This window comes from Brucella sp. MAB-22 (assembly GCF_025908475.1).
Taxonomy (GTDB): domain Bacteria; phylum Pseudomonadota; class Alphaproteobacteria; order Rhizobiales; family Rhizobiaceae; genus Brucella; species Brucella anthropi.
Genome location: NZ_CP109782.1, coordinates 1,884,310 through 1,999,652, shown reverse-complemented (window position 1 = coordinate 1,999,652; position 115,343 = coordinate 1,884,310). Strand labels below are relative to the sequence as shown.

Genomic DNA, 115,343 nt, shown 5'->3' with positions numbered 1-115,343 from the left:
ACAAAAAGCCGGTCTGCGCTCTATGCAGGTTTTTTACCCGGAATGATTTTCAGAGACCGCATCATGTGCAAAATATTCCTCACTGTTCTTACCTGCCTGCTTGGCACATCAGCATCCTGTGCTGCGCCTGCAGCAACGACTGAAACGATCATCCTCATCCGGCATGGAGAAAAGCCCAAAGGCGGCATGGGACAGCTCAGCTGTCGTGGGCTCAATCGTTCCTTGAAACTGCCTGCCGTCATTGCAAAAGATTTCGGCAAGCCCGATGCCATTTTTGCGCCCGATCCTGCCAAGGAAAAGAAGGATAGCGGCATTTCCTATGCCTATAACCGACCGCTGGCGACGGTGGAGCCGACCGCCATCCGATTTCAGATGCCGGTCGATACGCGCTTCGGTTATGACGAGATCGGCAAATTGCAGGCGGTACTTGGGCAGCCGCAATACAACAATGCGACGATACTGGTTGGCTGGGAACACAAGCAGCTCTACAAGCTGGCCAGAAATCTGCTCAAGGACAATGGGGGAGATAAAGCTGCGGTGCCGAAATGGCGCGGCAATGATTTCGACAGCATCTATGTGCTGCATATCCAGCGCGGCGACGGGCACACGACTGCCCGTTTCGAGCGCCTCAATGAAGGGCTGGACGGGCAGCCTGAAAGCTGCCCGAGCTAGAGCATGTCCCCAAAAGTGGGAACCGGTTTTGGGATTAGGACATGCGTGAGAATAGGTAGTATCAGGCTTCCTTGATAAGCAATGCGATTGCTGCACGCAGCTCGTCGAGGCCTTCGCCCTTTTCCGACGATGTTGCGATGATGCCCGGAAAGCAGGCGGCACGCTTGTAGGTAAGCTTGTGCGTTTCTTCCAGAAGGCGCGGTACGCCCGCGGGCTTGATCTTGTCGATCTTGGTGAGCACGATCTGGTAGGAGACGGCCGCCTTATCAAGAAGATCGAGCACTTCCGCGTCGTTCTTCTTGATGCCATGGCGGGCATCGATCAGCACATAGACACGTTTCAGTGTGGTGCGTCCGCGCAGATAATCGAACACAAGGCGCGTCCAGGCATCGACCTGTGCTTTCGGTGCTTCGGCGAAACCGTAGCCCGGCATGTCGACCAGTGCGAGCGGTGGCAGATCGCCGTTTTCGCCGGAATAGCCGTCCGGCACGAAATAGTTCAGTTCCTGCGTGCGGCCCGGCGTATTGGATGTACGTGCAAGGCCCTTCTTGTTGACGAGCGCGTTGATCAGTGACGACTTGCCGACATTGGAGCGGCCTGCGAAAGCGATTTCGACCGGACCTTCCGGCGGCAAGAATTTCATCGATGGCACGCCACGGATGAAGATCCACGATTTCTTGAAAAGCAGGCGTCCTTCCTCGACGAGTGCCGCCTGGACTTCCCGGACCGCATCCGCCGCTGCCTGAGCGGCCCTGATCGCCGCTTGCTTCTTATCCTGCTGGTTCAATGGTTCTGTCCCGGTCGGTATGTTCTCTTGTGTACACGCATCAATGTTATGAGCCGTATTGTCAACATGAAGGCACAAAAAACCCCGCCGAAGCGGGGTTCTTTCAAGTCTATTTCTTCGCCTCTTTCGGCTTTCGCTTGAAGAGACCCTTGAGATTGTCGAAGAGCTCGATCTTCACGCCCTGGCGCTTCATGATGATGCCCTGCTGCGTAATGGAGAGCAGGTTGTTCCATGCCCAGTAGATCACGAGACCAGCCGGGAAAGAAGCCAGCATGAAGGTGAAGATCACTGGCATCCAGGTGAAGATGGCAGCCTGCGTCGGGTCTGGAGGCGTCGGGTTCATGCGCATCTGCAGGAACATGGTGATGCCCATCAGGAGCGGCCAGACGCCGATCATCAGGAAGTGCGGCACGCCGAAAGGCAAGAGGCCGAACAGGTTGAAGAGCGAGGTCGGATCGGGCGCTGCAAGATCCTGAATCCAGCCGAAGAACGGCGCATGGCGCATTTCGATGGTGACATAGAGCACCTTGTAGAGTGCGAAGAACACCGGAATCTGCACCAGCACCGGCCAGCAACCGGCGAGAGGATTGATCTTCTCTTCCTTGTAGAGCCGCATCATTTCCTGCTGCTGCTTCATCTTGTCATCCGCATATTTCTCGCGGATTTCAGTCAGCTTCGGCTGCACCAGCTTCATGCGTGCCATCGACTTGTACGACTTGTTGGCAAGCGGGAAGAACAGGCCCTTAAGGAGAACAGTGACGACCAGAATGGCGACGCCGAAATTGCCCGAGAACTTGTAGATCCAGTCGATGAGGTAGAACATCGGCTTGGTGATGAAGTAGAACCAGCCCCAGTCGATCAGCAGTTCGAACTGCTTGATACCGAGCTTTTCTTCATAGGCCTTGATGTTGGAAACGACTTTAGCACCGGCGAAGACGTGGTTCTTCAGCGTCTGTGCCTGGCCGGGTGCAATGGTCATCGGCGCGCCGAGGAAGTCGGTCTGGTAGCGCGGGCGATCATTGGTGAAATGCGAGAAGCGACCGGTGAACTTTTCGTCCTGCGGCGGAACGAGCGTTGCCGCCCAGTACTTGTCGGTGATGCCGAGCCAGCCACCGCTCACGTCCTTGAACGAGATGTCCTTGTCGTCTTCGACCTTGGAATACTTGATTTCCTGCAGGCCGTCCTGACCCATGACGCCGATCAGGCCTTCATGAAGCACATAGGTGGCGCTGGCATGTTCCGGCTGGTTGAAGCGGGTCACGCGGCCATAGGAGGCCAGCGAGATCGGCGCGCCGGTATTGTTGGTGATCGTGTCTTCAACGGCGAACATATAGGCGTCGTCGACCGAAATGACGCGCTTGAAGGTGATGTTCTTCTCGTTGGTATAGGTCAGCGTGACCGGCGTGGATGGCGTCAGCTTGTTGTTGCCTTCCACGGTCCAGACCGTGTTCGGACCCGGAACCGGGCCGGTCGTGTCGTTGCCGGTGAAGCCGAGTTCGACGAAATAGCCCTGCTTCAGCGCCGAGGGCGCAAGCAGTTCGATCTGAGGCGAATTATCATCGACGGTCTCGTGATATCTCTTCAGGAAGAGATCATCGAGGCGCGCGCCGGTCAGGTTGATCGAACCGCGCAGCGAAGGCGTATCGATTTCGACGCGCTGCGTCTGGGCAACGGCTGCCTCGCGGGTCAGCGTGCCGCCAGCGGCTGCAACATCGCTATGGCCGGGAATATTTCCGGACGTGGCGGGCATCTGCGGCGTGTCGCCACTTTGCGCCTGTTGTTGCGTCGCCTGTTGTTTCTGCTGCTGCTGCTGCTGCTCCTCAATGCGTGCCTGCTCCCGCTGGGCTTCCGTTTTCGGACCCAGATAAAACACTTGCCACAGCGTTAGCACGAGGATGGACAGGGCAATGGTGATGAAGAAATTACGATTATTTTCCATTGACGGGTCCTGATTCCGGTCTTTCCGTTCGGCGTTTCCCATCGCCCCGCCGTTCACCCTTCGCCTTGATGCGGCGGGAGAGTTCTTCGGTCAGTCGCGAAAAGGGCGCAGTGAGGGCTTGCTCGCGCGCTACGATCACATAGTCGGTCGAAGGCGCCATGTCACGCCCTGCGTGACAACGAACCGCTTCTCTCAGCCTGCGGCGGATGCGGTTTCGTATCACGGCGTTGCCGTTTTTCTTCGTTACGGTGAAACCTGCACGGGGTTTTTCGCCGATTTTGGCGGTTTGCGATTCTTCTTCGGTCCGCTCGCGGACTTCGAGAAGAAACAGTGGACCACGTCGCTTTTCACCATTCCTCAAAGCCAAAAACTCCGCTCTCTTGCGAAGGCGGAGTATTTGTTTCGGCTTGTTCATTTCTTTATTCACCGCGCTGCAGCGCGGGAAAAGATTAAGCGGAAAGCCGCTTACGGCCGCGCGAACGGCGAGCGGTGAGAACCTTGCGGCCGCCGATGGTTGCCATGCGTGCACGGAAACCGTGACGACGCTTGCGGACGATCTTGGATGGCTGGTAAGTGCGCTTCATTTATTTAATACCGCGGTGTGCGGCCCTTCTTGATTCTGTTTTTCCGTTGAACACGATCTTGTCCGAAAACTGTTTTCCACTTTTCGGGATCACGCTCTATTGAACAGGAGCTGGTTCTTGTCCCTTGCGACGGACAGCACAAAACCATCCGTAAAACCGCGCGGGCGAACGTGACGCGGCTTATAGGGGGAGGGGAGCAAAGAGTCAATGGTGACGGGCGCTAAAGCTTGTCTCCCAAAAGTGGGAGCCGCCTTCGCGGGGAAATCAGTCCACTGGACTGATTTCTGATCCCGCTACGATGGGAAAAAGACATGCTTGATATGATCACAGCTGTGCTTCAATCGCTGCCTTATCGATGACTGACCAGACTTTCCTTATGAGCGTATTCTCGAATTCATAGAAGACATTCTCTGCGAACCGAACCCGTTTACCGTTGACCGGGAGACCGAACAGTAGCCCCTTCGGCGTGCAGTCGAACTGAAGCCGGCTGGCAATATAGGGCGGCTCGCTGACAAGCAATTCTATGTTGAAGCGCAGGTCGGGAATCGCCTCGAAATCCTGTTCCAGCATCGTGCGATAGCCGCCAAGTCCCAAAGGTCTGCCATTATGAATGGCCTCCTCGTGCACATAAAGTCCGAGGTCGTCCCAGTCCTGCCGGTTCAGGCATGCAATATAGTCGCGATAAATCTCGGCGAGTGGTTCCGACATGGCTGTCCTCCTCTTCGGAGCGGTTCCAGTTGGAGCGGTGTCGCTGGAACTGCTCCAAGTATTTGTTTCGTCGCATTATCCTCACGCAAAACCGCTTCGCACTTTTGCTGGAAATGTTCTTTTTACTGAAATTGCATCATTCGGACCGGCATTGGCATTGCCAAAGCAGACTAGGGCTTTAATAAGGATGCGCAACATTTTCACATGCGGGACTGGTCCCGCAGAAGAGCATTATTGAGAGGAGTTCACCATGAGCATCCGTCGCATTGGAGTCGGCCCGCGCATGAGCCAGGCCGTAATTCACGGCAACACTGTTTATCTCGCCGGTCAGGTGGGAAATCCGGGTGCCAGCGTTACCGAACAGACCAAGGCCGTTCTGGCCGAGGTGGACCGCCTTCTCAAGGAAGTGGGCTCCGACAAGACCAAGATCCTTCAGGCCATCATCTGGCTCGCCGACATGAAGGATTTTGGCGAAATGAACGCTGTCTGGGATGCATGGGTCGATCCGGCTCACACGCCTGCCCGCGCCACCGGCGAAGCAGCGCTGGCAACGCCAGACTACAAGGTTGAAGTCATCATCACCGCTGCGGTGTAATTTCTTCAAATCGATGCGAACCCCGTCGAAGCTTCGGTTTCGGCGGGTCTTTTTATTCGCGGATACGTTGCGAAAAGCCGTCGCGTCCGCCCGCGAGCGCTCTTGCGTCGATTGACGCGCGTTTGCGCGCTTCCTCCAGTGTGCCGCCATTCTCGATCCAGCCGTGATCGTACAGATAACCGGGCAGGTAGCCTGACAGGAGGATGCGGTAGTCGAACGGGAAGGTCGGATCCAGCACCCGCGCCATGTGGAAGATGATCGTGGTGCAGTTCGCGGTCAGCGTATTATAGAATTTCGGCTGCTCTGCCAGCTCATTGCCAAGCTCGACATAGGACAGGAAAAGTTCGCGCGCGCCCACCGGCGGCAGCTTCACGCGGTAGCGATAGACGTTTTCCTTGCGGACATTGGTGCGCAGATAAATGATGTCCTGCTCTTCGGCGGCAATCATCGCCAGCTCGTATTTGCGGAAGAAGCCCGCGATGGGCGAATAGACTTCATGGTGTTCGCGGCGGATTTCGCCGGAAAAGACCACATGACGGCCATCCTCGAAGCCGAATGACAGAAGCGTATGGGCGATTGCCGGGCCCGACCAATAGGACAGATAAACGTCCACCGTCGCAATTTTGCTGAGGTCGTAGGTTTCCTCTTTCCAGTTGGGCGTAAAATCTTCTGTCGTTCGCCAGGTGAAATCGCGGACATTGGAAAGGGTGACGATGTCGCCATTGATCTTTCCCGTCACCGTGCGGGCGACGTCGGGCGCCCAGATGCGGTTGAGGGAGGGGCGGACTGTAGACCATGCCCCCAGCATCACCAGCGCCAGAAGGCAGAAGACCAGTCGCCTGCGCCAGCAGCTGTAATGTCTTTCGCCTGCAATCACGCCCAGAGCGATCAGAAGCCAGACGGCGATGATCGATCCGCGCATGGCATCGCCGAAGGGCAACTGGAACCACATGGCAAAGCTGGCCCATATCGCAAAGATAAGGACGAATAAAATGAAGACGAACTTGCCTGCGATGCGGACGGGAGCCGATTTCAGGAGAGATGACATATGCATTCCGTATTCGTCGGTTGCCGCTGCCAGGAATTATTCTGTGTGCGGAAATCGGCGGGATACTGACATGATTTGCATCCCTATGTCATGGGGTAACGGTTAGAATAGTAAATTTAAGTTTCTACATTAGAAACCGTAGAAAGTTATTGGTGTGTCAGGGCTTATTTCTTTACTGCCATTGCTTCGCCGCGCGGGCGGGAAACAGGCTTGCGGTTGCGGGCGTGCGGACGCACCAGACGCCATAGAAGCAGTGCGCTGACGATCCCGGCATAGATGACCGGTTCGGCGGGCCAGCTTTTCACCGACATGATGAAATGGATCGCGCCGCCAGCGATTGCGACATAGACCAGCTTGTGCAGGCTGTTCCAACGACGGCCGAGCTTGCGGATCGACCAGTTGTTGGAGGTAAGCGCCAGCGGCACCAGCAGGACCAGGCTGATCATGCCGATGGTGATGAAAGGCCGTCGCACGATATCGGTGACGATGGCGGAAATGTTCAGGCCCTGATCCAGCACCATATAGGTGGCGAAGTGCATCAGCGCATAATAGAAGGCGAGCAGGCCGAGCGCCCGACGGTAGCGCAGAAAAGCCATGCCTGTCAGGTCGCGGATCGGCGTTACCATGAGGGTCAGAATGAGAAAGCGCAGAGCCCACAGGCCAAGCGTGTGTTCGAAAGTCTTGACCGGATCGGCACCAAGGTTGCCGCTTGCGCCCAGATAGAACGTCCAGACTGCCGGAACGAAACCGACCGCATAAAGCAGCCAGATCTTCCATTCACCGGGACGAACTGTCTTCTTTTTGCCTGTCTGGGCCGCTGCTGCCATGTCAGTAATTCACCTTCAGGTCCATGCCCGCATAAAGTGAGGCGACTTCCTCGCCATAACCGTTGAACGGCAAGGTGGGGCGGCGGCCCGAACCCAAAAAGCCGCCTTCGCCGATACGCCGTTCGGTCGCCTGGCTCCAGCGCGGATGATCGACCTCCGGATTCACATTGGCATAGAAGCCATATTCGTTAGCGGCCTGCTGCTGCCATGAGGTTGGCGGCTGCTTTTCGACAAAGCTGATCTTCGTGATCGCCTTGATCCCCTTGAAACCGTATTTCCAGGGCACCACGAGCCGGATCGGCGCGCCGTTCGCATTGGGCAATGTCTCGCCGTAAAGGCCGGCCGAAAGGATCGTCAGCGGATGATTGGCTTCATCGAGACGCAGGCCTTCGATATAGGGCCAGTCGAGAACCTGAAAGAGGCCGGTCTGGCCCGGCATTTCTTCCGGTCGCACGATGCCGGTAAGGGCGATGTATTTGGCGGAGCCAAGCGGCTCCACCTGCGACAGAAGGCTTGCGAGCGGAAATCCGATCCACGGAATGACCATCGACCATGCCTCGACGCAGCGCATCCGATAGATGCGTTCTTCAAGCGGCATCCTGGCAATCAGTTCCTGAATGTCGAATTCCTTCGGCTGTTTCACGAGGCCATCGACGGTGAGCTTCCAGGGCAGCGGCTTGTAGCTGCCGGAATTGGCGGAAGGGTCGCTCTTGTCGGTGCCGAATTCATAGAAATTATTGTAGGTCGTGACAGCATCCTGCGGTGTCAGCTTTTCATCGACCTTATAGGCGGAAGCCTTCGCCTTGAGCGGTTCGGCAAAGGCGGTTGGTGCAACACCAGCCGCGGCCAGCGCACCCGCGCCAACCATGAAGTTGCGACGGTTCAGATAGAGGCTCTTGGGCGTCACCGCGTCATAAGTGAGACGGGCGGATGAAAAACGCCCGGGTTTGAAGCTGCTCATGGTCTCTCCCACTTCCAAAACGATTAGCCTGCTGTTGCAGATACGATCCCACGTAAAGGCGTCAAAAGCATGGATAATTTGCGAACACGATGTTGTTCACGCATTGTTGAGATCGCGTGAAGGCGTAACAGAATTGTAACACAATGTAACTTTTCGTGCATTCTGCCATATTCTCGCTAAAACTCTGCTGTTAACGGCATTACATTAGCGCATCCCGAAAGCACTTCCCGCAAAAGCATGGGCGATTTCGGAGAGATGTGTCGGGTCATGTGATTATCGCCGGCAGGGGTGGGGACGCACCCGGGAAGAGCTGCCTTCAAACCTTCGTTAACGTCTCATTGGCTATATTGAGATCATGGTAAAGAAGATGTTTATTGCCGCTTTGGCGGCAGCTGCATTCACGGTGGCGGCCGGCTCGGCTCTGGCCGAAGGACAGCCCGTTTCGACGAACGGTCAGGGCAAGGTTCTGAGCGCTATTGCTGCATCGATGAAAGAAGAGCAGGGCGCTCCCAAGCTGGGTGAAGGCGTGACAATGCGCGAGAAGAAAATGGATACGGAAACGACCCCGGAACAGAATTTTTCGCGCAGCAAGCAGTTCATTCATCGCTTCTACAAGCCGGAAAATGCTTCGAACGAACTGGTGATCCTGCTGCACGGTTCGGGTGGCAATGAAACCAGCCTTGTGCCGCTGGCTTCCAAGATCTGGCCGCGCGCCACACTGCTCGGCATTCGCGGTCGCGTGATGCAAGATGGCGGTACACGCTGGTACAAGCGCATCTCGCCGGTCAAGTTCGACCAGAAGGACGTGAAGCTCGAAGCCAATGCATTCGTGACCTTTTTGACGCGTCTGGCCGATGACAAGGATCTCGACCTCACCCACGCAACCTTCGTGGGCTATTCGAACGGCGCCAATCTTCTGGCTGCAACCATGATGCTGCACCCCGATCTGGTGAAGCGCGCCATTCTGATGCGCTCGATGCCGGTTCTGGATAACGCCCCTGTCGCCAATCTGAGCAAGGCGCGCGTTCTGACCATCACAGGCGAAGAGGACAAGCTCTATTCACCGTTTGCGCCAGCGCTTTCCGCACTTCTGCGCTCCGGTGGCGCCCGCGTCGATGCCCGCACCATCGATGCGGATCATATGCTGGGTGAAAAGGATATCGCCGCCATCACTCAATGGGTGGCATCGCTCGGACCAGATGGCGCGCCTGCGGTTGCAAGACGCGGACAATAATATCGACTTGATTGAAGCCCGGTCAGTCTCCTTGATCGGGCTTTGCTTCATGCATTTGGGCGATAGCGAAAGTGGCCGGTAATGGGGAACTCAAACAGCCGGTCTTCAATCCGGGTTCCCGCACCAATATTGTGAACAACCAAAGGACGTGTGCCCTCGGCGTTATAGCGCTGTGTAACGATGGCTATATGCGGCAGGCTTCCCGGAAGCATCTGCGCGACGAGATCGCCGGGACGATAATCCTCAGCAACTTTTGTAACCGGTAAGGCCGCTTTGCTCCTGTTGAAAAAAACGGCAAGGTTCGGCACGCGACGGTGGTCGATATTCGGGTCGGGGCGCTTCAGGCCCCAGTTTCTCGGATATTGCGTGAAAGCTTTCCGCATATCGTTGTGAACCAAGGCCTGCAGGTCCGCATTCAACCCCTGCCGATAGGCGCGGATGATGACATCGGTGCAGACGCCTCGATCGAGAGGAACGTCCCCGCCGGGATATTCCAGCTGCGTATAGGCGGGGTCATAGTGAACCGTCGTTCCCACCTGGCTTTCCGCTGCCGCAATCAGCTTTTGTGCCCACGGTTCGACCTCAGCCGCAGGGGCGGTTGCGAAAGTCTTTTCGACGAGCAGGGACGTCGAAAAGACTGCCGATACTCCGCCGAGGACAATAGAACGACGTGAAAGCATACTGAAATTCTCCTCCTCCTGTATGAACAGGATAAAACCGCTGAAGATGGATTACGATTGTTGGTCCGGTGTTGGTATGGTCTATTAGCAACTCTAGATTTAAATAAGGAAATCGTATGATTCTAAGAAGTGCTAAAGGTTCTTCTGTCCTGATGGCCGTAATTGGTGCAGCTCTTGTGGCAGGCGGATTTTATTACCAAGCCAGTGGTTCGTCTGTTTCCAGCGCGGATCAACAGCGCTGCGAACAAATCATCCAGAATATTTATGGTGATAATGCCGATGCCAAATCGTCGTTGCTGCCGAAATGCAACGAGCCCGGCATGGTCGCGATGATGGATGCCAGGGCTGGCGGCTCTGGCGCGTCGGAAGCTGCCGCAGCCATTGCCTCTGCCAATCAGACCGACATAACGTCGAATGCATTGGGTTATGGGGTGATGGGCGTCGGTGTTGCGCTGGTGATTTCGGGTCTTTTCGGTGTGGCTCGCGCCAAACGAAACGGTCAGGTCTGAGGATCTGCAAGCAGTCTGCTTGTGTAGATGAAACGGGGAATCAGTCCATTGGACTGTTTCCTCCGCGACCTGCGGCTTCTGTTCAGGGTTTAGAGCGCCGATCTGATTGAATCAGATCGGCGCTCTAATCATTTGTTTTTACGCGCATCTTTTCCGAAAACCGTTTCACACTTTTCGGGATGCGCTCTAATCCGCTATCGAAACCACACCGCAATCCCCGGCCTCGGAGCCGAAGACGAGGCGTTGGCCCTGTTCATCCCAGCCCATGCTGGTGATTGCGCCCTTGCCGGGGCGGCGCAGCAGAACTTCCTTGCTGTCGGCGAAACGAGCAACCAGGATCATGCCGTCATTATAGCCGATGGCTGCAATGTCCTCGACCGGATGGCAGGCAACGGATGTCACCATGCTATCGCCACGAAGACCGAGTTCCAGAGGAGCCTTGCCCATCGGGCCGTCCTTGCCCGCAAAAGGCCAGACGATTGCTGCCGGGGCGCCGGAGGTGGCCAGCCACTTGGCCTTGGCGCTCCACGACCAGTCTTTCACCTTGGCCGGATAGCCGGTCATGCGCATGTGCTTCGTATCTTCGAGACGCCAGCCATGCAGGGCATTTTCCTGCATCGAGGTGATGAGGAAGCGACCATCGGGTGAAAAGATTGCGCCGATATGTGCGCCTTTCCATTCCAGTTCGACAGGCTTCGCCGCCGTTCCGGTCCAGATCAGGGTTGCACCATTATAGCGGGCAATCGCCAGCCGCTGGCCCTTTGGCGCAAAGGCAATGCCTTCGACGCTGCGTTCCTGCGCAAATTCCTGCACCTTGCCGTCAGACGTGCGCACCCAGGCGGTGCGACCCGACGCAAAACCGACAGTTCCGCCAGGGCCTGCTGCCACGGCGGTCATCCATTTGCGCGGGATCTTCGCAAGTTCAGTTACCGTCCCATCGGCGTCGGTACGGCACACGCGACCGTCTTCGCCGCCAGTGATGAGCGACTTTCCGTCAACGGAAACGGTTGCGCTCAACAGTCCGTCATGGGCTGCCGATGTCTTGCTGCCGTTGTTGAGCTGATGGATCGAGCCATCGGCCATTGCGAAGAAGGGAATGCCGCCGACAAAGCGCGCATAAAGACAATGACCTTCAAGGTCGAGCGGAGCTACTGTAGGCATCGGCTTCCGGTATTGTTTATTGATGAGAGCATTTCCAGCAGAAGCGGTTTTGCCGGAAATGCATAGAAATAGGCGGTTAAGCGGTTTCCCGGTTCGAACATAACCGGAAGCGCTTTATCGGGCCTGACTGTTTTCGAAGCCGGCCTTCAGGGCGGCGGGGTCGAGTTCACGTCCGATGAAGACGAGGCGGCTTTCACGCTTTTCGTCTTCCTTCCAGGCACGCTGGTGGTCACCTTCGATGATCATGTGCACGCCCTGCACCACATAGCGGTCCGGATCGTCCTTGAAAGCGATGATGCCCTTGAGGCGCAGAATGTTCGGTCCTTGCGTCTGGGTGATGTTCTGAATCCACGGGAAGAATTTCGCCGGGTCGATTTCACCAGCCCTGAGCGACACCGACTTCACCGTCACATCATGGATCGGTGAGGCGTGATCGTGGTGATGGTCATGATCGCAGTCGGGACCGCACACATGGTCATGGTCGTGATGGTGGTCATGATGATCGTGATCATGCGCATGATGATGATGTCCATGGTCGTGACCATGATGGTCATGATCATGGTCGCAATCCGGTCCGCATACGTGATCGGGATGATCATGGTCGAGAAAGTGCGGATCGTTGTCCAGAACGCGCTTCAGGTCGAAGGCGCCGCGATCCAGCACGCGGTCGAGCGGAATGGAGGCGCGCTCGGTGCGGTGGATGATGGCATGCGGGTTGATGGCGCGAACGGTCGCCTCGATGGCCGCCAGCTCCTGCGGCGTCACGAGATCGGTCTTGTTGATGAGCACGACATCGGCAAAGGCGATCTGGTCTTCCGCCTCGCGGCTGTCCTTCAGGCGCAGCGGCAGGTGCTTGGCATCGACAAGGGCGACAACGGCGTCGAGACCGGTCTTGGCGCGCACGTCATCATCCATGAAGAAGGTCTGCGCAACCGGAACCGGATCGGCAAGGCCGGTCGTTTCCACAACGATGGCGTCGAAACGACCCGGACGGCGCATCAGGCCTTCCACCACGCGGATCAGGTCGCCACGCACGGTGCAGCAGATGCAGCCATTGTTCATTTCGTAGATTTCTTCGTCCGACTCGACGATCAGGTCGTTGTCGATGCCGATCTCGCCGAATTCATTGACGATCACGGCGTAACGCTTGCCGTGATTTTCGGTCAGGATACGGTTGAGAAGAGTGGTCTTTCCCGAACCCAGATAACCGGTCAGAACGGTCACGGGAATGCGGCCAGCTTCAGTGGTCGTCTTGGTTTCAGACGGAGCTTCGGTTTGGGCTTCAGCCTGGCTCATGGTTATGCCTCTTGAAGTTGTGGCCTTTTGAAATCGTGGTCCGGGATGGCCAGTGCGCGACCAGCGCGAGCGGCACAGCACCGAAACCTCGGATAGGACAATTCATATAAGGGAAGGGCAGCGTGAATGCCATATGCAATGCTATAATATTACATTCGCCTAATCACATTCACGCCAGTTGGAACACGGGCCTTGCAGTGTCTAACCTGCCTGATTGGCGAGACGTTGCAATTCGAACCGGGCGAGATCGAACCTGTCGACATCGCGCAGCAGTTCGATAAAGCCCGTCACCGCGTTGGTGATCAGCCTTTCCCCGGCTTCTGCCGTTGCGGCAGCAGCGTTGCCAGCAACCCCTTCCGGGTTGAGATCGTGCATCTTCCAGCCGAAGGCATGAGGGCCATAGGCGCGCAGGAACTTGAATTCCTCGGCGTAACGTGACTGGGCGTTGGAGAAATTGCGTGCCTTCGACATGTCCACCAGATCGGGGCGCAGCGCCAGCATCACCGATGTCTCGATGAAACCGCCATGAATATCGAGCGCTTTTTCCTCCGGCGTAATCAGGCCCTCCGGCAGGCCGAAGCGGGTCCAGCTTGTGGCGACAGTCAGCATGTCGAGCCGTGTGCGCAGTTCCGTTGCAACAATTGTCATCAATGGCGAATTTCCGCCATGCGCGTTCAGCATGACCAGTTTGCGAATGCCGCCAGCGTGAAGGTTTTCACCAATGCCGATCCACTGGTTCACGGCCTCGGCGAAGGCGAGGCTCTGGGTCCCTTCCGTATCCATGTGTTCGATGGAATAGCCGACCGGCTGTGCAGGCAGGAAATTGACGTTCAGTTCGGCAGGCAGCGCATCGCTGACACGCGCGACAATGCCTTCGGCGATGATCGTATCCGTTTCAAACGGCAGGTGAGGCCCATGCTGTTCGTGAGCGCCAAGGGGCAGAACGACAATCATGTCGCTGTTTTGATCGCGCAGGTCGGTCATGTTTTCCTCGCTTTATTTGTTTTATTGGGTCCTGACCCTAACGTCCGTTAGCCATGACAGCAACCGGGCCTTGTTGTTTCATAAGTCGGACAATATTTTACGATATATGGATGGATGGGACTATCGATCAGGCGACAGTAACTGGTTTATTTTGAACAGCGTATCTTGTCCGAAAACCGTTGGATGCTTTTCGGGATGCGCATCAAAGTGCCAACAAGGGCGAGGTGGCGATGAGCAAGGACAATAAGGCGGTTGTACTTTACCGGCTGCAATCCGTGGCAAGACTGTCGCGGACGGTGCTGGCCACGCGGCTTCTGGAACAGGGGCTTTATGCGGGGCAGGATGCAGTCATGTTGCAACTGGCTGCGGAAGACGGGCTGACACCCGGCGTTCTTGCACAGCGGCTGGGTGTGCGTCCGCCGACCATCACCAAAACCATTGCGCGTCTGCAGGGGCAGGGGTTCGTGGCGAAGCGCGCCTCGGAAACCGATCAGCGCCAGTCGCATGTCTATCTGACGCAGACCGGTCTCGAGACCATCAAGGCGATCGAGAAATCCATTCGCAAGACTGAAAAGGATATGCTGAAGGGGCTCGACAAGAAAGATCGCAAGACCTTCCTCAAGATGCTGAGCCGGATGGAGAGCAATCTTGCGCTTCGCGGTGTCACGCGCATTCCCGATGAGCCTGAAACGGAAGCGCTTGAAGAGGACGACGTGGAATAGGCCTGTCGCTTATCAAGCTCTAACTATTTGTTTTGACGCGCATCTTGGCGGGAAACCGTGAAACACTTTTCAAGATGCGTGCTATCGAAAATGCTTCCAATTCAAGGTTTGCAATGGCATAACCGTTCGCAAGACGAACGGTCGCGTCTCACCTTGTCAGGTTGCGGCCGCGTCTCCGACTGCGGCACGGACCATTTTGGGGAGGCGACTTGGCCCAGAAAATAAAGCTATCGACCATCGCTGATGCGCTTGGTGTTTCGACAGCCACAGTTTCGCTCGCTTTGCGCGACAGTCCCCTCGTTGCCGACCAGACTCGCGAGAAGATCAAGGAACATGCCCGCGCCATCGGTTATATCTATAACCGTCGCGCTGCGAGCCTGCGCACCTCACGCTCCGGCATTGTCGGCGTCGTGGTGCATGACATCATGAATCCGTTCTTCGCGGAAATTCTCAAATCCATCGAAACGGAACTGGACCGGTCGCGGCAGACCTTCATCCTGTCCAACCATTATGATCAGCTGGAAAAGCAGCGCACCTTCATGGATACACTTTTGCAGCTCGGCGCGGATGGGGTCATTATGTCGCCCGCTATCGGCACGCCGCCGGAAGACATCCAGCTTGCGGAAGATAACGGCCTGCCGGTCGTGCTGATCGCGCGTAGCGTCGAGGGTGTTCATGCGCCGGTTTTTCGGGGTGACGACGCCTATGGTATCGGTCTCGCCACCAATCACCTGATTTCACTCGGTCATACGCGTATCGCGATGATCGGCGGTACGGATCAGACCTCGACGGGTCGTGACCGTTATCGCGGCTATGTGCAGGCCATGGAAAAGGCCGGGCTCGAGGTTCGCCCCGACTGGCGCATTGCCGGGCCGCGCACGAAACAGGGCGGCTTTGAAGTCGCGCCGCAATTTCTGGCGCTGAAAGACAAGCCGACGGCTGCGGTCTGCTGGAACGATCTGACCGCCATCGGCCTGATGAACGGCATTGCCCGCGCCGGGCTGGTGCCGGGCGAGGACATATCCGTGACCGGCTATGACGATCTCGAGGAAGCGGCCATTGCAACACCAGCGCTGACGACCGTCTGGAACGGACAGCGTGAAGTGGGACGCCGTGCTGCTCGCGCACTGCTTGACCAGCTCAACGGCGTCGAAGTTTCTTCGATGCAGGAACTCATCAAGCCGGAACTGCATATCCGGCAATCGACATCCAAGCCGAAACACGGCTGATTTCCCCCGCTCCGGCTCCGGTTGCAGCCTTTGGGTTAACCGGTCGCCGGTCCCTCACGAACTGCGACATGCTGTCCAGAGGAATCCAGAGGAATATTGTCATGACCAAGCGCGACGCAACCGTTCTGGTGCTCGGAAACTTCAATGATTATGCCGTCGAGCGTCTGTCCGGTGAGTTTTCGGTGCGCCGCATACCACGCGGTGACGCGGCGCTGGTCGATGCCGACTGGGCAGGCGACATATATGGTATTGCCAGCATGTCCACCGTCGATGCGGCGCTGATCGATGCATTGCCCAATCTGAAAATAATCGGCAATTTTGGCGTCGGTTACGATGCGGTCGATGCAAAACATGCCGGTACGAAAAATGTCATGGTCACCAATACGCCTGACGTCCTGACCGATGAAGTAGCCGATACGGCGCTTGGCCTTCTGATTGATACGGTGCGGGAATTGTCGAAGTCGCAGGAATTCCTGCGTGCAGGCAATTGGGTGAAGGAAGGCCGCTATCCGCTGTCGAAGCTATCCTTGCGTGGGCGCAAGGTCGGCATTTTCGGCCTTGGCCGCATCGGCAAGGCGGTCGCCCATCGTGTCGAAGCTTTCGGACTGCCGGTTTCCTATCACAATCGTCGCAAGGCTGAAGGCGTCGCCTACGATTATTATCCGACCCTGCTCGAGCTGGCCAAGGCGGTGGACACACTTATTCTGGTCGCACCGGGCGGCGCGGAAACCGCAAAGGCAGTCAATGCCGAAGTGCTGAAGGCGCTCGGTCCGGACGGTGTGCTGATCAATGTCGGGCGCGGTTCGCTGGTTGATGAAGATGCGCTGGCCGCAGCGCTGAACGATGGCACCATCGCTGCTGCAGGTCTGGATGTTTTCGCGAACGAACCGTCAGTGCCACAAGGCCTGCTTGATGCGCCCAACACGGTTTTGCTGCCGCATATCGCATCCGCATCGCAAAAGACCCGTCAGGCCATGGCGGATCTGGTGATCGACAATCTCATTGCATGGTTCGACACCGGCAAGGCGATCACGCCGGTGCCGGAAACGGTGCATGTGCAAGGCTAAAGCAGTCTGTCAGGCGAGTAGGGGAATATGTTTTGATTGCGGATGACCGCAACGAACTTTTACCCCTACTGTCCTACTGCCTGATGTTGACGCACAGCCTCTCCGAACGCCTCGAATATCTTGCGCGACGGAGCATCGGAATGCGCCCAATATTCCGGGTGCCACTGCACGCCGACGACAAATCCCTTCGCATTCTTCACGGAGACGGCTTCAACCGTACCGTCTTCGGCCACAGCCTCGACTTCAAGCTGCGGTGCAAGCTTGTCGATGGCCTGACGGTGAACGGAGTTCACGCGCACGCTTTCTTCTTTGAGGATTTCCGCAAGGCATGAGTTCGGGTTGAGCTTGATCGGGTGCTGGATGGCGAAGCGCTCGGCCTGGCTTTCGGATTCCGGGGCGCGGTGGTCCATCCGGCCTTCCATTTCCTGAATTTCGGTGGCGAGCGTGCCGCCCAGTGCGACGTTCAGCTCCTGTATGCCGCGGCAGATGGCCAGCACCGGAACACCTTTTTCGATGGCTGCGCGGATGAGTGGCAGCGATGTCGCATCGCGGGCATTGTCATAGGGCTCGAACGCGGCGCTCGGTTCGACGCCATAAAGCGCCGGATTGACGTTGGATTTGGAACCTGTGACGAGAACGCCGTCCACCGCATCCAGAATGGCATCGAGGTCTATTCTGTCGCCAAAACTTGGAACCAGAAGCGGCGTTACACCTGCGACGTCGATGGCGGCTGCCAGATATTGCTGGGGTGCTGCGTGCCAGGTGTAGTTTTCAAATGGCTTTACATCGGTCGGTACGGCAACGAGAGGGCGAGAAGTCTTGGGCATAATGTTCGTATCCACCAGTCGGATTATGCTCTTATCTGCTCTGTTCCTTACTTCTCCGCAATGGGTCGCGCAATCACGAACAGGTGTCGTCTTTCGGCTGCGCCATAGGTCTTTCGTCGTGCCTTCTGTGTATTGTGTTGATTTGAACCGATTTTTACGGTCGAAGATGGTTCAAATGCCGATCTCTATATTCTAGGAAGGTATAAAGAGGGATTGGCAGTTGAGGGGATGAATGACTGACGATCAGCTTTTCTCCGTCAGGGGCAAGGTTATTGCCGTGACGGGAGGGTCTTCGGGGTTGGGCCTGCGCATGGTTCATGTGCTGGCGGGGCACGGTGCGCGCGTGATTTCGATCTCGCGCACCCATGCAGGCGAAAGCATTTGCCCATCGGGCGGCGAAGTGCTCGAAATCATGGCGGATGTAACCCATCCGGATGAAATCGTGCGTGCTTTTGATGAAGCGGAAGAACGCTTCGGACCGATAACGACGCTCTTCAACAATGCCGGTGTCGCGCATATGGCACGCGCGCTCGACACGACGCGCGATATGCTGGAGCATATATTCGAGGTCAATGTCGCCGGTGCGTTTTTTGTGGCGCAGGAAGCAGCGCGCCGCATGATCGAGCGCGGCGAGGGCGGCTCCATCGTCAATACGACCAGCATTCTGGGCGAGCGTCCGCAGAAGGGTGCCGCCGCCTATTCCATGTCCAAGGCCTGCGTGACGCAGATGACGCGGGCACTGGCGCTGGAATGGGCCGCGCACGATATTCGCGTCAACGCGATTTCCCCTGGATGGTTTCCAACGCGAATCAATGAAGATCAGCTGCAAGGCCCTGCCGGGGGCTACTTCAAAGGGCGGAACCCGATGCGGCGCCTCGGCGAGCCTGAGGATCTGGACGGGGTTGTGCTGATGCTGGCTTCCGATGCCAGCCGCTATATGACGGGTTCCGTCATTACCGTGGATGGCGGTCATCAGCTCTGACAAGGTTGGAAGTTTCTTTAGCGGTTATTTCCCGCGTCGTGACTTGTATGGCAGGTTTTTTCTCTAACGGACGGGGGTCTGGCGGTAGAATATCCACATCGACTAATCTGGATTAATTCTCGGGAATGCGGAAACTAACCTGTCCCTGTTCTCCCATTTTAGCCATTTCAGTAATATTAGGACGACTAAAACATGTATGCCGATGGTTGTGATTGCCCGTTGAGGGTTGTGCGTCTGTGGTTTTCCTTAAAAAATATCTGAATACATCTTATGGTGGTTGTCGTGACAGCTTGTGGTTTAATATCCCGAAAGATATTTTTAAGTCATTAGTGCGATATTGCCTCCCCGTATAAGGGATAAATGCATCGATATGTGGCAAAGCCGTAAACCTGAGATACCTGCAGATGTGCGGCTATCTTTTCTCAGAGCGCTGTATGGTAATCGTACCACGCTCTGGTTTGGCTTGCTCGCGCACGTTGTAGCCTGTGTCGTCATCTATGTGAAAACCGATGACTGGCGCTATCTGGTTTTTGGCGGTGTGTTCGCCATCATTGCCGTTGGTCGCATCTTCGACATGCACAAGTTCGACCAGGCAAAACAGCAGTCGCTGTCCCATGCCGATCTCGACCGCTGGGAAACACGCTATCTGATCGGTGCGTCCGCCGTCTGCCTGACGCTCGGCATGTTGTGTTTCTTCTCAAGCTATGTGCTCAGGGATTCCTTTGCCGAACTTGCCAGCCTGACCGTGCTGCTTGCTTCGGTCGTTTCCATTGTGGGCCGCAATTATGCATCGGCGAAAGCCGTTGTTCTGATGTCGGCCTGCACGCTGATTCCGGTTCTGGCCGGGCTTATTCTGGCGGGAACGCCGTTTCACGTCATCATTGGCCTGCTGCTGATCCCGTACTTCCTGTCCAACATCCAGATGGCAAACGGCCTGCGCGAGTTTCTCTTCGCTGCAGTCATGGGCAAGCGACGCCTGTCCATTGTGGCCGGGCGTTTCGATGCGGCGCTCAACAACATGCCGCAGGGCTTGCTGATGTTCGACAGCCAGCAGCGCATTGCGGTCATCAACAATAAGGCCAAGGCGATGTTGCAGATCGCCGAACACACCAAGCTGCATGGCCGCAAGCTCGATGTCCTGCTGCGCTATTGCGCGAAGAAGGGACTGTTTCCGCAAAACGACCTGAAAAGCGTGCATGTGCGCATGCAGGATCTTCTGCTGGGCAAGCGCACGCGCGATATTTTCCAGCTTTCGAACCAGCGTTATATCGAATGTATCGGCAATCAGACCCTCAATGAGGGGGCCGTCCTGATGTTCGAGGATGTGACGCAGCGCGTGGAAGCGGAAGCGCGCATTCAGCATATGGCGCGTTATGACGGCCTGACAGGCCTGCCGAACCGCAATTATTTTGAAACCCTGGTGCGATCCATGCGTTCCCACCAGCAAGCGGGCACGCAGGCTGCGCTTATCGTCATCGACATCAATCATTTCAAGCATGTCAACGATACGTTGGGGCATCATACCGGTGACGTATTGCTGCGCCTGTTTGCAGAGCGGCTGAACTCGCTCGATCCGCAGCGTTTCGTCGCGTCACGCTTCGGCGGCGACGAATTCGTGGTGTTCGTCTTCAATCTGCGCAGCGAGGCCGACGTTGCAGGCGTGATGGATCATATCATGACCGTCGTGACCGGCGTCTACGATCTCGACGGCGATCAGGTGCATATCGATATCAGCGCGGGCATCGCGATCGAGGATATCGGAAGATTCGATGTCGGCAGCATGCATATCAGCGCCGATCTGGCGCTCTACGAAGCCAAAAGCATGGAAGACAAGCCCTGGTCGATTTTCATCGATGCGATGGACACCAAATATCGCGGGCGCCAGAAACTCAAAGCCGATTTGCGGCTTGCCATCGAGCATGGCGAGATCAAGGTCGTCTATCAGCCCATCGTCAGCGCGCAGTCCCTGCGCGTTGTTGCGTGTGAAGCGCTGGCGCGCTGGGAGCATCCGCAGCTTGGCTTTGTGCCGCCTGCGGAATTCATTCCGCTTGCGGAAGAAATGGGCATCATCACCGACATTACCCGCTTCATGCTGGCGCAGGCCTGTGCCGACTGTCTGTCATGGGGCGACCGCATCGGTGTTTCGGTCAATCTTTCGGCCATCGATCTGAAAAGCAATGACATCGCCCGCGACATCGCCAATGCCTTGCAGAAATCGGGCCTTCCGGCTCACCGCCTTGAGGTGGAAGTGACGGAAAGCGCCATCATCTCGGACCGCAACAAAACTTCGATGGTGTTGCAGCGGCTCAAGAACGCCGGGATCAATATCGCACTGGATGATTTCGGCACCGGCTATTCCAGTCTCAGCTATCTCAATACCTTGCCATTGACCAAGGTGAAGGTCGACCGTTCCTTCGTGCGCGACATTACCACCGACCGGCGCTCGCTCATGCTGCTTCGCGGCGTTACACAGCTTTCGCACGAGCTTGGGCTGGGCGTGACAGTCGAAGGTGTCGAAACAGAGGAACAGCTTGCGCTGATCCGTGTGGCGGCGGGTGCCGATCTCGTACAGGGCTATCTTCTCGGTATGCCTGTGCCTGTGGAAGCGATCAGCGCTATGACCACGAAAGCCGCAGCGCGCCGCGACGGCGGGCGAACCGTCGCCTGATTATTTCAGATTTAACTGTTTGTATTGGACGAGCTTCTCGCGGTTTTTCAAAGTACTGCGAAGTGTTCGGCATGTCTCATCTACGACGCTCAATGTCGTTGCCACTTCTCGTGTAAATCACAGGAATTTGAATATAAATATAATAATTGGGATTTTTTGAGATGCACGTATCATGCTCTTAATGTCTTAGGAGGATGTATATAAGTATTTCGTTATTTGCTTATAAAATGTCTATAAAATTCAATTTGAATATTTAAAGGGGAGGCGATGAAACGATTTTTTCGCTATGCTTTATATGGGCTGATCGGGCTTGTTGTTCTTGCCGGTGTTGGTACTGCGGTCTTCTGGAAGAAAATCCACGAAAGCTGGGCGGTCTATCAATATGCCCAGATGTTCAAGGGGCCGGAAATTTTTGAAAACTTCCGCAACGTTTACAGGCGCTATCCATCGGTGCGCATCCCGCATGAGGGTGAAGTCAGCCAGCTGGTGAAAGAAGAGCGGCCCTTGCCGGAGACTTTTGTCTACAAGGGTGAGACCCGCAAGATTTCCGACTGGCTGAAGCGCGGCGGCACGACCGGTTTCATTGTTCTGAAAGACGGCGTGATCGTCCACGAGGAATATGATCACGGCAATACCGAGGCCACCCAGAGCATCGCATTTTCCATGTCGAAATCTGTCGTTTCCTTCCTTGTCGGCAATGCCGTTCGGGACGGTCTGATCGATATCAACCAGCCAGTCGACCGCTATGCGCCGGTGCTGGCCGAGGGCGGATACAAGGGCGTGACGGTCAAGAACGTGCTGCAGATGGCGTCTGGCATCGGATTTAACGAGAACTATGGTGATCTCAATTCCGATATCGTTCGGTATGCTGTCGAGCTTCTGACTGGCTCGATCACAAATTTCACCGCACATCTGAAAAATGAACGCCCGCAGGGAACGCTCAGCCACTATGTGTCGGCGGATACGCAAGTGCTCGGGCTGGTTTTGGAAGGCGCGACTGGTGTTCGTTTTCAGGATTATTTGAAGGACAAACTCTGGTCAAAGCTTGGAGCGGAAGCCGATGTCTATTGGGCGGTGGATCCCACGGGTGAAGCTGCTGCCGGGGCCGGCATGAATGCCGTGCTTCGCGATTATGCACGTTTCGGCCTGCTCTATCTCAATGAGGGTCGCAACTTCAAGGGTGAGCAGCTTGTGCCGGCGCAATGGGTGCACGATTCGGTAACGCCGGATGCGCCTTATCTGATGCCCGGTCGCAAGGATGCACTCGGCAAAATCCCGTTCGGCTATGGCTATCAGTGGTGGACGCCGGTTGACTGGCAAGGCGACTATAGTGCCGTTGGCATCTATGGGCAGTTCATCTATGTCAATCCTGCCAAAGGTGTCGTCATTGCCAAGACCTCGGCATATTCCAATTACAATGTCGACGGGCAGGATATGAAGGACGAAACGATGTATGCGTTTCAGGCTATCGCCAACGCGCTTTGAAGGCTCGTTTTCAAATCAAGGCAAATTCGTGAAATGGCCCCAGATGGGCCATTTTGCATTTTTATCTCGTTTGGCGCGCGCAAAAGCACAATCCAATTATGGCGAAGGAGTGTTTTTTGTGGGGCAATAAAAAGGCAGTGCAAAAAGTTATATCTTTACACGCTGATAAAGGCGCATATTCTGCGCACTGATTTGTGGGGTGCGGAAAATCGATTGCATGACGAATACAGCTGTTACAGGCGATAAACCGCCATTGTCCAATTTCGCGCGACAGCTGTTGCAGTTTCTCGACCGGGTGGAATATCGCCGCATTGTCCATGCGGAGGACCTCGAGGAAATCGGTCGTCTGCGTTACCGTTCCTACCGAACCCGCAATGTCATGCATGAGGCGGAAGTGCCGTCTATCGTTGATGATATCGACCGCGACAGCCATGCCTTCGTCTATGGTGTGTATGTGGACGGGCAATTGGTCAGCACGCTGCGCATCCATCATATTACGCCCGATCATCGTCGCGGCACGAGCTATGCACTGTTCCCGGATATTCTTGATCCGCTGCTCAATAGCGGTATGCATTTTGTTGATCCGACCCGTTTTGCCGCCGATCCCGAGCTATTGAGCGAATACCCGGCCATTCCCTACATCACGCTGCGCATCGCGGCGATGGCATCCGAATTTTTCGCGGCAGATCAATGTCTTGCCTCGGTGAAACCGGAACATATGGCGTTCTACAAACGCATATTCGGCACCTCTGTCATGGCCGATGCGCGCGAACATGAAGGCTATGGAATCAGGGTCGGGCTTGGTTCCGCACCTATCCGCAATATTCGCGATGCGGTGGCGGTGCGCTTTCCGTTTTTCAAGTCGCAGCCGCATGAACGCCATGCGATGTTTGGTGACATGCGCAGCAGTTCCGTGCCGCTGACGATTTTGCCGACGGCGAAATATACTGGCCTCGGCGTATAAGAATCTAAAAACATCGCCGGATATTAAACAATTAAATGTAGCCAGAGGGGTGGTTTCGCTTTACGAAGATTGCGGAACCGCTTCTGCGGAGAGAGGGTAGTGCGACGAAAAGCCTTGCTGTCAAAGCATCGGTTTGTTCGGTCGCACATTGAAGATTGCAGTTATTTTCGCTTAACATGACGGTGTACGGGCGGAAATTCTGAATGGGTGGAACTAAAATGGCAGAACATCATACGACGGCTCCGGCTGAACTTGGCGCACCGATGGATTATTCCGAGCATGAGAAAACTTATGCCGGTTTCACGGGCCTGGTTAAATGGGGCACGGTGGCGCTCGTCGCCCTTATGATTGCCATGGCGTTCGGCTTTTTTGCTGGTGGTTTCTTCTCCGCGACCGTTCTTTTCATTCTAGTTTGTGTCGCTGCCTGGTTCATCCTCTAGCGCATCCTTTCGCCGCCGGATGGAGACCAACCGGTGGCGCACGATGCAGCTTTGGTGCTGAACCGGGATTAACCCGCACGATTTGATCGAATGCCTTGGCATGGGGTACCGTGCCGAGGGTTTATGCATGTCTGTAGTTCATTTTTAGAGCGCATCCCGAAAAGTGTGAAACGGTTTTCGGACCAGATGCGCGTTACAAAACAATAGTTAGAGCGCGTTTCGATCTGATTCAATCAGTTCGAAACGCGCTCTAAAAGGGCTTCTTCCCGGAAGCCCGTAATGCCGCCTGACCGGGGGAACCCCGGAAGAACGCCACGAAAGGGAAACCAGCTTGGCCCAGACGTTATTTATCCCGAAAGAGAGTGACCCCAGCGAGACCCGCGTTGCTGCGTCGGCGGAGACGGTGAAGAAGTTCATCGCGCTCGGTTTCGACGTTGTGGTGGAAAAAGGCGCTGGCGAGAAATCGCGCATTCCCGATGCCGAGTTTACGGCAGCCGGTGCCCGCATCGGCACAGTGGCGGATGCCAAAACGGCGGATGTGGTACTCAAGGTGCGGCGTCCGACGGATGCGGAACTCAAAGGGTATAAATCGGGCGCAGCGCTCTTCGCCATGCTTGATCCCTACGGCCATGAAGACGCTGTAGCGGCCCTCGCTAAGGCTGGCATTTCCGCTTTCACGATGGAGTTCATGCCGCGCATCACCCGTGCGCAAGTGATGGACGTCTTGTCGAGCCAAGCAAACCTCGCCGGTTATCAGGCGGTGATCGATGCGGCGGAAGTCTATGACCGCGCCATGCCGATGATGATGACGGCAGCCGGTACGGTTCCCGCCGCCAAGGTGTTTGTCATGGGGGCAGGCGTTGCCGGTCTTCAGGCCATTGCAACTGCGCGCCGTCTCGGTGCGGTCGTGACGGCAACCGACGTTCGCCCCGCCGCCAAGGAGCAGGTTGCTTCGCTCGGCGCGAAGTTCATCGCCGTTGAGGACGAAGAGTTCAAGGCTGCGGAAACTTCCGGCGGCTACGCCAAGGAAATGTCGAAGGAATATCAGGCGAAGCAGGCCGCACTTGTTGCCGACCATATCGCCAAGCAGGATATCGTCATCACAACGGCGCTCATTCCGGGGCGTCCGGCGCCGCGTCTGGTTTCCAGGGAAATGGTTGCTTCCATGCGTCCGGGTTCCGTGCTGGTCGATCTCGCGGTCGAGCGCGGCGGCAATGTCGAAGGCGCAGTTGCGGGTCAGATCGCTGACGTGAACGGTGTCAGGATCGTCGGTCACCTCAATGTGTCGGGCCGCATCGCCGCGAGCGCATCGCAGCTTTATGCACGCAACCTGATCGCCTTCGTCGAAACGCTGGTCGACAAGGAAGCCAAGGTTCTGAAAATCGACCCGGAAGAAGAGCTGGTCAAGGCTACGCTTCTGACCCATCAGAGCAAGATCTTGCATCCGGCGTTCGCCAAGGCTGAGACAGCACCGGCTCAGGCTGTCGCTGAAAAGGCTGCCAAGCCAAAAGCCGCGCCGAAACCGAAAGCGGAAAAACCGGCAGCAAAGGCAGCGGCGCCGAAGGCGGCTGCCAAGCCTGCGAAAAACGCACCTGCAAAGGCGCCGAAGACAACGTCTTCCCCCAAGTCTCCAGTTGATGGAGGAGAGGCATAATGGCCGATACAAATCTCGACAAAGCCCTTGAGGGCCTTAATCAGGCTGTGGACGCCGTGCGTCAGGCCGCGGAAAACGCCGGTGGTCTGGGTGATGCAGCAGCGGCTGCCGCGCATGCCGCATCGGGCGGCGCAATCGATCCGTTCGTGTTCCGCTTTGCGATTTTCATTCTGGCGATTTTCGTCGGCTATTACGTTGTGTGGTCGGTTACGCCTGCGCTGCACACCCCGTTGATGGCCGTTACCAACGCCATTTCATCGGTGATCGTGGTGGGTGCGCTTCTGGCTGTCGGCCTTTCGCTTTCGGGCTGGGCAACCGGCTTCGGTTTCATTGCGCTCATTCTGGCGAGCGTCAACATTTTTGGCGGCTTCCTGGTCACCCAGCGCATGCTCGCCATGTACAAGAAAAAAGAAAAGTGAGGCTGAACCATTATGAGCGTTAATCTCGCAGCCTTCCTTTATCTCGTTTCCGGCGTGTTGTTCATTCTGGCACTGCGCGGCCTGTCGCACCCGACGACCAGCCGTCAGGGCAACATGTACGGCATGATCGGTATGGCGATCTCCATCGTCACCACGCTTCTGCTGGCGCGTCCAAGCTTCGGCGGTTTGGTCCTGATCGTCATCGGTATTGCCATCGGTGGCGGTATCGGTGCCGTTATTGCCCGCCGCATCGCCATGACGGCCATGCCGCAGCTTGTTGCCGCGTTCCACTCGTTGATCGGCCTTGCCGCCGTTCTGGTGGCCGCTGCTGCAATTTACTCGCCGCATTCCTTCGGTATCGGCGAAGTGGGCCAGATCCACGGTCAGGCGCTGATCGAAATGTCGCTGGGCGTCGCCATCGGCGCGATCACGTTCACCGGCTCGATCATCGCCTTCCTCAAGCTTGATGGTCGCATGTCGGGCAAGCCGATCATGCTGCCGGGACGTCATGTCATCAATGCCGCGCTGGCCGCAGCCATCGTGCTGCTGGTCGTCGTGCTGGTGAATACCGAAAGCCATTTCGTGTTCTGGCTGATCGTGCTTCTGTCGCTGGTATTCGGTGTGCTGATCATCGTGCCAATCGGCGGCGCAGACATGCCGGTCGTCGTCTCCATGCTCAATTCCTATTCGGGCTGGGCAGCGGCAGGTATCGGCTTCACGCTTGGCAATCTGGCGCTGATCATCACCGGCGCGCTGGTCGGCTCGTCGGGCGCGATCCTGTCCTACATCATGTGTAAGGGCATGAACCGCTCGTTCATCTCGGTCATTCTCGGCGGCTTTGGCGGCGATACGTCTGGCGGTCCTGCCGGCGAGGTTGAACAGCGTCCGGTCAAGCAGGGTTCTGCCGACGATGCGGCCTTCATCATGAAGAACGCTTCCAAGGTCATCATCGTGCCGGGCTACGGCATGGCGGTGGCACAGGCGCAGCACGCGCTGCGTGAAATGGCTGACAAGCTGAAGGCCGAAGGCGTGGAAGTCAAATACGCCATCCATCCGGTGGCCGGTCGTATGCCGGGCCATATGAACGTGCTGCTGGCTGAGGCCAACGTGCCTTACGATGAAGTGTTCGAGCTGGAAGACATCAATTCGGAATTCGCGCAGGCCGATGTGGCTTTCGTGATCGGCGCGAACGACGTCACCAATCCGGCGGCGAAGACCGATCCGAAGTCACCGATCTTCGGCATGCCGATCCTTGATGTCGACAAGGCTGGCACGGTTCTGTTCATCAAGCGCGGCATGGGCTCCGGCTATGCGGGCGTGGAAAACGAACTGTTCTTCCGCGACAACACCATGATGCTCTTCGCCGATGCGAAGAAGATGGTGGAGAGTATTGTGAAAGCCCTCGATCACTAGGTCTTCGATATTCGGGTTCTGGCGGCCTGCAAATGGCGCGGTTCTGCGCTTCCGGTGCTCATGTACGTTAAGTACACTCCGCTCCGGTTCTCGAACCTCACCATTTTCGGCAGGCCATTTCCCCGAATCTCATAAGGCCGGGGTGCCCGGTTGGAAAACAAAAAGGCGGCTTCGAGCCGCCTTTTTGTTTGAGTTTTCGATCGGGCTTCAGCCGTAGATCATCTTGTCCTGCAACGCGCGCAGTTCGGCGATCTTGGAGCCCGGCTGCGGTGCCGCATTGGCATAGGTGATGAGTTCGCCCTTCCTGATCGGCGCGATGACCGTGCCGTTCTGGAGCAGGCCGCAGGGGATGGCCTTGGCCGCACGCGCTTCAGGCGTCGTCATGATCCACGAGCGGTAGCAATATTGCCCGATGGCATCCAGATGATCGCCGGGCTGCAAGTCCTTCTTGGCGACGGCGCAGACTTCCGCCACAGGCTTTGGCAGCGGCACCATGTCGGTCTTGCCGTGCAGCACGACACGAGCGACGGTGAGCGGCACTTCCAGCGAGGTGAGGTGGAAAGGCCGATGGAAGGTGAAGTAGGGGCCTTTGCCCATCTTCAGGTCTTCCAGACGTTCGACAAGGCGCGGATGTTCCATCTTGGCGATGACGAAGACACCGGGCGACACGCCGCGCCCGATGGAATAATCGACCACGCCGGTCTTGTTCAGAACACCGCCGTCTTCCTTCGGAATCAAAGTGCGGTTCAGCTCGTCAATGGCTGCCTTGGGGCCATGCATGCCCGCAATATCCGGCACAAGGCCGGTTGCATTGGCGATGGCCGCCATTTCAACCATCGTTTTGGAACCATCGACGAACTCCACCAGCAGGCGGACATTCATATTCCGGCGGTCGGCTTCTTCCTGATAATCGTCTGGGATCGCGTCGAAATTGAGCGGATTGTTCTTGCCTTTGCCAGCGGCCACGACCTTGTGCCCCATGGCGGAAACGAACTCGATCAGTTCCATGCAGGATGACGGCTCGTCGCCCGCGCCAAGGGAATAGATCACGCCGTGCTTGTCGGCCTCGGCCTTGAGGTAGGGCCCGATGGTGACATCCGCCTCGACATTCATCATGACGAGGTGCTTGCCGTTACGGATGGCCTTGATGCCGGTCTGAGCCCCCACTTCCGGAATACCAGTCGCATCGATGATGACATCGAGCAGCGGATTGGAAAGGATCAGGTCATTGTCATCGGTGACGGCGATCTTGCCGTTTTCGATGGCGCTGGTCATTGCGGATTCTGTGCGGGCTTCTTGCGCGTTTTCCTCGTCGCCATAGGCGGTGCGGACAGCTTTGAAAGTGTTGGGCAGTCTGCGGGCAGAAAGAGCGCCGACTTCGATGCCCTGCATCCGCGCCACCTGCGTGACGATGTCGGTGCCCATTTCGCCAGCGCCAATCAGACCGATGCGGATCGGCTTGCCGGTTTCCGCTCGCGCTGCGAGATCGCGCGCCAGTCCTACCAGTGCCACATTTGTCGTCATGAAACTCTCCGCAAAACTTCAAGGCCGCTTCGTCGCGGTAATTTTGTCACGCTTATGTTGTTATAGATGCGTATTGGATGAACAGTCTCTATATCAACACTGACAGACGCGCATCCCCAAACTGCGCGACAAAATATGCATCCCTTTAGTGGGCCACTGGAGCCAAAATGAGCAGCGTATCCCCTTTCGATCTCGTGATCTTCGACTGTGACGGCGTTCTTGTCGATAGCGAGCCGCTTTCCTGTCTGGCTTTCGAGCAGGTCTATGCCAATCACGGCATGAAGCTGCCGGAAGGAACGGTCGCCAAGGGCATCGGCATGAAGCAGGCCGATATCATGAAGATGATTGAGGACATGACCGGGCACCGTCTGCCGGAGGAGGCCACCAGCCAGTTCTGGCCCGAGACGAAAATCCTGTTCGCGGAGGCTCTGCAGCCAACCATCGGCATTGCCAATTTCCTGCGCGATCTGCCGCAAAAGCGTTGCGTTGCATCGTCGTCGCAGCCGGAGCGTATCGCGTTCAGCCTGGAAAAGACCGGCATCAGCCATTATTTCGGCGATGCCGTTTACTCGTCCAGCATGGTCAAGCGCGGCAAGCCGGCGCCAGACCTGTTCCTGTTTGCAGCCGACAAGATGGGCATCGATCCGGCGCGTTGCGTGGTGATCGAGGATTCTCCCTTCGGTGTCGAAGGCGCTATCGCGGCAGGCATGACGGCATTCGGCTATACGGGCGGCGGACATACTTATACCGGGCACGCCGAAAAATTGACGGGCAGGGGTGCGCATAGGGTTTTCTCGCACTGGGATGATATAGCACGGGAAATTCTGGTTGCCGCCTGAGTGTCTGATCCAAAAGTCGCCATGCCGGACTGCAAATGGCAATTTCTGCGCTTCCGGTGCTCATGTACATTTAAGTACATTGCGCTCCGGTTCTCGAAATCACCATTTTCGCCATGGCCTGCCACTTTTTGATTCAGACACCAGGCTTTATTGGTTAAACACAAGGCAAATCACATCAGCAGGAATAGCCAGCGAATGAAAGACGCAATCACGCTCGACCAGTTGCGCGAGGCAATCGGCACGGAAGTCGGATGTTCCGAGTGGCGCGAAGTCACGCAGGAAATGATCAACCAGTTCGCAGATGCGACCGACGATCATCAGTTCATCCATGTCGACCCGGAACGCGCCGCCAAGGAAACGCCGTTTGGTGGCACCATCGCGCATGGCTTCCTGACGCTGTCGCTACTCTCTACGCTGGCTTACGAAGCGCTTCCGATGCTGGAAGGTGCTACGATGGGCATCAATTACGGCTTCGACAAGCTGCGCTTCATGTCGCCAGTCAAGACCGGCGCCCGCGTGCGCGCCCGCTTCAAGCTGGCGGATGCGGATATCCGCCCGTCAGGTCGCGTGGTCAATCATTATGATGTGACGCTGGAAATCGAAAACTCGCTGAAGCCTGCGCTGACGGCCACCTGGCTGACGATTGCCGTCGTGGAGCCGTCGGAGGCTTAAGCAGTTCAAGCCGCTTCGCTATGTCGAACTGGAAGCCGTCCTTCTTCATCGAGAGGGGCGGCTTTTCCTTTGTGTTCGGTCATCAGCTCGCGGAAGAAGAACGGGCCGTGCAGGAACATGCCAAAATCGTAGAAATTCTTCTTCTCCGCCCCGCGCATGTAAAGCAGATGCATAAGGAAGAAATTGCCCTTCGACCGCTTGTAGCGGTTTTCGCTGTGCACGTTCTTGAAGCGGATGCGGTTGATAAGCGGCGGGTTGGTGGTCTCTAGCTTCAGAACCTTGGCCGGGTTCGAGCCGTAGAAGTGGATAATGTCGGTCAGCACCTGGAATTCCGACCACAGGATCGGGCTTTCCTCGATCACCACGCGCACGTCCTCGCGCAATGATTTCGCCTTGGGATGGAGAGCGATCATCATCAGGCATGAGCCGATGGCGAGCAGCGACACGGGCTGTTTTGCCAGAAGATCGGGACGCACACGCTGCAGGTCGGCAAGCGCCTCCACTGCCGGAACCGTGCCAAGACTATGCGCAACGATGAGAACCTCATCGGCATTGCTGGCTTCGATCTTCTGCTTCAGGGCTTCCGCAAAAGCCTTGCGCCGCTGGTTGAGCTTCTCGTTGCGCCCGTGGATACGATCATAGGCCGCAGACCAGTCGTCGAGCAGATAGGACATGAAAAATCGGTCGCCGGGTTTGCGCACGAGCAGGGTTGCGACGACGGCGGCAAGTGGAGCCGACCACAGAAGATGCAGCGCGGAAAGGCCTGCTGCCATCGGTGCGAAAGCGAGCAGGGCAGCGATAGCCAGGATCGCCAGCGACAGCAGAAACGGCCACAGGAAAAACAGGATAAATCGCCAGCTCGTCGTCAGATAGCGCCACAGCGTTCCGGTGAAGAGGATGTTCAGGAATGCGTGAAAGCCGGTCAGCATTCGCTTCGGTGTGGAGCGCGCGGCGTAATCGTCAAAAATATCCGCAGTGCCGAACTGGCAGAATTCGGTTTCCGTCTGCCAACCATTGCCTGTGGTGATGGCGGTGGTCGTGCCGCAATCATCAGGCTCGTCGGTCATGGGCGGAAGCTTGGTCTTTGCCTTCCACAGGCGGTCGAAATCCTTCAGGGCTTGCGCGTGGCGCACGCGGACGGCTTTCGGGTGCAGACCTTCATAGCCTGTGAACTGGATAACGAGTCGTTTGCGGAGGGACATCAGGAGAATCGGATAAATTGAGAGGAGGCATTATCGGTTTGCTGGCAAAATGCTATGCATAGCTATTGAGGCCGAATTATGCGGGAAACGCGTGCCGCTTAGCCTATTCGCGCGGTTGCGGCCATAGTAATTCGTGTGCAAGCCGGTATTTCACGCAAGCCGGTGGGCAAAGTTGCATCTTGAGGTGGACAGGCTAGGCTCTTTCTGGTATTAGCCACGACCAATTTGCAGCGTATCCGTTGCGAAGCTTGGGAGCCTTTGGGCGTTGCTCGGCCGGTCAGACCGGCTGAAATCGTTAAAAGACCCCCTAACGGCCTCAGGCTTAACCGAAATTCTAACTGATACGGGAATACACGTGCAGGTACTCGTCCGCGATAATAATGTTGATCAGGCTCTCCGCGCTCTCAAGAAAAAGATGCAGCGCGAAGGTATCTTCCGCGAAATGAAGATGCGCGGCCACTATGAAAAGCCGTCCGAAAAGCGCGCTCGCGAAAAGGCAGAAGCCGTTCGTCGTGCACGCAAGCTGGCCCGTAAGCGCGCTCAGCGTGAAGGCCTCATCGGCGGCCGTCCGGGCGCTCGCTGATCGACCTTGAAAACAGGCGCTGCTGGACAGCGCCTTTTTTGCTTTCCGGTGCTGGCTTCAGCTTGCGCCGGATTTTGCACGTTTTGACTTCAGATATTTGAGATTGTTTCCCGCGCAGTGTGAAGCAATTTTATGTCGGCTAGTGGATTGAATTTGACGTTTGATACCCGTCCGATATTAATCCCGTTTCAAACGTCAAATTCGAAAAATCCACTAGATACATAAAGTTACTAGTGGTCTTTTTGATTCCGACATTTGCTCAGCGCTTATATCCGAGGGATGCAAATGTCGGAATCAGACCACTAGATGTATTTTCATAACTTCGAGCCTCTATTTTTAATGCAGCGTTACGAAAAGTTTCTGGACTTCTTGCACGCCATTATGTGTAAAAACAAATAATTAGGATATTCAACTGTCAGGCGGGTTAACCGTAGGCAAACCAAGCTTAAGAACATGCCGCCTTTTTGCTGTTTTTATCTGCTGGTTGAGACCAGTATAGTACCGTAACAGACAGAATAGCCCGGCATGAGTTAGCTCCGGAAACCGGGCTGGCACGGGATGGAAAAGAGGCAGAAGGGCCTTGCGCCCCTATGCGAGCTGAAAGGAATGCAGTCGTTGCCCACGCGCTTGAAGATGATGCAATCGTCTGGAACAGGTCGAAACGGCCTTCTCATTGCCACCGCACTTCTGGTTTTGACCGTTGCTGGCTGCCAAAGCTCCACAACCACCGCACTCAGCACTGTCGATAAAGCGCAGGGGTCGAGCGAGAACATCAGTTCGCTGACAAGCGTGATCCAGAGCAATCCGCGCGATCCGGAAGGCTACAATGTGCGTGGTTCCGCCTATGGCAAGTCCGGCCGCTACAAGGAAGCACTGCGCGATTTTGATCAGGCAATAGCGCTCAATCCGAATTTCTATCAGGCCTATGCCAACCGCGCGCTGGTCTATCGCTATATGGGCGATAGCACCAAGGCCGTGCAGGATTACAGCAAGGCCATCCAGCTTAATTCGCAATATGACGCTGCCTATATCGGGCGCGGCAATGTCTACCGTCAGGCGGGCCGTCTCGATCAGGCGCTCAGCGACTTCAATCAGGCTATTGCCCTGCAGACCACCGACGGTCGCGCTTACCATAATCGCGGCCTGATTTATCAGGCCAAGGGCCAGCACAAGCAGGCCATCGAGGATTTCTCCAAGGCAATTTCGCTCAATTCCACGGCGCCGGAACCTTATAACGGTCGCGGCATTTCCTATGTGGCGCTCGGCGACTACGACAATGCCTTCGACGATTTCAACACAGCCATTACGCTTGACCAGAATATTGCGGAAAGCTGGGCCAATCAGGCGCTTGTCTACGAGCACAATGGCGACAAGGCCAAGGCTGCAAATTCCTATTCGCGCGCGGTACAGCTTGATCCGAAATACCAGCCTGCAAAAGACGGTCTGGCACGGACACGCGGATAACCTTTTAGAGCCTGTTCCAAAAGTCGCCCTGTGTGGCTGCAAATGGCAATTTGTCTGCGTTCCGGTGCTCATGTACCCAAAAGTACACTGCGCTCCGGTACTCGAAAATCACCATTTTCGCACACACATACCGCCTTTTTGATTCACGCTCTCATATTGCCAAGAATTGAAGAGTGATAGCGGCGTTTTCCAAAATCGAAAGCGCCGCTTTTCTTTATAGTTGGCCGCGATATATTGAATCTTATGTCGCTCTTCGATCACATCGGATTCAAAGCCCGTAACGTCAATCGCAGCCTTTCCTTTTACGAAAGCTGCATGCCCGAACTTGGCCTGGAGGTCATTGCCCGATCAGGCAGCGGTTTCTTCGTCAGTGGGGGAGAGCGGGCGCCGGTTCCGTTTCTGTGGATCCATGGCAGCCACGATGGTGCAGGCGCTGGCGAGGACAAGCCCGGCGACCGCCTGCACCTGATGTTTACAGCCGGAAGCCGCGAGGCGGTGGAGGCGTTTCATGAGGCCGCACTGAAGGCAGGCGGCAGGGATAGCGGCGGCCCCGGCTATCAGGGACCGGAAGAGATGGGCTATTACGCGGCACTGGTCTTCGATCCCGACGGAAACACGCTGGAAGCGGGTTTCCGCGAGAGGAAAAGATAAGCGGACCAGTAAAGGGTCAGGCGCGCAGGTTGCGCTTGTCCAGACGGCTCACCAGCCGGTCGCCGATCCACTGGATGCCGCAAACCATGATGATGAGGATGATCACGACTGCGATCATGATCTGCGTCTCGAAGCGCTGATAGCCATAGCGAATGGCAAGATCGCCGAGACCGCCAGCACCGATGGCGCCCGCCATTGCCGATGCGCCGACCAGAGTGATTATCGTGACCGTGAAGCCTGCGATGATGCCCGGCAAGGCTTCCGGAACCAGCACTTCGCGCACGATGGTCCAGCGGTTTGCACCCATGGAGCGCGCGGCTTCGATGAGGCCGTGGTCCACTTCACGCAACGACACTTCCGCAATACGCGCATAATAGGGAATAGCGGCAATGGAAAGCGGCACGATGGAGGCCCATGTGCCGATGGACGTGCCGACGATGAAGCGCGTGACGGGAATGAGCGCCACCAGCAGAATGATGAACGGAACCGAGCGGAAGCCATTGATGATGGCGCCGAGGATCGTGTTCAGCGTCAGGTTCTGTGCGAGGCCACCCCGTTCAGTCAGGATCATGATGAGTGCGAGCGGCAGACCGACGACAAGCGAGATCAGGCTCGAAAAGCCGGTCATGATGATGGTCTCCCAGAAGGAGCGCCAGAGAAGATCAAGCATCGCCTGAGACATAGCCGAGTACCTCCGTGGCGTCTGCATGGGTGTTGAGATAGGTGATTGCGGCGTCGAACTTCGCTTTGTCCTCAGCGGGCAGGCTGATGAAGAGCGTGCCGACTGGCTCTCCCTGGATCGTGTCCATGCCGCCATGGATCAGTTGCGGCACAAGGCCGGTGGTCACTGTCACATCGTTGAAGAAGGCGCCTTTTGCGGCTGCGCCCGACAGCTTTACCTTCAGCACGGCGAGGGCGCCGGATTTTTCCAGCTGGTCGCGCCAGACGGCAGGCAGTTCCGGCGTCAGCACCTGCAACATGCTTTGCGTGACGGGCGATAGCGGATTGGCGAAGACTTTCCAGACCGGACCTTCCTCGGCGATAGCGCCGTGGTCGAGCACGATGACGCGGTCGGCAATGCGGCGGATGACTTCCATCTCATGCGTGATGAGCAGGATGGTGAGGCCGAGCTTGGTATTGATGTCTTTCAGCAGCGCCAGAATGGACTGCGTGGTTTCCGGGTCGAGCGCGGATGTCGCTTCGTCCGAAAGCAGCACAGCCGGTTCGGCAGCAAGGGCGCGGGCAATGCCGACGCGCTGTTTCTGACCACCGGAAAGCTGGGCTGGGTAATGCTTTGCCTTGTCGGAAAGGCCAACCAGTTCCAGAAGTTCCGCAACACGCCTGGCGCGTTCGGCCTTCGGCTTGCCCGCGATCTTCAGCGGCAAAGCGATGTTTTCCGCAACCGTCTTGGCCGAAAGCAGATTGAAATGCTGGAACACCATGCCGATGCGGCGGCGCAAGGGGCGCAGTGCGTCTTCGCCAAGACCAGTGATTTCGCGACCTTCGATCAGGATCGAACCGGCGTCCGGCTTTTCAAGGCCGTTGACGCAACGGATCAGCGTGGACTTGCCCGCGCCGCTGCGACCGATGATGCCGAGAATTTCGCCGCGCGCGACGGAAAGCGAAACGCCGTTGATAGCTGCCGTATCGCCGAACATTCGGCGCACGTCTTTCATCTCGACGATGGGCGCTGATGTGGCGGGTGGCTTTTCAATGGTCACGGTCGTTTCTTCTATAGTTTGATGCGCCGCTGCGAACAGCGGCTTGATTTATTCGATAAGGCTTCAAGGAAGGATGATGCCTGGCTCAAGCCATCAGCTTTTGCTGTGGCGATGCTTTAGGGCAATTTTTGTCGGTACGTCAATAAAAGCCGCGCCGGAAACGGTTCCGGCGCGGTCTTTCAAGCTTCAAAAGCGATTATTTCCAGGCCGGGATGCCGGTGCCCTTGTAGGCACGGTCGATTTCGGCCTTCACGGCGTCGTTCTGGAACGAAGCCACGAGGTTTTTCACCCATTCGGCGTTTTCATCTTCGGTGCGGACCGCGATGAAGTTGTTGTACGGGTTGTTTTCCTTCGATTCCCAGCCGATTGCCTCTTCCTTCTTGAGGCCTGCCTTTGCTGCCCAATCGTTGTTCACGATGGCTGCATCGAGGTCATCGATGGAACGGCCGACAACACCGGCGTCGAGTTCCTTGATCTCAAGCTTCTTCGGGTTTTCGACGATGTCGATCGGGGTGGCCAGAATGCCTGCATCCGGCTTCAGCTTGATGAGGCCCTTTTCTTCCAGGACGCGAAGCGCGCGGCCTTCGTTCGACGGATCGTTCGGCACGCCGACGACAGCGCCTTCCTTCAGCTCGTCAAGGCTCTTGTGCTTGCGCGAATAGATGCCGATCGGCCAGACAGCGGTGTAGCCGGCGACGCTGATCTTGTAGCCGTGCTGCTTGACCTGCTCATCGAGATAAGGCTTGTGCTGGAAGGCGTTGGCGTCGATTTCCTTGCGTTCCAGAGCTTCATTCGGCTGGTTGTAATCGTTGAAGGTCACGCGCTCGATGTTGAGGCCGTGCTTCTTGCCTTCTTCGGCAACGACTTTCCAGACGTCTTCGTCTTCACCGCCCATGATGCCGACCTTGATGGTCTTGTCTTCTGCGTGGCTCGGTGCCGACGCGAAGCCGACAGTCAGTGCGGCTGCGGTGAAGAGAAGGGCTTTCAGACCGGCGCGACGGGTCAGCGTGTAGCGGGAAAGGACTGACGACATTTTGTTTTCCTTGTTTAAAAACTTTGGAGAGCCGGTCCCGGAAAGCGATCTTTTGAGATGATCTTTCTCCCCCTGCCCACCTTGTTGCCGATAATTCCCTTTTGTCAGGCAATAAACAAGGAAAATTATTTCAGAATTTGCCGAAGCCATGATGCCGAAATTGCGTTCACGAGACGGTGAGCGGATTGCCATTTCCGCTGACCGGGCACTCGGAAATCTGGTTCTAGCGGTTATCGGCGATAATCATCTGTGCGGCCTTCTCGGCGATCATGAGAGTCGGCGAGTTGGTGTTGCCGGAAGTGATGGTCGGCATGACCGAGGCGTCGGCAACGCGCAGGCCCGCAATGCCATTGAAGCGCAGGCGCGGATCGACGATTGCTTCCGCATCCTGCCCCATGCGGCAGGTGCCGACCGGATGGAAAATCGTGGTGCCGATATCGCCCGCCGCCTTTTCCAGCTGCTCCTGCGTTTCGTAAGCAGGGCCGGGCTTGAATTCCTCGGGGCGGAACTTCTGCAATGGAGCCTGTGCCACGATATGGCGCGTGATGCGGATTGCGTCGGCGGCAACGCGGCGGTCGCTTTCGGTGGTGAGATAATTCGGCCTGATTGCCGGTTGTGAACGATGATCCGGTGACTTGATGTGGATCGAGCCGCGACTGTCGGGGCGCAGATTGCACACGCTTGCCGTGAAGGCAGGGAAGGGGTGCACAGCCTCGCCGAATTTTTCCAGACTGAGCGGCTGCACGTGATATTGCAGATTGGCGGTCTCGTAGGACGGGTCGGAGCGGGTGAAGACGCCGAGCTGGCTTGGCGCCATGGACATAGGCCCCGAACGGCGCAGCAGATATTCCAGCCCGATCATTGCCTTGCCGACAAGCTTGCTTGCCTTTTCGTTAAGCGTCGGAATCCCGGTAACCTTGTATGCGCAGCGCAATTGCAGGTGATCCTGCAGGTTTTCGCCGAGTTGCTTGCGCTCCAGCTTGATCGGGATACCCGCTTGCTGCAGCACGTCGCCGCGCCCGATGCCCGACAATTCGAGAATTTGCGGCGAGCCGACCGCACCGGCAGCAAGAATGACCTCACGCTTTGCCTTCACCGTGCGGGTGGTGCCGTTCTGGTCGAAGGTGACGCCGGTGGCGCGCAACTCCTCGATCTCGATGCGGCGCACATGCGCGCCGGTTTCGACGGTGAGGTTCTTGCGATCCAATGCCGGGCGCAGAAAGGCCTTGGCCGTGTTCCAGCGAATGCCGCGCTTCTGGTTGACCTTGAAATAGGACACGCCTTCATTGTCGCCGCGATTGAAATCGTCGGTGGCGGGGATGCCCGCCGAGACGGCTGCATCGCGGAAGGCATCCAGAATATCCCAGTGCAGGCGAGCGCTCTCGACGCGCCATTCGCCGCCCGAACCATGCAGATCGCTGGCGCCTGCAAAATAATCTTCTGATTTCTTGAAGAGTGGCAGGATATCGTCCCAGCCCCAGCCTTCGCATCCGGCCTGACGCCACAGATCGTAGTCGCGGGCCTGACCGCGCATATAGATCATGCCGTTGATGGAGGAGCAGCCGCCCAACACCTTGCCGCGCGGATAGCCGAGCGAACGACCGTTCAGCCCCGGTTCGGCCTCCGTGGTAAAGCACCAGTCGGTGCGTGGATTGCCGATGCAATAGAGATAGCCGACCGGGATGTGGATCCAGGCGTAATTGTCCTTTCCGCCTGCCTCCAGCAGCAGCACGGAGCGGTTCTGGTCTGCGGAAAGCCGGTTCGCGAGGGCGCAACCTGCCGTGCCCGCGCCAACCACGATGTAATCGTAGGTGTCGGTCATGATCTCATATCCAGTAAAAGGCGGAGCCGCTATCGAACGAGCGTGCGGCTCCCGAAATGTTGGTTAGCCGAAGAGTTTCTTTCCAATTCGCGATGCATAGAACTCGCCTACGATTCCCTTACGGAAGAGGAGGACGCATGCCATGAAGATGACGCCCGTCACGATCGTTACCGGGAAGTCGGATGTTGCGAGATAGTTCTGCAGCGCGACGACGAAGGCAGCGCCGACGATGGGGCCTATGAGTGTTCCGATACCGCCCAGAAGCGTCATGAGGATCACTTCGCCCGACATCTGCCAGCCGACATCGGTCAGCGTTGCAAACTGGAAGACAAGCGCCTTCAGGCCGCCTGCAAGACCCGCGAGTGCTGCCGACATGACGAAGGCTGCAAGCTTGTAGCGGTTGACGGAATAGCCGAGCGAAACCGCGCGGTTCTCGTTTTCGCGTACCGACTTCAGGATCATGCCGAAGGGCGAATTGATGATGCGCCAGATAACGAAGACACCAAGGACGAACACGGCCAGCACGAAATAATACATGTTCATCGGCTGGTTGAGGTCGATGATGCCGAAGAGATATCCACGCGGCACGCCCTGCAATCCGTCTTCGCCATGGGTGAAGGTGGCTTGCAGGCAGAAGAAGAAGAACATCTGCGCCAATGCCAGCGTAATCATCGTCGAATAGATGCCCTGACGGCGAATGGCGAGATAACCGATGACGAGGCCAAGGGCGGCTGCGGCGAGAACGCCGAGTACGAGACCGAGTTCCGGCGTGACGCCCCAGACTTTCACCGTATGGGCTGTGATATAGGCAGCGCCGCCGAAGAAGGCCGCATGGCCGAAGGACAGAATGCCGGTATAGCCCAACAGAAGGTTGAAGGCAGAGGCGAACAGCGCAAAGCACAGCATCTTCATCAGGAAGATGGGATAGACCATGAAGGGTGCTGCTAGCAGCCCGACGAGGGCAATGCCGAGCACGATGATCGAGAGGCTGTTGACGGCAGGCGCTTTGCTGTCGCGCGGGGTCGCAGTTGCCTTGAGAGCGGTATCAGCCATATCAGGCCTCCTTCCCGAACAGTCCGGCGGGTCGAACCAGAAGGACGATAGCCATGATGACGAAGATGACGATGCTGGAAGCCTCGGGGTAGAAGACCTTGGTGAGGCCTTCCGCCAGTCCCAGCACATAGCCGGTGATGATGGCGCCAAGGATCGAGCCCATGCCGCCGACGACCACCACGGCAAAGACCACGATGATGATGTTGGACCCCATCAGAGGGCTGACCTGATAGATCGGCGCGGCCATGATGCCTGCAACACCGGCAAGCGTCGCACCCAACGCATAGGTGAAGGTGAGGAGCAGTGGCACATTGATGCCGAAGGCTTTGACCAGTGTCGGGTTTTCGGTGGCGGCGCGCAGATAGGCGCCGAGCTTGGTCTTTTCGATCAGGAGCCAGGTGCCGAGGCAGACGAAAAGCGAGGCGACGACCACCCAGGCGCGATAGTTCGGCAGGAACATGAAGCCGAGATTGTGCCCGCCCGCAAGCGAAGGCGGCACGGCATAGGGCTGACCGGCAGCGCCATAATAATAGCGGAACGTGCCTTCGATCACGAGGGCAAGGCCGAAGGTGAAGAGCAGGCCATAGAGCGGATCGAGATTGTAGAGCCGCGACAGGGCCACGCGCTCGATGATCGCGCCACCAAGGCCGACGATAAGCGGAGCGAGGATCAGCGCTGGCCAGTAGCCGATGCCGAGCCAGCTCAACAGCAGATAGCCGACAAAGGCACCCAGCATATATTGCGCGCCATGAGCGAAATTGATGATGCGCAGAAGCCCGAAGATGATGGCAAGGCCGAGACTCAGCATGGCATAGAAGGAGCCGTTGATGAGGCCGACCAGCAACTGCCCGAGAAGTGCCTGCAAAGGTATTCCAAAAATCATTGTCATCGTGTCATACCCCCAGCGCTTCGTTGAGCGCCGCCATGCGGGCGGGCAGTTCGGCGGTGGGGAAGTTTTCCGTCACCACGCCATGATCCATGAGATAAAAGCGGTCAGCGACCTTGGCGGCGAAGCGGAAATTCTGCTCAACCAGCAACACCGTCATGCCACGTTTTTTCAACTCCACCAGCACATCACCGATGCGCTGCACGATAACGGGCGCAAGACCTTCGGTCGGCTCGTCGAGCAGCAGCACCTTGACCCCGGTGCGCAGGATGCGCGCAATGGCCAGCATCTGCTGTTCGCCGCCTGAAAGCTTGGTGCCGGGGCTGTTGCGGCGCTCATGCAGATTGGGAAAGAGTTCGTAGATTTCGTCAAGCGACATCGTGCCTTGACTGCCTTTGGCGACGACAGGCGGCAAAAGCAGGTTTTCATGCACGCTCAAGGTGGCAAAGATGCCGCGCTCTTCGGGCACAAAACCGAGACCGGCATGGGCGATGCGATGCAGCGGCACGCGCATGATGTCCTTGCCGTCGAGCGTGATGGTGCCGGTGCGCTTGCGGATGATGCCCATGATGGCACGCAGCGTCGTCGTCTTGCCGACGCCGTTGCGGCCAAGAAGCGTGATGGTTTCGCCGGGCCAGATATCGAGGTCGACGCCGTGCAGGGCATGGCTTTCGCCATACCAGGCATTGAGCCCGCGCACGGATAATAGCGGTTGGCCTCTATTCATGTTCGGTTCCCATATAGGCGGTGCGCACGCGCTCGTCCTTGGAGACGGTGGCATAATCGCCGGAGGCGAGAATTTCGCCGCGCTGCAGCACCGTGACGTGGTGGGCAATGTCGGCCACCACCTTGAGATTGTGTTCGACCATCAAGACCGCGCGATCCTTCGCCACATCGGCAATGAGGGCGGCAATGGTATGGACATCTTCATGGCCCATGCCCGCCATCGGCTCATCGAGCAGCAGAACCTTCGGATCGAGCGCCAGCGTGGTGGCGATTTCGAGCGCGCGCTTGCGGCCATAGGACAGATCGGCGGCCAGCGCATGACGGGCATCGGCAAGGCCGACCCGCTCCAGAAGCTCGATGGCCTGTGCGTCGAGCCGGTCGAGTGCTGACAGCGAGCGCCAGAACTGTGTGGCAAGCCCATTGGGACGCTGCAATGCGACCTTTACATTTTCCAGCACGGTCAGGTGCGGAAAGGTGGCCGAAATCTGGAACGAGCGCACCAAACCCATGCGGGCCACCTTGGCCGGATCGGTCTTGGTAATGGTTTCGCCCAGAAGTGTGATCTCGCCACTCGATGGCTGCAAGAACTTGGTCAGGAGGTTGAAAACAGTGGTCTTGCCTGCGCCGTTGGGGCCGATCAACGCGTGAACACGAGCATGTTCCACATCGAGGTCGACATTCTTGACTGCATGAAAGCCGCCAAAAGACTTGCCCAGTCCGCGTGCCGACAGAACGGTCTTGCCGGATGAGCCGCCATCGTTCGGCCCTGCTTCATGCAGGGCCGTCATATTGCCAGTTGCTGCGTTCATTCAACCAGCCTCTTTTTACTGCGTTACCAGCGGGCAGCCGCTTTCTTCCGGCTTCATGTAGGCCTGATCGCCGGGAATGGTTGCAAGAACCTTATAGTAATCCCAAGGCGCCTTGCTTTCATCAGGCTTCTTCACTTCCATCAGATACATGTCGTAGATCATGCGTCCGTTGGCGCCGACCTTGCCGTGACGGGCAAAGACGTCTTCGACCGGCATTTCATGAAGCTTCTTGGCAACGGCCTCGGTTTCGTCGGTTCCGGCTTCCTTGATCGCCTTCAGATATTGAGTGACAGCGGAATAGGTGCCTGCCTGAACCATGTTCGGCATACGGCCCGTGCGCTCGAAGAATCGCTTGCCGAATTCGCGCGATTCATCGTCGCGATCCCAGTAGAAACCTTCGGTCAGCGTCAGGCCTTGAGCGGCTTCGAGGCCGAGACCGTGCACTTCCGACAGGGTAAAGAGCAGGGCCGCGAGGCGCTGGCCACCGGCAACGATGCCGAATTCAGCCGCCTGCTTGATGGCGTTGGACGTGTCGAGACCTGCATTGGCAAGGCCGACCACCTTGGCGCCGGAGGCCTGTGCCTGCAGCAGGAAGGAGGAATAATCAGTGGTTGCCAGCGGGTGGCGCACGGAACCCAGAACCTTGCCGCCCTTGGATTCGACGAATTTGCTTGTCTGCTCTTCGAGCGAATAGCCGAAAGCATAGTCGGCAGTGAGGAAGTACCAGGTATCGCCGCCCTGCTGCACAAGCGAGCCGCCGGTGCCGACTGCAAGCGCATGGGTGTCATAGGCCCAATGGAAGCCATAAGGCGTGCACTGCTTGCCGGTCAGTTCCGATGTGGCCGCACCTGTGTTGATGGTGATCTTCTTCTTGTCCTTGGACAGGGCCTGTACGGCGAGGCCGACCGACGAGGTTGTCAGTTCCATGATGGAATCGACCTGCTCGGTGTCGTACCACTGGCGCGCGATGTTCGAGGCGACGTCCGGCTTGTTCTGGTGGTCCGCCGTGATGATCTCAATCGGCGCATCGAGCACTTTGCCGCCGAAATCTTCAGCCGCCATCTTGGCAGCCTCGAACGACCATTTGCCGCCGAAATCGGCATAAACGCCGGATTGATCGTTCAGAATGCCGATCTTGACCTTGCCGTCGGAAATTTCCGCTGCCGACGAGATAGCCGTGGCGGCGAAAAGCGCTGCCGTTGCAAGTGCGAGACATTTCATGAAGTGCTCCTCCCAATAACACCAAAACCGCCACGGAAAACCCGCACGGCATTCTTCAGAGCGCCATGCATCCTTACGGACGTACAAACGACGCTCTAAACTATTGAATCTACGCATTGTGCTTTCTGAAAATCGATTCCGATTTTCCGGCTAATGCTGTAGTGAAGCAGTCTTTCGAGATTAGGAAACGGCTTTTCCTCTGTGCCGTTCGCCCTCTGCTTCCGCCCGATTTGTTCCTCCGCCCCGGGCGTTTCTTTCTTTATTGCAGCTCCTGACGCAAACCTGTCTGGCATTTTCGACGGAGCTACTTTTTGAAACGGTAGCATTGACAAATGCGTACACGAACAACAATTTTTGAACACCGTCTGTTCGAAAACGTACAGATAGAGAGGCGGGGGCCACTGCAACTGTTTGGGAGGGGTGCATGCGGCAGTTCACATGGGACGATCTGCAATATTTTCTGGCGGTTGCGCGCACCGGCCAGCTCTCCACGGCGGCGCGGCAATTGCGCACCAGCCATGTCACTGTTCTGCGCCGGATCGACCGGCTGGAACAGGCCCTTGCGACCAAGCTTTTCGAGCGCAATCCGCGCGGTTATCTACTGACGCCCATCGGCGAACGGCTGGTGAACTCTGCCGAGGTCATGGAGCGCGAGGCGATGAAGTTCCAGACCGAGGCTACCGGCAATCTGGCGGCGCTGTCAGGTGTCGTGCGTCTCTCGACGCTGGAAGGTTTCGGCAATTTCTTTCTTGCCGACCGTCTGCCTGTGCTGGCGCAATCCTATCCGAGCCTGTTCGTGGAAGTGGTGACGATCCAGCAGATCATGTCGCTGTCGCGCCGCGAGGCGGAATTGTCGATCACGCTGCATATGCCGCGCACCGGTCCCTATCACAGCGAGAAGCTGACGCCCTATCGGCTCTTCATCTATGGTCATCGCGATTATCTGGAGCGGCATCCGCCGATCAGGACACGCGAGGACATGGCCCGGCATCCGTTCATTGGTTACATCGACGACATGGTTTTCACGCCGGGCCTTGATTACATGCGCGAAATCCTGCCAGGGCAGCGCTGCACCTATCAAAGTTCCAGTATTCATGCGCAACTGATCGCCACGCAGATTGGCTATGGCTTGTGCGTGCTGCCTTACTTCATCGCCAGCCGACATCCGGAATTGGTTCCGGTTCTGCCGCGCGAGATGCATCTGGTGCGTGAATATTGGATGAGCTGTCACATAGATGTGGTGGCTGCACCGCGAATCCGGGTGCTGAGCGATTTCATGATCCGCGCTGTGCGCGAATCTTCAGCAATCTTCCTCGGGGAACCCCTGCTGAGGGCATGATATTGTCGTTCGTTACTGATCAGATAGTGCCGCCGCCGATGGCGAAAATGCAAGTAATGACGAGTGCGGTAAAGCCGAACCCGATAATGAATAGATTAAGCGTCTTCATGTCCCCTCCTTTTCAACCCGGAGGCGTTATGTTCGACTTATGGTAGAATGTCTACCTTAAATTGTAATAGTCCAAACTAAAGTTGTATAACTGAATTTTAGACGGTTTCGCGCTCGATATCCCGGCGAAGCACGATTGCGGTAGTGAGATCCTCTACAGTTTCATGGGTGGCGATGAGATCACGCAGGCTGTTGAGGCGGTCTATGGTGGGGACTTCAACCTCGACGATCAAATCGAGCTGGCCACTCACCGACGATACCCGGCGCACCTCGGCATGGCGCGCCAGCTCATCGAGAAGGCCAAGCGCCGGTGTACGCTTGAGGCTGACCAGAATCATGGCGCGGATGACGTTCCTGTCGATCTGGCCGATGTCTGCCCTGTAACCGCGAATGACGCCATTTTTCTCAAGATTGGCGACACGCTCTCCGGTTGCACTGCGCGAAAGACCGATGCGTCCCGCCAGGGTTTTCAGCGGAATGCGCGCTTCCTTGGAGAGAATGGCCAGTATCTCGCGATCCTTCGCATCCAGTTCCCGCATGGTCGGTTCTTTCGTATTATCGTAAATGTGCCGGTCCATTCCGGCAAAGTGCCGGTCTGACCGACGCCTTGTCTGATGCCTGAAAATCGCGGACATGCCAAGCTCATCCTGTTACTTCCCATTCATATTCAACCCGTGAAGCGCCTCCCATGACCGATATTTCGCATCCCGCCCCCGATTTTTCTCCGCAAGAGGCTGAAGTGCTGGCCCAGCTTCATTTCGGCGTGACGGCGAGTGCCTCGCCGCTCGACAGCGAGCGTGATCGCAATTTCCGGCTGAAGACGGGCAATGGATCGGGGGACTGGATTCTGAAGGTCGTGAATGCCAGCGAACCGCGTGTTGAAAGCGAATTCCAGACAGCGCTCCTGCAGCATCTGGCCAAGGCTGATCCGGCGCTTGCCGTACCGCGCCTGAAGGCGAGCCTGTCGGGTGAGGTGCTGGCCTCTATCGAAAAGGAAAAGGGCAAGCCCCATGCGCTGCGGGTGGCAAGCTGGCTGCCGGGCACGCCGCTGGCCGAGGTCAGGCGCACTAAGGCGCTGATGCACAATCTGGGCGGTGCGCTGGGGCAGCTGGACCGCGCCTTGCAGGGCTTCATCCATCCGGGTGCCTTGCGCGATTTCGACTGGGATGTGCGCCACGCCGGACGGGCGCGTGACCGTCTGCATTTCATCGACAAGCCGGAAGACCGCGCCGTCGTCGAGCGCTTCCTAGTCCGTTTCGAGCGCGATATCGCGCCGAAGCTGCCGCTCCAGCGTGCGCAGGTAATCCACAGCGATGCCAATGACTGGAATGTGCTGGTTGATCCGCAGGATAATGAACGTATTGCCGGGCTGATCGATTTTGGCGATGCGGTTCACACCGTTCTGGTTGCCGAAGTGGCGATTGCCGCTGCCTATTCCATTCTGGATATGGACGACCCGATTGGTGCAGCCGCAGCCCTCGCTGCCGGGTTCCATGCGAAATATCCGCTTTTGCCGCAGGAAATCGATCTCATATTCGATCTGATTGCGATGCGCCTCGTCACCAGCGTCACGCTGTCGGCTTCGCGCCGCGAGAAGACCGGCGATAATCCTTATCTTGCGATCAGCGAAGCGCCTGCATGGCGGCTTCTGCACAAGCTTGATGCCATGAACCCGCGCTTCGCCACCGCCATCCTGCGCAAGGCATGCGGTTTCGATGCTGTAGACGGTGCTGGTGCAGTGCGTGACTGGATCAGTGCCAACCGAAAGAACCTCGCCCCCATCGTTCGCCCGCATCCGGCGACCATGACCAAGGCGCTGGTGCCCTATGGCGACCCGGCCCATGTGATGACGGTCGATTCTGCCGGGCAGCGCCCAAAGGAAGCCACCGCCTGGTGGGATGATTTCTGCGCCCGCAACCATGTGCAGCTCGGCATCGGTCCATGGGGCGAAAAGCGTACTGTCTATACCGATGAGGCGTTTCGTTCACGCTTTGTCGAAGGCGAGCGGCGTGTCCACCATCTGGGCCTTGACCTGTTCATGCCTGCAGGCACGCCCGTCTACACGCCGCTTGCAGCTACTGTGAAAAGCGTCGAGATCGAGACCGCGCCACTTGGCTACGGCGGCCTGATTGCGCTGGAACATCAGTCGGAAGGCTGCCCGCCTTTCATCACGCTCTGGGGCCATATGGCGCATGAGGCTGTGTCCCGCCTGAAGCCGGGGCAGAAACTGGCCGCCGGTGATCTCGTCGGCCAGATGGGCGACATGCACGAGAATGGAGGTTGGACACCGCATCTCCATTTCCAGATTTCGACGGATACCGGCCTCACGGCAGCGGAAATTCTGGGCGTCGGCGAACATGCCTATCTTGATGTTTGGGCCGATATCTTCCCGGATGCCGCAGCTCTTGCCGATATTCCGGCGGAAGCCTTTCGCCAGACCGGTCGCACGCGCGCCGAGATCGTCAGCGCCCGCAAGGATATTCTGCTGCCGAACCTCTCCATCTCCTACTCCGAGCCGATCAAGTTCGTGCGTGGTGAAGGCGCATGGCTGATCGACAATCGGGGCCGCGCCTATCTCGATTGCTTCAACAATGTCTGCCATCTCGGCCACGCTCATCCGCAGGTGGTGGAGGCGATTGCCAGACAGGCCGCAATCCTCAACACCAATACGCGCTATCTGCACGACAACATCGTTTCCTATGCGGAGCGCCTGACGGCGACTTTGCCCGAAGGTTTGACGGTGGCCTCGTTTGCCTGCTCAGGCAGTGAGGCGAACAGTCTGGCGCTGCGTATGGCACGCGCGCATTCGGGCCAGCGCGATGCGCTGGTGCTCGACTGGGCCTATCACGGCACGACCCAGGAGCTGATCGATCTCAGCCCTTACAAGTACAAGCGCAAGGGCGGCAAAGGACGTCCGGATCACGTGTTTGAGGCCGTCATCCCTGACAGCTACCGCGCGCCGGAAAACTGGCCGCTGGCAGAACATGGCAAGCGCTTTGCTGAAAGTATTGCCGAGCAGATTGAGGCCATCAAAAGCCTTGGACGCGGCCCGGCTTATTTCATTGCCGAGTCGATCCCGAGCGTCGCCGGTCAGGTTTTCCTGCCGGAAGGCTATCTGCAGGAAGTCTACGCGATGGTGCGGGCGGCTGGTGGTGTCTGCATCGCGGATGAGGTGCAGGTTGGCTTCGGCCGTGTCGGCAGCCACTGGTGGGCGTTTGAAATGCAGGATGTGGTGCCGGATATCGTCACCATGGGCAAGCCTATCGGCAACGGCCATCCGATGTCGGCAGTGGTAACGACCCGTGAAATAGCCAGCAGTTTCAACAATGGCATGGAATATTTCAACACGTTTGGCGGCAATCCGGTTTCCTGCGCGGCAGGTCTGGCAGTGCTGGATGTCATTGAGCGCAACGATCTGCGCCGCAACGCGTTTGATATCGGCAACTATCTCATCGACGGGTTCCGCTCGATGCAGAAGCGCTTCGATATCATCGGTGATGTGCGCGGGCAGGGGCTGTTCCTCGGTATCGAACTGGTCACGGATCGCAAGACCAAGGAACCGGCAACGGCTCTGGCCAAGAAGATCAATGATGGCGCGCGCGAACGCGGCATTCTGATGGGGACTGAAGGTCCGTTCGACAATGTTCTGAAAATGCGCCCGCCGATGATCTTCACGCGTGCCAATGCCGATCATCTGCTGAGCGTTCTGGAGGACAGCTTCGCGGCTGCACTGAAGTAGTTCGTAGTCGGATAACTGAACAAACAACAAGCCCGGTGGCGTGCTGCCGGGCAATGGATCGGCTTTTTCGAAATTCTGGGCCGAAATTCTGGGCCGAAACTCTGGCCTGAAACTCTGGCCTGAAACTCTGGCATGAAACTCTGGGAGGAGGAACAATGAAAAAAATAGTTTTGGGTTCGTTATTGGCGGCGGGCTTTGCCATGTCCGCTCAAAGTGGGGCGCAGGCGGATACGCTTTCGACCGTGAAGGAGCGCGGCAAGATCAATTGCGGCGTCAGTCAGGGCGTTGCAGGCTTTTCGTCGCCAGACGATCAGGGCAAATGGACCGGCTTCGATATTGATTTCTGTCGTGCGGTATCGGCGGCAGTCTTTGGCGATCCTGACAAGGTGAGCTTCATTCCGCTTTCGACCAAGGAACGCTTCACGGCGTTGCAATCCGGCACGGTCGACCTGCTTTCGCGCCAGACCACCTGGACGCTTTCGCGTGATGCGGGCATGGGCATCCATTTCGTCGGCACCGCCTATTATGACGGTCAAGGTTTCATGATCCGTAAGGATCTGGGTATCGATAGCGCCTTGAAGCTCGACGGCGCTTCGGTCTGCACCGAGCAGGGCACGACCACCGAACAGAACGCCGCTGATTTTTTCAGCGCCAACAGTATCAAGTATGAACCGGTGGTGATTGATTCTGCCGATGGCATCCTGAAGGCATTTGAAACGGGTCGCTGTGATGTTTACACGACCGACGCGTCCGCACTTTATGCGCAACGTCTGAAGCTTGCCGAACCTGATGCTTTCACCGTTCTGCCGGAAGTGATTTCCAAGGAGCCGCTTGGACCTGCCGTCCGCCAGGGCGACGATAAATGGTTCAACATCGTTCGCTGGACGCTGTTTGCAATGCTTGAGGCAGAGGAACTGGGCATTACGCAAGCCTCCGCTGATGCAGATCTGAACTCCAAGAAGCCGGACGTGCGCCGTTTCCTCGGATCGGAAGGCGATAGCGGCCAACAGCTCGGCCTTGAGCCGAAATGGGCCTATAATGTCGTCTCCAAGATCGGCAATTATGGCGAAATGTTTGAACGCACCATCGGCAAGGGCAGCCTGCTCAAGATCGACCGCGGCATCAATGCGCTGTGGAACAAGGGCGGGCTCATGTATGCGCCGCCTGTAAAATAACCGGTTTACAGCTCTTCGAGCAGGTCGCCGGAGGCTTCGATATCACGCAGGCGCTTTCGTCCGGAAGCGCCTGCTTTTTCAATGGCCCGCGTGGTCAATAAATGGCAGAGCGCCATGACCGCAACGTGATTGAACAACGGGCCGGGCGCCAGTGTCTGGCAATGAAAATGCCATTGCGCGGAAGCCCGGAACGGCGCGCCTTCATCGGTGATGTAGAGAAGTTTCGCACCACGCTTTTCGATGGCGGCAAGGATGTCGTCCATTTTTGCAATACGGCGGCGAAGCGCGAAGACGATGACCATATCGTCGGGGCTGATGCTGGCAATATATTCGCCAAGTGTCTGGCCTGGTCCGGGAACCGCAACGATATTGTCCACCACCTGTATCATCTGCCATTGCAGATAGGCCGCAAAAGGCTGGCTGCTGCGAAAGCCGAATACCCATGTCTTGCGTGCGCCGAGCATTGCTTCCACAACGGCATCGATCTGTGTTTCGCGTATGGAAAGAAAGGTCTTTTCCAGATTGGCGATGCCCTGACCGACATGCGACGACAGGGACTGGCCGCTCTCCGCATCGGTGGCACTCGACAGAAACAGACGCGATCCCGTCTGTTTTTCCTCACGGGCATGGCGTCGGGATTCTTCATAGGTGTCATAACCGAGGCGCTGTACGAAACGCGTCACGGTCGCGTTGGAAACATGGGCGAGAGCTGCCAGTTCCGACGCCGAATAGCTCGCCAGTTCCCCTGGAAAATCACATACGAATTCACCCAGCCTTTTTTCGGCTGGCGGCAGTTCGTCCATAACGTCTCTTACGCGGGTCAGAAAGGACTTTTCGGTGGGTTTCATGTGCCGCCTGATGAAATCATATTTTCAGATTGCCTAACTATTAGCAGCTTTTGACTATTTTTGCATCTTTTTCGCCTAAGCTTTGAGCAGATTATCTATCTGAAAATAAACGATAAAAAATTGCTTGTAAAAATTGATTTTCTGATGTTTGATTATGAAAAAATAATTTCATACGGCTAATATCATGGGAGTTGGACCGTTATGGCAGGGGAACAAATGATACAATCCGGTGCGACGTCACCGGCCATCAAGCAGATGGAAAATGCATTGGGAAATATCGGCGTGACAACTGCGCACAAGCAGATTCTCGCGCTGATCCTGATCGGCTGTCTCTTTGACAGTTTCGAGCAGAACACGATTGGCCTCGTCGGGCCGATCCTTCGCGAACAATGGGGTCTGTCGGGCGCCGATATCGGCTTCCTCAATACCATCACTTTCGCAAGCGCGGCCATTGGCCGTCTCTTGTCCGGCATTCTTGGCGACCGGTACGGCCGCCGTGTCATGCTGACGATCAATCTTCTTCTCTTCACCGTCGGTTCCGCACTTTGTGCGCTCGCACCGAGCTTCGGCTGGCTCTGTCTCGCACGCGCCATCGTCGGCTTTGGTGTCGGCGGCGAAATTTCGACTGCCGTTACGATGCTTGCCGAATTCTGTTCGCCGAAGTTCCGTGGAACTGCAGCCGGTCTCGTCAATGTCGGCGCAGGCGGTTTCGGCAACTTCCTCGCCCCGGCTTTCGGCCTGCTGGTTTTCACGCTCTTTCCGGGCGACGACAACTGGCGCTGGCTCTTCGCCGTTCTGGCGATCCCCGCTTTCCTCGTTGTTTTCTTTCGCCGTTACGTGCCGGAAACACCGCGTTTTCTGGCCTCGCAAGGCAAGATCGACGAAGCAAACAAGGTACTTTCCATTCTGGCGTCCGGATCACTCCGACCCAAGAACCTGAAAGTCACTGAATATCTGTCGAAGTCGGAAGACAGTGACACCAAGCCTGTCAAGGGCAATTGGAGGGAACTGTTCCAGGCGCCTTATCTTGGCCGCACCGTCCCTGTGGCGATCGCGATCCTGATGAGCTACGGCGCACAGCTTTCCGTCCTGACGCTGATGCCAATGATTTTCGTTTCGATGGGCTACACGCTTTCGGGCAGCCTTCTTTACAGCATGATCATCCAGAGCGGCAGCGTGCTCGGTGCCATTGCAGCATCGGCATTCGGCTATTACTTTCCGCGCAAGAAAGTTCTCAGCCTGGGTGCAGTCTGTGCCTGTGCCGCAGCGCTTTCGATCATCTATCTGGGCACGAACATCTATCTGGTGCTGTTCTTCGGAGCGCTGTTCCAGTTCTTTGTCCTGTTGCTCAACACGTCGATCTGGATTTACGCGCCGGAACTCTATCCGACCCGTATCCGCGGCTTCGGTGTGGCACTCATCCTCGCGAGCGGTTCGGCTGCCGGATCCTTCGTGCCGACGATTGCGGGTGCCTTGTTCGACACATACGGAATGCTTGGTGTCTTCGGCCTTGCCGCATCGATGTATGCCATCTTCGCATTCTGCATCCAGCTTGGGCCGGAAACCTATGGTCGGTCCATGGAAGACTTGACGCAGCCGGCGGAAGCCGACGAGCCGACGGTCGATTTTACAAAAACTGCTAAAGAACAGGCCTGAACATGACTGCATCATCCCCCTATGTCCTGCTGATCAATCCAAACAGCTCAGAGGCAACGAGCGGGATGATGCTCGATATTGCCAGGCGGAAGGCGAACGGGCGGCTTCGGATCGAAGCCGCCACTGCGACACGCAGCCCTTCGATGATCGTCAATGACGAGCAGCTGATGGCTTCAGCGGCGCAGGTCATAGAAATCGGCAGGGGGCAGAATTCAAACTGCATCGGGGTCATTGTCAGCGCTTATGGCGATCCCGGTGTCGTGCATCTGCAGGAGAGCCTGGCCGTGCCGGTTCTCGGCATTTGCGAGGCCTCGATGGTCGAGGCAACACGGAATGGACGACGGTTCGGCATTGCGACGGTAACGCCGGATCTTGCCGATGCGATAGCGGCGCGGGCGGAAAGCCTAGGCCTGTCGCATCTTTATACGGGTATTCGCTGCACGCCCGGAGACCCTGAGAAGCTGGCGCGCGATGGCGCGCGTCTGCGTACAGAACTGGAAGCGGCGGTGCGGCTTTGCATCATGGATGGAGCCGAAGCGGTCATCATCGGCGGTGGGCCGCTCGGGGAAGCTGCGGAACAACTGCGTGGCGGCTTCGATATTCCGATTGTCGCGCCGATCTCGTCAGCGGTGGAGCTGATGATCGAAGCGCTCGACAAACAGCAGGTCTGTGGAGAAGCGCAGGCCTGATTGTGGGATTGCCGGGACACTCGTTCCAGCGACCGAAAGGCATTTTATCGGTGCGGTACACCCCCTTGCACCGGATCACAGATACGCCGGGGGCGTTGTGATTGAAAATGTCTTTTTGCACGCTTCCTTCTTGGCCGAGAAGAAAGCGTGCTTTTTTATTTGGCGTCCGTCTATCGCTGCTTGGCCAGACCCTGCTCGCGCATCTGACTGAGGCTCATCTTCGGTGAAAGCGCTTCCGGATCGATGCGGATTTCGATGAGGCCCGGCTTGCCGGACTTTTCGCAAGCCTCGAAGGCCGGTGCAAAATCAGCCGTCTTTTCCACCACTTCGCCATGCAGGCCATAGGCGCGGGCAAGCGCTGCGAAGTCAGGATTGGCGAGGCCGGTGCCTGAAACGCGGCCCGGATAGGTGCGCTCCTGATGCATACGGATGGTGCCATACATGCCGTTATTCACGACGATGAAGATGGCATTGGCTCCATACTGCGCTGCTGTTGCCAGTTCCTGTCCGTTCATGAGGAAACAGCCGTCACCTGCAAAGGCAACGACCGTGCGTTCCGGCGCGGTGAGCTTGGCCGCGACCGCAGCCGGTACGCCATAGCCCATCGAGCCGTTGGTGGGAGCCAGCTGGCTGCGATAGGTACGGTACTGGTAGAAGCGATGCGGCCAGGCGGAATAGTTGCCTGCGCCATTGGTGATGATGGCGTCGGCTGGCAGATGCGCGCGCAACCACTCCATCACTTCGCCCATCTGCACATCACCGGGGATGACCGGCGATTTGATGTTGTCGCGGTAATCGGCATTGGCGCTGTCGGTCCATGATTTCCAGCGCGGATCAGCAACCGGCGCAAGCTTTGCTGCTGCCGCACAGAAGGCAGGCATGGAAGCATTGACCGGAACGTCTGCATGATAGACGCGGCCCAGTTCCTCCGCGCCCGGATGGATATGGACGAGCTTTTGCTGCGGCACCGGAATGGAGACGAGTTCGTAGCCCTGTGTCGTCATTTCGCCGAGGCGGGCACCGATTACGATCAGCAGATCGGCGTCGCGCACACGCTGCGCCAGCTTGGGGCTGATCGAGGTTCCCATTTCGCCTGCATAGAGCGGGTGAGTGTTGTCGAACATGTCCTGGCAGCGGAAGGATGCCGCGACGGGCAGGTGCATGTTCTCGGCAAATTTCTGCAGATCGCTGATGGCTCTCGCATTCCAGCCGCCACCGCCGACGATCACCAGAGGCCGTTCGGCCTTTGCAAGAAGCGCCTGCATGTCCTGCAACTGGTCGGCACCTGGATGCATCTGAACCTGTTTAAAGGCTGGTGCGTCGCTGACGGCGGCATAGGATGTCAGCATGTCTTCCGGCAGGGCGATCACGACCGGGCCGGGGCGACCGTTGACGGCGCGGTGGAAGGCTTGGCTGACCAGTTCCGGAATGCGGGCGGCATCGTCGATCTGGACGACCCATTTGGCCATCTGGCTGAACATGCGGCGATAGTCGATTTCCTGAAACGCCTCGCGCTCGACCTGATCGCTGGCGACCTGACCGATGAAGAGCAGCATCGGCGTTGAGTCTTGAAAGGCTGTGTGCACACCGACAGAGGCGTTGGTTGCGCCGGGACCGCGTGTGACGAAGCAGATGCCCGGCTTGCCGGTCAGCTTGCCATAGGCTTCCGCCATATAGGCCGCGCCGCCTTCCTGCCGGCAGACGATCAGGTCAATCGCGTCGCTGGAATCATGAAAGGCGTCAAGCGCAGCGAGATAGCTCTCGCCGGGGACGCAGAAGACCCGGTCGGTGCCGTGGATGCGCAGCGCATCCACCAAAATCTGGCCCCCGGTACGGGCATTGGGTTTGCTCGTCATTGTATGCATTTCCTCAATCTCACCATGTCTCGCTCGCCATTCCGGCTCGCCTTGCAAGGACGGTTTCTCCGCCTCTTTTCAAAAAGATCCTCCCGAAAACCGGGACAATCCATGTGTTGGGGGAACGGGAACTCATGGTCAGACGCACCCAAATGGCCGACAGGTGCATAAACCTCAGTCTCGCGGCAAAGTTTACGTTCAGCCGCCTGCTTCTCCTCCCAGTCAAGCACGCTGATATGAACATAGCCAGCGGTGCGAATACAGATTAAACATCATGACTAAACTGTATGAACTCATGATGCACCGGTATGGAGGAATGGCAATGGCCAGGGAAAACACGGGTAAGATCCGCGTCGGTATTGGCGGGTGGGCCTATGAGCCGTGGGACAAGAGCTTCTATCCTGAAAAACTGTCGAAGAAGCGCCAGCTTGAATATGCATCGAGCAAGCTCACATCCATCGAGATCAACAGCACTTATTATGGCCCGCAGAAGCCCACGACCTTCGCCAAATGGCACGATGAAACGCCGGACGGCTTTGTGTTTTCATTGAAGGCACCGCGTTTTTCAACCAACCGCCGTGTGCTGGCGGAGGCGGGTGAGAGCATTGAACGGTTCATGACCGGCGGCATGATGGAACTGAAGGACAAGCTCGGCGTGGTCAACTGGCAGTTCATGGGAACGAAGAAGTTCGACCCCGTGGACTTCGAGGCTTTTTTGAAGCTTCTGCCGAAGCGTGTCGACGGGCGCGATGTGCGCCATGCGGTGGAGGTGCGTCACGACAGTTTCAATTCACCGGACTTCATCGCCTTGCTGCGCGAATATGGCGTAGCGGTGGTGATTGCAGGCGACAGCGACTTTCCGCAATTCGCCGATATGACCGCACCTTTCGCCTATCTTCGCATCATGGGAACGAAGGAAAGCGAGCCGCTTGGCTATGGTGAAAGTCATCTCGATCAGTGGGCTGCACGCGCCAAGGCGATAGCGGCGGGAGAACCCGCTGAAGGGTTGAAGACCGTGACGCCGCCTGTTGCGGACCATATCGCCCGCGATGTCTATCTCTATGTGATCAGCGGCTATAAGGCGCATAATCCGCATGCGGCCATGGCCTTGATCGAACGGACAAAATGATGCCTCGTGGCGGCTGTTGATTTTCATCTGAGTCGCCTGAGCATCATGTCAAAATTCGATCTTTCCGCGCTAGAAACCTTCGTTCGCACCATTCCGCAGCACTATAAAGGGCCAGGTGGCGCGGTCGCGGTGCTGAAAGATGGCAAGGTCGTGCTGCGCCATGCATGGGGCTTTGCCGATCTTTCCACTCGCAAGGCGATGACGCCCGAAACGCGCATGCCGATCTGTTCGGTCAGCAAGCAGTTCACCTGCGCCGTTCTGCTCGACAGTGTCGGCGAGCCGGAAGTTCTTGATGATGCGCTTGCCGCCTATCTCGACAAGTTTGCTGAAAAGCGTCCCAGCGTGCGCGATCTTTGCAACAACCAGTCGGGCCTGCGTGATTACTGGGCGCTGACGGTTCTGTGCGGAGCTGATCCGGAAGGCGTCTTTCGGCCCGAACAGGCGCAAAGCCTGCTGCGCCGCCTGAAGACCACGCATTTTGCACCGGGAACGCATTATTCCTATTGCAACGGCAATTTCCGCATTCTGGCTGATCTGATCGAGCAGCATACAGGTGGAACACTGATCGACCTCCTGTCGGAGCGCATTTTTCAGCCTGCGGGTATGAAGACCGCAGAGCTTATCCCTGATACCGCGCTGTTCAGCGAATGCACCGGCTATGAGGGTGATACGGTGCGCGGCTTCCTGCCTGCCGTCAATCGCATCCACTGGATGGGCGATGCCGGCATCTGCGCGTCGCTGGACGACATGATTGCCTGGGAACAGTTCATTGATGCGACCCGCGGCGACGAAAGCGGAATCTATCGTCGCCTGAGCGGTCTTCAGACTTTCAGCGACGGTGCTGCTGCTCCCTACGGTCTCGGCCTCAAATTCGAGGAAACGGGCGGCAAGCGACTGACCGGCCATGGCGGGGCTTTGCGCGGCTGGCGCTGCCAGCGCTGGCATTGCGCCGATGAGCGCCTTTCGACAATCGCTATGTTCAATTTTGAAGGCGGAGCTTCCGACGTCGCCTTCAAGCTGATGAACATTGCGCTTGGCGTCCCGACATCGGAACAGGTTCGCGTTGCAGCCGATGCCGTATGGTTCGGCTCATGGCTCGACCATGAAACCGGCCTCGTGCTGAGCCTTGAAGATGCCGGACGCGGACGCATGAAGGCACGTTTCGGCACTGGCCCGGAAATGATGGACGTCGTGGGCGAGAACGAAGCGCGTTCCTCGATGACCGCGATCCGCCGCGATGGCGACACGATCCATCTGGCGCGCGAGGACGAAAATCTGAGCCTGACAATGCAGCGCCTGAAAGGCGCGGCGAAGCAGGATATTGCGGGGCACTATCGCAGCGACGAACTTGAGGCCGATCTTTTGATCGTCAATGAGGGCGGTGCTTTCTATGGGGCCTTTGAAGGGTTTCTTGGCAAGAGCGATATGTATTCGCTCTATGAGGCGGGACCGGATGTCTGGCTGCTGCCGGTGCAGCGCTCGATGGACGCGCCGTCGCCGGGCGAATGGAAACTTGTCTTCCATCGTGACGCCAAAGGCGAGATAACAGGCATGACCGTCGGCTGCTGGCTGGCACGGCATGTGGACTACAGGAGAATTCAGGAATGAGCGAACTGAAAGTCAGAACCCGCGAGACGGGTGCCATCGCCGAAATGCCGCATGGAAAACTGCCAGTCATCACCACGCCGACCGGCGGCGTGGTCGAGCTCGTTACGAGTGTCAGTCAGGCGGGCTTCAATCCGCTCGATCTCATCTATTCGTCGGTCGCTGCCTGCATGGCGCTCAGCGCGCGCATTGCTGCCACCAAGCTCGAATTGAAGGAAAAGCTGACCGATGTGCGGGTGGAAGTGAAGGGTGACAAGGCGCATGAAGGACCGTCGCGTATCGAACGGTTCAACATCACCTTCCATTTCGGCGGTGACCTGACCGACGACGAAAAGTATCGTCTCGCCGAAATGGCTGAGGAAATCTGCACGGTCAGTAATACGCTGCGCGGCGAGCCGCAGTTTGATCTGAAGGTATCGTAACCTTCAGATCACATCGCGGATGCGATCGACGCCGAGCTTGATAACGCTTTCCATGGCCAGACGTGCTTTTTGTGGATCACGCGATGCAATGGCGTGGGCAATGCGCAGGTGATTGGCCGCGCATTCGGCAATGCCTTCTCGCGATGAGGCGGGTGATGAAAGCTGGAACGAGATTGCCAGCGCCGCTTCGATCAATCCGCTGACCGAGCGCATGAACGGATTGCCCGACATGCGCGCAATGGCCAGATGAAATTCCAGATCGACCTTGGCGATGGATTCAGGCGTGTGGTTCGGATCGTCGAACTTGGCGGCGAGCGCGTAAAGTTCGACAATCTCGTCGCTGGTGGCACGCTCTGCTGCTGCGGCGGCGGCTGCCGGTTCCAGCGCCATGCGCATTTCCGCCAGATGGTCCACGAAGACTTCATCGAAGCCTGCCTCGAAGCGCCATGTCAGAACATCGGGATCGAAGAAATTCCAGCTCGCATGGCCGAGAACACGGGTGCCGACCTTGGCCTTAGGTTCTATGAGGCGCTTGGCGGCAAGGGTTTTCATTGCTTCGCGCAGAACGGTGCGGGAAACGCCGAAGCGCAGCGATAATTCATGATCGCCCGGAAGGATGGACCCTGCAGGAATGGTTCCCGCGACGATGCCGCGGCCCAGTTCACCCACCACGACAGCGTGGCTGTTATGGCGTTTGCGTCCGGTTATGGCCGTTTCCAGCAATCCCAATTCAGGCCTCCTTCATTCGTTGCCTGGCTAGCTATTTGTTTCAATGCGCATCTTGCCCGAAAACCGGTTCCCACTTTTCGGGATGCGCCTTAGATCCGAGAACCACGCAAGTCCTCGTTGCAGAGCAATGAACAGGAACAGCAATATACCGATTGCTATTTTCGTCCACCAGGAAGACAGCGTTCCGTCGAAAACAATGTATGTCTGGATCAGCCCCTGTATGAGAATGCCGACAAATGTTCCGGCCACAAGGCCTGCGCCACCTGTCAGCAATGTCCCGCCGATCACCACCGAAGCGATGGCGTCCAGTTCTACCCCAACCGTCGCCAGCGAATAGCCGGACGACGTATAAAGCGTATAAACGATCCCGGCGAGGCCGGAAAGGATACCCGACATCGTATAGATGCCGATTGTCGTGCGGGCAATCGGAACGCCCATCAGCTCTGCCGACTGCTGGTTGCCGCCAAGCGCGTAGATATTGGCGCCGAAGCGCGTGCGATGGGCGATGATGCCGCCAACGATGAAGACCGCGAGCATGAGCATGGCGATGAATGTCAGCCTGCCGCCACCCGGCAGGCGGAAATAAAGCCCCTGCAAGGTGTCGAGAAACGGATGCGCGATGGGCACGGATTGCGTCGAGATGAGGAAGGCCGCACCGCGCGCCAGAAACATGCCCGCAAGTGTGGCCACGAAAGGCGGGATCCGCAAGAAATGGATCATCATGCCCATCCACGCCCCGAACAATGCAGCGATCACAAGAACGAGGCCGAATGCCACGAGCGGATGCACGCCGAGCTGCCCGACCATCACGGCAACGAAAACGCTGGTGAAGGCGATGACCGAGCCGACCGACAGGTCGATGCCGCCGGAAAGGATCACGAATGTCATGCCGACGGCGGCTATGCCGAGGAAGGCGTTGTCGGTCAGAAGATTGCCGATTACCCGTGTCGACAGCATGTTCGGAAACTGGACGATGCAGATCGCATAGGCGAGCAGGAAGATTGCAACCGTCGTCAGGAAGGGCAGATTGCGCAGTGCTCTCATTGCCGTGCTCCCTGCTGGCTTTGACGGACCGGATTGGCTCCATTGCCCTTGCGTTCCGAGCGCAGGAAGGTAATGAGCTGGACAATGGCCGGCGACTGGAAGGTGAGCACGATCACGATGATGACGGCCTTGATGATGAGGTTGAATTCCGGCGGAAAGCCCGCCATCAGAATGCCTGTGTTGATCGACTGGATGATGAGCGCGCCGAGCAGCGAAGCCATGATCGAGAAACGCCCGCCATTGAGCGAGGTGCCGCCGATGACGACCGCCAGAATCGCGTCGAGTTCAAGCCACAGCCCGGCATTGTTGGCATCTGCGCCGCGAATATCCGCCGCCGCGATCAGCCCCGCAAGGGCAGCGCCGACGCCGGAAACCGCATAGACGCTGAACAGGAGAAAGCGCGCCTTGACCCCCGCCAGCATCGCTGCGCGACGGTTGATGCCGGTCGCCTCGATCAGGAAGCCAAGTGCACTGGAGCGCACTGCGAGGCCCACAACGAGACCGGCCAGAATCCATATCAGGACTGGAACGGGCACACCGAGGAAGGAGCCGGAGCCAAGCGCCGCAAAGGAGTCATTGTTGAAGGTCAGGATCGCGCCTTCGGTGATAAGCTGTGCGATGCCGCGACCTGCCACCATCAGGATAAGCGTCGCGATGATCGGCTGGATATCGAAGACCGCAACCAGAAAGCCGTTCCACAAGCCACACAGAAGGCCCACGCCAAGCGCTGCCGGAATGACGATTGCAAGCGGATAGCCCGCGACGATGAGCGACGCGGCAAAAGCACCGCTGATCGCCATGACTGCACCGACTGACAGATCGATGCCGCGCGTTGCGATCACCAGCGTCATGCCGACAGCCAGAATGGCGACGGGTGCGGCGCGCACCAGAATATCGATCAGGCTTCCATAGAGCCGTCCGTTCTGGAAGGAAATGTCGAGAAAGCCGGGTGCGATGATGGTGTTCGCCACCAGAATGAGCACAAGGGCGGCCAGTTGCGGCGCCAGTCTTTTGAGTTTTCTGGTCATGCGGGCAATCATGCTGCAGCTTCCTTTTCGCTTCCGGTCTCTGCGATTGCACGCACGATATTGTCGGCAGTGATTTCCTCGCCCTTCAGTTCCGCCACATGGCGACGGTCGGACAGGACGATGACGCGATTGGCAACGGCGGCAAGCTCCTCGAATTCCGACGAGATGATGACCAGCGACATGCCTTCGGCGCAAAGTTCGCCGATGAGCTTCAGGATTTCAGCATGGGCGCCGATATCGATGCCACGCGTCGGCTCATCGAGGATCAGCAGGCGTGGGTCGGTGGCAAGCCAGCGTGCCAATATGGCTTTCTGCTGGTTGCCGCCGGACAGGAACTTGATCGGCTTGTCAGGATCGGGCGGGCGAATATCGAGCGCCTTGATGTAACGCTGCGCAAGCGCCGTCTTCTCGCGTGAGGAAATCGGTCTGGACCATCCGCGCTTCGCCTGAACCGCCAGCGCGATGTTCTCCGCCATCGAGAAATCGCCGATAATGCCGTCTGTCTTGCGTTCTTCTGGGCAGAAGGCGAAGCGTTCCGCAATGGCCGCAACGGGCGAGGGGAGCCTCGTTTCCTTGCCGTCGACGGTCAAGGTGCCGCTATCGGTCTGATCGACACCGAACATCAACAGCGCGGTTTCGGTGCGGCCGGAACCGAGCAACCCGGCAATGCCAACGGCTTCTCCCGGCTGGATCGAGAGATCGAACGGCGCAACGCTGCCTTGTCTGCCGAAGCCTGCAAAGCGGATCGGGGCAACCGTGTCGCGGCTTACTTCCTCGGTCAGCTGGCGGCGCACAGTTTCCTGCAACTGGTGGCCGAGCATCATGGAAATGAGATCGGTGCGCGGCAGTTCCGACAGGTTGCGGCTGCCGACCAGCCGTCCGTTGCGCAATACGGTGGCGCAATCGGCGATGGCGTAGACCTGATCCAGAAAATGGGTGATTACGATGATGCCGAGGCCTTCTGCCTTCAACTGGCGCAGCACGCCGAACAGCATCTCGACTTCGCGTGCATCGAGACTGGCGGTCGGTTCGTCAAGGACGAGCACCTTGCCTGAGAGATCGACGGCGCGTGCAATCGCGATGATCTGGCGGATGGCGACCGAATAGGCGGACAGAGGCACGCCGACATCGATGGTGAGGCCATAGCGGGAAAGAAGGTTCGTCGCATCTTTTTCCATCCGGCCCCGGTCGACCAGTCCGAAACGTTTCGGCTGGCGTCCCAGAAACAGGTTTTCTGCTACCGTCAGATTTTCGAGAAGGTTGACCTCCTGATAGACCGTGCCGATGCCAAATGTCTGCGCTTCAGCCACGGAGGCGGGCGCAATCGGCTGGCCCTCAAGCAGGATCGAACCACCGAAGCCGTGGTAAGCGCCGGTCAATATCTTGATAAGCGTGGATTTACCCGCGCCGTTTTCGCCGAGCAATGCATGGATTTCCCCGCGGTTGAGCGTGAAATCGACATGGTCGAGCGCGGTCACGCCCAGAAAGGATTTGGTGATCGAACGGGCTTCAAGAAGCGGCATTGCGGCCGCCGATGGAGCGTCTTTTGCAGCCATGGCAGTCTTCCATTGCATTTTGCAAAGGTCATTCCGGGCCGCGACAAACGCGGCCCGAGGACGAGAGGATCAGTAACCGAGACCCTTCTTGGCTTCGTAGACGGCCTTCGGATCGTCAGCCTGCGTGTAGAGCTTCGATTCCGTCTGGATCCACTTCGGTGGAACGGTGCCCTTGTCCTTGAAGGCTTCAATCGCGTCGAAGGCCGGGCCTGCCATGTTCGGCGTCAGCTCGACGGTCGCATTGGCTTCGCCGTTCGCCATGGCCTGAAAGATATCCGGTACGGAGTCGATCGACACGATCTTGATTTCCGTGCCCGGCTTCAAGCCAGCTTCCTTGATTGCCTGAATGGCGCCGACAGCCATGTCGTCATTATGGGCATAGACGGCGCAGATATTCTTGCCGCCGCCTTCGGCCTTGATGAAGCTTTCCATGACTTCCTTGCCCTTTGTGCGGGTGAAGTCACCCGTCTGCGAGCGGGAAATCTTGATGTTGTCATGACCCTTGATGGCGTCTTCAAAACCCTTCTTGCGGTTGATGGCGGGCGAGGAACCGGTGGTGCCCTGAAGCTCGACCACATTGCACGGCTTGTCGCCCACATCCTTCACCAGCCAGTCACCGGCCACCTTGCCTTCATGAACCTGATCGGAGGTTACGGCGGTCAGATAAAGGTCTTCCGGAGAATCGATCTGGCGGTCGAGCAGGACGACCGGAATTTCGGCTTCCTTGGCTTCCTTCAGAACGGCGTCCCAACCTGTGGAGACCACCGGTGCGATCAGGATTGCATCAACCCCTTGAGCGATGAAGCCACGAACGGCCTTGATCTGGTTTTCCTGCTTTTGCTGTGCATCGGCGAACTTGAGCGTATAGCCGCGTTTTTCGGCTTCCTGCTTGGTCAGGGCCGTTTCTGCAGCACGCCAGCCCGATTCCGAACCGATCTGCGAAAAGCCAACCGTCAGCGATGCAGCAGATGCGCTCGAAATCAGGGCAAAAGAAAATGCGGCCGTCAGGGCCGTCAATGTGCGTTTCATGATGGTTCCTCCCAGTAAGGCCCTCCCGGCCTTCGCGTTTATGAAGCATATAATATTACTTTATGGCAAGCGCCTTTCGACGTTTCCCAATAAAATGCCGGTGCGACAAACGCGCAATATTGCTATTTACATATATAAAACAAAGGCTTGTATTCGTGCGAGGGGGGCAGGATTCGCGAACTGCCCCGGTGGGGGCGTCTGCTTGCTTGACAAAGCGGGTGACGGCAAAATAGTCATATTAATAACACGAACCGTAAATTGGCGTCTTATGGCGTTTCTCAAGCGGTCGGGGTGAATTCCGCAACGGGTATGCGGAAAATGGGAGGTTTAATGTTGCGTCTGGTCCAGTTCCGCGATGAAAGCGGAGAAATGCGTGTGGCTGCCTGCAGTGAGGAGGGAGCGGCGCATGTCGTCAAGGGCGTAGCAACGACCTATGAGCTAGCCTCGGCAGCCATTGCAGCGGGTATCAGCCTTGAGGCACAAGTCGTACGCAGCGGCAAGGGCGAAGCCGTCGATATAGACGCCGCTCTGGCTGCGGGCCGCGTCGGCCTGCCGATTACCCATTCTGACCCAGCACATCTGATTGTTGCCGGCACGGGCCTCACACATCTTGGCTCTGCTGACGGTCGCGACAAGATGCACAAGGCAGCACAGGCCGCCGAAAAACCGACCGATTCCATGCGCATGTTCCTGATGGGTGTCGAAGGCGGCAAACCGAAGCCGGGCGAAACCGGCGTGCAGCCGGAATGGTTCTACAAGGGCGACGGTTCGGCGCTGGTGGCAACCGGCGGCGAACTGGTTTCGCCTTCCTTTGCGGAAGATGGCGGCGAAGAACCGGAACTGGCGGGCATCTACCTGATCGGCCCGGATGGTACGCCATTCCGGCTTGGCTTCTGCCTTGCCAATGAATTTTCCGATCATGTGACCGAGAAGCAGAACTATCTCTGGCTTGCCCATTCCAAGCTGCGTCAGGCCGCGTTGGGGCCGGAACTATATGTGGGGGCGTTGCCTGACCATGTGGAGGGCGTTTCGCGCATTCGTCGCGGCGATCAGGTGATCTTTGAAAAGCCGTTCCTTTCGGGTGAAGCGAACATGTCACATACGATCGCCAATCTGGAACACCATCATTTCAAATATGAGCTGTTCCGCCGTCCGGGCGACATTCATGTTCATTTCTTTGGCACGGCAACCTTGTCTTTCTCAGAAGGCGTGAAGACGGAAGCTGGCGACCAGTTCGAGATTTCCGCCAAGCCGTTCCGTTATCCGCTGGTCAACAGGCTGGCTCAGGCAGCAGCTAAAAACCTTGTCGTGAAGGCGCTTTGAACATGGCGGCGGAACCGAACATCGCTCTCGCAATCGTCGGTCTGGGCAAGATTGCGCGTGACCAGCATCTGCCGTCTATTGAAGCCGTCGATGGCATTGAGCTGAAAGCCATTGCCAGTCGCAATGCCGGGCTGGACGGCCTGCCGTCTTTTCACAACATCGATGAGCTGCTGGGCAGCGACGTTGCCATTGACGCGGTGTCGCTCTGCACACCGCCGCAAGGGCGCTTTAGCCAGGCCTACGCAGCCTTGAAGGCGCGCAAGCATGTGATGCTGGAGAAGCCTCCGGGTGCAACCATTTCGGAAGTGCAGGCGCTGGAGCGTCTTGCGCAAGCGGAAGACGTGACGCTTTACGCCACGTGGCACTCGCGCGAAGCCGCAGCGGTCGAGCCGGCGCGGGAATTCCTGAAAGATGCGGAAATTCGTTCGGTTTCGGTCACGTGGAAGGAAGATGTCCGCCACTGGCATCCCGGCCAGCAATGGATCTGGGAGCCGGGTGGTCTCGGTGTGTTCGACCCAGGCATTAATGCGCTTTCCATCGTCACGCATATTTTGCCGGAGCGCTTCTTTCTCACGCAATCCGATCTTTATTTTCCCAAAAACCGTGCGGCACCCATCGCAGCCGATCTCAAGTTTCAGACGGAAAGCGGCATACCGGTTTCGTTCGAACTCGACTGGCGCCAGACGGGTCCGCAGACATGGGATATTCGTGTTGAGACCGATAAAGGAACGCTGCTTCTCAGCCATGGCGGTAGCCGCCTGACCATCGCAGGCGTGGAGAAAATGGCCGAGCCGGACCGCGAATATCAACGACTTTACAAGCGTTTCGTGCAATTGATCGGCGCGGGGCGTTCGGATGTTGATCTCGCTCCACTGACCCATGTGGCCGATGCGTTTCTGCTCGGAAAGCGGCATGTCGTCGAAGCTTTTGAAGATTAGGAATCGAGGTTGTCGTAACGCGGCCTCTCACCCACGCAGGACAATGAAATGAACAAGCCCGTCTCTCCGAAAACGCCAAAGCTCCGCTCGCGCGCCTGGTTCGACAATCCTGATAATGTCGATATGACGGCGCTCTATCTGGAGCGCTACATGAATTATGGCCTGAGCCAGGAAGAGCTGCAGTCCGGTCGTCCGATCATCGGCATCGCGCAGACGGGCTCCGACCTCTCACCTTGCAACCGTCATCATCTGGAGCTGGCCAAGCGCGTGCGCGAAGGTGTTCGCGAGGCGGGCGGCATTGTCATTGAATTTCCGGTTCATCCAATTCAGGAAACCGGCAAGCGCCCGACCGCTGGTCTGGACCGCAACCTTGCCTATCTCGGCCTCGTGGAAGTGCTTTATGGCTATCCGCTTGATGGTGTCGTGCTGACAATCGGTTGTGACAAGACCACGCCTGCCTGCCTGATGGCAGCCGCAACTGTCAATATTCCGGCGATTGCTCTGTCGGTGGGCCCGATGCTCAATGGCTGGTTCCGCGGCGAACGCACAGGCTCCGGCACCATCGTCTGGAAGGCGCGCGAGCTGCTTGCCAAGGGCGAAATCGACTATCAGGGCTTCGTCAAGCTGGTTGCTTCCTCGGCTCCATCGACCGGCTATTGCAACACGATGGGCACGGCCACGACGATGAATTCGCTCGCCGAAGCGCTCGGCATGCAGCTTCCGGGCTCCGCCGCCATTCCGGCGCCTTATCGCGACCGTCAGGAAGTTTCTTATCTATCGGGACGCCGCATCGTTGAAATGGTGCATGAGGATTTGAAGCCGTCGGACATTCTGACCAAGGATGCCTTCGTCAATGCCATCCGCGTCAATTCCGCTATTGGCGGTTCGACCAATGCGCCGATCCATCTGAACGCTCTGGCCCGTCATGTCGGCGTGGAGCTGACGGTCGATGACTGGCAGAAATATGGTGAGGAAATTCCGCTTCTGGTCAATCTGCAGCCTGCCGGTGAATATCTTGGTGAAGATTACTACCATGCGGGCGGTGTGCCAGCCGTCGTCAATCAGCTGATGGGGCAGGGCCTCATCAATGAAGATGCGCTGACCGTCAATGGCAAGACCATCGGCGAGAATTGCAAGAACGCGACCATCGAAGACGGCAATGTCATCAAGACCTACGATCAGCCGCTGAAGAAGCATGCCGGATTCCGCGTGCTGCGCGGCAATCTGTTTTCGTCGGCGATCATGAAGCTCAGCGTGATTTCGGACGAGTTCCGCAATCGCTACCTGTCCGACGACAAGGACCCGAATGCATTCGAGGGTAAGGCGGTCGTATTCGATGGGCCGGAAGATTATCATCACCGCATCGACGATCCGGCACTGGAAATCGACGAGAATACGGTGCTGTTCATGCGTGGCGCTGGCCCCATCGGTTATCCGGGTGCGGCGGAAGTCGTCAACATGCGCGCGCCGAATTACCTTCTGAAAAAGGGTATCAGCTCACTGCCATGCATCGGCGACGGTCGCCAGTCGGGCACGTCGGGTTCGCCTTCGATCCTCAATGCCTCGCCGGAAGCTGCTGCTGGCGGCGGTCTGGCTATTCTGAGGACCGGTGACCGCGTGCGTATCGATCTTGGTCGCGGCAGCGCTGACATTCTGATCTCTGACGAAGAACTGGCCGAGCGTCGCAAGGCTCTGGAAGCTGCCGGTGGCTACAAATATCCGGAAAGCCAGACACCGTGGCAGGAAATCCAGCGCGCTGTTGTCGGCCAGATGGAAACCGGTGCAGTTCTCGAAAACGCGGTCAAGTATCAGGACATCGCGCATACGCGTGGCCTGCCGCGAGATAACCACTAAGGTTCCCCGGATGGCTCTCGATAAAATGCCATTTGCGGCAGTTGCGGACTGGGGCACCACCCGGTTCCGCCTCTGGACGCTGGATGTCGATGGCAATGTGCTGGGCGAAAGCCGTGGCGATGATGGTCTGCTGCAGGCAAAGGAAGCCGGTTTCGAGCCAACGCTCGAACGGCACCTTGCTTCTGTCGGCGCGTCGGACGATCTGCCGGTGGTGATCTGCGGCATGGCCGGTTCGCGGACCGGCTGGATCGAAGCGCCCTATATGAGCTTGCCCGCCGGGTTGGATGGCATCGTGAAGGCTGCGGTGCGCGTGCCCGCGCGCCGTCACGTCATCATGTTGCCGGGCGTCGCGCGTCGGGACGAAACGGCACCCGATGTTATGCGTGGCGAGGAGACGAAGCTTCTTGGACTTGTGCACGGGGGCACGCATGATGCGGTTGTCGTCATGCCCGGCACCCATGCCAAATGGGTGCGGATTGCCGACGGTGGCCTTGCCGATTACCGAACCTTCATGACCGGTGAAATGTTCGCTCTTTTGAAGGAAAAATCGGTACTGGCCGGTGCGCTGGAAGGTGCCGCGGCGGTCGATCCGAATGGTGTAGCTTTCGCTGCGGGCGTCAGGGCGTCGCTCGAAAACCCGGCACTGATTTCCAACGCGCTTTTTTCCATTCGCGCAGGCTGGCTCGTCCATGATCGCAAGCCGACCGACCAGCTGGCCCGTTTGTCGGGCTTGTTGATCGGGCTGGAAGTGGCAGGCGGGCGCATGCTTTATGGCAAACCCGAAGAAGTGCTGCTCCTTTCAGACGACATGATGGGCGCGCTCTATGCCAGCGCGCTTGAAATCGCCGGGCTGACAGTCAGGCGCGTTGCAGCCGATGAGCTGGTGCGAGACGGTCTGTTCATGGCTGCAAAACACGCCTTCGAAGGAGCTGCGCAATGAGCGACCGCATCGCATGGCCAAAGCTGCGCTATCCGCTGGTCGCGATCCTGCGCGGCATTCGCCCGGAAGAAACGGAAGCAATCGTCGGAGCGCTGATCGAGACGGGTTTCGAGGCGATTGAAATTCCGCTCAATTCGCCGGAGCCTTTCGTCTCGATTGAGAAGGCGGCGAAGCTTGCGCCTGCGGGCGTGCTGATCGGGGCCGGGACCGTGTTGAGCGTCGAAGATGTGGACCGTCTCAACGATGTCGGCGGCAGGCTTCTGGTCAGCCCCAATGTCGAGCCGGATGTCATCCGTCGTGCCGGACAGCACGGCATGGTGACGATGCCCGGCGTTTTCACGCCGACGGAAGCCTTTTCGGCGATCCGTGCAGGCGCATCGGCGCTGAAGTTCTTTCCGGCCAGCGTACTCGGCGCGGACGGTATCAAGGCGATATCCGCCGTCTTGCCGAAGGATATTCCGGTCGGCGCCGTGGGCGGTGTTTCCGAGGCTGATTTTGCGACCTATCGGGCAGCGGGAGTGAGCTGCTTCGGACTCGGTTCCAGTCTTTACAAGGCCGGATTGACGGTTGCTGAGGTTCGCGAACGCGCCGAGCGCGCGGTTGCGGCATGGGACAAGATCGCGGGCTGACGGCCCCTTGAGAACTTGTTCCGGAGGAATTCCGCATGGCCGGAAGGCGGGGGCGGAAATTTTGGGAGAACGACAGGCGGAAAAGCCTGTCCCAATTTGGGAGTGAGACAATGGCAGGCATGAAATCTCTAACACTGGCAGTCGCGATGGCCGCGCTTGCCTTTGGCGGTTTGGCGCATGCGGAAGACAAGGGTCTTGTCGCCGTCGCCATGCCGACGAAGTCTTCGGCGCGCTGGATTGCTGATGGCGACAACATGGTCAAGGTGCTGAAGGAACGCGGCTATCAGACCGATCTTCAGTATGCTGAAGACGATGTGCCCAACCAGCTGGCGCAGATCGAAAACATGGTGACCAAGGGCGCCAAGGTTCTCGTCGTTGCATCCATCGACGGCACGACGCTTTCCGATGTTCTGGCCAAGGCCCACGATGCGGGCATCAAGGTTATCGCCTATGACCGCCTCATCCGCGATACGCCGAATGTCGATTATTATGCGACCTTCGACAATTTCCAGGTCGGCGTGCTGCAGGCGCAATCGATTGAAACCGCGCTGGACCTCAAGAACAAGCCGGGTCCGTTCAATATCGAGCTTTTCGGCGGATCGCCGGACGATAACAACGCCTACTTCTTCTACAACGGGGCGATGTCCGTTCTGCAGCCTTATATCGATAGCGGCAAGGTCGTTATCGGCAGCGGCCAGACCGGCATGGACAAGGTTGCAACGCTGCGCTGGGACGGTGCAACTGCTCAGGCCCGCATGGATTCGATCCTTTCGGCCTATTATTCCGACAAGAAGCTCGATGCAGTCCTGTCACCTTATGACGGCATCTCCATCGGTATCCTGTCCTCCCTCAAGGGTGTAGGCTATGGCAGTGGCGACATGCCGATGCCGGTCGTTTCCGGTCAGGATGCGGAAGTGCCTTCGGTGAAGTCGATCCTCGCTGGCGAACAGAACTCGACCATCTTCAAGGATACGCGCGAACTCGCCAAGGTCACGGTCGATATGGTCGATGCGCTGATGACCGGCAAGGAGCCGGAAGTCAACGACACCAAGACCTATGACAATGGCGTCAAGGTTGTGCCGTCCTATCTGCTCAAGCCGGTGATCGTCGACAAGTCGAACTGGAAGCAGGTTCTGGTCGATAGCGGTTACTACAAGGAAGACCAGATCCAGTAATGCGGTTTTGGGCGTATCGGAGGATATGCCCGTAACCTTTCTGCATGCCATTGCCCCAAATCCCCAGCCTTTCGGCTGGGGTAGGCTCGACGATTGACAGCGCTGTCTTTTCGTTGAGGGCAATGGCAGAGCAGATTTGTAATGGGAGCGAGCGATGAATGTAGCCAATCCTGTCCTGCGCGAGCAGTCTGACGGTAAGCCGGAAATCGCCGGCAAGCCGCTTCTGGAAATGCGCGGCATCAGCAAGTCTTTCGGCGTCGTCAAAGCGCTGAGCGATGTCAATTTCACGGTCATGCCGGGCGAGATTCATGCCTTTGTCGGCGAGAACGGAGCAGGCAAGTCGACCTTGATGAAGGTGCTGTCGGGTGTCTATCCGCATGGCAGCTACGAGGGGTCGATCTTCTTCGACGGCGAAGAGCGGCAGTTTCGCGACATCAACGATTCCGAAGCGCTTGGCATTGTCATCATCCATCAGGAGCTGGCGCTCATACCGCTTATGACGATTGCCGAGAACATTTTCCTCGTCAATCCACCGGCAAGCTATGGCGTCATCGACCGCAGTACGGTGCACAAGCGTACCCGCGAGCTTTTGCAGAAGGTTGGCCTGTCGGAATCGCCCGATACGCTTGTCACCGATATTGGTGTCGGCAAGCAGCAGCTTGTCGAAATTGCCAAGGCATTGTCGAAGCGCGTGCGGCTTCTGATCCTCGACGAACCGACCGCAAGCCTCAACGAGACGGACAGCGCGGCATTGCTGGCGCTTCTGCGTGAGTTTCGTGCTCAAGGCATCACCTCGATCCTCATTTCGCACAAGCTCAATGAAATCCGCGAAGTCGCCGACAAGATCACGGTGCTGCGCGATGGCAAGGCAGTGGCGACACTTGACTGTAATGCGGGCGAGGTCGAGGAAGACGATATTATCCGCAAGATGGTCGACCGCGATCTGGAAAGCCGCTACCCGAAGCGCGATCCGAAGATCGGTGAGGTGATTTTCGAAGTCGACAACTGGTCAGTGCATCACCCGCTGCATCCGGAGCGGCACTCGGTCAAGAACGTGTCGTTCAAGGTGAGGGCAGGCGAAATCGTCGGCATTGCCGGGTTGATGGGGGCGGGACGCACAGAATTCGCCATGAGCCTGTTCGGGCGTTCATGGGGCACGAATATCAGCGGTGAGGCGCGTATCAACGGCAACAATGCCGATATTTCCACTGTGGCGCGGGCCATCAAAGCGGGGCTTGCCTATGTGACCGAGGATCGCAAGAAGCTCGGCCTGGTCTTAGGTGAAAATATTTCGCGCAACATCTCGCTTGCGCATTTACGTGGCGTCAGCCCGAAAGGCATCATCGACGATATTCGCGAAATGAAGATCGCGAATTCCTATCGCGAACAGATGAGCATTCGCTGTCACAATGTCTATCAGGAGACGGGCACGCTTTCGGGCGGCAACCAGCAGAAGGTGGTGCTGTCCAAATGGCTCTTCACCGGGCCCGACGTACTGATCCTCGATGAACCGACGCGCGGCATCGATGTCGGCGCGAAATATGACATCTACACAATCATCAATTCGCTGGCGGATAGCGGCAAGGGCGTGGTCGTCATTTCTTCGGAAATGCCGGAGCTGATCGGCATCTGCGACCGCATCGTCGTCATGCATGAAGGTGCCTTCGTCGGCGAAGTCGCTGGCGAGGAAGCAACGCAGGAAAACATCATGCGCGCCATCATGCGGAACAAGGGAAAACGGCCATGAGCGAGAATATCATCGGAAGCAGTGGATCGAAAGCTCCGGCGAGCAGCGTGGGGCGGTATCTCAAGAACAATCTGCGCGAATCCGGCATGCTGATCTCGCTGGTCGCGATCATGATCTTTTTCCAGATCGTGACTGGCGGTGTGCTGATGAAGCCGCTGAACCTCACCAATCTGGTTCTGCAGAACAGCTATATCGTCATCATGGCGCTTGGTATGCTGCTCATCATCGTCACCGGTCATATCGACCTTTCGGTCGGCTCGGTCTGTGGCTTTATCGGTGCGCTCGCGGCTGTGATGATGGTCAAATGGGGCGTGCCATTTCCTATTGCCGCCATTCTGTGCCTGCTGGCCGGTGGCATCATCGGTGCGATGCAGGGCTTTTGGGTCGCCTATTTCAATATTCCGTCCTTCATCGTCACGCTGGCGGGCATGCTGGTCTTCAAGGGCTTGACGCTTGCCGTGCTTGGCGGCCAGTCGGTCGGGCCGTTTCCGGTCGTGTTCCAGAAACTATCGTCCGGCTTTATTCCGGAAATCATCGGCACGACGGGTGGCGTCTATCTGACATCGCTCATCATCGGCGTGCTACTGGCCGGTTTCATGATCTGGCAGAATGTGAAATCGCGTCAGCGCCATATAGCGCATGAAGTGGAAACGGAGCCTTTTGGCCTTTTCGTCATCAAGAACATCCTGTTCTTTTCGGCGATTGCCTATTTGTCGTTGCTGATTTCAATGCATCGCGGATTGCCGAACGTCCTCATCATCATGGCCGTTCTGATTGCAGCCTATGCGTTCCTCACCAATCGGACCGTGCTCGGGCGGCAGATTTATGCGGTGGGCGGAAACCGGCATGCGGCCAAGCTTTCGGGCGTGAAAACCGAACGGCTGACATTTCTGGCTTTCGTCAATATGGGTGTGCTGGCGGCGCTTGCTGGCCTGGTCTTTGCAGCGCGCCTTAACACGGCAACGCCCAAGGCCGGTATCGGCTTCGAGCTGGACGTGATCGCGGCCTGCTTCATCGGTGGCGCGTCCGCCTATGGCGGTGTGGGCCGTGTGACAGGTGCCGTGATCGGCGCGCTCATCATGGGCGTGATGAACAACGGCATGTCGATCCTCGGCATCGGCATCGACTATCAGCAGGTCATCAAGGGGATCGTGCTGCTGGGGGCTGTTTGTATCGACGTCTATAACCAGAAACGCTGATATTTCGGCTCTGACGGCCTGCAAATGGCGTTGTTTTGCGCTTCCGGTGCTCACGTACCTTTAGTACGCTCCGCTCCGGTTCTCAAACTCCACCATTTTCGGCTCGCCATAACCAAAATCTTAGCCGCTTCACTGACGTGCGGCGGTTCAGTTTTCAGATTGCCGTGCGGTGGGCGTGATCGAGATAGATTTCGCGCAGGCGCTGGGCAACTGGACCGGGTTTACCCGTGCCGATGGTTTTCTCGTCAATGACGGTGATCGGTGTGACGAATGTGCCTGCGCTGGTAAGGAAAGCTTCCTTTGCCGCATAGGCTTCATCGATGGTGAAGAGCCGCTCTTCGAGCTTCATGCCGGTCTCGGCGATCAGTTGCAGAAGCGAAAGCCGTGTGCAGCCGGGCAGGATGGAATTGCTGTTGGGGCGCGTGACGACGACATCATCTTCGGTCACGATATAGGCGGTCGACGATGCGCCTTCGGTTACATAGCCGTCTTCAATCATCCACGCTTCATCGCAACCGGCGTTCTTGGCGATTTCCTTGGCAAGCGCTTGTGGCAGCAGACAGACCGTCTTGATGTCGCGGCGCTTCCAGCGCAGATCATCCAGCGAAAGCACGCGGGCACCGGTTTTCAGCGCAGGCTTGTCGAGCAGATTGGCTTCCTGCGTGAACAGGACAACCGAAGGCTTCATACCTTTCGCGGGCACGAAATCACGGTCGCGTCCGTCGCCGCGTGTCACCTGCAGATAGACCAGACCTTCAGTCAGATTGTTGCGGCGGATCAGCTCACGCTCGATGGCAACGATCTCGTCTTCGTTCATCGGCATCGGAATACCGATCTCGCCGGTCGAGCGTCGCAGGCGTCGCATATGCGGCTCGCTGTCGATGAGTTTGCCTTCGAGCACGGCAGTCACTTCGTAAATACCGTCGCCGAACAGGAAGCCACGGTCAAAGATGGAAATGCGCGCATCGCGGGCGGAAACATATTCGCCGTTGACATAGACGATGCGGTTTTCAAGTTCTTCTGCTGAAACGGCCATGATTGGATGTGTCCTGAAACGAAAAGACTGCGATCAAGTCGCAGTCTTTTCATAGGTCAGTCGGCTGCAATGGGAAACAGCTATTTTCAGGCAGCCTGCTTTGCTGCCGCAATGGCTTCGCTGCGGATTTCTTCCGTCAACTTCAGGCGCAGTTCGGAAAATTCCGGGCTTGCCTTGACGTGGTAGGTGCGCGGATGCGCGATATCGACCGGTGTGATCGATTTGATCTTGCCCGGACGAGCGGTCATCGTAACCACGCGGGTCGCCATGAAGATGGCTTCCTCGATGTCGTGGGTGACGAAGATCACTGTCTTGTGCTCCCGCTCCCAGATGCCGAGCAGAAGCTCCTGCATCAGTCCGCGGGTCTGGTTGTCGAGTGCGCCGAACGGCTCGTCGAGAAGCAGGATTTTTGGATCGTTGGCGAGTGCCCGGGCAATCGCCGTGCGCTGTTGCATGCCGCCCGAAAGCTGCTTTGGCCAGTGATCTTCAAAGCCGCGTAGTCCGACCTTGTCGATATAGCTGTCCACGATTTCACGCGCCTGCTTTTCCGGCACGCCTTTTTCGCGAAGCCCGAAGCCGACATTCTGCCGGATGGTGAGCCACGGAAACAGCGTGTAGGACTGGAACACCATACCGCGATCTGCACCCGGTCCGGTGACAGGGTTGCCCTCCAGCATCACGGTGCCGGTGGTGGGCTTGTCGAGACCGGCGATGATGCGAAGAAGCGTGGACTTGCCGCAGCCCGAGGGGCCGAGAACGGTCACGAAATCATTTTTCGGGATGACGAGGTCGGTCGGCTGCAATGCTAGTGTCGGCTTGCCGCCATGGACGCCCGGAAAGGTACGGCTCACGCCCTTGATGACAAGTTCCTGGTCGCTTTTGGTAACCATTATGCGAACCTCCATGCAAAGAGCCAGCGGTTGAAATATTTGAAGGCAAGGTCCGAGATCAGGCCGATGACGCCGATCACGATGATGCCGAAGATGATCTGGCCCGTGGCCATCAGTGCCTGAGAGTTGATGATCATGTAGCCGATGCCGGACGATGCGCCGATGAGTTCGGCCACGATCACATAGGTCCATGCCCAGCCGAGCACGAGGCGCAATGTTTCGGCAATGTCTGGCGCGCTGGCAGGCATGAGCACGCGGCGAATGATGCCGCTGTTCGACGCGCCGAGCGTGTAGGCTGCTTCGACAAGATCGCGACGCGTATTGGAGACCGTCACGGCGATCATGAGAATGATCTGGAACACCGCGCCGATGAAGATGACGAGCAGCTTCTGTGTTTCACCAATGCCTGACCAGAGGATCAACAGCGGAACGAACGCCGAAGCGGGAAGATAGCGCGCAAAAGAGACGAAGGGCTCCAGCAGCGCTTCAATCGGCTTGTATGCGCCCATGGCGATGCCGAGCGGAATGGCAACGACGCTTGCCAGTACGAAGCCGCCAAGCACGCGCCAGACAGTCATTCCGATATCGGACATAAAGCCTTGATTGGCGATAAGATCCCAGCCGTCCTTCACCATGGTGATCGGGTCGGCAAGAAAAGTCGGGGAAACGAAGCCGCCCAGAGTGGCTATACCCCAGAACACAAAGAAGAGAATGAAGAATAGAATGCCCAGTAATATCCGGGTCTGACTGCCTATCGGCTGCAAGGGCTGCATATATTTTCCTGTTTAGTCGCGCATCCGCCGCACTCGACGGGCAGAAAATAAGGAAGCCCGGACGTGTCGTCCGGGCTTGCATATGAAGCGATGTTACTTGATGAAGCTTGTATCCACGATGTCATCGAGATTGGGCTTCGACTTGATCACACCCGCCTTCAGCAGAAGATCGGCGGCTTCGGTTGAAAACTCCTTGAATTCACCTTCAAAGAACTTCTGGTTGGCTGCCTTGTCCTGCCAGCGAAGATAGTCTGCCGACTTGCCGAAATCCTCGCCCGACTGCTTCACGTCCTTGCCCATGATTTCATAGGACTTCGCCTTGTCGGAAGCGATCATCTGCAGCGCTTCAAAGTAGCTGTCGGCAAGCGCCTTGGCGGCTTCGGGGTTCTTTTCAAGGAAATCGGGCGTGCAGCCGACCGTGTCCATGACCGCAGGATAATCGAGCGTGGTGGCAAGAATCTTGCCCTTGTCGGGTGCTGCGCGCACGGTGGAAAGATAAGGCTCGTAGGTCATGGCGGCATCGTTCTGGCCGGCCACGAAAGCCTGTGCAGCCGGTCCCGGCTCCATATTGACGACCTTGACGTCCTTGGTCGTCATACCGTTTTTGGCGAGCATGAAGGCGAGAAGGAAATAGGGCGACGTACCCGGAGCAGAAGCGGCAACCGTCTTGCCCTTCAGATCGGCGAAGGAATTCACATCGGCACGCACCGCAATACCATCGGCGCCGTAGGACTTGTCCATCTGGAATATCTGCTTGGTCTTCACGCCAGCCGCGTTCCAGACAATCCATGTTTCAACGGTGGTGGCCGCGCACTGGATATCACCGGAAGCGAGGGCCAGATGGCGGCTTGCCTGCGGGATTTTGGTCAGTGTGACGTCGAGGCCATTCTTCTTGAAAATTCCGGCTTCCTTGGCAAGCGTCAGCGGAGCAAAGCCGGTCCAGCCGGAAAAGCCAAGGGAAACGGCAGTTTCAGCGTGCGCCGCAGACGTTAACGTGAAAGCTGCTAGTACCGCCCCGGCAAGCAATGATTTCTTCATGTGTAGTACCCCTTTTATAGTGAGACTTTTTTGTCTCTTACTCCTGCCAAATTAACAGGACCGTATCGTCTGTCCAGAGAGTTCGTTGCGGTTCTTTGAATACTTCATTCTCGATGGAATAGTCGTAAACTACTGATCAGATTGGGCTAATCGAAATCAGGTAAGCGGCTCCCTTCCCCTTTAGTTCAAGAGGCAAGGCGTCGCAGTTTGTGGCGACCGCGCAATCATGCTGCTCAAGTTTCGTCGTTTTCGCCGCGAGTGTCAGATCGATCTGACCTTCGGCACAGAAAAGAAGAACCAGATTGCCATTGGCCTGGGTGAGCGTAGTGCCGTTGACGGGCAGGCGCCGGACCATATGGGCAAACCGTCCGCGCCGGGTCATCACATTGAGGTCGGTAATGGCCGATCCGATCAGCCGTGCGCTGGATTGAGCATCCGCAGCGAAGAACAGCGGTACGCTTTCGCAGGTGAGGGTGCTCTGCTGTCCTTCGACATCGAGCAAGATGCCGTCTCCTTCCAGCACCGACAATGTGCGGTCGATGCCGGGAAAGACGGAAAACGGGCCATCGCTGGCGACGGTCGCCATGGAAATGCGCCAGTCGAAATTATCGACTGACGCGCCTTCCGGATGGACGGCGATTTCGACCGTAACGCCGCCGCCATTTTTCCATGGCATACGGCGATGACTTTCGGCCTTGAGAATTTCGACCATCAACCGAGCCATCCATTGGATGCTGCCCAGAAGGCAATTGGTGCCGTTAGCAGGATGCTGAGTGCCGTGCGGATATACCAGATCACGATCAGGTCCCGGAACTTGAGCGGGATCGAGGTGGCAAGGACGCAAGGGATTGAGGCCGACAGGAAGAGAACCTGGCTGACCGAGACAACGGCGGCGACGAACTTCAAAACGACATCGGCGTCCTTCAAGAGGATGGCTGGCAGGAACATTTCTGCAAGGCCGGACGCCATGGATTTTGCGGCAAGCATCGGATCGGCCAGTTGCGCAAGCCATGTAAACGGATAGAGCGCCAGACCCAGAAGATCAAAGATCGGCGTATATTTGGACGCAAGCAGGCCGAGAAGCCCGACCGCCATGATGCTGGGAAGGATCATGGCTGCCATGCGCAGGCCATCAAGGAACGTCGCCCCGAGAAGCGGCAGAAGCTTGGGGGCATTTTGTGCCTGCTGGATGCCGGTGTCGATTGCCGTTTGAATACGGCCTTTGCCTTCGGGCAATGGGGTATCGCGGTCGCCCGGATGATCCATGCGGCTCAATGGCCAGATGCGTGCGGTGATCGCGGAGACAATGAAAGTCACGAAGAAAGTGGTCCAGAAATAGAGGTTCCACGCGTCCATAAGGCCCAGCGTCTTTGCGACGATGATCATGAAGGTGGCTGATACCGTGGAAAAGCCGGTGGCGACGATTGCCGCTTCGCGGGCGGTGTATTTGCCTTCCTTGTAGACGCGATCGGTGATGAGAAGTGCCAGCGAATAGCTGCCGACGAACGATGCCACGGCATCGATGGCCGACCAGCCCGGCGTGCGCCAGATCGGGCGCATGACTGGTTGTACGATGACGCCGGTAAATTCGAGCAGGCCATAGCCAATCAGGAAAGCCAGTGCCAGTGCACCGATCGGCACGATCAGGCCGACCGACAATACGAGCTTGTCGAACAGGAACGGCAGCATATCGGGCGTGAAAAGTGCAGCCGGACCGATATTGGCGAGATACATGGCAGTCGCGATGAGGCCGAGCAGACGCAGAACCGAGAAAATTCTTTCGGTTACATTCTTTTTCCACGTGCCCGTTACGAAAGGTGCAAAGGCACCATAAGCGATAAGCAAGCAGACGAAAACGAGAGCGGCAGGGCGAAGCTGCGTGGCAATCGCGGTCGCGGCGTGATCGAGCAGGATGGTCGATTTACCGCCAATGGTGACGGGCACGAAAAAGAAAAATATGCCTATGAAGCTGTATATGACCAGTTTCAAAGCCGCCGATCCACGAGAGGGCTCATTACGGCCAAGCGCTACGTCTGTCATCGTTATTCCCCAGTATTTACGTATTATCCAGCTATGAAAAAGGCGGCCCCCGGAAGGGCCGCCTTTCATTGATTTCTTAGTTGCCAAGGATGGCTGGAAGGCGCAGGCCCTGCTGCTTCGCCCAGTCGAGCGCGATATCGTAGCCCGCATCGGCATGGCGCATGACGCCGGTGGCCGGGTCGTTCCACAACACGCGACCGATGCGCTGATCGGCATCTTCGGTGCCGTCACAGCAGATGACCATGCCGGAATGCTGGCTGAAGCCCATGCCGACGCCGCCGCCGTGATGGAGTGACACCCACGTTGCGCCCGAAGCGGTGTTGAGCAGAGCATTGAGCAGCGGCCAGTCGGAGACTGCGTCCGAGCCATCCTTCATGGCTTCCGTTTCGCGGTTCGGCGAAGCCACCGAGCCGCTATCGAGGTGATCGCGACCGATAACGATTGGTGCCTTCAGCTCGCCATTGCGGACCATTTCGTTGAAGGCGAGGCCGAGACGATGGCGGTCGCCGAGACCGACCCAGCAGATGCGTGCTGGCAGGCCCTGAAACTCGATACGTTCCTTTGCCATGTCGAGCCAGTTGTGCAGGTGCTTGTTGTCTGGCAGCAGCTCCTTCACCTTGGCGTCGGTCTTGGCGATATCTTCCGGATCGCCGGAAAGGGCAGCCCAGCGGAACGGGCCGACGCCGCGGCAGAACAGCGGGCGGATATAGGCAGGGACGAAGCCCGGGAAATCGAAGGCGTTTTCCAGACCTTCTTCAAGTGCCATCTGGCGGATGTTGTTGCCGTAATCGACGGTTGGAATGCCAGCATTCCAGAAGTCGAGCATGGCCTGAACCTGCACCTTCATCGAAGCGCGGGCGGCTTTCGCAACGCCCTTCGGATCGCTTTCCTGCTTGGCGCGCCATTCGGCGACGGTCCAGCCGATTGGCAGATAGCCATGCACCGGATCATGCGCCGAGGTCTGGTCGGTGACGATGTCGGGGCGCACGCCGCGCTTGACGAGTTCCGGATAGATTTCAGCCGCATTGCCGATGAGCGCGATGGATTTGGCTTCGCCTGCCTTGGTCCATTCATCGATCTTGGCCAGCGCTTCGTCGAGGTTATGGGTCTTTTCATCGACGTAACGGGTGCGCAGGCGGAAATCGGCGCGGGTTTCGTCGCATTCGACCGCAAGGCAGCAAGCGCCTGCCATGACGGCTGCCAGAGGCTGTGCGCCGCCCATGCCGCCCAAGCCGCCGGTCAGAATCCATTTGCCCTTGAGGTTGCCGTCGTAGTGCTGGCGACCGGCTTCCACGAAGGTTTCGTAGGTGCCCTGAACGATGCCCTGCGCGCCGATGTAGATCCACGAACCGGCGGTCATCTGGCCATACATGGCAAGACCCTTCTTATCCAGTTCGTTGAAGTGATCCCAGGTCGCCCAATGCGGCACGAGGTTGGAATTGGCGATGAGAACGCGCGGTGCATCCTTGTGGGTGCGGAACACGCCCACCGGCTTGCCCGACTGCACCAGCAAGGTTTCGTCTTCATTGAGCGTCTTGAGGGTCGCGACAATCTTGTCGAAATCATCCCATGTCCGGGCCGCCCGGCCAATGCCGCCATAGACGACCAGCTCGTGCGGGCGTTCGGCGACATCGGGGTCAAGGTTGTTCATCAACATGCGAAGCGGCGCTTCGGTCAGCCAGCTCTTGGCGTTGAGTTCGTCTCCGCGGGGCGCGCGGACTTCGCGCTCGTTATGGCGTGGATTGGACATGGTGTTCTCCTCAGGATTTCAGTTCTGCGGCTATTGTTTCCAGCCGCTGCAAAAGGGTTTTGAGATGCACGCGAAGCTTGTCCGCCCTGGCCTCGTCATAGGCGAAGGGAACCGCTTCGGTCGCAAGATGCGTGGATTGGGCAAGCTCCATCTGGATGGCGTGAACACCAGTTTCCGGCTTGCCGTAATGGCGCGTCGTCCAGCCGCCCTTGAAGCGGCCATTGAGAATCGACGTGTAGCCTTCGGCCCGTCCCGTAACCTCAACGGCGGCAGCTTCGATCTTCGGATCGCAGGTCTTGCCCATGTCCGTGCCGATGTTGAAATCCGGCAATTTGCCTTCGAACAGGAACGGAATATGCGAGCGGATCGAATGGCAGTCATAAAGGATGGCGACGCCATGGATCGCCTTCACACGCTCGATCTCGGCTAAAAGCGCGTCGTGATAGGGCTTGTGGAAGCGCGTGATGCGGTCGGCAATATCGGCTTCCTTTGGTGCTTCGCCGTCTTTCCAGATGGCAATGCCGTCAAAGTCGGTTTCCGGGATCAGCGTCGTGGTGTTCTGGCCGGGATAGAGGCTGACACCTGCCGGATCACGATTGGCATCGATGCAATAGCGGTGAAAGGTGGCGCGCACCGTGGTTGCGCCATCAATAAGGCCATCATAGAGCTGGTGAATATGCCAGTCGGTATCGGCAAGGATGCGGCCATTGTCGTTGAGCCGTGACCAGATGTCGTCGGGAACATCCGTGCCCGTATGGGGAAGGCCCAGAATGACGGGCGAGGTTCCCTGACGAACTTCGAACGGGTTCATGATCACGCCTCCAGCGCGGGCAGGATGCCGCTCGAAACCGCCCCGGCAAGTGCACCGTCAGCCACCAGCTCAGCGGCATTCTTGAGGTCGTCGGCCATATAGCGGTCGTCTTCCAGCGTCGGCACGCGGCCGCGCAGCACGGCGATGACCTTGGAGAGTTCCTGGCTGGTGGTCAGCGGTTCGCGCAGTTCGACGCCGAGCGCACCGGTCAGTGCTTCGATGCCGATGATGGCGTTGAGGTTGGCGGTCATTTGAAGAAGACGGCGTGCACCATGGCAGGCCATGGACACATGGTCTTCCTGATTGGCCGAAGTCGGGGTGGAATCGACCGAAGCCGGATGCGCCATCTGCTTGTTTTCGCTCATGAGTGCCGCAGACGTGACTTCTGCGATCATCAGGCCGGAATTGAGGCCCGGCTTGCGGGCGAGGAAGGCCGGAAGACCGAAGGAGAGGGCGGGGTCAACCAGAAGCGCGATGCGGCGCTGCGAGATCGCGCCGATTTCGCAGACGGCCAGCGCAATCTGATCGGCGGCGAAGGCAACAGGTTCGGCATGGAAATTGCCGCCCGACACGGCGCGACCGTCCGAGAGAACGAGCGGATTGTCGGTGACCGCATTGGCTTCGATTTCCAGCGTGCGTGCTGCCTGACGCAGAATGTCGAGGCAAGCGCCATCGACTTGCGGCTGGCAGCGAATGCAATAGGGGTCCTGCACACGCTGGTCGCCTTCGAGGTGGCTCTGGCGGATGACGGAACCTTCGAGTAGGGCGCGCAGTGCCCGGCCAGCGTCGATCTGGCCCTTATGGCCGCGCAATGTATGGATTTCCTCATGGAATGGCGCATCAGATCCCATGGCGGCATCGGTGGACAATGCGCCGGTGATCAGCGCTGTCTGCGCGGCGCGATGCGCACGGAAAAGACCGGCCAGTGCAAGAGCGGTGGAGGTCTGTGTGCCGTTGATCAGCGCCAGCCCTTCCTTGGCGGCAAGCACAACCGGCTTCAGCCCGGCCTTTTCGAGTGCCTTCGCACCCGACAGGCGCTCGCCCTTATAAAAGGCTTCGCCTTCACCGATCATGGCCGCGGTCATGTGCGCCAGCGGTGCAAGGTCGCCAGACGCGCCAACGGAACCCTTTTCCGGGATCATCGGGATCACGCCTTTTTTCAGCATGTTTTCGATGAGGGTGATGACTTCAAGCCGCACGCCGGAAGCGCCACGACCGAGTGAAATCAGCTTCAGCGCCATGATGAGGCGCACGATATTTTCGGAAAGCGGTTCGCCGACGCCGCAGCAATGCGACAGGATCAGATTGCGCTGGAGCGTGGCGACATCGCCTGCCGCAATACGGATCGAGGCAAGTTTTCCGAAGCCGGTATTGATGCCATAAACCGGTTCATCCCCTGCCGCGATTTCCGCAATACGCGCCGCAGCCTTTTCGACGCCTGCGTGAAAAGCAGGGTCGATGCGGACGGGGAGACCCTCGCGATAGATTGTTTCAAGTGTTTCAAGCGGCACGCTGCCGGGCTTCAATACGAGGGTCATGGAAAACTCCCAAAGAGCGCATCTCGAAAAACGTGAAGCGGTTTTCGGATAAGATGCGCGTTGAAACAAAAATTCAGATTTGGCCTTTGAACACCCGCTTCCAGAGCGGGTTGAAGCCGATGCGGTAAACGAGCTCTGCCGGGCGCTCGACGTCCCAGATCGCGAGGTCGGCATCCTTGCCAACTTCCAGTGTGCCGGTCTGATCAAGAAGCCCGAGTGCGCGCGCTGCTTCGCGGGTTACACCTGCGATGCATTCATCGACCGTCATGCGGAAGAGCGTTGCGCCCATATTCATGGTGAGCAAAAGCGAGGTCAGCGGCGAGGTGCCGGGATTGTTATCGGTGGCCAGCGCCATCTTGGTACCCGCAGCACGGAAAAGCTCGACTGGCGGCTTTTGTGTTTCGCGGATGAAGTAGTAGGCGCCGGGCAGCAGCACGGCTACCGTTCCGGCCTTGGCCATTGCAGCGGCGCCGTCCGCATCCGTATATTCCAGATGATCGGCTGAAAGCGCATCATAAGATGCTGCAAGAGCCGCACCATGCAGATTGGACAACTGGTCGGCATGAAGCTTGACCGGAATATTATGCGCCTTGGCCGCATCGAAGACGCGGGTGATTTCATCCGGCAGGAAGGCGATGCCTTCGCAAAAACCGTCAACCGCATCGGCCAGATTTTCAGCGGCGATAGCCGGTAGCATGTCGTTGATGACGCGGTCGATATAGGCGGCCTTGTCGCCGTTCATTTCCGGCGGCAGGGCGTGCGCGCCAAGGAAGGTCGTGCGGACCGCCACGTCACGCTCTTCGCCAAGACGGCGGGCGGCTTTCAACGACTTGATTTCGCTGTCACGGTCGAGGCCATAGCCCGACTTGACTTCAACGGTGGTGACACCTTCTGCAATCAGTGCATCGAGACGGGGCAGGGTTTCGCGCACCAGATCATCTTCGCTGGCAGCACGCAGGTTCTTGACTGAGGAAACAATGCCGCCGCCTGCACGTGCCACTTCTTCGTAAGTGGCACCATTCAGGCGCAGCTCAAATTCATGGGCGCGGTTGCCAGCATGGACAAGATGCGTGTGGCAGTCGACCAGGCCGGGTGTGATCAGGCGGTTCTCGCAGTCGATTTTCTCGAAAGATGCATATTCAGCAGGCAGAGCATTTTCCGGACCGACATAAGCGATCTTGCCGTCTTTCACGGCGAGCGCTGCATTGTCGATGAGCCCCAGACCCTCGGCGTTTTCACCCAAGGTGGCGATACGGGCGTTGCTGAAAATGTAGCTTGTTTTATCTGGCATGAGCGTTTTCTCGCTTCCCCTGTTTTTCAATAATGTATATACATATTAACGGAGTCGCCAAGAGAAAAAATGCATCCATTTGCGATCTGTTGAAAGATCGGCGTGTGAATTTGGCGAAATGAGGAGCTTGTTCGAATGTCTGCCGCAGCCACAAAAACGCAATTTATCCATGCCGGTCAGGCGCTTCTGCAAACAGGCTGGGCGGATGATGTTCGACTTGGCATTGTCGACGGAAAAATCGCATCTGTGGAAACCGGCGTCAGTGCGCAGTCGGGCGACGAACACCATGCAGTGATCGTTTCAGGCATGCCAAATCTGCACAGCCATGCGTTCCAATATGGCATGGCAGGACTGGCTGAGCGGCGTGGACCTTCTGCTGACAGCTTCTGGAGCTGGCGCGAGATCATGTACAAGTTTGCGCTCACCATGTCGCCGGAACAGGCGGAAGCTGTAGCGCTGCGGCTTTATGTCGACATGCTGGAGGCAGGATTTACCCGCGTCGGTGAGTTTCATTATCTGCACCATGATCGCGACGGCACACCTTACGGCAATATTTCCGAGATGGCGGATCGCATTGTTTCCGCAGCTGGGGCAGCGGGTATCGGCCTGACATTGCTGCCAGTGCTTTATGCGCATTCGACCTTTGGCGGTGCTGCTCCGAATGAAGGCCAGCGTCGGTTTATCAATGATGAAGCAAGCTTTTCCCGTTTGATTGAAGGCTGCCAGAAAGCGCTTGTCGGTTTCGATGGTGCCGTGCTTGGCGTAGCCCCGCACAGTCTGCGTGCTGTCACCCCCGATGAGCTGACATTTGCGGCAAAGCTTTTGCCGGATGCGCCTGTGCATATTCACATTGCCGAACAGGTCAAGGAAGTGGACGACTGCATTGCATGGTCGGGCCAGCGACCTGTTGAATGGCTGCTTGACCATCAGGAATTGTCGTCGCGCTGGTGCCTCATCCACGCGACCCACATGACCGACGCGGAAACCATGCGCATGGCTGAGGCTGGTGCGATTGCTGGTCTTTGTCCTGTGACGGAGGCCAATCTTGGTGACGGCACTTTCAATGCCACGGTCTTCCACGAAGCAGGCGGCAAGTTCGGCGTCGGCTCGGATTCCAATGTGCTGATCGGCATTAGCGATGAGTTACGCCAGTACGAATATTCGCAGCGTCTCCTGCACCGCGCGCGCAATGTTCTGGCCGAGAACGCAGGCTCGACAGGCCGCGCATTGTTCGATGGCGCGGTGACGGGCGGCAATATCGCCATGGGACGTGCAAGCGATGGCTTGGAAGCGGGGGCTTCGGCCGATTTCGTCGCACTTGATGCGGCGCGTCTGCCACATGCAAAAGGCGACGCAGTGCTCGATGGCTGGATTTTTGGCGGTCGCGCACGACCGTCCGATGTATGGGTGCGCGGCGTTAAACAGGTGGAAGGCGGGCGTCACCGCTTGCGCGATGAAGCCGAGCGTGCTTTCCAGACAGTGATCGGCGAATTACTCGCCTGACAGGAGATGGCATGGCTGGCGAAGATTTGATCGTAAAGGACGCACCGGTGCTTTCGCTGCATCAGCGTATTCTGGACGATATTGAATCGCGCATCCTGTCGGGAGAATGGCTGCCCGGCCATCGCATCCCGTTTGAACACGAGCTGACGGAACAATATGGCTGTTCACGCATGACCGTGAACAAGGCGCTGACACAGCTGGCAAAGGCCGGTCTGATTGAGCGCAAGCGGAGATCCGGCAGTTTTGTTTCCTTTCCGCAATCGCAGGCCGCAATCCTCGAAATCCACGATATTCGCGATGAAGTAGCAGCGCTTGGCGCCGCTTATCGGTTCGAGCTGACGAGCCGGCGCGAGCGATTGAGCGGACCAGCCGATGCAAGGCATATCGACATGCCGCGCCATACGCCGCTGGTTGAACTCGTCTGCCGTCACTATGCGGGCAAGCGTGTTTTCGCTCTGGAAGAGCGCATCATTAGTCTGGATGCGGTTCCGACCGCTGCGCAGACTGACTTTGCTGAAAATTCGCCGGGACCATGGCTGGTTTCGTGCGTGCCGTGGAGTAGCGCAAAACACTCGATACGTGCGATTGCCGCCACGCAGGAAAATGCTGGCATGCTCGGTATTCCGCTGGGGGCGCCCTGTCTGGTGATCGAGCGCCAGACCTGGAATGCTGACCAGCCGGTAACACATGTACGCTTTACCTATCCCGGCGACAGCCATGCGCTGGTGGCGAATTTCACGCCATCGCAGGGAGGATAAACGACTGGTCGTGCACATTACGGCCCGGCAAACGCATCGGCGCGCTTTTCCTCATGGTTTGACTGTTAGCTTTCCGATCATATCGGGGTGAAAACGGCAGTAAAACTTGACCGCTTCTGGCGATTTCAGAACCTGTCTCGTGACCTTCCGGGGTGGCAGCAGAATATCCCATTCTCCCTTTACGGTTGCGGTGTGCTGCATGGGGTCCTTATTGTTCCATTCGATCACATCGCCCACGTTCGCTTCAATGTTCTGCGGTGAAAAAGCAAGTTTTTCGACCGTAATTTCAATTGTTTTCGCCTTTGCCGGGACACTGATAATCAGCAACCCGGCAAGTATGGTGACAGCTTGAACATATCTCATCGGACCGGTCCTATTTCAAAGACATGGCGATGTGTTCGGCATGTTGCTCATGGCTCTGGAACAATTTGAGACCGGTTTCGAGCAGGTTCTTCAGTTCAGCATTGCTGGCGGACGGGATAAGTGCGGTTTTCAGCGCCTTGTTCACTTCCTTATGATAGGCAACCTCGTTGTCGACATAGGATTTGTCGAAAGCTGCGCCATCGAGTTTGCTCAACCTGGTCAGTTCTTCTGCCGCCGCTTTGGACAAGGCTTTGCTTGTGTCGTTATCCTCCGGTGTGACGTTCAGTTTCTTGACCAGAGCGAGCGCCTGCTGATTGACCGCTTCATGATCACGCAGCATGGTCTGTGCGAACTCAAGCACCGTTTTGTTTTTGGATTTTTCGAGAGCCTGTTTGGCAGCCGCGACATCGATGGCGCCTGCCGTGTAGGCAATATGGGCTATCGCCGGATCGTGTAATTTTCCGTCATGGGCAATTGCCAGAGACAGACTGCCGCAAATGCAAATTGCAGCAACGGATACAACTGAACGAATAGACATGGAACTCTCCCTTGTCCGGGCACCTTTTTATGGGCTCCAGATAGTTGTTTCGTCGCATTATCCTACGCAAAACCGCTTCGCACTTTTGCTGGAAATGCTCTAGTGACAGCTATTGGATGCGGGAGAGTTCAAAAGGTTCCTGACATTATGTCAGTTCGTCCAGCCGCGCCAAAACGGCGGTTATAATCCGCTCGCAGCGTTTGCCTGCGAAGGGAAAGGCATCCAGCAATACAGGGCCGATTTTCTCGTCCAGCTGTTTTCGCAACAAATATCGGGCGCGGTGAAGACGTGTCTTTACGGTTTGCGGGCGCAGATTCAACAATTCGGCTGTTTCATCCACGCTCAAGCCTTCAATGACCCGTGCGACGAATACGAGGCGAAAAATTTCCGGCAGATTATCCGTTGCCTGTTCGACCAGTTGCAATATCTGTCGCTGCGCAAAACTGCGTTCGGGGTCATTCACGCTCACGTCGGATGGAAACGGGATGATATTGTTTGTGTCGGGCGTGGTCTCAAGAAGCTTCTCGACCTTCCGGGTTTTGCGCAGACGACCGAGGGCTTCGTGAATTGCAATACGGGATAGCCACGTGGTCAGGCTGGATTGGCCGCGAAAGCGATCAAGACTCCTGAAGGCCAGAAAATAGGTCTCCTGAACCACATCTTCCGCTTCGCTGTCGTTGTGCACGATGCCGCGGGCCAGACGATAGAGCCGCTGATTGTTGGTCTGCATGATTTTGCGCAGCGCTTCCAGATCGTGCATTTTTGCGCACTGGGCGAGGACAAGATCATCCTGAAATGTCGGAGAGGTGGCGGGTAGCGCTGTTTTTGCACGCATGGGTCAAACTCCTGTGGAGTTTCATTGGATGTATGCGAGGCCAAAAGGTTCCCGAAACAAGACAATATACGTTCTGAATAATATCGCGATTTGATATTTCCCGATAGCCGCGAATGAATTGCTGTTATCAGAAAAAAAGCCGCCGCAGGGGAACAGCGGCGGCGAGCGCATCGGTCCAAGAATCGATGCGTAGTTTAAAAATAGAGCGCATCTTGTCCGAAAACCGTTTCACACTTTTCGGGATGCGCTCTAAAAGGCAGCATGACTTGGGTGAAGGTCAGGCTGCGCGTTTGATGGCGTCGCCGAGGACGGACACGATCGTGTCGATCTGTTCCTTTTCCACGATCAACGGCGGCGAAAGCGCGATCACATCGCCAGTTACGCGAATGAGCAGGCCCTTCTTGAAGCAATCCACGAAAACATCGTAGGCGCGGGCGCCCGGTGCATCCTTGCGCGACGAGAGTTCGATGGCGCCAACCAGACCGAGGTTGCGAATGTCGATGACGTTCGAAACGCCCTTGAGCGAATGGAGTGCTTCTTGCCAGTGATTGGCAAGCTCTGCACCGCGCGTCAGCAGGCCTTCTTCGGCATAGACTTCCAGCGTTGCAAGGCCGGCTGCAGCGGCAACCGGATGGCCGGAATAGGTGTAGCCATGGAACAGCTCGATGGCGTTTTCCGGGCCGGTCATCAGGCCATCATAGACCTTGCGGGCGGCGAAGACTGCGCCCATCGGGATGGCGCCATTGGTCAGGCCCTTCGCGGTTGTCACGAGGTCGGGCACGACGCCGAAATAATCAACGGCAAACGGCGTGCCGAGGCGGCCAAAACCGGTGATGACTTCGTCGAAGATCAGGAGGATGCCATGCTTGTCTGCTGTGGCGCGGAGGCGTTCCAGATAGCCCTTCGGCGGGAGGATGACGCCAGCCGAACCGGACATCGGTTCAACGATGACGGCAGCGATCTTTTCAGCGCCATGTAGCTGGACGAGGCGTTCCAGATCGTCGGCAAGCTCGATGCCGTTTGCTGGCAGGCCCTTGGAGAAGGCGTTCTTTTCGATGTCGAGCGTGTGGCGAAGGTGGTCAGCAGGAATCTGCGGGAAGACGCGGCGGTTATTGACAAGGCCGCCGACGGAAATGCCGCCGAAACCAACGCCGTGATAGCCCTTTTCGCGACCCAGAACCATGGTGCGGGTGCCCTGGCCGATGGCGCGCTGATAGGCGATGGCGATCTTCAGTGCGGTATCGACCGATTCCGAACCGGAATTGGTGAAGAATACGCGGTCGAGTTTTGCATCCGGTCCGCCCGGTGCGATAGCTGCGAGCTTTTCAGCAAAGTCGAAAGCCACATTATGGCCCATCTGGAAGGTCGGTGCGAAATCCATGGTCGAAATCTGGCGCTCGACAGCTTCGGTGATGCGCTTGCGGCCATGACCGGCATTGCAGCACCAGAGACCAGCCGTGCCATCCAGAACCTGATTGCCGTCGGTGTCGGTGTAATACATGCCCGAAGCACTTGCGAGCAGGCGAGGCGCTGCCTTGAACTGCCGGTTCGCGGTGAACGGCATCCAGAAGTTCTCAAGGCTTGGCGTGTTGGTTTTGGTGAGCATAATTACCTCCTATTTGTAAGCAGCAGGCCACGCTTTGCGAGGTGCAACAAGTCCTTTTCTTCAAGATATTAAGTTATTGTTTTTATGTGGGATAATTATCAAGTTTGTGCTATATCGAACATCATAAACATGGGGAAGAGTTCGATGAGCATCGATATCGGCGGGAGGCTTCGTTATGTGCGCATGCGGCAGAACCTGTCGCAGCGCGAGCTGGCCAAAAGGGCAGGTGTGACCAACTCCACCATCTCCCTCATCGAGGCCAATCAGTCCAATCCGTCCGTCGGTGCATTGAAGCGCATTCTCGACGGTATTCCTATCGGCATGGCCGAGTTTTTCGCGCTCGAACCGGATGCTCCGCACAAGGTATTCTATCAGGCCGAGGAACTGGTGGAAATCGGTAAGGGCCCAATTTCCTATCGGCAGGTGGGAGACCATCTGTTTTCGCGCTCTTTACAGATGCTGAAGGAGCGTTATGAGCCGGGTTCCGATACGGGAAAAGTGCTTTTGATGCACGAAGGCGAGGAAGGCGGCATCGTCATTTCTGGCCGCATCGAAGTGACGGTCGGCAGTGAACGCCGCATTCTGGGGCCGGGTGACGCCTATTACTTTTCCAGCAAACTGCCGCACCGGTTCCGTTGCGTCGGACCGGTGCCATGCGAAATCGTCAGCGCCTGCACGCCGCCGAGTTTTTGAATCGCCTTGAGGAAGGCGATTCAATTTCGTGCAAATAGTCTATTCGTAGCGGGAAATACCGAGATCGTCGGCCCGGATATCCGGCTTGTTGCCGGAAATAAGGTCGGCGAGCAATTTGCCGGAACCGCACGACATCGTCCAGCCGAGCGTTCCGTGACCGGCATTTATGAACACGTTGTCGTAGCGCGTTGCACCGATGATCGGCGTGGAATCCGGTGTCATCGGGCGCAGGCCGGACCAGAAGGTTGCCGCTTTCAGATCGCCGCCGGGGAACAGGTCCGTTACCGACAGATCGAGCGTTGCGCGCCGCGCGGCAGGCAGGTCCGTGGTGAAGCCCGAGACTTCCGCCATACCGCCGACGCGGATGCGGTCGCCGAGACGGGTGATCGCAATCTTGTAGCTTTCATCGAGAACGGTCGAAACCGGAGCGCGATCCTCATCGACGATCGGCGCGGTGATGGAATAGCCTTTCACCGGATAGATCGGGGCGTTAAGGCCAAGCGATTTGACGAGCGCAGGCGTATAGCTGCCAAGAGCGACGACATAACGGTCGGCGGTCAGGACACCCTCGGAGGTCTCGACGCCGGAAACCTTGCCGCCGGACATCAGTAACGACTTGATGTTGACGCCGAAGCGGAATTTTACACCGAGTCCTTCGGCAATCTTTGCCAGCGCATTGGTGAACTTGAAGCAGTCGCCGGTTTCGTCATGCGGAAGACGCAAGCCACCGACGAACTTGTCCTTCACGCGGGCAAGTGCCGGTTCTACCTTGGCGCAGCCCTCGCGGTCGAGGACTTCAAACGGCACGCCATCCTGACGCAGCACTTCAATGTCCTTGCCGATACCGTCGAGCTGGTACTGCTCGCGGAAAAGCTGGAGCGTGCCCTGCATGCGCTGGTCGTATTCGATGCCGGTTTCCTTGCGCAGATCGACAAGGCAATCGCGCGCATATTCGGCTACGCGCACCATGCGGGTCTTGTTGACCTTGTAACGGCTGTCGGTGCAGTTCGCGAGCATCTGCAGGAGCCAGCTATACTGAACGGGGTCGCATGTCGGGCGCAAAATCAGCGGAGCATGTTTCTGGAACAGCCATTTCACGGCCTTGAACGGAACGCCGGGGGCTGCCCAGGGCGAAGCATAGCCTGGCGAAACCTGACCGGCATTGGCAAAGCTCGTTTCCAGTGCGGGGCCTTCTTCGCGGTCGACAACGGTTACCTCGTGACCGAGCTTGGCGAGGTAATAAGCGGTCGTAACGCCAATGACGCCGCTGCCGAGAATGGTGATCTGCATGTTCGCCTCTTGTCTTATACTTTTATGTCGCTCGCGCCGCTCTCCACGTAGACACGTGCATAACGGTTGCCGAGCGCAGTCAGAATTTCATAGGGAATAGTGTCGCAATCGCGCGCCACGTCTTCGAGGCGCTGGTGCGGGCCGATCAGCTCCACAAGACTGCCGAGTTTCAGCGTGCCTTCCGGCAATGCGCTGACGTCGAGCGTGATCGAGTCCATCGACACACGGCCGATGATCGGTAGTCGCGTATCGCCAAAGAAGGCCGCACCCTTGTTGCTGAGAGAACGGAACCAGCCATCGGCATATCCGACAGCAATCGTTGCAACCCGCATTGGCCCTTCGGCGATATAGGCGCCGCCATAGCCAACCGCCGCCCCCTTGTCGATCTCGCGCACCTGAATGACGCGTGCCGAAAGGGTGAGGACAGGAATGATCTCGCTTTTCGGTCCAACGCCATAAAGCGCGACACCGGGGCGGGCGAGGTCGAAATGATAGGTCTTGTCGAGGAAGCTGCCGCCGGAATTGGCAAAAGCAACCGGCAGTTTTGGCAGACGGGCAAGCAGCGCGGTCATATTGGCAAGCTGACGGGCATTTGCCGCATTTTCCGGTTCGTCACCGCTGGCCAGGTGGCTGATGACAAACTTGATGTCGATGGCATCCAGAAGCGTGGCGTTCTCAAGAAAGCGTTCAAATTCCTTCGGCGACAGGCCGAGACGTGACATGCCGGTATCGAGCTGCAGCAGGGCGGGCAGCTTCTTGCCCTGTCTGGTGGCGAGTGCCGCCCAGTTTTCAATCTGTTCCAGCGAGTTGAGAACTGGCAGAATGCCTTCGCGGGCGCAGGCTTCTTCCGTCCCCGGTTGAAGACCGTTCAAAACGTAGAGCGTCGCATCGGGTTGGATAAACGGCTTCAGCGCAATGGCTTCACCGAGATGGGCGACGAAGAAGTCACGGCAACCGGCATCGTAAAAAGCTGGCGCAACACGACTGGCGCCGAGCCCGTAGGCATCTGCCTTCACAACGGCAGCGGTACGGGTGGGCGCGATATGACGGGCAATGGCCGAATAATTGTGACGCAGCGCCGACAGGTCGATGGTCAATACGCCACCGGCGGCAAGATCGCGCTCATCCTGTGAAAATTGCATCGACATCTCAACCATTTGCACGGTTCTTTCCAAACTGCTCACTACGTTACGAGAACGCCTGGAAGGTCATTGTCGATATGGATCGTCTGCCACCCAAAGCATATAAGCCTCGGTTGAGAAACCTTGTGACTCCTCACTCCCAGAGCTTGCTCGCATATTAGTCGAAGACTATTCGAATGTTTTTGCTATTTGTCGCATATTATGCGAATTTTCGCACATCTTGCGCATATTTTAGCTCCAGAGTTGAAGATTATTCATGCCAACGCTCGACGGTATCGACCGCAATATCATCCGCTGCCTGCGCCGTGATGGGCGCATGACCAACAGCCATCTCGCCAGCGAAGTAGGACTTTCGCAGTCCGCCTGTCTGCGGCGGGTGCAAATATTGGAAGAAAGCGGCGTTATCCGTGGCTATACGGCCATCGTCGGTTCATCCGACGGCGATGAGCGGCTCGTCGCTATCGTACGCATTACGCTTGACCGCCAGACCGAGGAGTTTCTGAATCGTTTCGAGGAAGCGGTGCGGCGGCACCCCGAAGTTCAGGAATGTTATCTCATGACAGGCGACGCGGATTACATTTTGCGCGTCGAAGCCGAAAACGCTGCGGCTTATGAGATCATTCACAAGGAAATCCTGTCGCGATTGCCCGGTGTCGCGCGCATCCATTCCAGTTTCGCAATCCGCACGGTGCTTCTGTCAAAGGCACCGACTTCACGCGGCTGAAATGAAAAAAGCCCGGCACTGACCGGGCTTTCTATCCGAAAGGTCACTCTCTTTAACGGAATTCGTAGCGAAGACCGGCGCGGATCGTGTGCATGTTGAAGCCATTGTCTTTGGCCTGCGTTCCCGTGGCGCCCGGTCCTTCGGCATTGCCGTAAGGGTTGGTGCTGCGATCGGCTGCGTCAAAACCGTAGGCTTTGCCACCATTGATGCGCATATAGCGGTAACCGACGTCAAGCTTGAGCTGCTCGGTCAGATCGTAGCTGACACCGGCCATGAGAGCCATTGCGAAGCGCCAGCTGTCGAGGCCGTCCTTTTCGCTGGAATAGGTGCAGCCTGCGCAGACTTCGTGGGTTTTCCAGTCGTCATATTGCACATAGGCGGCGCCGAGACCTGCGCCGAGATAAGGCGTCACAGGTCCCACACGCGGCAGGTCGACATAGGCGTTGGCCATGGCCGTCCAGATATTGGCTGTCGAGGAATCCTCGTAGTTGCAGTTGTCCTCGACCGGATTGAAGCCCTTGGCAGATTTCACATAGCTTGGGCAGGCGGTGCGACCGTTTATGCCTGCACGGAAGAAGTCGAGCGTTGCGTCGGCGCGGAACATGTCGGTGAAGCGGTAACCGACACCCACGCCGTAAGTTGCGCCTGCCTTGAGGTCGAAATCATCGTAGCGCAGCGTGTCGTCAATGCCGCGATAGGGCGGATCGAACTGGTTCCAGAAGCTCCAGTCGCCATCTGTGCTGGATTTGAAATTGTAACCGAGATCGCCACGAATATACCAGCCGGACGAATTAACCGGTTCCGGCATGGGTTCAATAACAGGGTCTGCAATTATGTCGGCGGCAAACGCCGCTCCTGATCCCGCCATCAGACTGATAGCCACGATGGCAATGGCGGAAGTGCACTTCATCGGTTCCCACTCCAAATCCGAACAGAAAAACGGCTCACAAGCCGTACTGCCGGATATGGTAAAGAGATATGTTTAACACTTGGTTATTTTTAAGTAACCTTGCGGTGCATCAGTCGCCGGTACTCGCGTGTGACGCGATATTATGCAAGCAATTTCTAAAGTATAGGAGCCGACGCGAGGCCGGCTCCTGTCGTTATCAGAAGTTTATCGAATGGATGATCGACTTGTCGATATCGTTGATATCCCGCTTGCCGCAGAGCGCCATCGTGACATCCAGTTCCTTGCGGATGATGTCGAGCGCCAGCGTTACGCCGTCCTTGCCCATGGCGCCGAGGCCATAGAGGAACGGGCGACCGATATACACGCCCTGAGCGCCAAGTGCGCGGGCCTTGAGCACATCCTGGCCGGAGCGGATGCCGCCATCGACATGCACTTCGATCTTGTCGCCAACGGCATCAACGATCGGCTGCAGCATGGATATCGAGGACGGTGCGCCATCCAGCTGACGTCCGCCATGGTTCGACACGATGATCGCGTCGGCACCTGATTTGGCTGCCATCTTGGCATCTTCCACATCGAGAATGCCTTTAAGGATCAGCTTGCCGCCCCATTGTTCCTTGATCCAGGCAACGTCGTTCCAGTTGAGCTGCGGATCGAACTGTTCAGCCGTCCACGAGGAGAGCGAAGAAAGGTCGGTAACATTCTTGGCGTGACCGGCAATGTTGCGGAACGTGCGGCGCTGCGTGCCCATCATGCCCAGGCACCAGCCGGGGCGGGTCGCCATCTGCCAGATATGCTTCGGGGTGAATTTCGGCGGAGCGGAAAGGCCGTTGCGGATATCCTTGTGCCGCTGGCCGAGAATCTGGAGATCGAGGGTAAGCACAAGAGCCGAACAGCCTGCCGCCTTAGCGCGACCGATCAGGTTCTTCACGAAATCGCGGTCCTTCATCACGTATAGCTGGAACCAGAACGGCTTCTTTGTCACCGAAGCGACGTCTTCGATGGAACAGATGCTCATGGTCGAAAGGGTGAAGGGAACGCCAAAGGCTTCGGCAGCCTGTGCTGCCAGCATTTCACCGTCCGCGTGCTGCATGCCCGTCAGGCCGGTCGGTGCGAGAGCCACCGGCATGGACACTTTCTCGCCGATCATCGTCGTTTCCAACGAACGGTTCGTCATGTCGACGAGAATGCGCTGGCGCAGCTTGATTTTCTTGAAGTCGTCTTCATTTGAGCGATAGGTCGACTCGGTCCATGCGCCAGAATCCGCGTAATCAAAGAACATCTTGGGGACGCGGCGCTGGGCAAGCCGCTTCAGATCGGCGATTTCAACGATGTTGGGCATCTATCCCACCCCTTGTGGTAATTTTTCTTGACCAATCGCATGACGGATCGCGCGGCCGAAATCAAGTACGAACAAGTATCGAATAACAATTGCCTCGCGGTTAATTGAAGGACCGTGTAATTCCACTTATGATATTGGCACCCGCCCAAGGCATCTTTGCCACTCGAAGAAGGCGGTCCCGCAACTGGGTTAGAGGGTAACGGATGAGCAAGGCCACCAAAACCGGTTTCATCGGCAAGCGATCCGCTGCAGCGGGTGGATGGGGTGCATTGAAAAGCTGCGGCAAGCAATTGCTTGCAAGTGGCGCTCCTCTTTCCGGCGCGCGCACGCTTCTCAAGGCGAACCAGCCGGACGGTTTCGATTGCCCCGGTTGTGCCTGGGGTGATCCGGAACATGGCTCATCTTTTGAATTTTGCGAAAACGGTGTGAAGGCTGTCGCCTGGGAGGCGACCGACCGGCGCACGACACCTGCCTTTTTTCGGGAGCATACGGTTTCGCAGCTGCGCAACTGGACCGACTACGATCTGGAGAATACCGGGCGCCTGACCCATCCGATGCGGTACAATGCTTCGACCGATCAGTATGAAGCCATCGAATGGGATGAGGCGTTCAGGACTATCGGGGACATTCTCAAGAGTTTCGACAGCCCAAACCGGGTTGAGTTCTATACGTCGGGCCGTGCCTCGAACGAGGCTGCGTTTCTGTATCAGTTGTTCGTACGCGCTTATGGGACCAATAATTTCCCCGACTGCTCCAACATGTGCCACGAGGCTAGCGGCGTTGCACTGAAACAGTCGGTTGGCGTCGGCAAGGGGACCGTCCTGCTGGAAGATTTCGAAATGGCCGATGCCATTTTCGTGGTCGGTCAGAATCCGGGCACCAACCATCCCCGCATGCTGGGTGATCTGCGTCGTGCTGCCGAGCGCGGTGCGCGCATTGTCGTTTTCAATCCGATCCGCGAACGCGGGCTGGAGCGTTTTGCCGATCCGCAGAACAAGCTTGAAATGCTGCATGGCGGCAGCGAAGCCATAGCGAGCGACTATTTCCAGCCGCGTCTTGGCGGTGATCTTGCCGCTTTCCGCGGTATGGCCAAGGCGGTTTTCGCAGCGGATGATGCCGCACTCGCCGCAGGCAAGCCATCAATCCTCGACCGGGAATTTCTCAGCACACATACAGCGGAACTGGAAGCCTATCGCGCTGCGGTGGACAGCACGTCGTGGGAAGAAATCGAGGACCAGTCGGGACTTCTCCGGCAATCGCTCGAGCGTGCGGCAAAGATCTATATGGAATCGGAACGGGTCATCTGCACCTGGGCGATGGGCATCACCCAGCATCGTCATTCGGTGATCACGATCCGCGAAATCACCAATTTCATGCTGCTGCGCGGCAATATTGGCAGGCCCGGTGCCGGCCTCTGTCCGGTGCGCGGTCATTCCAACGTGCAGGGTGATCGCACCGTCGGCATCAACGAACGGCCTCCAGTCGCATTTCTTGATGCGCTGGAAAAGGAATTTGGCTTCAATGTTCCGCGTGAGCCGGGACACAACGTTCTGGGTGCCATAGGTGCCATGCTCGACGGGTCGGCTCAGGCATTTATCGGTCTCGGCGGCAATTTCGCCCGGGCCACTCCGGATAGTCCGCTGATTTCTAAAGCGCTTTCCGGCCAGCGCCTGACGGTTCATGTCGCAACCAAGCTCAACCATTCGCATCTGGTGCCGGGGCAGGAATCTTTCATCCTGCCTTGCCTTGGCCGCACCGAGATCGACCTCAATTCCAGAGGTGTGGCCCAGATCGTGACAGTCGAAGATTCCATGAGCATGGTGCACGGTTCGGGCGGCATTAATGCGCCTGCTTCATCACATCTTCGTTCGGAAGTGGCGATCATTGCGGGTATGGCGCAGGCGACGCTAGGGCCGCAGCCGGTCAACTGGCTGGAGCTTGCCGACGACTATGATCTTATCCGCAACCATATCGCCCGTGTGTTGCCGGACTTCTACGATTTCAATGCTCGTGTACGGGTTCCGCGTGGCTTCCATTTGCGCAATTCTGCCCGTGAGCTGGAATGGAATACGACAAAGGGCAAGGCGACATTCTGGACCGGCGCCCTTCCGGAAGCTGTCGAGCATCAGCAGGCACGCGGCACGCCGGGGCGTTATGTGCTGCAGACCTTCCGCAGCCACGACCAGTACAACACCACCATTTATGGCATGGATGACCGCTATCGCGGTGTCTATGGCGAACGACAGGTCGTCTTCATGAATGAAGCTGACATGGCGGATATCGGTGTCGAGGCCGGTGACCGGGCTGATATTGTTGGCGAATTCGATGATGGTGTGGAGCGTATCGCGCGCGATTTCCGCTTCGTGCCCTATGACATCCCGCGCGGTTGTATTGCGGGCTACTATCCGGAAATGAACGTGCTGGTGCCGCTCGCCAGTTCTGGTGATGAAAGCTACACGCCCACATCGAAATCGGTGATCGTTTCGTTCCGCCCCCTTAAATCGGCAGTTGCATGATGGATGAGGGCGAAGTGGAATATATGGCGTTCGTCGATGCTTTGATGACGGCGTCCAGCAATTTGACCGGGCTTGGTGCCGGGATCATCGCCGCGCTGGCGCTGGATATCGCGTCGGATAGCCGAACTTTTGCGCGTTCGCTGGGGATCGCTCATGCGCTTGTGCTTCGGGAAATTTCAGTGCTCGGGCAGGACCACGGTTATGTGCGGATCAAACAGCGCGATCCGCGCACGCAACGCACACGTTACGAATTGAACGTTGCCGGTAAAAGGCTTGTCGAGGAGGCAACGAGTTAGCCGCCGCCGATATTCTTGAAATTCAACACAACTATATATTTCTACTTATAAATTCTCTGATCGAAGGCAATGCCTACCGATTGGTCCTGAGTAAGTGTTTTCGAAAAGACTTTGATAGCGATAACTATGATTCATCATCTTTTACAACGCCGCTTTTCTCTGCAAAGCTTTAGTTGCATTCTCAACAGAACCAAACCAGTGAGAATCGTGTAAATGGCAGCAAAACCATTCATTTACAGCGTGCAGAATGGGTGGAGGCGCGTTATGGGCCAGCTTGCTCCCCATTTCAAAGCACCCCGTATACTGCTCTTTTGCCTGGGGCTGCTTGCGCCGGGCACAATGTTGCAGGCGCATGCCGACTCGCTCGACATCGTGCCGGTGGCGGCGGTAAAGGCAGTCGCCAGCGATTATCAACCGAAACTGACCTTATCCGGCGCCATTGCGGCACGGTCGCTTGTCAATGTCTCGTTTCGTCTGAACGGTCAGGTTGTGCAGCGTCTGGTCGAGATCGGCCAGCACGTGGAAAAGGGGCAGCCTCTCGCCAGCATCGATAATGTTGAGCAACAGGCCAATCTGCGCGTTGCACAGGCGTCGAAAGATGCCGCGCAGGCGCAGCTGGTGCAGGCCCAGGCCAATTTTGCGCGACAGAAGGCATTGCTGGCACAAGGGTTCACCACTCGCAGCACCTACGATCAGGCAAACCAGAACCTGCAAACGACGCAAAGCGCTCTTGCCAGCGCTGAAAGCCAGCTCAACGATGCACGCGATCAGCTCTCCTACACTGAATTGCAGGCACCCGTTTCAGGCGTGATTACGGCGCGCAATGTCGAGGCCGGTCAGGTCGTGCAGGCTGCGCAGACAGCGTTCTCGATTGCCGAGGATGGTCCACGCGACGCGGTATTCGATGTGCAGGAAACACTGGTCAATCATGCCAAAATCGGAATGGACGTAACGATTGCGTTGCTGTCCGATGCGTCGATAAGTGCCAAAGGCAAGGTTCGTGAGATTTCGCCGGTGGTCGATGCGCAGACTGGAACCGTGCGGTTAAAGGTCGGCATAGCGCAAACCCCGCCTCAGATGGCGCTCGGGGCCACAGTGACCGGCACGGTTCATATGGACACGGTGAAGGTGGTCGTTTTGCCATGGAGCGCAATGACTTCGGATGCCGGGCGTACAGCCGTCTGGAGGCTCTCGAAGGATTCCAAGGTGGCAACGCTGGTTCCGATCAAGGTGCTCTCATACGAAAAGGGGCGACTACTCGTGGAAGGCGGACTGCAGGAAGGCGAGCTGATCGTCACGAAGGGCGCACAAATGCTGCGTTCCGGCGAGCCGACCGAAGTCGTGCAGGAACAGGAAGGACAAGTTGCGCAATGAAGGCGACAATCCAGTTTCCTAGAATCCACACCATGAGCAGTGTTGCTGTTATCGCTGCCATGCTTGCGCTTGCCGCTTGCGGAAAAGGTGAAGAGAACACGGCTGAGACGGACCCTGTCCGTCCGGTTCTTTATATGGTGGTCGAGCCCAAGCCCGTAACGCAGACGGGTTTTGCAGGCACGATTGAGCCACGCTATTCCACTGATCTTGCATTCCGTGTGCTCGGGCGAATTATCAATCGGCCTGTTCAGGTGGGGGATATTGTGAAAAAGGACGAGATGGTTGCGATGGTTGATCCATCCAACCTCGATCTTGCCGTTCAGTCTGCGAGGGCTGATCTGGCGAGCGCCGAAGCACAATATGCCAACGCTGCGGCGAGCGAAGAACGCCAGAGCATCCTGCTTAAGGGCAACAACGTTTCGCAAGCCGATTATGATGCCGCCAGACAGGCGCGTGACAGCGCAGAGGCCGGGTTGGAAAAAGCCAGGGCAGGACTGAAAAAGGCGCAGGATCAGCGCAGTTACGCTGTGCTGCGTCCGGATTATGATGGCGTCATTTCTGCAACGAATGCCGAAGTCGGGCAGGTGGTTGCCGCTGGCCAGACGGTTATGACGGTTGCGCGTCCCGATATTCGCGAAGCGGTGCTCGATATTCCTGACAGCATGACGCAATATTTTGAGCAAGGTACGCCATTCAATGTACAGCTCCAGGCCGATCCAAAAGTGACGGGGCAGGGAACAGTACGCGAGGTGGCGCCGCAGGCTGATGCGCAGACACGCACACGCCGTGTGCGTATTGCTCTCGACAACCCTCCGGAAGGCTTTCGCCTTGGCGCGACGATCCGGGCAGCCAAGGCCGCACCTGAACAGAATCTTGTGACGATGCCGATACAGGCTTTGCTCGACGAAAACGGCAAGACAAGCATTTGGGTCATCGATCCGCATAAACAGACGGTCTCTCTTCATGACGTGCAGGTGACTGAACGGCGCGGCAACAGTTTTGTTGCCGGTGGCGTGGATGTCGGAAGCTATGTTGCGATTGCTGGTGTGCATGAGTTGAAAGAAGGACAGAAAGTCCGCCTGGACGAGAAAGGAACGGGCCTGTGAAGAAGGGATTTAATCTGTCTGACTGGGCTCTGAATCATCGGTCTCTGGTCTGGTATTTCATGCTCGTCTTTCTGGTGGCGGGCCTGATTTCCTATCTTGACCTTGGTCGTGAGGAGGATCCGGACTTCACCGTCAAGACGATGGTTGTACAGGCCAACTGGCCCGGCGCCTCCGTCGACGAAACGCTCAACCAGGTCACGGACCGGCTGGAAAAGAAGCTCGAAGAACTGGATACGCTCGATTATACACGCAGCATAACCACGGCGGGCAAGTCGGTCGTGTTCGTCTTTCTGAAAGATACGACGCGGGCCGAGCAGGTCAAAAAGTCATGGACCGAAGTGCGTCATTTTCTGAACGATATTCAGAATACGCTGCCTCAGGGCGTTCTCGGACCGTATTTTAATGACCAGTTCGGTGACGTTTACGGAAACGTCTATGCATTCACGTCGGATGGTCTTTCCATGCGACAGTTGCGGGACTATGCCGAAAGCACGCGGACGAAAATTCTGACATTGCCCAATGCGGGCAAGGTCGAGCTGATCGGCGCGCAGGACGAAGCGATCTATCTGGAGTTCTCGACGCGCCAGATTGCAGCGCTTGGACTGGATCAGCAGGCAATCCTGCAGGCCTTGCAGGACCAGAATGCCATTACGCCGTCCGGTGTAGTGGAAGCCGGGCCGGAGCGCATCAGCGTGCGCGTCAGCGGACAGTTCAATTCGGAAGCGGATCTGCGTGCGGTAAACCTGCGCGTTAATGATCGCTTCTTCCGTCTTTCCGACGTCGCGACGATTACGCGCGGCTATGTCGACCCGCCCGCATCCATTTTCCGGGTGAACGGGCACGATGCGATCGGCCTCGGCATTGGCATGAAGCCGAACGGCAACCTGCTCGAATTCGGCGCGGCACTCGACAAAATGATGAGCCAGGTGACGGCGGAACTCCCGGTCGGTGTCAAGGTCTTCAAGGTTGCCGATCAGCCGGAAGTCGTCAAGGACGCTGTTTCGGGCTTTACCGAAGCTCTGTTTGAAGCGGTTATCATCGTTCTGGCGGTGAGCTTCGTCAGTCTTGGGGTGCGAGCGGGTTTTGTCGTTTCGCTTTCGATCCCGCTGGTGTTGGCAATCACCTTCCTGGCGATGTCTTTGATGGATATTTCCCTGCAACGCGTGTCGCTCGGTGCGCTCATCATCGCGCTGGGCCTGCTGGTCGATGACGCGATGATTGCGGTGGAAATGATGGTGGCCCGGCTTGAGCACGGCGATCCCATCAACAAGGCTGCCACCTATGTCTATTCGCATACGGCTTTCCCGATGCTGACAGGCACGCTGGTTACGATTGCCGGGTTCATACCCATCGGGCTGAACAACAGTCAGGCGGGTGAGTACACGTTCACATTGTTCGTAGTGATTGCGGTTTCGCTGCTTGTTTCCTGGATCGTGGCAGTTCTGTTTGCGCCTTTGCTGGGTGTCACTTTCCTGCCGAAGAAAATGAAGGCGCATGAGGAAAAGCACAGCCGTCTTTTCCAGATATTTTCGCAGGTCCTGCTTGCGTCGATGCGGCACAAGTGGATCACGATCATTACGACCATTGCACTTTTCCTCGTTTCGGTTTTCGGCATGGGCTTTATCGAACGGCAGTTCTTCCCGGAATCCGACCGTCCGGAACTGGTGCTCGACTGGACCTTGCCTCAGAACAGTTCCATCACCGACACCAAGGCCCAGATGGAGAAGTTTGAAGCCACGATGCTCAAGGACAATCCCGATGTGGATCACTGGAGCACGTATATCGGGGAAGGTGCTATCCGTTTCATTCTCTCCTTCGACGTGCAGCCAGCAAATCCTTATTTCGGGCAGATGGTCGTTGTCGCGAAGGACCTCGAAGCGCGTGACAGGCTCAAGCAGAAATTCAACGAGGTTCTGCGCAAGGATTATGTCGGGACGGATGTCTATGTGAAGTATCTGGAGCTTGGACCGCCAGTTGGCCGTCCGGTGCAATATCGCATCTCGGGTCCGGATGTCCAAAAACTGCGCGGTGTCGCACAGGACTTTGCCGGCATCCTCAGTTCCGACAAGCGGCTTGGAGTGGTGAGCTACAACTGGAACGAGCCGGGTCGGGTTATCCGCGTCGACGTCATGCAGGACAAGGCGAGAAAGCTCGGCATCTCCTCGAAGGATATTGCAACAACCCTGAACGGCGTTGTCGGCGGTATCACCATCACTCAGGTGCGGGATTCGATCTATCTGATCGACGTTATTGTGCGGGCACAGAAACACGAACGCGATTCGATCGATACGCTGCAAAGTCTTCAGATCGCAACCGGTAACGGGACGTCGGTGCCATTGGCCGCGATTGCCAATTTCCGATATGAGCTGGAACAGCCGGTTGTCTATCGCCGTTCGCGTATTCCTACGATCACGGTTGCTGCAGGCATTATCGACAAGACGATGCCGGATACGATCGTCAAGGATCTGGCGCCCGCCATCAAGACTTTCGCCGACAAGCTGCCGTCCGGTTATCAGATCCAGATTGCTGGCACGGTGGAGGAGAGCGGTAAGAGCCAGGGGCCGATTGCTGCCGTGGTGCCTCTGATGCTGTTCGTCATGGCGACAATCCTGATGATCCAGCTTCAAAGCTTCCAGCGCTTGTTCCTTGTTGTCGCCGTGGCGCCGCTTGGACTGATCGGTGTGGTGGCTGCCTTGTTGCCGAGCGGCAAACCGCTTGGCTTCGTGGCCATCCTTGGTGTGCTGGCACTGGTCGGTATTCTTATCCGAAACTCGGTCATTCTGATCGTGCAGGTCGAAGAGCATATCACCGAGGGCATGCACCCGTGGGATGCGGTGATGCAGGCCAGTCAGCACCGAATGCGACCCATCGCGCTGACGGCGGCGGCAGCAAGTCTGGCACTGATCCCGATTGCGCGTGAAGTGTTTTGGGGACCAATGGCCTATGCCATGATGGGCGGCATCATAGCGGGCACGGCAATCACGCTTCTCTTCCTGCCGGCGCTTTATGTCGCCTGGTTCCGGATCAAGGAGCCCGAGCATGGCGCAGATGAGCCACCAGCCGAGGCGCATCCCGCTCCGCAATCGCATTAAACAAAAAGCCCGGTCATGACCGGGCTTTTTTCATGAGATTGTCACTTGCCATTGGTTCTATATAGGTTCTATTATATGAAGCATGAATAGAACCACATTGATCACGGCCATCGAAGAGCGCGGTTTGCACGATCCGCAGCTTACGGGGCCGCTTTACCGGAACCTTGCGCGTATTCTCGGTGAACTGATCGAGGAGGGGCAACTTGCGCCCGCTGTCGGACTGCCGCCGGAGCGCGATCTGGCGGAGCAGCTCGGCGTCGGCCGCATCACCGTTCGCAATGCGTATAAGGAACTGCTGACTCAGGGCGCGGTCGAGGCGCGGCGTGGCAGTGGCACCTTCGTTGCCGAACGCCCGGCCCGCATCAGCCAGCATCTCTGGCGCTTGACTTCGTTTTCCGAGGATATGCTGTCGCGTGGCAAGGAGCCGGGCGCACGCGTTGTCACCAACAAGGTTGACAGGCCGTCGCCCGACGAGGCTTTCCGGCTGGGAATCGGCGTTGATACGACGGTGGTGCGGCTGGACCGTCTGCGCCTTGCCGATGGTGTGCCGATGGCCTTCGAGCGGGCTGTGGTCCCGCGCCATTATCTGGATCAGGACCGCGTCGAAGAAACCTCGCTTTATGGCGCATTGGCAAGGCGTGGCCACAAGCCGGTGCGCGCCTTGCAGCGCCTGACGGCGGTTACACTCGACCCCGGCACGGCACGCCTGCTTGGTGTGCACAGGGGTGCGCCAGCACTTTTGATCGAGCGTGTCTCGCATCTCGAGGACGACCGGATCGTCGAATATACCCGTTCGCACTATCGCGCCGATGCCTATGACTTCGTCGCCGAACTGAAAATTGGAGAATGACCATGAACAGCCCTTCCTCCCTGATGCTGCAGGAAACCGAACAGTCGCCTGCCGTCGTCGCCGGTCTGCTTGAGAAGGAGGCAGGCACATTCTCGGAAATCGCGCGCATTTTCCAGAAGAACGAACCTGCTGTCATCACCACCGCCGCGCGTGGTTCGTCCGATCATGCGGCGACATTCTTCAAATATCTGATGGAAATCACCATGGGTATTCCGGTGGCATCCATCGGGCCTTCGGTGGCGTCGGTCTATGGTTCCAAGCTGAAGCTCAAGAACGGATTGCACTTTACCGTGTCGCAATCCGGCGCGAGCCCGGACATTGTTGCAGCGCAGGACGCTGCCAAAAAAGGTGGTGCCACCACAATTGCCGTCGTGAACGTTGTCGATAGCCCGCTGGGTAATGCCGCCGACGTGGTACTCGCGCTCAATGCTGGTGAAGAAAAGAGTGTTGCTGCCACCAAGTCGTTCATTGCCGCAGTCGCGGCATTGTCGGGTGTGGTCGCGTCGGCCAGCGGTGACGCAAGCCTGCAGGCCGGACTGCAGCGCCTGCCGGAGGCGCTTGCTGCAACACGGCCTGACGGTCGCGAAGCGGTTGAAAATCTCCTTTTCAATGCCCGCTCGCTTTATACCGGCGGTCGCGGCACGGCCTTTGCAATCGCGCTTGAGGCTGCGCTGAAGGCAAAGGAAACCGCCAATATCCATGCGGAGGCCTTCTCTCTGGCAGAGCTGATGCACGGTCCGATGCGTCTGGTGGAAGAAGGTTTCCCGATTATCTCCTTCCTGCCGCGCGATGAAGCGTTCGACACCAACATGCAGGCCCTGAAGCGGCTGCATTCGTTTGGAGCGAGCATCGTGTCGCTATCCGATGCGGAAACGCCGGGCTTCCGACTGCCATCGGCTAGCACGGGCAATGCGCATCTCGATCCGCTGGTTTCCCTCATCAATTATTACCGCGTCATTGAAGCGGTCACGCGCCGCAAGGGTTTTGACCCAGACAAGCCGCGCAATCTCAACAAGGTTACGGTGACGGTATGACAAGAAAATCGGCAATAGCAGGCGCGCGCATTTTCGACGGCGAGCGCTTTCACGACCAAAGCGCGCTGGTGTTCAGCGATGGCAAGATCGAAGCCATCGTGCCGGAAGCGTCACTAGGCGAAGCCCATGATGTCGAGCGCCTGAACGGTGGTGTTCTGGCACCCGGATTTATCGATGCGCAAGTTAATGGCGGCGGCGGGCGTATGCTCAATGACCAGCCGACACCCGAGACCATGTTCACGATTGCCAAGGGGCATCGCAAATATGGAACGACGAGCCTTCTACCGACGCTGATCACCGACACGACGCCGGTGCGCGATCGCGCCATTGAAGCGGCAATTGAGGCAGTCAAGGCCGACAAGGGCGTTGCCGGTCTGCATCTGGAAGGACCGCATCTGGCACCGGCTCGCAAAGGCGCCCATCTGGCGGAACTGATGCGCCCCGTCAATGATGCGGATATCGCGCTCTATATCCATACGGCAAAGCAGATCGGTACCTTGCTGGTCACGCTTGCTGCCGAACAGGTCACGCCTGATCAGGTGCGTCGTTTGAGCGACGGCGGTGTGGTCGTCAGTATCGGCCATAGCGACACGACGGCAGATGAGGCGTTCAAGCGTTTCGATGCCGGTGCGCGAAGCGTGACCCATCTTTTCAACGCCATGAGCCAGATTGGCCATCGTGCACCGGGGCTGGCTGGTGCGGCACTTGATCATCCCGACATCTGGTGTGGCATCGTTGCCGATGGCCATCATGTCGATCCGATGGCGCTGCGGCTTGCTCTTCGGGCGAAACGGGGAGATGCCCACCTGTTCTTCGTGACGGATGCCATGGCTCTGGTCGGTTCGGATTCCGAAAGCTTCGAGATCAACGGGCGTGCCGTCCGTCGTGTGCCGGGCGGTATCTGCTCCAAGCTTGTGCTGGCGGATGGCACCATTGCCGGTTCCGATCTCGATATGGCGTCGGCGGTACGTTTCGGCGTGGCCGAACTGGAGCTGACGCTGGCCGAGGCACTGCGCATGGCGAGCCATTATCCGGCGCGCTATCTGCATCTCAACGATCGCGGAACGTTCCGTCCCGGCATGCGGATGGATGCCGTCCATCTTGACGATGGGCTGTTTGCGAAAGCCACATGGCTTTCCGGCGAAAAACAGATTTCGGGGTAAGGTCGATGACGGAAATTACGGATCGTTATTTCGATGATCTCATTGCGCGGCTCACCGGCCTGCGTGATCGCCTTGCCGAACCGATGGCCAAGGCTGCGGAACTGGTTACCGCTGCGGCTCTGGCAGACAGCCGGGTCTATGTGTTCGGTACTGGCCATTCGCACATGATGGCGGAAGAACTGCACTATCGCGCGGGCGGATTGGCAATCACTGTGCCGATCCTTTGCGGGGCAATCATGCTGCAGGACGGAGCGGCTGCCAGCTCGCATTTCGAGCGGATCGAAGGAGCTGTGCTGCCGATCCTCGAGCGCTACGGCATTCGCGAAGGTGACGTGCTGATCGTCGTGTCGAACTCTGGTGTGAATGCCGCTCCCATTGAGGCGGCACGCTATGCACGGGAGAAGGGGGCTGCCGTTATCGCGGTCACTTCCGTCACTTATTCCAACGCAATCGCCAAGGGCCGCACGCAGCTGCTTTCTCTGGCCGATGTCGTGCTGGACAATGATGCGCCAGCGGGCGATGCGGTGCTGGAAGTGGAAGGCAGTTCTTTGAAGGTCGGTCCGGTTTCGACGGCGCTTGGTGTCACGATCCTCAATGCCATTTTTGCCGATGTGGCGGCGAAGCTGGTGGGCAAAGGCGACGCACCAATTTATCTGAGCGCCAACATGCCGGGCTCCGGTGAGGTGAACCGGGAACTTGTCGCCCGGTATCGTGACCGCAATCCGCATCTTTGATCAAATTAGAGCGATCTTTCTTCCAAAGTCGCTTGATAGCGCAATCCGGTCAGTGCATTACGCATTCTGGCATGGCGGAGGCCGCATCGTGAACTAGTTTCAAGGCGCGCGCTTTGGCTTGCGCCTTCGAAAATTGAGGAAGTCCGATGCATAATTTTGTCCTGACCGTCACCTGCAAGTCCACTCGTGGTATCGTTGCCGCAATCTCGGGTTATCTTGCGGGCAAGGGTTGCAACATCATCGATAGCGCCCAGTTCGATGATTTGGATACCGGTCGTTTTTTCATGCGCGTCAGCTTCATCTCCGAAGAAGGCGTAGCGCTTGATGTGCTGCGTGAAGGCTTTGCGCCCGTGGCAGCTCCGTTCGAGATGGAATTTGAATTCCACGACAACGCCCAACGGACAAAAACCTTGCTGATGGTTTCCCGTTTCGGCCATTGCCTGAACGATCTGCTCTATCGCTGGAAGATCGGCGCTCTGCCAATCGATATTGTTGGTGTCGTGTCGAACCATTTCGATTATCAGAAGGTTGTCGTCAATCACGACATCCCGTTCCACCATATCGCCGTGACCAAGGCCAACAAGCCGGAAGCTGAACAGCGCCTTCTGGATATTGTCGATGATACAGGCACCGAGCTGGTGGTTCTTGCGCGCTATATGCAGGTTCTGTCCGATCAGCTTTGCCAGAAGATGTCGGGCAAGATCATCAACATCCACCACTCCTTCCTGCCATCATTCAAGGGCGCGAACCCTTACAAGCAGGCCTATGAGCGCGGTGTGAAACTGATCGGAGCCACGGCGCATTATGTCACCGCTGATCTTGATGAAGGTCCGATCATCGAACAGGATGTCGCCCGTATCACGCACGCACAGAGTGCGGCGGATTATGTGTCTATCGGACGTGATGTCGAAGCGCAGGTTCTGGCACGCGCTGTTCACGCGCATATTCATCACCGCTCGTTCCTCAACGGCAATCGCACGGTCGTATTCCCGGCTAGCCCCGGTTCTTTCGCCTCCGAACGCATGGGGTGATATTGCGGCTCTGGCAGCCTGCAAATCGCGTCTTTTTGCGCTTCCGGTGCTCACGTACTCAAGTACGCTGCGCGCCGGTTCTCAAAAGCCACGATTTTCGGCATGCCATAACCACAATCTCCGCTAATCGCTGATGTTGCGTCAATAAAAAAACCCCGCTTGCGCGGGGTTTTCTTTTTGATCTGAAATCAGACCGATTAGTCGATGTCGAAGGAAACGCCCTGTGCGAGCGGCAGAGCCTTCGAGTAGTTGATGGTGTTGGTTGCGCGGCGCATGTAGCCCTTCCACGCATCCGAACCCGATTCACGACCGCCACCGGTTTCCTTTTCGCCGCCGAATGCACCGCCAATTTCAGCACCCGAAGTACCGATATTGACGTTCGCAATGCCACAATCCGAACCCTCAGCCGAGAGGAAACGTTCTGCTTCCTGCAGGTTGAGCGTGAAGATTGACGAGGACAGGCCTGCGCCAACTTCGTTGTGGCTTGCCAGCACGTCGTCGAAATCCGAATACTTCATGACGTAAAGGATCGGTGCGAAGGTTTCTTCAAGAACCGGACCTTGCTGCTTCGGCATTTCGACGATGGCCGGACGCACATAGTAAGCGTTTTCATGGCCAGCATCGACGCGTTCGCCGCCCTGTACCTTGCCGCCGTGAGCAGCAGCTTCCTTGAGGGCCTTCTGCATGTTGTCGAAAGCAACCTTGTCGATCAGTGGACCGACCAGAGCGCTTGTTTCGAGCGGCGAACCAACGGTGACGCTGGCATAAGCCTTCTGCAGACGCGGAACGAGAGCGTCGTAAACGCTTTCATGTACGAAGAGACGACGCAACGTGGTGCAACGCTGACCGGCAGTGCCCATTGCGCCGAAAGCAATTGCGCGCAGGGCCATGTCGAGATCGGCCGACGGGCAGACGATACCGGCATTGTTGCCGCCGAGTTCGAGAATTGCGCGAGCAAAGCGCTTGGCCAGACGCGGACCGACTTCGCGGCCCATGCGGGTCGAACCGGTTGCTGAAACGACCGGAACCTTCGGGCTGTCGACGAGGACTTCACCGATTTCACGGTCGCCGAGCAGAAGCAGCGAGAGGCCTTCCGGTGCATCGCCGAAACGCTTCAGCGCGCGCTTGAAGATTGCATCGCAGGCAAGAGCGGTCAGAAGGGTCTTTTCAGACGGCTTCCAGACAACCGAGTTGCCGCAAACGATTGCAAGAGCAGCATTCCACGACCAGACAGCAACTGGGAAGTTGAAGGCAGAGATAACGCCGACAACACCGAGCGGATGCCAAGTTTCCATCATGCGATGGCCAGCGCGTTCGGTTGCAATGGTGAGACCGTAGAGCTGGCGCGACAGACCGACTGCGAAATCGCAGATGTCGATCATTTCCTGTACTTCGCCGAGACCTTCCGAAGGAATCTTGCCAGCTTCGAGCGAAACGAGACGGCCGAGGTCTTCCTTGGAAGCGCGCAGTTCTTCACCGAGAAGGCGGATCAGTTCGCCGCGCTTCGGTGCCGGAACGTTGCGCCAGGCACGGAAGGCTTCATCGGCCTGGTCGATGATCTTGACAGCATCTTCCTTGCTGTGGGTCTTGACCGCAGCAATCTGTTCGCCCGAAACAGGGCTGAAACCGGCAAGGTCGCCGCCGGTATAAGCGGATGCATCGACGCCGAGTTTGGAAAGCAGATCGGCGGCTTCCTTCTTCACGTCGATTTTTCTAACAGCGGTGTTCATGGCTTTCCTCTCTGTATGAGTTGTTTGCGCATAGTCCTGTCCAGAAAGTCTGTAACTTTTCGGGGCTATGCGTTTATTCTGCCGCTTCAAGGCCTTTCAGGCCTGCCTGAACGGCTTCGATGGATTTGCGTTCGATGCGGGCATAGTGCTCGAACTCATTAAGCACTTTCGCACCCAGATCATCCTCGAAACGCTTCTGGTTCGGGCTTTCAACAAATTCCTGTGTTTCGTCGTCGCCCAGATTGGACTGGAATATACCGGCAGCACTCACCGGCAGGAAGTCTTCATAGATGATCGGGTCGGACTGAACCGCGCCAGCTTCAATCAGAACCTCAATATCGGTGCCCGGCTTGTAAGCTTCAAGCTTTGCAGCGTCCTTGACCGAATAGGCGAAGTAGCCGAGGCCTTCTTCACGCACGCCAGCCCATGTGTCCGGGAAAGCGGCAAAGGTGCCGCTGAGCGCCTTCACATATTCAGCTGCATTCGAGCCGTCTGGGGCAGGGCGGACAACGGCACGGGTGTCGTTGAGCAGCTTGTCGTAAAGCGCGCGACCCTTTGGCGTGAGCGCCACGCCGCGCTGTTCGATTTCACCGAAACGGGCAGTGTGCGAGCCCGGCGTCCAGGTGCCGTCTGCATTGACGAAGGACACTTCTTCTTCCAGCGCCTTGAACGAGGTCTGGCGCAGAAGGATCGGGCACTTGCGGGTCGGAGGACCTTCGACGACGGCTTTCGGGTTAATACCGCGATCCGGCATCTGAACCTGCACGGCGTCGATGTCGAGCGTGCGCGGCGTCAGATGGTTGATATGTGGGCCCTTGAACGACACGACATCGGCGATCAAGCGATGCGCGTCATGCAGGCGATGGTAAAGTTCGACGCTGACATTGGCATGATCGTGCCAGCGGAAGGTTTCCAGTACTTCAGCAACAAAGGCTTTCGCGTCGTCGTCGTTGAGGCCGCCTTCGGCTTCAGCCTTTTCGACAAAAGCGATGGCTCCGGCAGTGAAGATGTTGCGCTTCAACAGGACTTCTTCCGATTCAGCGCGCAGCTTTTCATCGGCGATCAGGTCGAGGCGCAGAAGCGAGGTGAAGACGCGGAACGGATTGTGCTTCAGTGCCGCATCGTCAACCGGGCGGAAGGCGGTCGAATGAACCGGAACGCCTGCGGCGCTGAGGTCGTAATAGCCGACCGGGAACATGCCCATGACCGCAAAAACGCGGCGCATCATGGAAAGTTCAGCAGCTGTGCCGAGGCGGATAGCGCCGTGACGTTCTTCAGAGATGCGTTCAAGCGAATCTGTTTCTGTCAGACGTTCATGCAGGTGACTGTCATCAGCAAGCACCTTGGCGTTCACATCGGCAACGAGTTCCATCAATGTGCCATAAGCAGGTACTTCCTGCTTGTACATGGCGGACATTGCTGCCGAAAAAGCCGAGCGAATGGCGTCCGGTGAAACGAATTTCTGGTCTTTCATGGCGAAAATTTCCGTCGAGTGGGGCATCTTCGGGTGGTGCATGTCTTGTTTGGGAGGAACATGCATGGATTATGATGAAAATGTATCATATAGACCGTTTTGCGGTTATGCTTGCGACGAAAGCAACTATGTTAATGCGAGAATGGAATGAAGCTGAGCAGAAGACTGATCCCGGACATCGCCACGCTGCAGGCATTCGAGTGTGCCGCCCGTCATGGCAGTTTTACGCAGGCTGCGCATGAGCTCAATCTCACCCAGAGCGCTGTCAGCCGTCAGATCAAGGATCTTGAAAGCCAGCTCGGTGTTCTGTTGTTCGAACGCATCCGCCAGCGCATTCTGCTTTCCGATGCGGGCAGGAAATTTTTGCCGGAAGTGCGGCGTCTTCTGAACCAGACGGAGGACACGATGTTGCGCGCCATGGCTTCGGCGCAATCAACGTCTTCTTTCAGTGTGGCTACATTGCCGACATTCGGCACGCGCTGGCTGATGCCGCGTATTTCAGATTTCATCGAAAAGCATCCCGGCATTGCCATCAATGTCGCGTCGCGCTCCGGTGTCTTCGATTTCGAGGAGCAGCCGTTCGATCTGGCCATCCATTATGGACAGCCGGTCTGGGCACACGCCACCTGCACTTTCCTGTGCAGCGAGGTCATCGTGCCGGTTGCCAGCCCGGCCCTGTTGAAAGCGCGTCATCCGTCCGCCCCGGAAGAGCTTGAGAATGAGCCCTTGCTGCATCTTGCGACGCGGCCCAAAATGTGGGCGCAATGGTTTGAAAGCTGCGGTGTCGAGGGGCGATCGGCCTATCGGGGACATCGCTTCGATCAGTTCTCGATGGTCATTGGCGCGGCGTTGGCCGGTCTGGGTTTCGCGCTCCTGCCGCTTTATCTGATTGAACAGGAATTGCTCAGCGGTGAGCTGGTCATGCTTTTCGAGAAGCCGATGCGAACCGAGAATGAATATTATCTCGTCGTGCCGGAAGGAAAGCTGGAAAATCCGCTGACGCAGGTGTTTTGTCAGTGGATCGCCGGGCAGGTAGGAAATACGGATTATTCGCCGTTGGTTCATTCCAAACCGGAATGAATTGTTGCGCAAATAACGCTGTCCAACCGGCTTTCGCGGCGTGAAATAGAAACAGTCGGGCAGGGTGCCCGTATTCCACTATTTAAAATGGTTGCTCTCAATGCTGAACGATCCGCGCTCCCATGGTCTTTGGGAAAAGACCGCCCCTGCCGCCCCCGAGACGAATGCGCTGCAAGGTGATCTGACTGCGGATGTCGTGATTGTGGGTGGCGGTTTCACCGGTCTCTCGACGGCTCTGCATCTGGCCGAAAAAGGCACGCGAGCCATCGTTCTCGAAGGTATCGAGATCGGCTATGGCGGTTCGGGCCGCAATGTGGGTCTGGTCAATGCGGGCATGTGGGTCATGCCGGATGATTTGCCCGGCGTGCTCGGTCAGAAATATGGAGATCGCCTGCTTGATGTCCTCGGCAATGCGCCGAAGCTCGTTTTCGAAATCGTTGAAAAGCACAAGATCGCCTGTGAAGTAGAGAAGCAGGGCACGCTTCATTGCGCTGTTGGCAAGAAGGGCCTGAAGGAACTTGAAGACCGCCATGAGCAGTGGGCGCGCCGCGGCGCCAATGTGAAGCTGCTTGATGCGAAAGAAACTGAAGCCAAGGTTGGAACCAAGGCCTATGCTGGATCGCTGCTTGATCTGCGTGCCGGTACGATCCAGCCGCTCGCTTATGTGCGCGGGCTTGCCCATGCCGCCATTACCGCTGGCGCGACAGTATTTACCGGAAGCCCGGTGATCGGTGCCGAGGAAAAGAACGGCAAATGGGTGGTCAAGACTGCCAAGGGTTCCGTGACGGCCAACTGGGTGGTTGTGGCGACGAATGCCTACACCAATGCGCCATGGCCGGAAGTGCGCGCCGAGCTGGTTCATCTGCCCTATTTCAACATGGCCACCAAGCCTCTTTCGGACAATATCAAGCGCTCCATTCTGCCGGAACGTCAGGGTGTGTGGGATACGAAGGAAGTCCTTTCATCCTTCCGTTTCGACCAACAGGGCCGCCTTGTCTTCGGAAGCGTTGGTGCGCTGCGCAATACCGGCGCTGCCGTGCATAAGGCATGGGCGAAGAAATCGTTGAAGCGTCTTTTTCCGCAGATTGGCGAGGTCGAGTTCGAAGCCGAATGGTATGGCAAGATCGGCATGACCAATGACAGCCTGCCGAAATTCCATCGCCTCGCGCGCAAT

General features: G+C 57.4%; 104 protein-coding genes (1 of these 104 running past the window's edge). 52 read left to right on the top strand and 52 right to left on the bottom strand.

Annotation, left to right across the window (positions count from 1 at the left end):
• Positions 1–63: 63 nt before the first annotated feature.
• Positions 64–672 carry a hypothetical protein gene (locus tag OHI65_RS19140; RefSeq protein WP_235824392.1) on the top strand — a complete coding sequence of 203 codons (609 nt, stop codon included), beginning with the start codon at positions 64–66 and terminating at the stop codon, positions 670–672.
• A gap of 61 nt (positions 673–733) precedes the next feature.
• Here OHI65_RS19140 and yihA read toward each other — a convergent pair whose 3' ends face one another.
• The 5 genes from yihA to OHI65_RS19115 all read right to left on the bottom strand — a co-directional run bounded on the left by yihA (position 734) and on the right by OHI65_RS19115 (position 4,690).
• On the bottom strand, positions 734–1,360 hold the full coding sequence (gene yihA, locus OHI65_RS19135) for a ribosome biogenesis GTP-binding protein YihA/YsxC (protein WP_036563705.1): 627 nt from the start codon (positions 1,358–1,360) through the stop codon (positions 734–736).
• A 208-nt stretch (positions 1,361–1,568) separates the two neighbouring features.
• Positions 1,569–3,398 (bottom strand): membrane protein insertase YidC, encoded by a 1,830-nt coding sequence (yidC, locus tag OHI65_RS19130; protein WP_125299984.1) that lies wholly within the window; start codon positions 3,396–3,398, stop codon positions 1,569–1,571.
• Positions 3,388–3,813, bottom strand: a complete 426-nt coding sequence (gene rnpA, locus OHI65_RS19125) for a ribonuclease P protein component (RefSeq protein WP_010659430.1) — start codon at positions 3,811–3,813, stop codon at positions 3,388–3,390. The genes yidC and rnpA overlap by 11 nt, the downstream gene beginning before the upstream one ends.
• A gap of 34 nt (positions 3,814–3,847) precedes the next feature.
• Complete coding sequence (gene rpmH, locus OHI65_RS19120) at positions 3,848–3,982, bottom strand: 50S ribosomal protein L34 (protein WP_264358761.1); 135 nt, start codon at positions 3,980–3,982, stop codon at positions 3,848–3,850.
• Positions 3,983–4,306: 324 nt separating this feature from the next.
• The gene (locus OHI65_RS19115) at positions 4,307–4,690 is read right to left on the bottom strand and encodes an ester cyclase (protein ID WP_012091447.1); all 384 of its coding nucleotides are present in this window, start codon (positions 4,688–4,690) and stop codon (positions 4,307–4,309) included.
• 250 nt (positions 4,691–4,940) lie between these two features.
• Here OHI65_RS19115 and OHI65_RS19110 point away from each other — a divergent pair, with 250 nt between their 5' ends.
• Entirely contained in the window at positions 4,941–5,285 is a 345-nt protein-coding gene (locus OHI65_RS19110) for a RidA family protein (protein WP_071632572.1), read from the top strand.
• A gap of 52 nt (positions 5,286–5,337) precedes the next feature.
• Here the strand turns inward: OHI65_RS19110 and OHI65_RS19105 are convergent, their stop codons facing one another.
• From OHI65_RS19105 to msrP, 3 genes are all read right to left on the bottom strand, one after another.
• Positions 5,338–6,333: a DUF4105 domain-containing protein gene (locus OHI65_RS19105; RefSeq protein WP_010659434.1), complete on the bottom strand. Its 996-nt coding sequence runs from the start codon at positions 6,331–6,333 to the stop codon at positions 5,338–5,340.
• A gap of 164 nt (positions 6,334–6,497) precedes the next feature.
• On the bottom strand, positions 6,498–7,160 hold the full coding sequence (gene msrQ, locus OHI65_RS19100) for a protein-methionine-sulfoxide reductase heme-binding subunit MsrQ (protein WP_010659435.1): 663 nt from the start codon (positions 7,158–7,160) through the stop codon (positions 6,498–6,500).
• Between the two features lies 1 nt (position 7,161).
• A complete protein-coding gene (gene msrP, locus OHI65_RS19095; RefSeq protein WP_125299985.1) occupies positions 7,162–8,121 on the bottom strand; it encodes a protein-methionine-sulfoxide reductase catalytic subunit MsrP in 960 nt (319 codons plus the stop codon).
• A 355-nt stretch (positions 8,122–8,476) separates the two neighbouring features.
• Here msrP and OHI65_RS19090 point away from each other — a divergent pair, with 355 nt between their 5' ends.
• Positions 8,477–9,355 (top strand): alpha/beta hydrolase, encoded by an 879-nt coding sequence (locus tag OHI65_RS19090; RefSeq protein WP_010659437.1) that lies wholly within the window; start codon positions 8,477–8,479, stop codon positions 9,353–9,355.
• 47 nt (positions 9,356–9,402) lie between these two features.
• Here OHI65_RS19090 and OHI65_RS19085 read toward each other — a convergent pair whose 3' ends face one another.
• Positions 9,403–10,035 (bottom strand): DUF1287 domain-containing protein, encoded by a 633-nt coding sequence (locus OHI65_RS19085; protein WP_125299986.1) that lies wholly within the window; start codon positions 10,033–10,035, stop codon positions 9,403–9,405.
• 116 nt (positions 10,036–10,151) lie between these two features.
• On the opposite strand from OHI65_RS19085, the gene OHI65_RS19080 reads away from it, so the two are divergent.
• Positions 10,152–10,544: a hypothetical protein gene (locus tag OHI65_RS19080; protein WP_125299987.1), complete on the top strand. Its 393-nt coding sequence runs from the start codon at positions 10,152–10,154 to the stop codon at positions 10,542–10,544.
• 186 nt (positions 10,545–10,730) lie between these two features.
• On the opposite strand, the gene OHI65_RS19075 is transcribed toward OHI65_RS19080, so the two are convergent.
• From OHI65_RS19075 to OHI65_RS19065, 3 genes are all read right to left on the bottom strand, one after another.
• Complete coding sequence (locus OHI65_RS19075) at positions 10,731–11,705, bottom strand: WD40 repeat domain-containing protein (RefSeq protein WP_010659440.1); 975 nt, start codon at positions 11,703–11,705, stop codon at positions 10,731–10,733.
• Positions 11,706–11,819: 114 nt separating this feature from the next.
• Entirely contained in the window at positions 11,820–13,001 is a 1,182-nt protein-coding gene (locus tag OHI65_RS19070) for a CobW family GTP-binding protein (RefSeq protein WP_010659441.1), read from the bottom strand.
• A 201-nt stretch (positions 13,002–13,202) separates the two neighbouring features.
• Positions 13,203–13,985, bottom strand: a complete 783-nt coding sequence (locus tag OHI65_RS19065; RefSeq protein WP_125299988.1) for a creatininase family protein — start codon at positions 13,983–13,985, stop codon at positions 13,203–13,205.
• Between the two features lie 230 nt (positions 13,986–14,215).
• Between OHI65_RS19065 and OHI65_RS19060 the strand changes: the two genes are divergently transcribed.
• From OHI65_RS19060 to OHI65_RS19050, 3 genes are all read left to right on the top strand, one after another.
• Positions 14,216–14,707: a MarR family winged helix-turn-helix transcriptional regulator gene (locus tag OHI65_RS19060; RefSeq protein WP_125299989.1), complete on the top strand. Its 492-nt coding sequence runs from the start codon at positions 14,216–14,218 to the stop codon at positions 14,705–14,707.
• A gap of 209 nt (positions 14,708–14,916) precedes the next feature.
• Positions 14,917–15,936 (top strand): LacI family DNA-binding transcriptional regulator, encoded by a 1,020-nt coding sequence (locus tag OHI65_RS19055; protein ID WP_006471199.1) that lies wholly within the window; start codon positions 14,917–14,919, stop codon positions 15,934–15,936.
• 101 nt (positions 15,937–16,037) lie between these two features.
• Positions 16,038–17,003 carry a 2-hydroxyacid dehydrogenase gene (locus OHI65_RS19050; RefSeq protein ID WP_010659444.1) on the top strand — a complete coding sequence of 322 codons (966 nt, stop codon included), beginning with the start codon at positions 16,038–16,040 and terminating at the stop codon, positions 17,001–17,003.
• A 65-nt stretch (positions 17,004–17,068) separates the two neighbouring features.
• On the opposite strand, the gene OHI65_RS19045 is transcribed toward OHI65_RS19050, so the two are convergent.
• A complete protein-coding gene (locus OHI65_RS19045; protein ID WP_094514108.1) occupies positions 17,069–17,830 on the bottom strand; it encodes a gamma-glutamyl-gamma-aminobutyrate hydrolase family protein in 762 nt (253 codons plus the stop codon).
• Between the two features lie 232 nt (positions 17,831–18,062).
• Between OHI65_RS19045 and OHI65_RS19040 the strand changes: the two genes are divergently transcribed.
• The 8 genes from OHI65_RS19040 to OHI65_RS19005 all read left to right on the top strand — a co-directional run bounded on the left by OHI65_RS19040 (position 18,063) and on the right by OHI65_RS19005 (position 27,855).
• Entirely contained in the window at positions 18,063–18,812 is a 750-nt protein-coding gene (locus tag OHI65_RS19040; RefSeq protein ID WP_012091458.1) for an SDR family NAD(P)-dependent oxidoreductase, read from the top strand.
• 370 nt (positions 18,813–19,182) lie between these two features.
• Positions 19,183–21,480, top strand: coding sequence for a putative bifunctional diguanylate cyclase/phosphodiesterase (locus tag OHI65_RS19035; RefSeq protein WP_264358760.1), 2,298 nt, complete (start codon positions 19,183–19,185; stop codon positions 21,478–21,480).
• 267 nt (positions 21,481–21,747) lie between these two features.
• The gene (locus OHI65_RS19030; RefSeq protein WP_012091460.1) at positions 21,748–22,965 is read left to right on the top strand and encodes a serine hydrolase domain-containing protein; all 1,218 of its coding nucleotides are present in this window, start codon (positions 21,748–21,750) and stop codon (positions 22,963–22,965) included.
• A gap of 217 nt (positions 22,966–23,182) precedes the next feature.
• The gene (locus OHI65_RS19025) at positions 23,183–23,929 is read left to right on the top strand and encodes an N-acyl amino acid synthase FeeM domain-containing protein (protein WP_010659449.1); all 747 of its coding nucleotides are present in this window, start codon (positions 23,183–23,185) and stop codon (positions 23,927–23,929) included.
• Between the two features lie 218 nt (positions 23,930–24,147).
• Entirely contained in the window at positions 24,148–24,369 is a 222-nt protein-coding gene (locus tag OHI65_RS19020) for an aa3-type cytochrome c oxidase subunit IV (RefSeq protein ID WP_010659450.1), read from the top strand.
• Between the two features lie 331 nt (positions 24,370–24,700).
• Positions 24,701–26,023 (top strand): Re/Si-specific NAD(P)(+) transhydrogenase subunit alpha, encoded by a 1,323-nt coding sequence (locus OHI65_RS19015; protein WP_125299990.1) that lies wholly within the window; start codon positions 24,701–24,703, stop codon positions 26,021–26,023.
• A complete protein-coding gene (locus tag OHI65_RS19010) occupies positions 26,023–26,442 on the top strand; it encodes a proton-translocating transhydrogenase family protein (protein ID WP_029929302.1) in 420 nt (139 codons plus the stop codon). Before OHI65_RS19015 ends, OHI65_RS19010 begins: the two co-directional genes overlap by 1 nt.
• A 12-nt stretch (positions 26,443–26,454) precedes the next feature.
• On the top strand, positions 26,455–27,855 hold the full coding sequence (locus OHI65_RS19005) for an NAD(P)(+) transhydrogenase (Re/Si-specific) subunit beta (RefSeq protein ID WP_010659453.1): 1,401 nt from the start codon (positions 26,455–26,457) through the stop codon (positions 27,853–27,855).
• 207 nt (positions 27,856–28,062) lie between these two features.
• Here OHI65_RS19005 and OHI65_RS19000 read toward each other — a convergent pair whose 3' ends face one another.
• Positions 28,063–29,379, bottom strand: a complete 1,317-nt coding sequence (locus tag OHI65_RS19000) for a 1-deoxy-D-ribulose 5-phosphate reductoisomerase (protein ID WP_125299991.1) — start codon at positions 29,377–29,379, stop codon at positions 28,063–28,065.
• A gap of 167 nt (positions 29,380–29,546) precedes the next feature.
• Here OHI65_RS19000 and OHI65_RS18995 point away from each other — a divergent pair, with 167 nt between their 5' ends.
• Together OHI65_RS18995 and OHI65_RS18990 are read left to right on the top strand one after the other, a co-directional pair.
• Entirely contained in the window at positions 29,547–30,218 is a 672-nt protein-coding gene (locus tag OHI65_RS18995; protein ID WP_012091465.1) for an HAD family hydrolase, read from the top strand.
• 195 nt (positions 30,219–30,413) lie between these two features.
• The gene (locus OHI65_RS18990) at positions 30,414–30,890 is read left to right on the top strand and encodes a MaoC family dehydratase (protein WP_012091466.1); all 477 of its coding nucleotides are present in this window, start codon (positions 30,414–30,416) and stop codon (positions 30,888–30,890) included.
• Between the two features lie 5 nt (positions 30,891–30,895).
• Here OHI65_RS18990 and OHI65_RS18985 read toward each other — a convergent pair whose 3' ends face one another.
• Positions 30,896–32,092 (bottom strand): alpha/beta hydrolase, encoded by a 1,197-nt coding sequence (locus OHI65_RS18985; protein WP_125299992.1) that lies wholly within the window; start codon positions 32,090–32,092, stop codon positions 30,896–30,898.
• 355 nt (positions 32,093–32,447) lie between these two features.
• Between OHI65_RS18985 and rpsU the strand changes: the two genes are divergently transcribed.
• From rpsU to OHI65_RS18970, 3 genes are all read left to right on the top strand, one after another.
• Positions 32,448–32,675, top strand: coding sequence for a 30S ribosomal protein S21 (gene rpsU, locus OHI65_RS18980; RefSeq protein ID WP_010659458.1), 228 nt, complete (start codon positions 32,448–32,450; stop codon positions 32,673–32,675).
• 606 nt (positions 32,676–33,281) lie between these two features.
• Entirely contained in the window at positions 33,282–34,139 is an 858-nt protein-coding gene (locus tag OHI65_RS18975) for a tetratricopeptide repeat protein (RefSeq protein WP_094514106.1), read from the top strand.
• 243 nt (positions 34,140–34,382) lie between these two features.
• Positions 34,383–34,790 (top strand): VOC family protein, encoded by a 408-nt coding sequence (locus OHI65_RS18970; RefSeq protein WP_010659460.1) that lies wholly within the window; start codon positions 34,383–34,385, stop codon positions 34,788–34,790.
• Positions 34,791–34,806: 16 nt separating this feature from the next.
• On the opposite strand, the gene OHI65_RS18965 is transcribed toward OHI65_RS18970, so the two are convergent.
• The 9 genes from OHI65_RS18965 to OHI65_RS18925 form a co-directional block, all read right to left on the bottom strand.
• On the bottom strand, positions 34,807–35,472 hold the full coding sequence (locus OHI65_RS18965) for a methionine ABC transporter permease (RefSeq protein ID WP_010659461.1): 666 nt from the start codon (positions 35,470–35,472) through the stop codon (positions 34,807–34,809).
• On the bottom strand, positions 35,453–36,511 hold the full coding sequence (locus OHI65_RS18960) for a methionine ABC transporter ATP-binding protein (RefSeq protein WP_040129125.1): 1,059 nt from the start codon (positions 36,509–36,511) through the stop codon (positions 35,453–35,455). Before OHI65_RS18960 ends, OHI65_RS18965 begins: the two co-directional genes overlap by 20 nt.
• 196 nt (positions 36,512–36,707) lie before the next feature.
• Positions 36,708–37,544, bottom strand: coding sequence for a MetQ/NlpA family ABC transporter substrate-binding protein (locus OHI65_RS18955; protein WP_010659463.1), 837 nt, complete (start codon positions 37,542–37,544; stop codon positions 36,708–36,710).
• Positions 37,545–37,767: 223 nt separating this feature from the next.
• Positions 37,768–39,366, bottom strand: a complete 1,599-nt coding sequence (locus tag OHI65_RS18950) for a GMC family oxidoreductase (protein WP_125299994.1) — start codon at positions 39,364–39,366, stop codon at positions 37,768–37,770.
• A 63-nt stretch (positions 39,367–39,429) separates the two neighbouring features.
• Complete coding sequence (locus OHI65_RS18945; RefSeq protein WP_125299995.1) at positions 39,430–40,419, bottom strand: branched-chain amino acid ABC transporter permease; 990 nt, start codon at positions 40,417–40,419, stop codon at positions 39,430–39,432.
• A 1-nt stretch (position 40,420) separates the two neighbouring features.
• Positions 40,421–41,308, bottom strand: coding sequence for a branched-chain amino acid ABC transporter permease (locus OHI65_RS18940; RefSeq protein WP_264358759.1), 888 nt, complete (start codon positions 41,306–41,308; stop codon positions 40,421–40,423).
• Positions 41,309–41,312: 4 nt separating this feature from the next.
• Complete coding sequence (locus OHI65_RS18935) at positions 41,313–42,032, bottom strand: ABC transporter ATP-binding protein (RefSeq protein WP_010659467.1); 720 nt, start codon at positions 42,030–42,032, stop codon at positions 41,313–41,315.
• Entirely contained in the window at positions 42,025–42,840 is an 816-nt protein-coding gene (locus tag OHI65_RS18930) for an ABC transporter ATP-binding protein (protein WP_010659468.1), read from the bottom strand. The genes OHI65_RS18935 and OHI65_RS18930 overlap by 8 nt, the downstream gene beginning before the upstream one ends.
• A gap of 15 nt (positions 42,841–42,855) precedes the next feature.
• On the bottom strand, positions 42,856–44,061 hold the full coding sequence (locus tag OHI65_RS18925) for an ABC transporter substrate-binding protein (RefSeq protein ID WP_012091473.1): 1,206 nt from the start codon (positions 44,059–44,061) through the stop codon (positions 42,856–42,858).
• Between the two features lie 424 nt (positions 44,062–44,485).
• Here OHI65_RS18925 and OHI65_RS18920 point away from each other — a divergent pair, with 424 nt between their 5' ends.
• Positions 44,486–45,400 carry a LysR family transcriptional regulator gene (locus OHI65_RS18920; RefSeq protein ID WP_012091474.1) on the top strand — a complete coding sequence of 305 codons (915 nt, stop codon included), beginning with the start codon at positions 44,486–44,488 and terminating at the stop codon, positions 45,398–45,400.
• Between the two features lie 206 nt (positions 45,401–45,606).
• On the opposite strand, the gene OHI65_RS18915 is transcribed toward OHI65_RS18920, so the two are convergent.
• The gene (locus OHI65_RS18915) at positions 45,607–46,047 is read right to left on the bottom strand and encodes an Lrp/AsnC family transcriptional regulator (protein ID WP_010659472.1); all 441 of its coding nucleotides are present in this window, start codon (positions 46,045–46,047) and stop codon (positions 45,607–45,609) included.
• Between the two features lie 149 nt (positions 46,048–46,196).
• On the opposite strand from OHI65_RS18915, the gene OHI65_RS18910 reads away from it, so the two are divergent.
• On the top strand, positions 46,197–49,247 hold the full coding sequence (locus OHI65_RS18910; RefSeq protein WP_125299996.1) for an aminotransferase class III-fold pyridoxal phosphate-dependent enzyme: 3,051 nt from the start codon (positions 46,197–46,199) through the stop codon (positions 49,245–49,247).
• Positions 49,248–49,402: 155 nt separating this feature from the next.
• Entirely contained in the window at positions 49,403–50,422 is a 1,020-nt protein-coding gene (locus OHI65_RS18905; RefSeq protein WP_012091476.1) for an amino acid ABC transporter substrate-binding protein, read from the top strand.
• Positions 50,423–50,427: 5 nt separating this feature from the next.
• Here the strand turns inward: OHI65_RS18905 and OHI65_RS18900 are convergent, their stop codons facing one another.
• Complete coding sequence (locus tag OHI65_RS18900; RefSeq protein ID WP_010659475.1) at positions 50,428–51,270, bottom strand: MurR/RpiR family transcriptional regulator; 843 nt, start codon at positions 51,268–51,270, stop codon at positions 50,428–50,430.
• 201 nt (positions 51,271–51,471) lie between these two features.
• On the opposite strand from OHI65_RS18900, the gene OHI65_RS18895 reads away from it, so the two are divergent.
• Together OHI65_RS18895 and OHI65_RS18890 are read left to right on the top strand one after the other, a co-directional pair.
• Complete coding sequence (locus tag OHI65_RS18895) at positions 51,472–52,926, top strand: MFS transporter (protein WP_010659476.1); 1,455 nt, start codon at positions 51,472–51,474, stop codon at positions 52,924–52,926.
• A gap of 2 nt (positions 52,927–52,928) precedes the next feature.
• Positions 52,929–53,615, top strand: a complete 687-nt coding sequence (locus OHI65_RS18890; RefSeq protein ID WP_012091477.1) for an aspartate/glutamate racemase family protein — start codon at positions 52,929–52,931, stop codon at positions 53,613–53,615.
• A 170-nt stretch (positions 53,616–53,785) separates the two neighbouring features.
• Here the strand turns inward: OHI65_RS18890 and OHI65_RS18885 are convergent, their stop codons facing one another.
• A complete protein-coding gene (locus tag OHI65_RS18885; protein ID WP_125299997.1) occupies positions 53,786–55,471 on the bottom strand; it encodes a thiamine pyrophosphate-binding protein in 1,686 nt (561 codons plus the stop codon).
• Between the two features lie 322 nt (positions 55,472–55,793).
• Here OHI65_RS18885 and OHI65_RS18880 point away from each other — a divergent pair, with 322 nt between their 5' ends.
• Genes OHI65_RS18880 through OHI65_RS18870 form a run of 3 tightly spaced genes read left to right on the top strand, consistent with a single transcriptional unit; the run spans position 55,794 to position 58,627 of the window.
• On the top strand, positions 55,794–56,600 hold the full coding sequence (locus OHI65_RS18880) for a DUF72 domain-containing protein (RefSeq protein WP_125299998.1): 807 nt from the start codon (positions 55,794–55,796) through the stop codon (positions 56,598–56,600).
• 45 nt (positions 56,601–56,645) lie between these two features.
• Positions 56,646–58,208 (top strand): D-aminopeptidase, encoded by a 1,563-nt coding sequence (locus OHI65_RS18875; RefSeq protein ID WP_125299999.1) that lies wholly within the window; start codon positions 56,646–56,648, stop codon positions 58,206–58,208.
• Entirely contained in the window at positions 58,205–58,627 is a 423-nt protein-coding gene (locus OHI65_RS18870) for an OsmC family protein (RefSeq protein WP_125300000.1), read from the top strand. The genes OHI65_RS18875 and OHI65_RS18870 overlap by 4 nt, the downstream gene beginning before the upstream one ends.
• 3 nt (positions 58,628–58,630) lie before the next feature.
• Here the strand turns inward: OHI65_RS18870 and OHI65_RS18865 are convergent, their stop codons facing one another.
• The 5 genes from OHI65_RS18865 to ytfQ all read right to left on the bottom strand — a co-directional run bounded on the left by OHI65_RS18865 (position 58,631) and on the right by ytfQ (position 64,013).
• Positions 58,631–59,356, bottom strand: a complete 726-nt coding sequence (locus OHI65_RS18865) for a FadR/GntR family transcriptional regulator (RefSeq protein WP_010659482.1) — start codon at positions 59,354–59,356, stop codon at positions 58,631–58,633.
• 27 nt (positions 59,357–59,383) lie between these two features.
• The gene (yjfF, locus tag OHI65_RS18860; RefSeq protein ID WP_010659483.1) at positions 59,384–60,400 is read right to left on the bottom strand and encodes a galactofuranose ABC transporter, permease protein YjfF; all 1,017 of its coding nucleotides are present in this window, start codon (positions 60,398–60,400) and stop codon (positions 59,384–59,386) included.
• Positions 60,397–61,440: an ABC transporter permease gene (locus OHI65_RS18855; RefSeq protein ID WP_125300001.1), complete on the bottom strand. Its 1,044-nt coding sequence runs from the start codon at positions 61,438–61,440 to the stop codon at positions 60,397–60,399. Before OHI65_RS18855 ends, yjfF begins: the two co-directional genes overlap by 4 nt.
• Entirely contained in the window at positions 61,437–62,984 is a 1,548-nt protein-coding gene (locus tag OHI65_RS18850; protein ID WP_125300002.1) for a sugar ABC transporter ATP-binding protein, read from the bottom strand. Before OHI65_RS18850 ends, OHI65_RS18855 begins: the two co-directional genes overlap by 4 nt.
• A 69-nt stretch (positions 62,985–63,053) precedes the next feature.
• Entirely contained in the window at positions 63,054–64,013 is a 960-nt protein-coding gene (gene ytfQ / locus OHI65_RS18845) for a galactofuranose ABC transporter, galactofuranose-binding protein YtfQ (RefSeq protein WP_010659486.1), read from the bottom strand.
• A 330-nt stretch (positions 64,014–64,343) separates the two neighbouring features.
• Between ytfQ and araD1 the strand changes: the two genes are divergently transcribed.
• The 8 genes from araD1 to mmsB all read left to right on the top strand — a co-directional run bounded on the left by araD1 (position 64,344) and on the right by mmsB (position 73,818).
• A complete protein-coding gene (gene araD1 / locus OHI65_RS18840; RefSeq protein ID WP_125300003.1) occupies positions 64,344–65,336 on the top strand; it encodes an AraD1 family protein in 993 nt (330 codons plus the stop codon).
• Between the two features lie 2 nt (positions 65,337–65,338).
• Entirely contained in the window at positions 65,339–66,274 is a 936-nt protein-coding gene (locus tag OHI65_RS18835) for a Gfo/Idh/MocA family protein (protein ID WP_125300004.1), read from the top strand.
• Positions 66,275–66,322: 48 nt separating this feature from the next.
• Positions 66,323–68,128, top strand: a complete 1,806-nt coding sequence (locus tag OHI65_RS18830) for an IlvD/Edd family dehydratase (protein ID WP_010659490.1) — start codon at positions 66,323–66,325, stop codon at positions 68,126–68,128.
• A 10-nt stretch (positions 68,129–68,138) separates the two neighbouring features.
• Complete coding sequence (locus OHI65_RS18825) at positions 68,139–69,068, top strand: 2-dehydro-3-deoxygalactonokinase (RefSeq protein WP_125300005.1); 930 nt, start codon at positions 68,139–68,141, stop codon at positions 69,066–69,068.
• On the top strand, positions 69,065–69,697 hold the full coding sequence (locus OHI65_RS18820) for a 2-dehydro-3-deoxy-6-phosphogalactonate aldolase (protein ID WP_012091489.1): 633 nt from the start codon (positions 69,065–69,067) through the stop codon (positions 69,695–69,697). The genes OHI65_RS18825 and OHI65_RS18820 overlap by 4 nt, the downstream gene beginning before the upstream one ends.
• A gap of 110 nt (positions 69,698–69,807) precedes the next feature.
• Entirely contained in the window at positions 69,808–70,872 is a 1,065-nt protein-coding gene (gene chvE / locus OHI65_RS18815) for a multiple monosaccharide ABC transporter substrate-binding protein (protein ID WP_125300006.1), read from the top strand.
• Between the two features lie 154 nt (positions 70,873–71,026).
• A complete protein-coding gene (mmsA, locus tag OHI65_RS18810; protein ID WP_012091490.1) occupies positions 71,027–72,619 on the top strand; it encodes a multiple monosaccharide ABC transporter ATP-binding protein in 1,593 nt (530 codons plus the stop codon).
• Positions 72,616–73,818 (top strand): multiple monosaccharide ABC transporter permease, encoded by a 1,203-nt coding sequence (gene mmsB / locus OHI65_RS18805; RefSeq protein WP_125300007.1) that lies wholly within the window; start codon positions 72,616–72,618, stop codon positions 73,816–73,818. The genes mmsA and mmsB overlap by 4 nt, the downstream gene beginning before the upstream one ends.
• Positions 73,819–73,972: 154 nt before the next feature.
• Here mmsB and OHI65_RS18800 read toward each other — a convergent pair whose 3' ends face one another.
• The 10 genes from OHI65_RS18800 to hutI all read right to left on the bottom strand — a co-directional run bounded on the left by OHI65_RS18800 (position 73,973) and on the right by hutI (position 84,985).
• Positions 73,973–74,854: a D-amino-acid transaminase gene (locus OHI65_RS18800; RefSeq protein ID WP_125300008.1), complete on the bottom strand. Its 882-nt coding sequence runs from the start codon at positions 74,852–74,854 to the stop codon at positions 73,973–73,975.
• An 86-nt stretch (positions 74,855–74,940) separates the two neighbouring features.
• The gene (locus OHI65_RS18795; RefSeq protein WP_125300009.1) at positions 74,941–75,744 is read right to left on the bottom strand and encodes an ABC transporter ATP-binding protein; all 804 of its coding nucleotides are present in this window, start codon (positions 75,742–75,744) and stop codon (positions 74,941–74,943) included.
• Entirely contained in the window at positions 75,744–76,517 is a 774-nt protein-coding gene (locus OHI65_RS18790) for an ABC transporter permease (RefSeq protein WP_012091494.1), read from the bottom strand. Before OHI65_RS18790 ends, OHI65_RS18795 begins: the two co-directional genes overlap by 1 nt.
• A gap of 93 nt (positions 76,518–76,610) precedes the next feature.
• Positions 76,611–77,555, bottom strand: coding sequence for an ABC transporter substrate-binding protein (locus tag OHI65_RS18785; protein WP_125300010.1), 945 nt, complete (start codon positions 77,553–77,555; stop codon positions 76,611–76,613).
• A 136-nt stretch (positions 77,556–77,691) separates the two neighbouring features.
• Positions 77,692–78,270, bottom strand: coding sequence for a HutD family protein (locus OHI65_RS18780; protein WP_125300375.1), 579 nt, complete (start codon positions 78,268–78,270; stop codon positions 77,692–77,694).
• Positions 78,267–79,595, bottom strand: a complete 1,329-nt coding sequence (locus OHI65_RS18775) for a YjiH family protein (protein WP_010659501.1) — start codon at positions 79,593–79,595, stop codon at positions 78,267–78,269. Before OHI65_RS18775 ends, OHI65_RS18780 begins: the two co-directional genes overlap by 4 nt.
• Before the next feature lie 76 nt (positions 79,596–79,671).
• Positions 79,672–81,345 carry a urocanate hydratase gene (gene hutU / locus OHI65_RS18770; protein WP_125300011.1) on the bottom strand — a complete coding sequence of 558 codons (1,674 nt, stop codon included), beginning with the start codon at positions 81,343–81,345 and terminating at the stop codon, positions 79,672–79,674.
• A gap of 10 nt (positions 81,346–81,355) precedes the next feature.
• Complete coding sequence (gene hutG / locus OHI65_RS18765) at positions 81,356–82,156, bottom strand: N-formylglutamate deformylase (RefSeq protein ID WP_125300012.1); 801 nt, start codon at positions 82,154–82,156, stop codon at positions 81,356–81,358.
• 2 nt (positions 82,157–82,158) lie between these two features.
• The gene (gene hutH, locus OHI65_RS18760; protein WP_125300013.1) at positions 82,159–83,694 is read right to left on the bottom strand and encodes a histidine ammonia-lyase; all 1,536 of its coding nucleotides are present in this window, start codon (positions 83,692–83,694) and stop codon (positions 82,159–82,161) included.
• Positions 83,695–83,767: 73 nt separating this feature from the next.
• Complete coding sequence (hutI, locus tag OHI65_RS18755) at positions 83,768–84,985, bottom strand: imidazolonepropionase (protein ID WP_125300014.1); 1,218 nt, start codon at positions 84,983–84,985, stop codon at positions 83,768–83,770.
• Positions 84,986–85,120: 135 nt separating this feature from the next.
• Here hutI and OHI65_RS18750 point away from each other — a divergent pair, with 135 nt between their 5' ends.
• Together OHI65_RS18750 and hutC are read left to right on the top strand one after the other, a co-directional pair.
• On the top strand, positions 85,121–86,488 hold the full coding sequence (locus OHI65_RS18750) for a formimidoylglutamate deiminase (RefSeq protein WP_125300015.1): 1,368 nt from the start codon (positions 85,121–85,123) through the stop codon (positions 86,486–86,488).
• 11 nt (positions 86,489–86,499) lie between these two features.
• Positions 86,500–87,246: a histidine utilization repressor gene (hutC, locus tag OHI65_RS18745; protein WP_010659507.1), complete on the top strand. Its 747-nt coding sequence runs from the start codon at positions 86,500–86,502 to the stop codon at positions 87,244–87,246.
• A 51-nt stretch (positions 87,247–87,297) separates the two neighbouring features.
• Here hutC and OHI65_RS18740 read toward each other — a convergent pair whose 3' ends face one another.
• From OHI65_RS18740 to OHI65_RS18725, 4 genes are all read right to left on the bottom strand, one after another.
• The gene (locus tag OHI65_RS18740) at positions 87,298–87,609 is read right to left on the bottom strand and encodes a cupredoxin domain-containing protein (protein WP_125300016.1); all 312 of its coding nucleotides are present in this window, start codon (positions 87,607–87,609) and stop codon (positions 87,298–87,300) included.
• Positions 87,610–87,619: 10 nt separating this feature from the next.
• Positions 87,620–88,147, bottom strand: coding sequence for a DUF4142 domain-containing protein (locus OHI65_RS18735; protein WP_125300017.1), 528 nt, complete (start codon positions 88,145–88,147; stop codon positions 87,620–87,622).
• A 145-nt stretch (positions 88,148–88,292) separates the two neighbouring features.
• Entirely contained in the window at positions 88,293–88,982 is a 690-nt protein-coding gene (locus OHI65_RS18730; protein ID WP_125300018.1) for an RNA polymerase sigma factor, read from the bottom strand.
• Between the two features lie 277 nt (positions 88,983–89,259).
• Positions 89,260–90,588 (bottom strand): aspartate aminotransferase family protein, encoded by a 1,329-nt coding sequence (locus OHI65_RS18725; protein ID WP_125300019.1) that lies wholly within the window; start codon positions 90,586–90,588, stop codon positions 89,260–89,262.
• Positions 90,589–90,732: 144 nt separating this feature from the next.
• Here OHI65_RS18725 and OHI65_RS18720 point away from each other — a divergent pair, with 144 nt between their 5' ends.
• Entirely contained in the window at positions 90,733–91,281 is a 549-nt protein-coding gene (locus OHI65_RS18720) for a cupin domain-containing protein (protein ID WP_010659512.1), read from the top strand.
• Positions 91,282–91,320: 39 nt separating this feature from the next.
• Here the strand turns inward: OHI65_RS18720 and OHI65_RS18715 are convergent, their stop codons facing one another.
• Both OHI65_RS18715 and alr read right to left on the bottom strand, forming a co-directional pair.
• Positions 91,321–92,571, bottom strand: coding sequence for a D-amino acid dehydrogenase (locus OHI65_RS18715; protein ID WP_125300020.1), 1,251 nt, complete (start codon positions 92,569–92,571; stop codon positions 91,321–91,323).
• 14 nt (positions 92,572–92,585) lie between these two features.
• On the bottom strand, positions 92,586–93,728 hold the full coding sequence (gene alr / locus OHI65_RS18710) for an alanine racemase (protein WP_125300376.1): 1,143 nt from the start codon (positions 93,726–93,728) through the stop codon (positions 92,586–92,588).
• A gap of 241 nt (positions 93,729–93,969) precedes the next feature.
• Between alr and OHI65_RS18705 the strand changes: the two genes are divergently transcribed.
• A complete protein-coding gene (locus OHI65_RS18705) occupies positions 93,970–94,437 on the top strand; it encodes an Lrp/AsnC family transcriptional regulator (protein ID WP_012091508.1) in 468 nt (155 codons plus the stop codon).
• Positions 94,438–94,489: 52 nt separating this feature from the next.
• Here the strand turns inward: OHI65_RS18705 and OHI65_RS18700 are convergent, their stop codons facing one another.
• Both OHI65_RS18700 and OHI65_RS18695 read right to left on the bottom strand, forming a co-directional pair.
• Positions 94,490–95,347, bottom strand: a complete 858-nt coding sequence (locus OHI65_RS18700; RefSeq protein ID WP_010659516.1) for an outer membrane protein — start codon at positions 95,345–95,347, stop codon at positions 94,490–94,492.
• 196 nt (positions 95,348–95,543) lie between these two features.
• Positions 95,544–96,689, bottom strand: a complete 1,146-nt coding sequence (locus tag OHI65_RS18695) for an alpha-hydroxy acid oxidase (RefSeq protein WP_036585574.1) — start codon at positions 96,687–96,689, stop codon at positions 95,544–95,546.
• Between the two features lie 203 nt (positions 96,690–96,892).
• On the opposite strand from OHI65_RS18695, the gene OHI65_RS18690 reads away from it, so the two are divergent.
• From OHI65_RS18690 to purU, 10 genes are all read left to right on the top strand, one after another.
• On the top strand, positions 96,893–99,205 hold the full coding sequence (locus OHI65_RS18690) for an FdhF/YdeP family oxidoreductase (protein ID WP_125300021.1): 2,313 nt from the start codon (positions 96,893–96,895) through the stop codon (positions 99,203–99,205).
• Entirely contained in the window at positions 99,202–99,501 is a 300-nt protein-coding gene (locus OHI65_RS18685) for a hypothetical protein (protein ID WP_012091511.1), read from the top strand. Before OHI65_RS18690 ends, OHI65_RS18685 begins: the two co-directional genes overlap by 4 nt.
• 339 nt (positions 99,502–99,840) lie before the next feature.
• Entirely contained in the window at positions 99,841–100,875 is a 1,035-nt protein-coding gene (locus tag OHI65_RS18680) for an efflux RND transporter periplasmic adaptor subunit (RefSeq protein WP_413541937.1), read from the top strand.
• Between the two features lie 32 nt (positions 100,876–100,907).
• Positions 100,908–101,981 (top strand): efflux RND transporter periplasmic adaptor subunit, encoded by a 1,074-nt coding sequence (locus OHI65_RS18675; protein ID WP_413541921.1) that lies wholly within the window; start codon positions 100,908–100,910, stop codon positions 101,979–101,981.
• Positions 101,978–105,073: an efflux RND transporter permease subunit gene (locus OHI65_RS18670; RefSeq protein WP_125300024.1), complete on the top strand. Its 3,096-nt coding sequence runs from the start codon at positions 101,978–101,980 to the stop codon at positions 105,071–105,073. The genes OHI65_RS18675 and OHI65_RS18670 overlap by 4 nt, the downstream gene beginning before the upstream one ends.
• Positions 105,074–105,155: 82 nt before the next feature.
• On the top strand, positions 105,156–105,923 hold the full coding sequence (locus OHI65_RS18665; protein ID WP_010659523.1) for a GntR family transcriptional regulator: 768 nt from the start codon (positions 105,156–105,158) through the stop codon (positions 105,921–105,923).
• Between the two features lie 2 nt (positions 105,924–105,925).
• On the top strand, positions 105,926–106,957 hold the full coding sequence (locus tag OHI65_RS18660) for an SIS domain-containing protein (protein ID WP_125300025.1): 1,032 nt from the start codon (positions 105,926–105,928) through the stop codon (positions 106,955–106,957).
• Entirely contained in the window at positions 106,954–108,120 is a 1,167-nt protein-coding gene (gene nagA, locus OHI65_RS18655) for an N-acetylglucosamine-6-phosphate deacetylase (RefSeq protein ID WP_125300026.1), read from the top strand. Before OHI65_RS18660 ends, nagA begins: the two co-directional genes overlap by 4 nt.
• Before the next feature lie 5 nt (positions 108,121–108,125).
• Complete coding sequence (locus OHI65_RS18650) at positions 108,126–108,854, top strand: SIS domain-containing protein (RefSeq protein WP_125300027.1); 729 nt, start codon at positions 108,126–108,128, stop codon at positions 108,852–108,854.
• A gap of 146 nt (positions 108,855–109,000) precedes the next feature.
• Positions 109,001–109,885 (top strand): formyltetrahydrofolate deformylase, encoded by an 885-nt coding sequence (gene purU, locus OHI65_RS18645; RefSeq protein ID WP_010659527.1) that lies wholly within the window; start codon positions 109,001–109,003, stop codon positions 109,883–109,885.
• A 197-nt stretch (positions 109,886–110,082) separates the two neighbouring features.
• Here purU and OHI65_RS18640 read toward each other — a convergent pair whose 3' ends face one another.
• Positions 110,083–111,615, bottom strand: a complete 1,533-nt coding sequence (locus tag OHI65_RS18640) for an aldehyde dehydrogenase family protein (protein ID WP_012091518.1) — start codon at positions 111,613–111,615, stop codon at positions 110,083–110,085.
• A gap of 73 nt (positions 111,616–111,688) precedes the next feature.
• Positions 111,689–113,089 carry a VOC family protein gene (locus OHI65_RS18635; RefSeq protein WP_040129138.1) on the bottom strand — a complete coding sequence of 467 codons (1,401 nt, stop codon included), beginning with the start codon at positions 113,087–113,089 and terminating at the stop codon, positions 111,689–111,691.
• Between the two features lie 147 nt (positions 113,090–113,236).
• On the opposite strand from OHI65_RS18635, the gene OHI65_RS18630 reads away from it, so the two are divergent.
• Positions 113,237–114,169, top strand: a complete 933-nt coding sequence (locus OHI65_RS18630) for a LysR family transcriptional regulator (protein ID WP_010659530.1) — start codon at positions 113,237–113,239, stop codon at positions 114,167–114,169.
• Between the two features lie 100 nt (positions 114,170–114,269).
• On the top strand, positions 114,270–115,343 hold the 5' portion of the coding sequence (locus OHI65_RS18625; protein ID WP_125300028.1) for an NAD(P)/FAD-dependent oxidoreductase. It continues 210 nt past the right edge of the window; 1,074 of the gene's 1,284 nt are visible here — the first part of the coding sequence; the start codon lies at positions 114,270–114,272; the stop codon falls past the right edge of the window.

Coding starts and splice junctions, on each gene's coding strand:
- OHI65_RS19140 (WP_235824392.1), top strand. CDS start 64: ATGTGCAAAATATTCCTCACTGTTCTTACCTGCCTGCTTGGCACATCA.
- yidC (WP_125299984.1), bottom strand. CDS start 3,398: ATGGAAAATAATCGTAATTTCTTCATCACCATTGCCCTGTCCATCCTC.
- rnpA (WP_010659430.1), bottom strand. CDS start 3,813: ATGAACAAGCCGAAACAAATACTCCGCCTTCGCAAGAGAGCGGAGTTT.
- rpmH (WP_264358761.1), bottom strand. CDS start 3,982: ATGAAGCGCACTTACCAGCCATCCAAGATCGTCCGCAAGCGTCGTCAC.
- OHI65_RS19115 (WP_012091447.1), bottom strand. CDS start 4,690: ATGTCGGAACCACTCGCCGAGATTTATCGCGACTATATTGCATGCCTG.
- OHI65_RS19110 (WP_071632572.1), top strand. CDS start 4,941: ATGAGCATCCGTCGCATTGGAGTCGGCCCGCGCATGAGCCAGGCCGTA.
- OHI65_RS19105 (WP_010659434.1), bottom strand. CDS start 6,333: ATGTCATCTCTCCTGAAATCGGCTCCCGTCCGCATCGCAGGCAAGTTC.
- msrQ (WP_010659435.1), bottom strand. CDS start 7,160: ATGGCAGCAGCGGCCCAGACAGGCAAAAAGAAGACAGTTCGTCCCGGT.
- msrP (WP_125299985.1), bottom strand. CDS start 8,121: ATGAGCAGCTTCAAACCCGGGCGTTTTTCATCCGCCCGTCTCACTTAT.
- OHI65_RS19090 (WP_010659437.1), top strand. CDS start 8,477: ATGGTAAAGAAGATGTTTATTGCCGCTTTGGCGGCAGCTGCATTCACG.
- OHI65_RS19085 (WP_125299986.1), bottom strand. CDS start 10,035: ATGCTTTCACGTCGTTCTATTGTCCTCGGCGGAGTATCGGCAGTCTTT.
- OHI65_RS19080 (WP_125299987.1), top strand. CDS start 10,152: ATGATTCTAAGAAGTGCTAAAGGTTCTTCTGTCCTGATGGCCGTAATT.
- OHI65_RS19075 (WP_010659440.1), bottom strand. CDS start 11,705: ATGCCTACAGTAGCTCCGCTCGACCTTGAAGGTCATTGTCTTTATGCG.
- OHI65_RS19070 (WP_010659441.1), bottom strand. CDS start 13,001: ATGAGCCAGGCTGAAGCCCAAACCGAAGCTCCGTCTGAAACCAAGACG.
- OHI65_RS19065 (WP_125299988.1), bottom strand. CDS start 13,985: ATGACCGACCTGCGCGATCAAAACAGCGACATGATTGTCGTTCTGCCC.
- OHI65_RS19060 (WP_125299989.1), top strand. CDS start 14,216: ATGAGCAAGGACAATAAGGCGGTTGTACTTTACCGGCTGCAATCCGTG.
- OHI65_RS19050 (WP_010659444.1), top strand. CDS start 16,038: ATGACCAAGCGCGACGCAACCGTTCTGGTGCTCGGAAACTTCAATGAT.
- OHI65_RS19045 (WP_094514108.1), bottom strand. CDS start 17,830: ATGCCCAAGACTTCTCGCCCTCTCGTTGCCGTACCGACCGATGTAAAG.
- OHI65_RS19040 (WP_012091458.1), top strand. CDS start 18,063: ATGACTGACGATCAGCTTTTCTCCGTCAGGGGCAAGGTTATTGCCGTG.
- OHI65_RS19035 (WP_264358760.1), top strand. CDS start 19,183: ATGTGGCAAAGCCGTAAACCTGAGATACCTGCAGATGTGCGGCTATCT.
- OHI65_RS19030 (WP_012091460.1), top strand. CDS start 21,748: ATGAAACGATTTTTTCGCTATGCTTTATATGGGCTGATCGGGCTTGTT.
- OHI65_RS19025 (WP_010659449.1), top strand. CDS start 23,183: ATGACGAATACAGCTGTTACAGGCGATAAACCGCCATTGTCCAATTTC.
- OHI65_RS19020 (WP_010659450.1), top strand. CDS start 24,148: ATGGCAGAACATCATACGACGGCTCCGGCTGAACTTGGCGCACCGATG.
- OHI65_RS19010 (WP_029929302.1), top strand. CDS start 26,023: ATGGCCGATACAAATCTCGACAAAGCCCTTGAGGGCCTTAATCAGGCT.
- OHI65_RS19005 (WP_010659453.1), top strand. CDS start 26,455: ATGAGCGTTAATCTCGCAGCCTTCCTTTATCTCGTTTCCGGCGTGTTG.
- OHI65_RS19000 (WP_125299991.1), bottom strand. CDS start 29,379: ATGACGACAAATGTGGCACTGGTAGGACTGGCGCGCGATCTCGCAGCG.
- OHI65_RS18995 (WP_012091465.1), top strand. CDS start 29,547: ATGAGCAGCGTATCCCCTTTCGATCTCGTGATCTTCGACTGTGACGGC.
- OHI65_RS18990 (WP_012091466.1), top strand. CDS start 30,414: ATGAAAGACGCAATCACGCTCGACCAGTTGCGCGAGGCAATCGGCACG.
- OHI65_RS18985 (WP_125299992.1), bottom strand. CDS start 32,092: ATGTCCCTCCGCAAACGACTCGTTATCCAGTTCACAGGCTATGAAGGT.
- OHI65_RS18975 (WP_094514106.1), top strand. CDS start 33,282: ATGCAGTCGTTGCCCACGCGCTTGAAGATGATGCAATCGTCTGGAACA.
- OHI65_RS18970 (WP_010659460.1), top strand. CDS start 34,383: ATGTCGCTCTTCGATCACATCGGATTCAAAGCCCGTAACGTCAATCGC.
- OHI65_RS18965 (WP_010659461.1), bottom strand. CDS start 35,472: ATGTCTCAGGCGATGCTTGATCTTCTCTGGCGCTCCTTCTGGGAGACC.
- OHI65_RS18955 (WP_010659463.1), bottom strand. CDS start 37,544: ATGTCGTCAGTCCTTTCCCGCTACACGCTGACCCGTCGCGCCGGTCTG.
- OHI65_RS18950 (WP_125299994.1), bottom strand. CDS start 39,366: ATGACCGACACCTACGATTACATCGTGGTTGGCGCGGGCACGGCAGGT.
- OHI65_RS18945 (WP_125299995.1), bottom strand. CDS start 40,419: ATGGCTGATACCGCTCTCAAGGCAACTGCGACCCCGCGCGACAGCAAA.
- OHI65_RS18940 (WP_264358759.1), bottom strand. CDS start 41,308: ATGACAATGATTTTTGGAATACCTTTGCAGGCACTTCTCGGGCAGTTG.
- OHI65_RS18935 (WP_010659467.1), bottom strand. CDS start 42,032: ATGAATAGAGGCCAACCGCTATTATCCGTGCGCGGGCTCAATGCCTGG.
- OHI65_RS18930 (WP_010659468.1), bottom strand. CDS start 42,840: ATGAACGCAGCAACTGGCAATATGACGGCCCTGCATGAAGCAGGGCCG.
- OHI65_RS18925 (WP_012091473.1), bottom strand. CDS start 44,061: ATGAAATGTCTCGCACTTGCAACGGCAGCGCTTTTCGCCGCCACGGCT.
- OHI65_RS18920 (WP_012091474.1), top strand. CDS start 44,486: ATGCGGCAGTTCACATGGGACGATCTGCAATATTTTCTGGCGGTTGCG.
- OHI65_RS18915 (WP_010659472.1), bottom strand. CDS start 46,047: ATGCGGGAACTGGATGCGAAGGATCGCGAGATACTGGCCATTCTCTCC.
- OHI65_RS18910 (WP_125299996.1), top strand. CDS start 46,197: ATGACCGATATTTCGCATCCCGCCCCCGATTTTTCTCCGCAAGAGGCT.
- OHI65_RS18905 (WP_012091476.1), top strand. CDS start 49,403: ATGAAAAAAATAGTTTTGGGTTCGTTATTGGCGGCGGGCTTTGCCATG.
- OHI65_RS18900 (WP_010659475.1), bottom strand. CDS start 51,270: ATGAAACCCACCGAAAAGTCCTTTCTGACCCGCGTAAGAGACGTTATG.
- OHI65_RS18895 (WP_010659476.1), top strand. CDS start 51,472: ATGGCAGGGGAACAAATGATACAATCCGGTGCGACGTCACCGGCCATC.
- OHI65_RS18890 (WP_012091477.1), top strand. CDS start 52,929: ATGACTGCATCATCCCCCTATGTCCTGCTGATCAATCCAAACAGCTCA.
- OHI65_RS18885 (WP_125299997.1), bottom strand. CDS start 55,471: ATGACGAGCAAACCCAATGCCCGTACCGGGGGCCAGATTTTGGTGGAT.
- OHI65_RS18880 (WP_125299998.1), top strand. CDS start 55,794: ATGGCCAGGGAAAACACGGGTAAGATCCGCGTCGGTATTGGCGGGTGG.
- OHI65_RS18875 (WP_125299999.1), top strand. CDS start 56,646: ATGTCAAAATTCGATCTTTCCGCGCTAGAAACCTTCGTTCGCACCATT.
- OHI65_RS18870 (WP_125300000.1), top strand. CDS start 58,205: ATGAGCGAACTGAAAGTCAGAACCCGCGAGACGGGTGCCATCGCCGAA.
- yjfF (WP_010659483.1), bottom strand. CDS start 60,400: ATGAGAGCACTGCGCAATCTGCCCTTCCTGACGACGGTTGCAATCTTC.
- OHI65_RS18855 (WP_125300001.1), bottom strand. CDS start 61,440: ATGATTGCCCGCATGACCAGAAAACTCAAAAGACTGGCGCCGCAACTG.
- OHI65_RS18850 (WP_125300002.1), bottom strand. CDS start 62,984: ATGGCTGCAAAAGACGCTCCATCGGCGGCCGCAATGCCGCTTCTTGAA.
- ytfQ (WP_010659486.1), bottom strand. CDS start 64,013: ATGAAACGCACATTGACGGCCCTGACGGCCGCATTTTCTTTTGCCCTG.
- araD1 (WP_125300003.1), top strand. CDS start 64,344: ATGTTGCGTCTGGTCCAGTTCCGCGATGAAAGCGGAGAAATGCGTGTG.
- OHI65_RS18835 (WP_125300004.1), top strand. CDS start 65,339: ATGGCGGCGGAACCGAACATCGCTCTCGCAATCGTCGGTCTGGGCAAG.
- OHI65_RS18830 (WP_010659490.1), top strand. CDS start 66,323: ATGAACAAGCCCGTCTCTCCGAAAACGCCAAAGCTCCGCTCGCGCGCC.
- OHI65_RS18825 (WP_125300005.1), top strand. CDS start 68,139: ATGGCTCTCGATAAAATGCCATTTGCGGCAGTTGCGGACTGGGGCACC.
- OHI65_RS18820 (WP_012091489.1), top strand. CDS start 69,065: ATGAGCGACCGCATCGCATGGCCAAAGCTGCGCTATCCGCTGGTCGCG.
- chvE (WP_125300006.1), top strand. CDS start 69,808: ATGGCAGGCATGAAATCTCTAACACTGGCAGTCGCGATGGCCGCGCTT.
- mmsA (WP_012091490.1), top strand. CDS start 71,027: ATGAATGTAGCCAATCCTGTCCTGCGCGAGCAGTCTGACGGTAAGCCG.
- mmsB (WP_125300007.1), top strand. CDS start 72,616: ATGAGCGAGAATATCATCGGAAGCAGTGGATCGAAAGCTCCGGCGAGC.
- OHI65_RS18800 (WP_125300008.1), bottom strand. CDS start 74,854: ATGGCCGTTTCAGCAGAAGAACTTGAAAACCGCATCGTCTATGTCAAC.
- OHI65_RS18795 (WP_125300009.1), bottom strand. CDS start 75,744: ATGGTTACCAAAAGCGACCAGGAACTTGTCATCAAGGGCGTGAGCCGT.
- OHI65_RS18790 (WP_012091494.1), bottom strand. CDS start 76,517: ATGCAGCCCTTGCAGCCGATAGGCAGTCAGACCCGGATATTACTGGGC.
- OHI65_RS18785 (WP_125300010.1), bottom strand. CDS start 77,555: ATGAAGAAATCATTGCTTGCCGGGGCGGTACTAGCAGCTTTCACGTTA.
- OHI65_RS18775 (WP_010659501.1), bottom strand. CDS start 79,595: ATGACAGACGTAGCGCTTGGCCGTAATGAGCCCTCTCGTGGATCGGCG.
- hutU (WP_125300011.1), bottom strand. CDS start 81,345: ATGTCCAATCCACGCCATAACGAGCGCGAAGTCCGCGCGCCCCGCGGA.
- hutG (WP_125300012.1), bottom strand. CDS start 82,156: ATGAACCCGTTCGAAGTTCGTCAGGGAACCTCGCCCGTCATTCTGGGC.
- hutH (WP_125300013.1), bottom strand. CDS start 83,694: ATGACCCTCGTATTGAAGCCCGGCAGCGTGCCGCTTGAAACACTTGAA.
- hutI (WP_125300014.1), bottom strand. CDS start 84,985: ATGCCAGATAAAACAAGCTACATTTTCAGCAACGCCCGTATCGCCACC.
- OHI65_RS18750 (WP_125300015.1), top strand. CDS start 85,121: ATGTCTGCCGCAGCCACAAAAACGCAATTTATCCATGCCGGTCAGGCG.
- hutC (WP_010659507.1), top strand. CDS start 86,500: ATGGCTGGCGAAGATTTGATCGTAAAGGACGCACCGGTGCTTTCGCTG.
- OHI65_RS18740 (WP_125300016.1), bottom strand. CDS start 87,609: ATGAGATATGTTCAAGCTGTCACCATACTTGCCGGGTTGCTGATTATC.
- OHI65_RS18735 (WP_125300017.1), bottom strand. CDS start 88,147: ATGTCTATTCGTTCAGTTGTATCCGTTGCTGCAATTTGCATTTGCGGC.
- OHI65_RS18730 (WP_125300018.1), bottom strand. CDS start 88,982: ATGCGTGCAAAAACAGCGCTACCCGCCACCTCTCCGACATTTCAGGAT.
- OHI65_RS18725 (WP_125300019.1), bottom strand. CDS start 90,588: ATGCTCACCAAAACCAACACGCCAAGCCTTGAGAACTTCTGGATGCCG.
- OHI65_RS18720 (WP_010659512.1), top strand. CDS start 90,733: ATGAGCATCGATATCGGCGGGAGGCTTCGTTATGTGCGCATGCGGCAG.
- OHI65_RS18715 (WP_125300020.1), bottom strand. CDS start 92,571: ATGCAGATCACCATTCTCGGCAGCGGCGTCATTGGCGTTACGACCGCT.
- alr (WP_125300376.1), bottom strand. CDS start 93,728: ATGGTTGAGATGTCGATGCAATTTTCACAGGATGAGCGCGATCTTGCC.
- OHI65_RS18705 (WP_012091508.1), top strand. CDS start 93,970: ATGCCAACGCTCGACGGTATCGACCGCAATATCATCCGCTGCCTGCGC.
- OHI65_RS18700 (WP_010659516.1), bottom strand. CDS start 95,347: ATGAAGTGCACTTCCGCCATTGCCATCGTGGCTATCAGTCTGATGGCG.
- OHI65_RS18695 (WP_036585574.1), bottom strand. CDS start 96,689: ATGCCCAACATCGTTGAAATCGCCGATCTGAAGCGGCTTGCCCAGCGC.
- OHI65_RS18690 (WP_125300021.1), top strand. CDS start 96,893: ATGAGCAAGGCCACCAAAACCGGTTTCATCGGCAAGCGATCCGCTGCA.
- OHI65_RS18685 (WP_012091511.1), top strand. CDS start 99,202: ATGATGGATGAGGGCGAAGTGGAATATATGGCGTTCGTCGATGCTTTG.
- OHI65_RS18680 (WP_413541937.1), top strand. CDS start 99,841: ATGTTGCAGGCGCATGCCGACTCGCTCGACATCGTGCCGGTGGCGGCG.
- OHI65_RS18675 (WP_413541921.1), top strand. CDS start 100,908: ATGAGCAGTGTTGCTGTTATCGCTGCCATGCTTGCGCTTGCCGCTTGC.
- OHI65_RS18665 (WP_010659523.1), top strand. CDS start 105,156: ATGAATAGAACCACATTGATCACGGCCATCGAAGAGCGCGGTTTGCAC.
- OHI65_RS18660 (WP_125300025.1), top strand. CDS start 105,926: ATGAACAGCCCTTCCTCCCTGATGCTGCAGGAAACCGAACAGTCGCCT.
- nagA (WP_125300026.1), top strand. CDS start 106,954: ATGACAAGAAAATCGGCAATAGCAGGCGCGCGCATTTTCGACGGCGAG.
- OHI65_RS18650 (WP_125300027.1), top strand. CDS start 108,126: ATGACGGAAATTACGGATCGTTATTTCGATGATCTCATTGCGCGGCTC.
- purU (WP_010659527.1), top strand. CDS start 109,001: ATGCATAATTTTGTCCTGACCGTCACCTGCAAGTCCACTCGTGGTATC.
- OHI65_RS18640 (WP_012091518.1), bottom strand. CDS start 111,615: ATGAACACCGCTGTTAGAAAAATCGACGTGAAGAAGGAAGCCGCCGAT.
- OHI65_RS18635 (WP_040129138.1), bottom strand. CDS start 113,089: ATGAAAGACCAGAAATTCGTTTCACCGGACGCCATTCGCTCGGCTTTT.
- OHI65_RS18630 (WP_010659530.1), top strand. CDS start 113,237: ATGAAGCTGAGCAGAAGACTGATCCCGGACATCGCCACGCTGCAGGCA.